This is a genomic window from Pseudomonas sp. K2I15, from assembly GCF_002204795.1.
Taxonomy (GTDB): Bacteria; Pseudomonadota; Gammaproteobacteria; order Pseudomonadales; family Pseudomonadaceae; genus Aquipseudomonas.
On sequence record NZ_NIXO01000011.1, the window covers coordinates 1 to 115,343 of the forward strand.

The 115,343-nt window shown below is 59.7% G+C and carries 100 protein-coding genes, 2 tRNA genes, 1 other RNA gene and 3 pseudogenes (1 of these 106 running past the window's edge); 42 read left to right on the forward strand and 64 right to left on the reverse strand.

What is annotated here, in order from left to right:
- Positions 1–276 precede the first annotated feature (276 nt).
- The 9 genes from msrQ to mrcB form a co-directional block, all read right to left on the reverse strand.
- The gene (gene msrQ / locus CEC48_RS09485) at positions 277–897 is read right to left on the reverse strand and encodes a protein-methionine-sulfoxide reductase heme-binding subunit MsrQ (RefSeq protein ID WP_088423512.1); all 621 of its coding nucleotides are present in this window, start codon (positions 895–897) and stop codon (positions 277–279) included.
- The gene (gene msrP, locus CEC48_RS09490) at positions 897–1,910 is read right to left on the reverse strand and encodes a protein-methionine-sulfoxide reductase catalytic subunit MsrP (protein ID WP_088423513.1); all 1,014 of its coding nucleotides are present in this window, start codon (positions 1,908–1,910) and stop codon (positions 897–899) included. Before msrP ends, msrQ begins: the two co-directional genes overlap by 1 nt.
- Positions 1,911–1,974: 64 nt before the next feature.
- On the reverse strand, positions 1,975–2,832 hold the full coding sequence (gene pssA, locus CEC48_RS09495) for a CDP-diacylglycerol--serine O-phosphatidyltransferase (RefSeq protein ID WP_088423514.1): 858 nt from the start codon (positions 2,830–2,832) through the stop codon (positions 1,975–1,977).
- Positions 2,833–2,976: 144 nt separating this feature from the next.
- Positions 2,977–3,993 (reverse strand): ketol-acid reductoisomerase, encoded by a 1,017-nt coding sequence (gene ilvC / locus CEC48_RS09500; protein WP_078739114.1) that lies wholly within the window; start codon positions 3,991–3,993, stop codon positions 2,977–2,979.
- Between the two features lie 46 nt (positions 3,994–4,039).
- Positions 4,040–4,531 carry an acetolactate synthase small subunit gene (ilvN, locus tag CEC48_RS09505; protein WP_003176102.1) on the reverse strand — a complete coding sequence of 164 codons (492 nt, stop codon included), beginning with the start codon at positions 4,529–4,531 and terminating at the stop codon, positions 4,040–4,042.
- A 2-nt stretch (positions 4,532–4,533) separates the two neighbouring features.
- Entirely contained in the window at positions 4,534–6,258 is a 1,725-nt protein-coding gene (locus CEC48_RS09510; RefSeq protein WP_003212127.1) for an acetolactate synthase 3 large subunit, read from the reverse strand.
- Between the two features lie 431 nt (positions 6,259–6,689).
- Positions 6,690–7,019, reverse strand: coding sequence for a YqcC family protein (locus CEC48_RS09515; RefSeq protein WP_003212129.1), 330 nt, complete (start codon positions 7,017–7,019; stop codon positions 6,690–6,692).
- Entirely contained in the window at positions 7,019–7,753 is a 735-nt protein-coding gene (locus tag CEC48_RS09520; protein ID WP_088423515.1) for a M48 family metallopeptidase, read from the reverse strand. The genes CEC48_RS09515 and CEC48_RS09520 overlap by 1 nt, the downstream gene beginning before the upstream one ends.
- Before the next feature lie 16 nt (positions 7,754–7,769).
- Positions 7,770–10,094, reverse strand: a complete 2,325-nt coding sequence (gene mrcB, locus CEC48_RS09525) for a penicillin-binding protein 1B (protein ID WP_088423516.1) — start codon at positions 10,092–10,094, stop codon at positions 7,770–7,772.
- 118 nt (positions 10,095–10,212) lie between these two features.
- On the opposite strand from mrcB, the gene CEC48_RS09530 reads away from it, so the two are divergent.
- The 3 genes from CEC48_RS09530 to CEC48_RS09540 all read left to right on the forward strand — a co-directional run bounded on the left by CEC48_RS09530 (position 10,213) and on the right by CEC48_RS09540 (position 12,682).
- Positions 10,213–11,769, forward strand: a complete 1,557-nt coding sequence (locus CEC48_RS09530) for a bifunctional aminoglycoside phosphotransferase/ATP-binding protein (RefSeq protein ID WP_088423517.1) — start codon at positions 10,213–10,215, stop codon at positions 11,767–11,769.
- Positions 11,770–11,865: 96 nt separating this feature from the next.
- Complete coding sequence (locus tag CEC48_RS09535; RefSeq protein ID WP_088423518.1) at positions 11,866–12,210, forward strand: pentapeptide repeat-containing protein; 345 nt, start codon at positions 11,866–11,868, stop codon at positions 12,208–12,210.
- Positions 12,211–12,409: 199 nt separating this feature from the next.
- A complete protein-coding gene (locus CEC48_RS09540; RefSeq protein ID WP_010174414.1) occupies positions 12,410–12,682 on the forward strand; it encodes a TfoX/Sxy family protein in 273 nt (90 codons plus the stop codon).
- A gap of 258 nt (positions 12,683–12,940) precedes the next feature.
- On the opposite strand, the gene CEC48_RS09545 is transcribed toward CEC48_RS09540, so the two are convergent.
- From CEC48_RS09545 to CEC48_RS09555, 3 genes are read right to left on the reverse strand one after another with little or no spacing between them, the layout of a single operon-like run.
- Positions 12,941–13,708 carry a heme ABC transporter ATP-binding protein gene (locus CEC48_RS09545; RefSeq protein ID WP_088423519.1) on the reverse strand — a complete coding sequence of 256 codons (768 nt, stop codon included), beginning with the start codon at positions 13,706–13,708 and terminating at the stop codon, positions 12,941–12,943.
- The gene (locus CEC48_RS09550) at positions 13,708–14,691 is read right to left on the reverse strand and encodes an iron ABC transporter permease (protein ID WP_176438699.1); all 984 of its coding nucleotides are present in this window, start codon (positions 14,689–14,691) and stop codon (positions 13,708–13,710) included. Before CEC48_RS09550 ends, CEC48_RS09545 begins: the two co-directional genes overlap by 1 nt.
- Positions 14,692–14,741: 50 nt before the next feature.
- Positions 14,742–15,620 (reverse strand): hemin ABC transporter substrate-binding protein, encoded by an 879-nt coding sequence (locus CEC48_RS09555; RefSeq protein ID WP_088423521.1) that lies wholly within the window; start codon positions 15,618–15,620, stop codon positions 14,742–14,744.
- 206 nt (positions 15,621–15,826) lie between these two features.
- Between CEC48_RS09555 and CEC48_RS09560 the strand changes: the two genes are divergently transcribed.
- The gene (locus CEC48_RS09560; protein ID WP_088423522.1) at positions 15,827–16,144 is read left to right on the forward strand and encodes a Rieske 2Fe-2S domain-containing protein; all 318 of its coding nucleotides are present in this window, start codon (positions 15,827–15,829) and stop codon (positions 16,142–16,144) included.
- Here the strand turns inward: CEC48_RS09560 and sfsA are convergent.
- Complete coding sequence (gene sfsA / locus CEC48_RS09565; RefSeq protein ID WP_088423523.1) at positions 16,141–16,854, reverse strand: DNA/RNA nuclease SfsA; 714 nt, start codon at positions 16,852–16,854, stop codon at positions 16,141–16,143. The genes CEC48_RS09560 and sfsA overlap by 4 nt on opposite strands.
- The gene (locus tag CEC48_RS09570) at positions 16,854–18,026 is read right to left on the reverse strand and encodes a pyridoxal phosphate-dependent aminotransferase (RefSeq protein WP_088423524.1); all 1,173 of its coding nucleotides are present in this window, start codon (positions 18,024–18,026) and stop codon (positions 16,854–16,856) included. Before CEC48_RS09570 ends, sfsA begins: the two co-directional genes overlap by 1 nt.
- Positions 18,027–18,347: 321 nt before the next feature.
- Between CEC48_RS09570 and dksA the strand changes: the two genes are divergently transcribed.
- The 14 genes from dksA to CEC48_RS09640 all read left to right on the forward strand — a co-directional run bounded on the left by dksA (position 18,348) and on the right by CEC48_RS09640 (position 37,816).
- The gene (gene dksA, locus CEC48_RS09575) at positions 18,348–18,782 is read left to right on the forward strand and encodes an RNA polymerase-binding protein DksA (protein ID WP_088423525.1); all 435 of its coding nucleotides are present in this window, start codon (positions 18,348–18,350) and stop codon (positions 18,780–18,782) included.
- Positions 18,783–18,866: 84 nt separating this feature from the next.
- Positions 18,867–19,754, forward strand: coding sequence for a tRNA glutamyl-Q(34) synthetase GluQRS (gene gluQRS, locus CEC48_RS09580; RefSeq protein WP_088423526.1), 888 nt, complete (start codon positions 18,867–18,869; stop codon positions 19,752–19,754).
- 62 nt (positions 19,755–19,816) lie between these two features.
- On the forward strand, positions 19,817–19,993 hold the full coding sequence (locus CEC48_RS09585) for a hypothetical protein (RefSeq protein WP_003176118.1): 177 nt from the start codon (positions 19,817–19,819) through the stop codon (positions 19,991–19,993).
- On the forward strand, positions 19,977–22,931 hold the full coding sequence (locus CEC48_RS09590) for a sensor histidine kinase (protein ID WP_176438697.1): 2,955 nt from the start codon (positions 19,977–19,979) through the stop codon (positions 22,929–22,931). The genes CEC48_RS09585 and CEC48_RS09590 overlap by 17 nt, the downstream gene beginning before the upstream one ends.
- A 22-nt stretch (positions 22,932–22,953) precedes the next feature.
- Entirely contained in the window at positions 22,954–24,390 is a 1,437-nt protein-coding gene (locus CEC48_RS09595) for a sigma-54 dependent transcriptional regulator (RefSeq protein ID WP_063033203.1), read from the forward strand.
- Between the two features lie 712 nt (positions 24,391–25,102).
- Entirely contained in the window at positions 25,103–26,509 is a 1,407-nt protein-coding gene (locus tag CEC48_RS09600; protein WP_088423528.1) for a polynucleotide adenylyltransferase PcnB, read from the forward strand.
- 4 nt (positions 26,510–26,513) lie between these two features.
- Complete coding sequence (folK, locus tag CEC48_RS09605) at positions 26,514–27,035, forward strand: 2-amino-4-hydroxy-6-hydroxymethyldihydropteridine diphosphokinase (RefSeq protein ID WP_088423529.1); 522 nt, start codon at positions 26,514–26,516, stop codon at positions 27,033–27,035.
- Between the two features lie 215 nt (positions 27,036–27,250).
- Positions 27,251–28,051, forward strand: a complete 801-nt coding sequence (gene panB / locus CEC48_RS09610) for a 3-methyl-2-oxobutanoate hydroxymethyltransferase (RefSeq protein ID WP_088423530.1) — start codon at positions 27,251–27,253, stop codon at positions 28,049–28,051.
- Positions 28,048–28,899 carry a pantoate--beta-alanine ligase gene (panC, locus tag CEC48_RS09615; protein ID WP_088423531.1) on the forward strand — a complete coding sequence of 284 codons (852 nt, stop codon included), beginning with the start codon at positions 28,048–28,050 and terminating at the stop codon, positions 28,897–28,899. The genes panB and panC overlap by 4 nt, the downstream gene beginning before the upstream one ends.
- 225 nt (positions 28,900–29,124) lie before the next feature.
- Positions 29,125–30,789 (forward strand): glucose-6-phosphate isomerase, encoded by a 1,665-nt coding sequence (gene pgi / locus CEC48_RS09620; protein ID WP_088423532.1) that lies wholly within the window; start codon positions 29,125–29,127, stop codon positions 30,787–30,789.
- A gap of 105 nt (positions 30,790–30,894) precedes the next feature.
- Positions 30,895–32,832: an acetate--CoA ligase gene (gene acs, locus CEC48_RS09625; RefSeq protein ID WP_088423533.1), complete on the forward strand. Its 1,938-nt coding sequence runs from the start codon at positions 30,895–30,897 to the stop codon at positions 32,830–32,832.
- 6 nt (positions 32,833–32,838) lie between these two features.
- Positions 32,839–33,714, forward strand: a complete 876-nt coding sequence (locus tag CEC48_RS09630; protein WP_088423534.1) for an oxygenase MpaB family protein — start codon at positions 32,839–32,841, stop codon at positions 33,712–33,714.
- 43 nt (positions 33,715–33,757) lie between these two features.
- Positions 33,758–34,774, forward strand: coding sequence for a class I SAM-dependent rRNA methyltransferase (locus CEC48_RS09635; protein ID WP_088423535.1), 1,017 nt, complete (start codon positions 33,758–33,760; stop codon positions 34,772–34,774).
- A gap of 108 nt (positions 34,775–34,882) precedes the next feature.
- Positions 34,883–37,816 carry a DUF748 domain-containing protein gene (locus CEC48_RS09640; RefSeq protein ID WP_088423536.1) on the forward strand — a complete coding sequence of 978 codons (2,934 nt, stop codon included), beginning with the start codon at positions 34,883–34,885 and terminating at the stop codon, positions 37,814–37,816.
- 171 nt (positions 37,817–37,987) lie between these two features.
- Here the strand turns inward: CEC48_RS09640 and CEC48_RS09645 are convergent, their stop codons facing one another.
- The 16 genes from CEC48_RS09645 to rlmE all read right to left on the reverse strand — a co-directional run bounded on the left by CEC48_RS09645 (position 37,988) and on the right by rlmE (position 54,214).
- Positions 37,988–38,608, reverse strand: coding sequence for a BON domain-containing protein (locus tag CEC48_RS09645; protein ID WP_088423537.1), 621 nt, complete (start codon positions 38,606–38,608; stop codon positions 37,988–37,990).
- Positions 38,609–38,903: 295 nt separating this feature from the next.
- Positions 38,904–41,009, reverse strand: coding sequence for a polyribonucleotide nucleotidyltransferase (gene pnp, locus CEC48_RS09650; protein ID WP_088423538.1), 2,106 nt, complete (start codon positions 41,007–41,009; stop codon positions 38,904–38,906).
- Between the two features lie 194 nt (positions 41,010–41,203).
- Positions 41,204–41,473 (reverse strand): 30S ribosomal protein S15, encoded by a 270-nt coding sequence (gene rpsO / locus CEC48_RS09655; protein ID WP_003177875.1) that lies wholly within the window; start codon positions 41,471–41,473, stop codon positions 41,204–41,206.
- A gap of 115 nt (positions 41,474–41,588) precedes the next feature.
- The gene (gene truB / locus CEC48_RS09660; RefSeq protein WP_003212182.1) at positions 41,589–42,506 is read right to left on the reverse strand and encodes a tRNA pseudouridine(55) synthase TruB; all 918 of its coding nucleotides are present in this window, start codon (positions 42,504–42,506) and stop codon (positions 41,589–41,591) included.
- A 3-nt stretch (positions 42,507–42,509) separates the two neighbouring features.
- Complete coding sequence (gene rbfA / locus CEC48_RS09665) at positions 42,510–42,911, reverse strand: 30S ribosome-binding factor RbfA (RefSeq protein ID WP_088423539.1); 402 nt, start codon at positions 42,909–42,911, stop codon at positions 42,510–42,512.
- A 159-nt stretch (positions 42,912–43,070) separates the two neighbouring features.
- Entirely contained in the window at positions 43,071–45,593 is a 2,523-nt protein-coding gene (gene infB / locus CEC48_RS09670) for a translation initiation factor IF-2 (protein ID WP_003212186.1), read from the reverse strand.
- Between the two features lie 27 nt (positions 45,594–45,620).
- Positions 45,621–47,102, reverse strand: coding sequence for a transcription termination factor NusA (nusA, locus tag CEC48_RS09675; protein ID WP_003212187.1), 1,482 nt, complete (start codon positions 47,100–47,102; stop codon positions 45,621–45,623).
- 47 nt (positions 47,103–47,149) lie between these two features.
- Complete coding sequence (gene rimP / locus CEC48_RS09680; RefSeq protein ID WP_176438698.1) at positions 47,150–47,608, reverse strand: ribosome maturation factor RimP; 459 nt, start codon at positions 47,606–47,608, stop codon at positions 47,150–47,152.
- A gap of 140 nt (positions 47,609–47,748) precedes the next feature.
- A tRNA-Met gene (locus CEC48_RS09685) sits at positions 47,749–47,825 on the reverse strand.
- Between the two features lie 96 nt (positions 47,826–47,921).
- Positions 47,922–48,007, reverse strand: a tRNA-Leu gene (locus tag CEC48_RS09690).
- Between the two features lie 21 nt (positions 48,008–48,028).
- Positions 48,029–48,412 carry a preprotein translocase subunit SecG gene (gene secG, locus CEC48_RS09695; protein WP_026078118.1) on the reverse strand — a complete coding sequence of 128 codons (384 nt, stop codon included), beginning with the start codon at positions 48,410–48,412 and terminating at the stop codon, positions 48,029–48,031.
- Positions 48,413–48,416: 4 nt separating this feature from the next.
- Positions 48,417–49,172, reverse strand: coding sequence for a triose-phosphate isomerase (gene tpiA / locus CEC48_RS09700; protein WP_063033212.1), 756 nt, complete (start codon positions 49,170–49,172; stop codon positions 48,417–48,419).
- Positions 49,173–49,238: 66 nt separating this feature from the next.
- Positions 49,239–50,576 (reverse strand): phosphoglucosamine mutase, encoded by a 1,338-nt coding sequence (gene glmM / locus CEC48_RS09705; RefSeq protein ID WP_088423541.1) that lies wholly within the window; start codon positions 50,574–50,576, stop codon positions 49,239–49,241.
- A 16-nt stretch (positions 50,577–50,592) separates the two neighbouring features.
- Complete coding sequence (gene folP, locus CEC48_RS09710; RefSeq protein ID WP_088423542.1) at positions 50,593–51,444, reverse strand: dihydropteroate synthase; 852 nt, start codon at positions 51,442–51,444, stop codon at positions 50,593–50,595.
- 8 nt (positions 51,445–51,452) lie between these two features.
- On the reverse strand, positions 51,453–53,363 hold the full coding sequence (gene ftsH, locus CEC48_RS09715; RefSeq protein ID WP_008436840.1) for an ATP-dependent zinc metalloprotease FtsH: 1,911 nt from the start codon (positions 53,361–53,363) through the stop codon (positions 51,453–51,455).
- 200 nt (positions 53,364–53,563) lie between these two features.
- Complete coding sequence (gene rlmE, locus CEC48_RS09720) at positions 53,564–54,214, reverse strand: 23S rRNA (uridine(2552)-2'-O)-methyltransferase RlmE (protein ID WP_003212203.1); 651 nt, start codon at positions 54,212–54,214, stop codon at positions 53,564–53,566.
- A 105-nt stretch (positions 54,215–54,319) separates the two neighbouring features.
- Here rlmE and yhbY point away from each other — a divergent pair, with 105 nt between their 5' ends.
- On the forward strand, positions 54,320–54,628 hold the full coding sequence (gene yhbY, locus CEC48_RS09725) for a ribosome assembly RNA-binding protein YhbY (protein WP_076013755.1): 309 nt from the start codon (positions 54,320–54,322) through the stop codon (positions 54,626–54,628).
- Between the two features lie 8 nt (positions 54,629–54,636).
- Here yhbY and CEC48_RS09730 read toward each other — a convergent pair whose 3' ends face one another.
- The 8 genes from CEC48_RS09730 to grpE form a co-directional block, all read right to left on the reverse strand.
- A complete protein-coding gene (locus tag CEC48_RS09730) occupies positions 54,637–55,041 on the reverse strand; it encodes an MFS transporter (RefSeq protein WP_088423543.1) in 405 nt (134 codons plus the stop codon).
- 28 nt (positions 55,042–55,069) lie between these two features.
- A complete protein-coding gene (greA, locus tag CEC48_RS09735; RefSeq protein WP_076013757.1) occupies positions 55,070–55,546 on the reverse strand; it encodes a transcription elongation factor GreA in 477 nt (158 codons plus the stop codon).
- Positions 55,543–58,764: a carbamoyl-phosphate synthase large subunit gene (gene carB / locus CEC48_RS09740; RefSeq protein WP_088423544.1), complete on the reverse strand. Its 3,222-nt coding sequence runs from the start codon at positions 58,762–58,764 to the stop codon at positions 55,543–55,545. Before carB ends, greA begins: the two co-directional genes overlap by 4 nt.
- A gap of 105 nt (positions 58,765–58,869) precedes the next feature.
- A complete protein-coding gene (carA, locus tag CEC48_RS09745; protein WP_088423545.1) occupies positions 58,870–60,006 on the reverse strand; it encodes a glutamine-hydrolyzing carbamoyl-phosphate synthase small subunit in 1,137 nt (378 codons plus the stop codon).
- A 259-nt stretch (positions 60,007–60,265) separates the two neighbouring features.
- On the reverse strand, positions 60,266–61,072 hold the full coding sequence (dapB, locus tag CEC48_RS09750; protein ID WP_088423546.1) for a 4-hydroxy-tetrahydrodipicolinate reductase: 807 nt from the start codon (positions 61,070–61,072) through the stop codon (positions 60,266–60,268).
- A 10-nt stretch (positions 61,073–61,082) separates the two neighbouring features.
- Positions 61,083–62,204 (reverse strand): molecular chaperone DnaJ, encoded by a 1,122-nt coding sequence (gene dnaJ, locus CEC48_RS09755; RefSeq protein ID WP_088423547.1) that lies wholly within the window; start codon positions 62,202–62,204, stop codon positions 61,083–61,085.
- 316 nt (positions 62,205–62,520) lie between these two features.
- A complete protein-coding gene (dnaK, locus tag CEC48_RS09760; protein WP_088423548.1) occupies positions 62,521–64,437 on the reverse strand; it encodes a molecular chaperone DnaK in 1,917 nt (638 codons plus the stop codon).
- A gap of 102 nt (positions 64,438–64,539) precedes the next feature.
- Entirely contained in the window at positions 64,540–65,100 is a 561-nt protein-coding gene (grpE, locus tag CEC48_RS09765) for a nucleotide exchange factor GrpE (protein ID WP_088423549.1), read from the reverse strand.
- A gap of 253 nt (positions 65,101–65,353) precedes the next feature.
- Here grpE and recN point away from each other — a divergent pair, with 253 nt between their 5' ends.
- A complete protein-coding gene (recN, locus tag CEC48_RS09770; RefSeq protein WP_088423550.1) occupies positions 65,354–67,027 on the forward strand; it encodes a DNA repair protein RecN in 1,674 nt (557 codons plus the stop codon).
- A gap of 96 nt (positions 67,028–67,123) precedes the next feature.
- On the opposite strand, the gene fur is transcribed toward recN, so the two are convergent.
- A complete protein-coding gene (fur, locus tag CEC48_RS09775; RefSeq protein WP_088423601.1) occupies positions 67,124–67,528 on the reverse strand; it encodes a ferric iron uptake transcriptional regulator in 405 nt (134 codons plus the stop codon).
- A gap of 98 nt (positions 67,529–67,626) precedes the next feature.
- On the opposite strand from fur, the gene CEC48_RS09780 reads away from it, so the two are divergent.
- A complete protein-coding gene (locus tag CEC48_RS09780; protein WP_088423551.1) occupies positions 67,627–68,139 on the forward strand; it encodes an outer membrane protein assembly factor BamE in 513 nt (170 codons plus the stop codon).
- A gap of 54 nt (positions 68,140–68,193) precedes the next feature.
- Here the strand turns inward: CEC48_RS09780 and CEC48_RS09785 are convergent, their stop codons facing one another.
- Entirely contained in the window at positions 68,194–68,508 is a 315-nt protein-coding gene (locus CEC48_RS09785; protein ID WP_088423552.1) for an RnfH family protein, read from the reverse strand.
- Positions 68,501–68,935 (reverse strand): type II toxin-antitoxin system RatA family toxin, encoded by a 435-nt coding sequence (locus CEC48_RS09790; protein WP_088423553.1) that lies wholly within the window; start codon positions 68,933–68,935, stop codon positions 68,501–68,503. The genes CEC48_RS09785 and CEC48_RS09790 overlap by 8 nt, the downstream gene beginning before the upstream one ends.
- 167 nt (positions 68,936–69,102) lie before the next feature.
- On the opposite strand from CEC48_RS09790, the gene smpB reads away from it, so the two are divergent.
- The gene (gene smpB / locus CEC48_RS09795; RefSeq protein ID WP_076013764.1) at positions 69,103–69,585 is read left to right on the forward strand and encodes an SsrA-binding protein SmpB; all 483 of its coding nucleotides are present in this window, start codon (positions 69,103–69,105) and stop codon (positions 69,583–69,585) included.
- 55 nt (positions 69,586–69,640) lie between these two features.
- On the opposite strand, the gene CEC48_RS09800 is transcribed toward smpB, so the two are convergent.
- Positions 69,641–70,408: an FCD domain-containing protein gene (locus CEC48_RS09800; protein ID WP_088423554.1), complete on the reverse strand. Its 768-nt coding sequence runs from the start codon at positions 70,406–70,408 to the stop codon at positions 69,641–69,643.
- Between the two features lie 261 nt (positions 70,409–70,669).
- Here CEC48_RS09800 and CEC48_RS09805 point away from each other — a divergent pair, with 261 nt between their 5' ends.
- The 4 genes from CEC48_RS09805 to ssrA all read left to right on the forward strand — a co-directional run bounded on the left by CEC48_RS09805 (position 70,670) and on the right by ssrA (position 76,208).
- Positions 70,670–72,364 carry a lactate permease LctP family transporter gene (locus tag CEC48_RS09805; protein ID WP_088423555.1) on the forward strand — a complete coding sequence of 565 codons (1,695 nt, stop codon included), beginning with the start codon at positions 70,670–70,672 and terminating at the stop codon, positions 72,362–72,364.
- A 70-nt stretch (positions 72,365–72,434) separates the two neighbouring features.
- Positions 72,435–75,245 carry an FAD-binding and (Fe-S)-binding domain-containing protein gene (locus CEC48_RS09810; RefSeq protein WP_088423556.1) on the forward strand — a complete coding sequence of 937 codons (2,811 nt, stop codon included), beginning with the start codon at positions 72,435–72,437 and terminating at the stop codon, positions 75,243–75,245.
- Between the two features lie 186 nt (positions 75,246–75,431).
- Positions 75,432–75,707, forward strand: coding sequence for a hypothetical protein (locus CEC48_RS09815; RefSeq protein ID WP_088423557.1), 276 nt, complete (start codon positions 75,432–75,434; stop codon positions 75,705–75,707).
- 103 nt (positions 75,708–75,810) lie between these two features.
- Positions 75,811–76,208: a transfer-messenger RNA gene (gene ssrA / locus CEC48_RS09820) on the forward strand.
- A gap of 86 nt (positions 76,209–76,294) precedes the next feature.
- Here the strand turns inward: ssrA and CEC48_RS09825 are convergent.
- The 5 genes from CEC48_RS09825 to CEC48_RS09845 form a co-directional block, all read right to left on the reverse strand.
- Positions 76,295–76,693 carry a nuclear transport factor 2 family protein gene (locus tag CEC48_RS09825; protein ID WP_088423558.1) on the reverse strand — a complete coding sequence of 133 codons (399 nt, stop codon included), beginning with the start codon at positions 76,691–76,693 and terminating at the stop codon, positions 76,295–76,297.
- 89 nt (positions 76,694–76,782) lie between these two features.
- Positions 76,783–77,403: an NADPH-dependent F420 reductase gene (locus CEC48_RS09830; RefSeq protein WP_088423559.1), complete on the reverse strand. Its 621-nt coding sequence runs from the start codon at positions 77,401–77,403 to the stop codon at positions 76,783–76,785.
- A gap of 113 nt (positions 77,404–77,516) precedes the next feature.
- On the reverse strand, positions 77,517–78,458 hold the full coding sequence (locus CEC48_RS09835) for an SDR family oxidoreductase (protein ID WP_088423560.1): 942 nt from the start codon (positions 78,456–78,458) through the stop codon (positions 77,517–77,519).
- Between the two features lie 84 nt (positions 78,459–78,542).
- The gene (locus CEC48_RS09840; protein ID WP_256579693.1) at positions 78,543–79,619 is read right to left on the reverse strand and encodes an SDR family oxidoreductase; all 1,077 of its coding nucleotides are present in this window, start codon (positions 79,617–79,619) and stop codon (positions 78,543–78,545) included.
- The gene (locus tag CEC48_RS09845; RefSeq protein WP_256579694.1) at positions 79,564–79,755 is read right to left on the reverse strand and encodes a hypothetical protein; all 192 of its coding nucleotides are present in this window, start codon (positions 79,753–79,755) and stop codon (positions 79,564–79,566) included. The genes CEC48_RS09840 and CEC48_RS09845 overlap by 56 nt, the downstream gene beginning before the upstream one ends.
- Before the next feature lie 160 nt (positions 79,756–79,915).
- Here CEC48_RS09845 and CEC48_RS09850 point away from each other — a divergent pair, with 160 nt between their 5' ends.
- Positions 79,916–80,368: a helix-turn-helix domain-containing protein gene (locus CEC48_RS09850; RefSeq protein ID WP_088423562.1), complete on the forward strand. Its 453-nt coding sequence runs from the start codon at positions 79,916–79,918 to the stop codon at positions 80,366–80,368.
- A 194-nt stretch (positions 80,369–80,562) separates the two neighbouring features.
- Here the strand turns inward: CEC48_RS09850 and CEC48_RS09855 are convergent, their stop codons facing one another.
- Complete coding sequence (locus tag CEC48_RS09855) at positions 80,563–81,297, reverse strand: SDR family NAD(P)-dependent oxidoreductase (RefSeq protein ID WP_088423563.1); 735 nt, start codon at positions 81,295–81,297, stop codon at positions 80,563–80,565.
- A 113-nt stretch (positions 81,298–81,410) separates the two neighbouring features.
- Between CEC48_RS09855 and CEC48_RS09860 the strand changes: the two genes are divergently transcribed.
- From CEC48_RS09860 to CEC48_RS09875, 4 genes are all read left to right on the forward strand, one after another.
- A complete protein-coding gene (locus CEC48_RS09860; protein ID WP_088423602.1) occupies positions 81,411–81,773 on the forward strand; it encodes a helix-turn-helix domain-containing protein in 363 nt (120 codons plus the stop codon).
- 453 nt (positions 81,774–82,226) lie between these two features.
- Complete coding sequence (locus CEC48_RS09865; RefSeq protein ID WP_088423564.1) at positions 82,227–82,499, forward strand: DUF6124 family protein; 273 nt, start codon at positions 82,227–82,229, stop codon at positions 82,497–82,499.
- A 61-nt stretch (positions 82,500–82,560) separates the two neighbouring features.
- Complete coding sequence (locus tag CEC48_RS09870) at positions 82,561–83,106, forward strand: nucleotidyltransferase family protein (protein WP_088423565.1); 546 nt, start codon at positions 82,561–82,563, stop codon at positions 83,104–83,106.
- Positions 83,107–83,217: 111 nt separating this feature from the next.
- Positions 83,218–84,675: a glycosyltransferase family 39 protein gene (locus CEC48_RS09875; RefSeq protein WP_088423566.1), complete on the forward strand. Its 1,458-nt coding sequence runs from the start codon at positions 83,218–83,220 to the stop codon at positions 84,673–84,675.
- Between the two features lie 38 nt (positions 84,676–84,713).
- On the opposite strand, the gene CEC48_RS09880 is transcribed toward CEC48_RS09875, so the two are convergent.
- Positions 84,714–85,049 carry a hypothetical protein gene (locus CEC48_RS09880; protein ID WP_088423567.1) on the reverse strand — a complete coding sequence of 112 codons (336 nt, stop codon included), beginning with the start codon at positions 85,047–85,049 and terminating at the stop codon, positions 84,714–84,716.
- A gap of 226 nt (positions 85,050–85,275) precedes the next feature.
- Between CEC48_RS09880 and CEC48_RS09885 the strand changes: the two genes are divergently transcribed.
- The 3 genes and pseudogenes from CEC48_RS09885 to CEC48_RS32150 all read left to right on the forward strand — a co-directional run.
- Complete coding sequence (locus tag CEC48_RS09885) at positions 85,276–90,972, forward strand: membrane-targeted effector domain-containing toxin (protein ID WP_088423568.1); 5,697 nt, start codon at positions 85,276–85,278, stop codon at positions 90,970–90,972.
- Positions 90,973–91,198: 226 nt separating this feature from the next.
- A pseudogene (locus CEC48_RS32145) lies at positions 91,199–92,230 on the forward strand (methyl-accepting chemotaxis protein); the annotation flags it as partial.
- A 258-nt stretch (positions 92,231–92,488) separates the two neighbouring features.
- A pseudogene (locus CEC48_RS32150) lies at positions 92,489–93,085 on the forward strand (methyl-accepting chemotaxis protein); the annotation flags it as partial.
- Between the two features lie 661 nt (positions 93,086–93,746).
- Here CEC48_RS32150 and CEC48_RS09895 read toward each other — a convergent pair.
- From CEC48_RS09895 to CEC48_RS09910, 4 genes are read right to left on the reverse strand one after another with little or no spacing between them, the layout of a single operon-like run.
- Complete coding sequence (locus CEC48_RS09895) at positions 93,747–94,103, reverse strand: glyoxalase superfamily protein (protein WP_088423570.1); 357 nt, start codon at positions 94,101–94,103, stop codon at positions 93,747–93,749.
- A 29-nt stretch (positions 94,104–94,132) separates the two neighbouring features.
- Positions 94,133–95,596 (reverse strand): amidohydrolase family protein, encoded by a 1,464-nt coding sequence (locus tag CEC48_RS09900; protein WP_088423571.1) that lies wholly within the window; start codon positions 95,594–95,596, stop codon positions 94,133–94,135.
- A 1-nt stretch (position 95,597) separates the two neighbouring features.
- Complete coding sequence (locus tag CEC48_RS09905; RefSeq protein ID WP_088423572.1) at positions 95,598–96,458, reverse strand: MurR/RpiR family transcriptional regulator; 861 nt, start codon at positions 96,456–96,458, stop codon at positions 95,598–95,600.
- An 11-nt stretch (positions 96,459–96,469) separates the two neighbouring features.
- Positions 96,470–97,873, reverse strand: coding sequence for a gluconate:H+ symporter (locus CEC48_RS09910; RefSeq protein ID WP_088423573.1), 1,404 nt, complete (start codon positions 97,871–97,873; stop codon positions 96,470–96,472).
- 192 nt (positions 97,874–98,065) lie between these two features.
- On the opposite strand from CEC48_RS09910, the gene CEC48_RS09915 reads away from it, so the two are divergent.
- Together CEC48_RS09915 and CEC48_RS31810 are read left to right on the forward strand one after the other, a co-directional pair.
- Entirely contained in the window at positions 98,066–98,458 is a 393-nt protein-coding gene (locus tag CEC48_RS09915) for a lysozyme inhibitor LprI family protein (RefSeq protein WP_088423574.1), read from the forward strand.
- Positions 98,455–98,580 (forward strand): annotated as a pseudogene (locus CEC48_RS31810) (outer membrane lipoprotein carrier protein LolA); the annotation flags it as partial. The gene CEC48_RS09915 and the pseudogene CEC48_RS31810, both read left to right, overlap by 4 nt.
- A gap of 11 nt (positions 98,581–98,591) precedes the next feature.
- On the opposite strand, the gene CEC48_RS09925 reads toward CEC48_RS31810, so the two are convergent.
- The 5 genes from CEC48_RS09925 to CEC48_RS09945 form a co-directional block, all read right to left on the reverse strand.
- Positions 98,592–100,037, reverse strand: a complete 1,446-nt coding sequence (locus CEC48_RS09925) for a SulP family inorganic anion transporter (RefSeq protein ID WP_088423575.1) — start codon at positions 100,035–100,037, stop codon at positions 98,592–98,594.
- Between the two features lie 206 nt (positions 100,038–100,243).
- Positions 100,244–101,137, reverse strand: a complete 894-nt coding sequence (locus CEC48_RS09930; protein WP_088423576.1) for an NAD-dependent epimerase/dehydratase family protein — start codon at positions 101,135–101,137, stop codon at positions 100,244–100,246.
- 104 nt (positions 101,138–101,241) lie between these two features.
- Positions 101,242–102,138 (reverse strand): LysR family transcriptional regulator, encoded by an 897-nt coding sequence (locus CEC48_RS09935; RefSeq protein WP_003212293.1) that lies wholly within the window; start codon positions 102,136–102,138, stop codon positions 101,242–101,244.
- 41 nt (positions 102,139–102,179) lie between these two features.
- Positions 102,180–102,770, reverse strand: coding sequence for an NAD(P)H-dependent oxidoreductase (locus CEC48_RS09940; protein WP_088423577.1), 591 nt, complete (start codon positions 102,768–102,770; stop codon positions 102,180–102,182).
- A 116-nt stretch (positions 102,771–102,886) separates the two neighbouring features.
- Complete coding sequence (locus tag CEC48_RS09945) at positions 102,887–103,651, reverse strand: sulfite exporter TauE/SafE family protein (protein ID WP_088423578.1); 765 nt, start codon at positions 103,649–103,651, stop codon at positions 102,887–102,889.
- Between the two features lie 190 nt (positions 103,652–103,841).
- On the opposite strand from CEC48_RS09945, the gene CEC48_RS09950 reads away from it, so the two are divergent.
- Positions 103,842–104,738 carry a LysR substrate-binding domain-containing protein gene (locus tag CEC48_RS09950; protein WP_088423579.1) on the forward strand — a complete coding sequence of 299 codons (897 nt, stop codon included), beginning with the start codon at positions 103,842–103,844 and terminating at the stop codon, positions 104,736–104,738.
- Here CEC48_RS09950 and CEC48_RS09955 read toward each other — a convergent pair.
- Together CEC48_RS09955 and kynU are read right to left on the reverse strand one after the other, a co-directional pair.
- Entirely contained in the window at positions 104,684–106,090 is a 1,407-nt protein-coding gene (locus tag CEC48_RS09955; protein ID WP_088423580.1) for an amino acid permease, read from the reverse strand. The two genes, CEC48_RS09950 and CEC48_RS09955, sit on opposite strands and share 55 nt — an antisense overlap.
- Before the next feature lie 164 nt (positions 106,091–106,254).
- The gene (kynU, locus tag CEC48_RS09960) at positions 106,255–107,505 is read right to left on the reverse strand and encodes a kynureninase (RefSeq protein WP_088423581.1); all 1,251 of its coding nucleotides are present in this window, start codon (positions 107,503–107,505) and stop codon (positions 106,255–106,257) included.
- Positions 107,506–107,647: 142 nt separating this feature from the next.
- Between kynU and CEC48_RS09965 the strand changes: the two genes are divergently transcribed.
- Positions 107,648–108,121, forward strand: coding sequence for an Lrp/AsnC family transcriptional regulator (locus tag CEC48_RS09965; protein WP_003212305.1), 474 nt, complete (start codon positions 107,648–107,650; stop codon positions 108,119–108,121).
- 124 nt (positions 108,122–108,245) lie between these two features.
- Here the strand turns inward: CEC48_RS09965 and catA are convergent, their stop codons facing one another.
- From catA to CEC48_RS09980, 3 genes are read right to left on the reverse strand one after another with little or no spacing between them, the layout of a single operon-like run.
- Positions 108,246–109,175: a catechol 1,2-dioxygenase gene (catA, locus tag CEC48_RS09970; protein WP_088423582.1), complete on the reverse strand. Its 930-nt coding sequence runs from the start codon at positions 109,173–109,175 to the stop codon at positions 108,246–108,248.
- Positions 109,176–109,217: 42 nt separating this feature from the next.
- Positions 109,218–109,508, reverse strand: coding sequence for a muconolactone Delta-isomerase (gene catC, locus CEC48_RS09975; RefSeq protein ID WP_003212310.1), 291 nt, complete (start codon positions 109,506–109,508; stop codon positions 109,218–109,220).
- 16 nt (positions 109,509–109,524) lie between these two features.
- Positions 109,525–110,649, reverse strand: a complete 1,125-nt coding sequence (locus CEC48_RS09980; protein WP_088423583.1) for a muconate cycloisomerase family protein — start codon at positions 110,647–110,649, stop codon at positions 109,525–109,527.
- A gap of 114 nt (positions 110,650–110,763) precedes the next feature.
- Here CEC48_RS09980 and CEC48_RS09985 point away from each other — a divergent pair, with 114 nt between their 5' ends.
- A complete protein-coding gene (locus tag CEC48_RS09985; RefSeq protein WP_088423584.1) occupies positions 110,764–111,639 on the forward strand; it encodes a LysR family transcriptional regulator in 876 nt (291 codons plus the stop codon).
- Positions 111,640–111,801: 162 nt separating this feature from the next.
- Here the strand turns inward: CEC48_RS09985 and CEC48_RS09990 are convergent, their stop codons facing one another.
- Entirely contained in the window at positions 111,802–112,803 is a 1,002-nt protein-coding gene (locus tag CEC48_RS09990) for a helix-turn-helix domain-containing protein (protein WP_088423585.1), read from the reverse strand.
- 312 nt (positions 112,804–113,115) lie between these two features.
- On the opposite strand from CEC48_RS09990, the gene antA reads away from it, so the two are divergent.
- From antA to antC, 3 genes are all read left to right on the forward strand, one after another.
- Positions 113,116–114,507, forward strand: coding sequence for an anthranilate 1,2-dioxygenase large subunit (antA, locus tag CEC48_RS09995; protein ID WP_088423586.1), 1,392 nt, complete (start codon positions 113,116–113,118; stop codon positions 114,505–114,507).
- Positions 114,507–114,998: an anthranilate 1,2-dioxygenase small subunit gene (antB, locus tag CEC48_RS10000; protein WP_010174188.1), complete on the forward strand. Its 492-nt coding sequence runs from the start codon at positions 114,507–114,509 to the stop codon at positions 114,996–114,998. The genes antA and antB overlap by 1 nt, the downstream gene beginning before the upstream one ends.
- Before the next feature lie 176 nt (positions 114,999–115,174).
- A protein-coding gene (gene antC, locus CEC48_RS10005; RefSeq protein ID WP_088423587.1) for an anthranilate 1,2-dioxygenase electron transfer component AntC crosses the window boundary here: on the forward strand, positions 115,175–115,343 show its start. It continues 839 nt past the right edge of the window; 169 of the gene's 1,008 nt are visible here — the first part of the coding sequence; its start codon is at positions 115,175–115,177; its stop codon lies off the right edge, out of view.

Genomic DNA, 115,343 nt, shown 5'->3' on the forward strand with positions numbered 1-115,343 from the left:
ACCACTTGCGCTTCCGATCTCTCGTTAGCGGGGGGCGAATTCTACAGCGTTACACGCTGCTGTCAACACCTCTTTTTCTCCGCTTTCGACCGAGAAGATCGAACCGTTAATAGGGCTAAACAACACGACCTTACTAACTCCTTCTGGGCTTCGATGATCTGAAGCAGCTCGCTGTCGAAACCTACATAACTCTTTGTTTACCAAGGAGTTTTCCGTTTCGACTGCGCCGGAAGTGGGGCAAATTATAGACTTCCAGAATCTGCCGTCAAGGGTTAATTACGCTTTTGTTGCAGAAGATGGTTTTTTAGCAATAAGACGGGGAATTCGGCGCATCACAGGCGGTACACGCAGGACCAGAAGCAGCGCCCCGATAGATGCATAGATAGCCCACTCCTTCAGATCAGCCCGCACGATCCACAACATATGCAGCAAACCAAGCCCGAGAATCACGTAAACCATGCGATGCAGTTTCTTCCAGCGCGCACCAAGGCGTCGCTGACTGTAGCGGTTGGAGGTTACCGCCAGCACCAATAGAGAAAGGAACCCCAGGGTCCCCACTATAATGTAGGGCCGCTTACGCAACTCTACACCCAGTTGGGACCAGTCCAACCCAAGGATAAACACGCAGTACGCCGCAAGATGCAATGCCACATATGCAAAGCACCACAACCCCAGTTGCCGCCGCACAGCAATCCACCCAGCCCAACCACTGAGCTTCTGCAGCGGCGTCATGCCCAGAGTGATCAACAGCAGAATCAAGGTCCCAAGCCCAAGCCGATCCATCAGCACTTTCCCCGGGTCAGGCCCGAGTGCAAAGCTCCAGGCCTCGTACAACCAGAACAGCGGCCACACCGCCGCGGCTATAAAGACGCCGATGCGCCAGATCGGGTAGCGCATCAATAGTTCTTCCGCAGATCGAGGCCCGTATAAAGAGAGGCGACCTCATCAGAGTAGCCGTTGAACATTTGCGTCTCGCGCACATTGGGACTGAACAGCCCACTGGGCAAGCGCCGCTCCCGCGCCTGGGTCCAGCGTGGGTGGTCGACGGTAGGGTTCACGTTCGCATAAAACCCATACTCACTCGCGGCAATGCTTTGCCAGGTGGTTTTCGGCTGCTCGCTGACCAGGCTGATGCGCACGATCGACTTGACACTCTTGAACCCATACTTCCAAGGCACCACCAACCGCAACGGCGCGCCATTCTGGTTGGGCAGCTCCCGCCCATACATGCCTACCGCCAGGATCGCCAGGGGATTCATCGCCTCATCCAGTCGCAGCCCTTCGACATAAGGCCAATCAATCAAGGCGAAGCTGGACCGCTGCCCCAGCATGCTCTTGGGATCCTGCAGGGTTTCAAAACGAATGTACTTGGCATTGGAGGTTGGCTCGACGTGCTTGAGCAATTCCGAAATAGGGAAACCTATCCATGGAATGACCATCGACCACGCCTCTACGCAGCGCAGACGATAGATTCGCTCTTCCAACTGATAGGGCTTCATGAAGTCTTCAAGCGCATAGCGCCCAGGCTTGGCGACCTCACCATCAATCACCACACTCCACGGTTCGGTCTTCAGAGAACCGGCATTGGCCGCAGGGTCGCCCTTGTCCGTACCGAACTCATAGAAGTTGTTGTAGTGAGTCGCGTCCTTGAACGGAGTGATCGCCTCATCCTTCACGGTAACCGCCTGCCATTTTGTGCCCGGCAGTTTTTCGGCAAACCATCCAGGCGCCTTGCCCGGTTCGACATCCGCGTAACGCGCAGCGTCATCCGCACTGGCCCAACGCGGCAAACTGCTGGCAGCTATGCCAGCAAGCGCACCACCGAGCAAGCTGCGGCGAGAGAAATAGAGGGATTCAGGCGTGACGTCGGATTCTTGGCAATCAGACGCTTTGGGAAACTTGATTAACATGGCAACTCCGCAGCTTTTGGAGAACAGATGCACCAATAGACTGCGGAGTATGGGGGAAATTACATTAAGGCAACGTTTTGCGCTGACGAAGATGCAGCAAGTACTGCACCGGGCCCGACGCTGCATACACAAGGAACGCCAGCAGCAGGATTCGCGGCGGATCACTGAAGACCACGGCGAACACCAGCACCACTGCCAGGATAGCCACAAACGGCACACGCCCCTTGAGGTCCAGCTCCTTGAAGCTGTTGTACTTGATGTTGCTGACCATCAGCATGCCGGCCGCCGCGACCATCAAGGCCACCAGGAACGACATCCTGGAACCCTGAATGCCGTAATCGCTGAATGCCCAGACAATACCGGCCACTACACCTGCCGCAGCCGGACTTGCCAGGCCAATGAAGTAGCGCTTGTCGGCAGTCCCCACCTGGGTGTTGAACCGCGCCAGACGCAATGCCGCGCCCGCCACATAGATGAAGGCAACCATCCAGCCGACCTTGCCCATGTCACCCAGCGCCCAGGCAAATGCCAGCAACGCCGGCGCCACGCCAAAGGCAACCATGTCCGACAGCGAGTCGTACTCGGCGCCGAAGGCACTCTGGGTATTGGTCATACGCGCAACACGTCCATCCAGGCCATCAAGGACCATGGCGACGAAGATCGCAATCGCGGCAAAACCAAAGTACTTGCTGGCCCCGGCAGCATCGCCGGCAGCTAACGCGCTCTGGGCACTCATGGAATTGATGATGGAATAGAACCCTGCGAACAGGTTCGCAGTGGTGAACAGATTAGGCAGAAGATAGATACCACGATGCCGCACTTTACGGCCTTCAGCATCGTGCCCTTCTTCGACATGTTCATCGATCGGTAGCAGGCTTTCGGCGTCAGAGGCCTGGTTTGGCTCTTCGGGACGTTCGCTCATGGACTTTACCTTGCAACGGTGTGAAAAATTTCGACAGAAACTTGCGGCGAGTGTTCGCCCGCAAACGATGCAGCTTTATACCAGAACCTGCCCCGCAAACGAAAAAACGCGGCCTAAGCCGCGTTTCCCCTTGATACGTACGACTTAGTTTTTGGCTTTGTCGACGATCTTGTTGGCACCGATCCACGGCATCATGGAGCGCAGTTGCTCGCCGATGATTTCGATACCGTGAGCGGCGTTGTTACGACGCTTGGCGGTCATCGAAGGGTAGCCGGTTGCGCCTTCGGTGATGAACATTTTGGCGTATTCGCCGTCCTGAATACGTTTCAGGGCGTTGCGCATAGCCTGACGGGACTCGGCGTTGATCACTTCCGGGCCAGTCACGTACTCGCCGTATTCGGCGTTGTTGGAGATCGAGTAGTTCATGTTGGCGATACCGCCTTCGTACATGAGGTCAACGATCAGCTTCAGTTCGTGCAGGCACTCGAAGTAGGCCATTTCTGGCGCGTAGCCAGCTTCAACCAGGGTTTCGAAACCGGCTTTAACCAGCTCAACGGTACCGCCGCACAGAACGGCTTGTTCGCCGAACAGGTCGGTTTCAGTCTCGTCCTTGAAAGTGGTTTCGATGATGCCGGTACGACCGCCGCCAACGCCTGCAGCATAGGACAGAGCAACGTTCTTGGCGTTGCCCGAGGCGTCCTGGTAGATCGCGATCAGGTCAGGGATACCGCCGCCTTTGACGAACTCGGAGCGCACGGTGTGGCCCGGCGCTTTCGGCGCGATCATGATCACGTCGAGGTCAGCGCGAGGCACAACCTGGTTGTAGTGAATCGCGAAGCCGTGGGAGAAGGCCAGGGTGGCGCCTTTCTTGATGTTTGGCTCGATTTCGTTCTTGTACAGCGCGGACTGGAACTCGTCCGGGGTCAGGATCATGACCAGGTCGGCAGCAGCAACAGCAGAAGCAACGTCAGTTACTTTCAGGCCATGAGCTTCAGCCTTGGCAACAGTGGCCGAGCCTTTGCGCAGGCCAACAGTCACGTCAACGCCGGAATCTTTCAGGTTGCACGCTTGAGCGTGGCCCTGGGAACCGTAACCGATGATGGCGACTTTTTTGCCCTGGATGATCGACAGGTCACAATCTTTTTCGTAATAAACTTTCATGAGGTTCCTCTATATATCCAGGCCGTTAGGCCATTCACTAATTGGTTTAGATGCTGAGTACTTTGTCGCCACGAGCAATCCCGGTGACGCCACTGCGTACAGTTTCCAGAATCGAGGCCGTCCCGATCGACTGGATGAAGCTGTCCAGCTTGTCGCTTGTACCGGTCAATTGAACGGTATAAACGCTGGCGCTCACATCGACGATCTGCCCGCGATAAATGTCGGTAGTGCGCTTGATCTCGGCCCGTTGTGCACCCGTGGCCTTGACTTTAACCAGCATCAGCTCACGCTCGATGTGGGCACTTTCCGACAAGTCGACCAGCTTGACCACTTCGATCAGCTTGTTGAGGTTTTTGGTGATCTGCTCGATCACCTCATCATGGCCAACAGTGGTCAACGTCAGACGCGACAGAGTCGGGTCTTCGGTCGGCGCCACAGTCAGGCTTTCGATGTTGTAGTTGCGTTGCGAAAACAGACCGACCACACGTGACAGAGCACCCGGTTCGTTCTCCAGAAGCAGGGAGATAATGTGCCGCATGATTAGGTCCGCTCCGTCTTGTTCAGCCACATATCGCGCATGGAGCCGTCTTTGATCTGCATCGGGTAGACGTGCTCACTGGTGTCGACCTGAATATCGAGGAACACCAGGCGGTCCTTCATGGCGAACGCCTCTTCCATCATCGGCTTCAAATCCTTCAGATCGGTGATGCGCATGCCGACATGGCCATAGGCTTCAACCAACTTGACGAAATCTGGCAGGGATTCCATGTAGGAGTGCGAGTGACGACTGCCGTAACTCATGTCCTGCCACTGGCGAACCATGCCCAGCACACCGTTGTTCAGGCAGACGATCTTTACCGGCAAACCATATTGCAGGCAGGTCGATAGTTCCTGGATGTTCATCTGGATACTGCCTTCGCCGGTGACGCACGCAACGTCGGTGTCCGGAAAGCTCAGCTTCACACCCATGGCCGCTGGAAAACCAAAGCCCATCGTGCCCAGGCCACCGGAGTTGATCCAGCGGTTAGGCTTGTCGAACTTGTAGTACTGCGCCGCGAACATCTGGTGCTGCCCGACGTCGGAGGTCACAAAGGCATCGCCCTTGGTCACTTCGCACAGGGTTTCGATCACGGTTTGCGGCTTGATGACGCTGCCGTCGCCCTTGTCATAAGGGAACAGGCCGCGGTCACCGCGCCACTCGTCGATCTGCTTCCACCAGCTGGCAACGGAATCCTTGTTCGGGGCTTCGCCGATTTCCTTGAGCGCAGCGACCATTTCGGTCAGCACGCTTTCCACAGGACCTACGATAGGCACGTCGGCCTTGATGGTCTTGGAGATGGACGCCGGGTCGATATCGATGTGGATGATCTTGGCATTCGGGCAGAATTTGCTCGCGCCATTGATCACCCGGTCATCGAACCGCGCACCGACGGCGAGGATCACGTCAGCGTGGTGCATAGCCAGGTTGGCAGTGTAGCTGCCGTGCATGCCGAGCATGCCAACGAACTGACGGTCCGAACCCGGGAACGCGCCGAGGCCCATCAAGGTGTTGGTCACCGGCAGGTTGAGCATCTTGGCCAGTTCGGTCAGCGGCGCAGAACCGCCACCCAGAATCACGCCACCACCCGAGTAGAGCACTGGACGCTTGGCCGCCAGAAGCATCTCTGCCGCCTTGCGAATTTGCCCCGAGTGCCCGCGAACGGCCGGGCTGTAGGAACGCAGCTTGGCTTTCTTCGGGAAGATGTATTCGAATTTTTCGGCCGGGTTGGTCATGTCTTTCGGGATATCGACCACCACAGGACCCGGACGACCGGACTGTGCGAGGTAGAACGCCTTTTTCATGACTTCCGGGATCTCCGAGGCATGCTTGATCATGAAGCTGTGTTTCACGATCGGCCGGGAAATACCGATCATGTCGGTTTCCTGGAATGCATCGGTACCGACCATGGTGCTCGCCACCTGGCCAGAAATGATCACCATCGGGATGGAGTCCATATAAGCCGTCGCGATGCCGGTGATGGCATTGGTCGCGCCAGGGCCGGAAGTCACCAGTACCACACCGGCTTTACCGGTGGCACGGGCATAACCGTCAGCCATATGGGTAGCAGCTTGTTCGTGGCGAACCAGGATGTGGGTAACAGCCGGTTCCTTGAACAGTGCGTCGTAGACATGCAGCAGAGCACCGCCTGGGTACCCGTAGATATAGTCGACGCCTTCGTCACGCAAAAAGCGGACGAGCATCTCACCGCCAGATAAAAGCTCCACGTTGTTCACCTCTAAAACGCCAGAATACCGTCCGTTAAAAACCGACGGGTCTTAATAGGTTTACTTCTCAGCAGAGCATGAGCGACGGTGGTCGCCGACTACGTCAGCACTGACTGAGCAAGTATTGGGAGCGTCCCAAGTGTTGCGGGATTTTCCCACCCAGCGCGAGGTAACGCGTTGCGGGTGTAACAGGTCGGCGCGGGTGTGCGCCTCATGATCTGCCGAGTGGGTCTGCTTCTGGCAGTCCCTCTACAGCGGACTTTGGATTCTTCTGTTTCAGCCTCTCCAAGTCAAGCAATAATTGCGCTTTTTTCCAACTAAGCGCATGAGAACGTAGAAGAAAGGGGCTTGAGGAGGGATAAAACTCGCCTGAATGGCGCAAAGCGGTAGAAATATGCGCAAGACTGCCGGAAAAACCGGCAGCCAGGCAATTAACGAGCGTCGACGATCAGTTGATCGAACTTTTTCAGCGCGGTCCGCAGGCCGAGGCTCTCTAGAGGCCGATCGGCGTAAACCATCTCGGCCATCTCCAGAATCCCCGACGCATTGGGCAATGGCAGGTCCTGCTCAAGGATTTGCTTCATCCGTGTCAGGAAGATCCATTGCAGCCACTGGTGAAAGTCCAGGGTGTCGACGGAAAAGGGTTCAACGCTGCTCAAGGCTTCGGCACTGGGGGACACTTCGTCCCACCAGCCCTGCAAGCGCAGTTCGCGCTCGATCAACAACAACTGTTCGGCAATCGCCGGAAAGCGTGCATCCATCAGAGGCTGACCTTGGCTTTTTGGCGAGCCTGGGCTGCGCCGGCAGCATCGCCCTGCTTCTCGCGGGCATCGCCGATCAAGCTCCACAGGCTCGCCTGCAGATCAGGACGGCCGTTGGCCAGGGTCAGGCCACGGCGGGCAAATTGTTCAGCTTGCGGGGCATCGCCTTGAGCCATGCGAACCTGGGCCAGACGGTAAAGCACCTGCGGCTCACGAGGCGCCACGCGCTGGGCGCGTTCGAGGCTCGACGATGCACCGTTCAAGTCGCCGCCCGATTGCTGCTGCTGGGCAGTGGTGAGCAATGCCAGCACCGGGCCATCCAACTGCTCATCGGCCGACAAGCCACCGGCGCTGCTGGCGGGCGGAATCCCGCTCGGCGTCGATGGCATGTTGTAGGTGCCCTGGTTGATCGGTGCCGATTGAATCGGCGTGGAGTCGATCGGGCCCGAGGTGCTCGGGCCTGGGGTCCACGGCTGAGTACTGATCGGTGCCGAGGTAGCGGCACCACCGCCCGGAATCATCACCACGACACCCGAATCCTGAGGCACAGCTTGCGCCTGAGCCTGGGCTGGACGCTTGGTGACGGTTTGACGGAAGCCGCCATTGGCCGAGATCCGGTCGTTGTTGGACACCGTGGTACTGGAGTCCACCACCGGGATAGAACCCCGCTCCACGCTGGCGCAACCACCGAGCAATGCCAAAACTGTAATAGCTGGAATCAACAACTTGTTCACGTGAAACCCTCTTTGCTTAATTCATCCAGCCCTTGACCCAATCCATCACCGATTCAGCACTGGCAGGCGCACTGGCGCCGCATGCTGCACCGGGTGGTGGTTCGCTGCCGCGAATATACGGCATCTGCACCGCGCCCGGACAGTTGGCATCGGAGCCCTGGCCGGTATGCGGATCGATCCAGGCCTGAACGATATTGTCCGGCTGCGGCATGTTCAGCGGCAGTGGATCGGCCTTCTTCATGAAACTGGTCCAGACCTGCAATGCGCCGGTGGCACCGGTAAACGGCGTCTTGCCGTTGTCATCGCGCCCCAGCCAGACCACCGCCAGCAGGTCCTGGCTGAAACCTGCGAACCAGCTGTCCCGCGAATCGTTACTGGTACCGCTCTTGCCCGCCAGTGTCAGATTGGCAGGCAGGACGTTGTAGGCAGAGCGCCCGGTACCTTCACGCATCACGCGCTGCATGGCGTTCTGGATCAGGTAGATCGAGGCCGGGTCAAAACGCTGCTGAATCTGGAACGGATAACGCTTGAGCGGTTCGCCTTCGGCCGTCAACACGCTACGGATCCCGCGCATCGGCGTATTGAAACCACCGTTGGCCAAGGTCTGGTACATGGTCGCCACTTCCATCGGGCTCATCGCACCCGCGCCCAGCAGCATCGACGGGAACGCCGGGAACTCGCGAGTGATGCCCAACCGGCCGAGCGTCTTGAGAACATTCGGCACGCCGAGTTCAAGGCCGAGACGGGAAGTCGAGATGTTGTAGGAATGCGCCAAGCCCTGGTACAGGAAAATCGTACCGTGGGAGCGACGATCAAAGTTATGCGGCGTCCACATCTGGCCATCGGCACCTTTGACCGACAGCGGGTCATCGGACAGCCAACTGGTCAGGGTGTACTTGCTCGGTTTTTCCAGCGCAGTCAGGTACACCGCCGGCTTGACCAGCGAGCCAATCGGCCGCACCGCGTCCAGCGCGCGGTTGAACCCGGCAAAGCTGGCCTGGCGACTGCCGATCATGGCCTGGACTTCACCGGTTTCCGGGTTGGTCACCACCATCGCGGCCTCAACGTCGTCGGAGCCTTTACGGCCCGCCAGGCGCTTGAAGGTGTCGTTGACCGAGGCTTCGGCTTTCATCTGCAGGATCGGGTCGAAACTGGTGAAGATCCGCAGGCCTTCTTCGGTCAGGTCTTCGTCGCGGTAGTCTTCACGCAATTGGCGCTTGACCAGGTCGATGAAGCCCGGGAAGGAGCTGTCGGCAAGCTTGCCGCGCGTGGTCACACCCAGTGGCATTTTCTTCGCGGCAGCGACTTGCTCCGCAGTGGCGACACCTTGCTGCTCAAGTACATCGAGCACCAGGTTACGCCGCTCCAGCGCACGCTCCGGGTTGCGGCGCGGGTTGTAGTAGGACGGGCCCTTGACCATGCCCACCAGCAACGCCACCTGGTGCAGCTTCAGCTCGGACAGCGGCTGGCCAAAGAAGAACTGGCTGGCCAGACCGAAACCGTGCACCGCACGCTGGCCGTCCTGGCCGACGAACACTTCATTGAGGTACGCCTCAAGAATTTCCTGCTTGCTGTAATGCAGCTCCAGCAGCATCGCCATCATGGCTTCGGTGAGTTTACGGGTCAGGCTGCGTTCGTTGGTCAGGTAGAAGTTCTTGACCAGTTGTTGCGTCAGCGTACTGCCGCCCTGGGTCATCTTGCCGCCGGAGGTATTGACCCAGATGGCTCGCGCGATGGACTTGGGCGACACGCCCCAGTGACTGTAGAAGTCCCGATCTTCCACTGCAATCAGGGTATCCAGCAGGTAAGGCGGCACCTGATCGATCTTGATCAGGATGCGGTCTTCCAGGTTTTTAGGATAAATCCCACCGATCATTAAGGGTTCCAGGCGCACCACCGGCAGCTTCGAGCCGTTGAGCGAGGACAATTCGGCCACATAGTCGCCAGAGAAGCGCACGCGCACGGGCTGGGGTTTTTCCAGGCCTTCATAGAACTGGAAGCCACGGGTGTTCAAGTCGACGGTGTTGCCGGTGACGGCTGCAGCGCCGGGGCCATTGCTCACGGCTTCGCGGCGATAGCCCAGGGCGTCGAGCTCGGTGAGGAAGTCATCCTTGCTCAGCTTCTGGCCGGTGAACAGTTCCAGCGGGCGTGCGTAGACCTTGGCCGGAATGGTCCAGCGCTTGCCGGAGAACTTCTCCTGGACCACGGCATCGAGGTAAACCGCGAAGCCGGCGATCACTACAAGCCCCACGAGGCCGAGCTTAAGCGCCCAGCCCAGCCAGGGGCGCAGGCCGCGGGAAGGAGGTTTTTTACGGGAACGGGGAGATCGGGTACGAGTCATGGCGGCGGATTATACGCACTTTATTGATGACCAACATGAGCCGGACAGCGGTTTGCACGACCGTCTGTAGCAGCCATAATGCCCGCCATGAATTTTCCCAGACTCTGAAGGATCGCCCGTGAGCCAGTCCCTGATTAATGCCCTGCAAAACCCGGCCCTGTTTCCCCATCCGGTGGATCAGTTCCAAGTCATCGAGACCCATATTTCCTGGGTGCTGCTCACGGGTGACTACGCCTATAAGATGAAGAAGCCGGTCAATTTCGGTTTCCTCGATTTCACCTCGCTGGAAGCCCGCAGCCACTTCTGTAATGAAGAGCTGCGCCTCAACCAGCGCCTGACCAACGATTTGTATCTTGAAGTGTTACCAATCACCGGCAGTGCCGAAGCACCGCAACTGGGTGGCGACGGCCCGGTGGTCGACTACGTACTGAAAATGCGCCAGTTCCCGCAAAGCCAACTGCTCAGCACCTTGCAAGCGAACGGCGAACTGACCAACGCGCACATCGACGAAATGGCCAAGCAGATCGCACACTTTCACCTGAATGCCCCGAAAGTGCCGGCCACCCACTCCGCCGGCACGCCACATGACGTCATGGCGCCGGTACTGCAGAACTTCGAGCAGATCCACCCTTTCCTCAGCGACAAGGCTGACCTGGCACAACTGGAAGCCTTGCAGGCCTGGGCCGAAAGCAGCTTCGAGCGCCTCAAGCCACTGTTCGAACAACGCAAGCTCAATGGCTTTATCCGCGAATGCCACGGCGATATCCACCTGGGCAACGCCACAATGATTGATGGCCACGTGGTGATCTTCGACTGCATCGAGTTCAACGAGCCATTTCGCTTCACCGACGTGTATGCCGACACCGGCTTCCTGGCGATGGACCTGGAAGACCGTGGCCTCAAAAGCCTGGCGCGACGCTTTATCAGCCAGTACCTGGAGCTGACGGGTGACTATCAAGGCCTGGAGCTTCTGAACTTCTATAAAGCCTATCGCGCCCTGGTACGCGCCAAGGTCGCGCTGTTCAGCATGCCTTCCGAGGCGGATGCGGTGCAGCGCGCAACCACCCTGCGCCAATACCGCAACTACGCCAACCTGGCAGAAAGCTACAGCACCATCCCGTCGCGCTTCCTGGCCATCACCCACGGCGTATCGGCCGTCGGCAAAAGCCACGTGGCCATGCGCCTGGTAGAAGCACTGGGGGCGATTCGCCTGCGCTCAGACGTGGAGCGCAAGCGCCTGTTCGGCGAGCAGCAGGTCGAGAACACGCCACAGGCTGGGATCTACGCCACAGACGCCAGCGCCGCCACCTACGCGCGCTTGAACGAGATCGCCGACACTGTGCTGCGCGCCGGCTTCCCGGTAGTGCTGGATGCGACCTTCCTCAAGCGCGAACAACGCGACACTGCAGCCAAGATCGCCGAGGCCACGGGTGCACCGTTCCTGATCCTCGACTGTAATGCACCGCAGGCCGTTATCTCCGCCTGGCTGGCACAACGTCAGGCAGACAAGAACGATCCGTCCGACGCCACCCTGACTGTCATCGAAGAACAGCAGGCCAACCGCGACCCGCTCAGCGCCGAAGAGTTGCTGCTCAGCAAACGCGTGGAGACCAATGAAAGCGGAACACTGGACGCATTGGTGGCCCATATTCGTCAGCGCCTGCCGGGCTTGTAAGAAATATTTCTTGGTCGTGTAGCTTTTCGGGGCTCACTGCCAAGCAATAGTGGCACTATAATGGCGTCATAATTCCAACACACGGGAGTCGCCATTGTGAGCCAGCCGAAGCTACTTGATACCCCGCTTTACGCGCTTCTGCATAAAGATGACATCCGAGGCTTCAACCAGGAGCGCCCGAAAGACGGCGCCATCGATATGCGCGGCGGCGACTTTCGCGGCCTGGACCTGCGCGACCTGAATGCCGAGGGCGTGGACTTCACCGACGCTTATTTCCGCTCCGCCGATTTGCGCGGCCTGGATTTGCGTGGGTGCCCACTGGAAGGCGCGAGCCTGGCGCATGCACAGATCTCCGGCACTTACTTCCCGCCGGAGTTGAGCGCTGACGAGATTCTGATGTCCGTCAATTTCGGCACTCGCCTGCGCTACCGCACACGGTAAACAACGGTATCGGCACCCGGCTACGCACAAGGCGTACCGGGCGCCTCCCCCTTTCCTACGCCAAAATCCGCACTTGCCTTAGAAGCTTTGGGTCGCTAAGGACCAAAGAACTACGCTTTTCCTACTGAGCGCTACACTCCTTTCAGGCTTGCCTGGTCACGATACCCACCGAACCATTCGGCCGTCGCAAGGAGGCTTGATGAATGATGAGCTGCAACACCTGAAAAACCTTGGCAAGACGTCGGCGCAATGGCTGCATGCGGTGGGCATCCACAGCGCGTCCGACTTACGCCGCCTGGGGGCAGTCGACGCGTACCGTGCCGTACGCACCCGTGGCTTCAGGGCATCCAAAGTATTGTTGTACGCCATTGAAGGCGCGCTGATGGATGTGCACTGGAATGACATTCCTGTTGAACGCAAGGAAGCTTTAAACCGTCAGCTGGACGCTCTTTCGGCACGCCAAAAGAATTGAGACGGCAACTTGCACCAACGTTTCCGGGGCCTCCAAACGAATGTTTGAGAAAATCCGAAGAGGCCGCAAAAACAAATGTTGACTCTCAAATGAGAATCGTTATGATTATCACAACTGGTCGCGAGATCAGCCGATAACTGAAAGACCATTGGTTCGGACTCTCAGATTATCTCCTCATCAGGCTAATCACGGTTATTTGACCCGGCTCTTGCCGGGTCTTTTTTTGCCTGTCGAAAACTGCCTGGAGAACAGCGATTCTCAGCGCGCAATGATCAACGGATGCCCACGCTCCGGATGCGGTTGCACCAATACATCCAGCCCGAAGACTGCCTTGAGAAGCTCGGGGCGCAAGACCTGCGCAGGCGTGTCCAGCGCATGGGGCCGCCCGTCTTCCAGCAACAGGATGCGATCACAGTAGCGCGCCGCCAGGTTCAGGTCGTGAAGGATCACCAGCACCGCTGCACCACGGTCGGCGAAGGTGCGAATCGCCTGCAAGGTGGTGTGCTGATGCAGCGGATCGAGCATCGATGTCGGCTCATCCAACAACAAGGTCTGCCCCGCCTCGCCCGGCCATAGCTGCGCAAGCACCCGCGCCAGGTGCACACGCTGCCTTTCGCCGCCCGACAACGCCAAGTAGCTGCGTCCGCTCAAGTGGCCAACGTCAGCAGCCTCCAACGCGGCGTTGATAATTTCATCGTCACGCACCCGGCCGGTTTGGTGGGGCAAGCGCCCCATGCCCACAACCTCTTCGACACGAAAGGCAAAGTCCAGGGTCGAGGTCTGCGGCAATACCGCCAGGCGCTGGGCACGCTGTGCGCCGCCCCAATCCTTCAGCTCACGCTGATCCAGCCACACACGGCCCTGTTCAGCCTGAAGCTCGCCGCATAAAGCACCGAGCAATGTACTTTTTCCTGCGCCATTGGGACCCAGTACACCGAGCACTTCACCCGGCAACAGATCCAGGGTGACGTCCGCCAACACGGTTTTGCGCCCTCGCCGGATCTGCAGGTCTTCTACTCGCAGCATCAGGCGCGCCCTCGTAACAACAGGTAGAGAAAAAACGGCGCACCGATAAACGCGGTAACAATGCCGATCGGCAATTCCGCCGGCGCCAAGGCCAGGCGCGCTACCAGGTCGGCAAACAACAGCAAGCTCGCTCCCGCCAGTATCGAGGCCGGGAGCAATACCCGATGATCGGGCCCCGCCAGCAGGCGGACCAAATGCGGCACAACCAGCCCCACAAAACCGATCATCCCCGCCGCCGCTACTGCCGCGCCCACGCCCAGTGCGGTGCAGAACACCAGTTCGCGCTTGAGACCTTCAACATTAATCCCCAAGTGGCTGGCTTCCGATTCGCCCAGCAAAAGGGCATTCAGCGCCTTGGCCCGGCGCGGCAGCCATAGTGCCACTGCTGCGCTCACAAGCAGCAACGGCCATAACCGCGAGTAGCTCGCGCCATTCAGGCTACCCAGGTTCCAGAACGTCAGGGTACGCAAGGTGGCGTCATCCGCCAGGTAGGTAAACAGGCCTACCGCCGAACTGGCGAGTGCCGTCAGGGCGATACCCGCCAGCAACATGGTTGCGACATTGGTTTGGCCGTTGCGCCGCCCCAGGCGATAGACCAGCGCTGTCACCCCCAAACCGCCGAGAAACGCACACAGCGACAGCAGGTACGGCCCAAGGGCGTCCGGCAAGCCGCCAAAAAACGATCCGCCGACAATCGCAATCGCCGCGCCCAACGCCGCACCGCTGGAAACCCCGACCAAGCCGGGATCGGCCAAGGGGTTACGAAACAGCCCTTGCATGGCAACGCCCGAGAGCGCCAGCACCCCGCCAACAGCCAGGCCCAGCAGCGTGCGTGGCAGGCGAATCTGCCCGAGAATCAACTCCGCCTGCTCCAGGCCCTGTGCTTCTATCGGCACACCCAGCAAACGCAAAGCCGCTCGCAGTGTGTCCATCAGCGGCAAGCTGACCGGCCCCAAGGCCAATGATAGCCAGATCGCCAGCACACACAGCAGGCTCAAGCCGATAAACAGGGTTCGCGGTTTAACCAAAGTGGTCATGGGGCGGTTTTAGCCTGGGACGGATAGAACCCGGCAGACAGCTTCACCAGGCTTTGCGGCAAGCGCGGTCCAAGACCACCCACCAGCAACGTTGGGTCCAGTTCATAGACGCGCCCATTCTTGGCCGCGGGCGTCGAAGCCAGGATAGGGTTTTCCTTGAACAGCGCCGCACGGGCCGCGTCGCCCGTCAGGGCACGATCGGCAAACACCAGCACTTCAGGGCTGAGCCCCGCCAGCGACTCCACGGAAACCGGTTTGTAACCACTGTGGGTCGCCAGGTTATGGCCGCCGGCCTGCTGCAACATCCAGTCAGCCGCCGTGCCTTTGCCCGCGATCAGCGGTTTGCCACCGGCATGCCCCAGCAACATCAGCACCCCGGGCGCCTTTTGTGTGGCTTGGGCCTTGGCCACCCAGTTTTTTTGTTGATCAAGTTGTTGCTGGTAGTCCTTGAACAACTCTTCTGCCTTGGCTTCAGCGCCCAGCAACTTACCCAAATGTTGAAGGTTGCCTTGCAGGGTCGGCAGGTCTGGCTCGGCCGAAAACAGCTCCACTTTCACACCGGCATTGCGGAGTTGCGCCAACACGGGTGGCGGGCCCATCTCCTCGGTGCCGACCAGGATTTGCGGACGCAGACTAAGAATGCCTTCCGCCGACAACTGGCGCTGGTACCCAATGCTCGGCAACGTCTTGAGGGATTCTGGATGCTGACTGGTGGTATCCACGCCCACCAACTTTGGCTCACCGCCCAGGGCCGTCACCCATTCCGACAACGCGCCACCGGCGCTGACCCAGCGTTGTGGCAGTTCAGAGGCCTGCGCCCCAGCGTTGACCAGCAGTCCGACAACGAGCGCAATAGCGCTGGCACTCAGGCGCATAAAAGGGTTTCCTTCCAAGGGGTGGGCCCGCTGAAACACTCGCAATGTGACAGATCAACGCTGCCCGACATCGTACAGAGCGCCCAGCCAGCTTACGGGCGAAGCCGGCATTTGATAATTGTTTGCATTTGCACGTCAAGCACCGGGCTCTCCGGCAAACTCAGGATAGCCTTGCAGCCCGCAAACGGCGGCACTTAAGGATTGAAATGAAGTTTCTCTGCACCTCCAGCGAACTCGCACCCAACGCCAGCCTCGGTTTCGATATCGACGGTCGCAAGCTGTTGGCCGTACGTCGTGAAGGCGTTGCCTACTTCTATATCAACCGTTGCCCACATCGCGGGGTGTCGTTGGAGTGGCAGCCAGACCAGTTTCTCGACCCCAGTGCCAGCCTGATCCAGTGCGCTACCCATGGCGCGCTGTTTTTGATCGAGAGCGGTGAGTGCGTCGCCGGCCCTTGCGCCGGCCAGAGCCTCACAGCCCTGCCCGGCCGCGAGGACGAACAGGGGCTGTGGGTGCAAATCTAATCGCCGAGCAGTACTTCCAGGCGACGCTCGACGCAGATTTCCTCTGACGTCACCCGCACGCCATAGGCCAACACCTCGACGCCAGCAGCCTTGGCCTCGCGCAACGCAGCCGCATAACCGGCATCAATTTCTTCAGCAGGACGCACCGCATCGATCCCCGAGAGATTGACGCAGTACAACTGCACCGCCCGCACACCGTCACGCGCCAGGTGCGCCAGCTCCCGCAGGTGCTTGGCCCCGCGCTGGGTCACGGCATCGGGAAACGCCGCGGTCGAGGTTCCGTCAAATCCGAGGGTGACGCTTTTGACTTCGACATACGCCGCGCCCGCCGGGTAATCCAGGCGGAAATCGATCCGGCTGTTTTCCTGGCCGTAGGGCACTTCGCGCTTCAACGCGGTAAAGCCATTGAGCTCGCTGATCAGCCCGGCCCGAAGCGCTTCTTCCACCAACTGATTGGCCCGCGCCGTGTTCACACACGCCAGTCGGCCTTGAGGGGTTTCGCTGATTTCCCAGGTGCCGGGCAGCTTGCGCTTGGGGTCATTGGAGCGGCTGAACCAGACCTGGCCGCCCTCCACCATGCAGTTGAACATCGAGCCGGTGTTCGGGCAGTGAATGGTCAGCAACTCGCCGGTAACGGTTTCGATATCGGCGAGAAAACGCTTGTAGCGGCGGATCAGCCGACCTTCTTCGAGGGGAGGATTAAAGCGCATCAGCCTTGCCAGCTCCGCAAGCCACGGGCAATCCGCTCAACCGCTTCCTGTAGGCGTTCTAGGTTTTGCGTGTAGGCAAAACGCACATGGTGACCGGCTTGATAACGGCCGAAATCCAGGCCCGGGGTGAAGGCTACGTGCTCGGTTTCGAGGAAGTGCCGGCAGAAGGCGAAGGCATCGCCGCCGAATGCGCTGATATCGGCGTACAGATAGAACGCACCTTCCGGCTCAACGGCGATGCCGAAGCCCAACTCCCGCAGTGCCGGCAGCAGGAAGTCGCGACGACGACCAAACTCGGCACGCCGATCTTCAAGAATGTTCAGTGTTTCCGGGGTAAAGCAGGCCAGGGCCGCATGCTGGGCCATGCTCGGTGCGCTGATGTAGAGATTCTGCGCCAGCTTCTCCAATTCACCCACGGCAGCAGGCGGTGCCACCAGCCATCCCAGGCGCCAGCCGGTCATTCCGAAATACTTCGAAAAACTATTTAGAACGAAGGCTTCATCGTCGACTTCCAGCACGCTGGCAGCATCGGTGCCGTAGGTCAGGCCGTGATAGATCTCGTCCACCACCAGGTGCCCGTTGCGCGCCTTGATGGCGCTTGAGAGCCCGGCCAACTCATCCCGCGTCAGGATGGTGCCGGTAGGGTTGGCGGGCGAGGCAACCAACGCGCCCACACTGTCCTGGTTCCAGTGACGCGCCACCAGGTCGGCGGTCAGTTGATAACGCACGTCGGGGCCGACCGGAACCAGTTGGGCCGCGCCTTCGACCAGTCGCAGGAAGTGGCGGTTGCACGGGTAGCCGGGGTCTGCCAGCAGCCAGTGCTTGCCCGGATCAACCAGCAAACTGCTCGCCAGCAACAGGGCCCCGGAGCCGCCGGGGGTGATCAGAATTCGCTCGGGGTCGATGCTCAACCCGTAGCGTTGCTGGTAGAAACCGCTGATAGCTTCACGCAACTCCGGCAGCCCGCGGGCTGCGGTATAGCGGGTCTTGCCATTGGCCAGCGCCGCCTGCCCGGCCTTGATGATCGGCTCGGCGGTGGTGAAGTCCGGCTCGCCGATTTCCAGGTGAATCACATCGTGGCCGGCAGCCTGCAATTCGTTGGCCCGCGCCAGCAACGCCATGACATGGAAAGGTTCGATAGCGCGGCTGCGCGCACTGTAGGGCTGAGCCATTAGCCTTCCTTAACTGTGAGGACAAACCCCGATTCTACCCAACCCGCCGCGCAAAACCTGCTCTATTGCCGCAAGCCATGTAGCAAGCAGCACGAGCAACTACCTGCAAAACGGCTAAAATCAACATTCGAGACAGTACAAGCCAGCCCTGCTAGGGCCTGCGGCGGTTTGCAACCCTCAGAAGACGGTACCTCGACAACCGGGAGTGGCGCGCCCCGAATCTATCTGGTAAGTTCGCCCGCTTGCAGCCGCAGGGCCGGCAGGTGTCGGTGATGTTGCAATCCTGCGCAATGGATTAGAAGAGTGAGAGGCGGTCCATTCATGCCCACCCAAGCAAAGCAACAGAGCATTAGCGGCTTCCAACCCTACGTCGAATCGAAGGGTGAGGAATACATGGGCAAGCCCATGCGCGATCACTTCTCCAAGATCCTGAAGCAGTGGAAACAGGACTTGATGCAAGAGGTTGACCGTACCGTTGACCATATGAAGGACGAAGCGGCCAACTTCCCGGACCCGGCAGACCGTGCCAGCCAGGAAGAAGAGTTCGCCCTTGAACTGCGCGCCCGTGATCGCGAGCGCAAGCTGATCAAGAAAATCGACAAGACCCTGCAGCTCATCGAAGACGAAGAGTATGGCTGGTGCGAATCCTGCGGCGTCGAGATCGGTATTCGCCGCCTGGAAGCGCGTCCTACCGCCGACTTGTGCGTGGACTGCAAGACCTTGGCTGAAATCAAGGAAAAACAGGTCGGCAAGTAATCACTGCCGGGCTGAACAAATGGGGCGTGCGAACGCCCCATTTTTGTTTCTGGCGTTGGGTGGTTTTCCAGTAATATCCGGCCCATGACTGCCTCCCCCTATATCGGGCGCTTCGCCCCCACGCCCAGCGGACACCTGCACTTCGGTTCCCTGGTCGCCGCCCTCGCCTCCTACCTCGACGCCCGCGCCAATCAAGGCCGCTGGCTGATGCGCATGGAAGACCTCGATCCGCCACGGGAAGAGCCCGGCGCCCAGGCAGCGATCCTCAATGCCCTGGAAAGCTATGGGTTTGAATGGGACGGGGAACTGGCCCGACAAAGCGACCGGCACGATGCCTACGCCGAGGTGCTCAACCGCCTGTTCAATCACGGCCTGGCCTACGCCTGCACCTGTTCACGCAAGCAACTGGAACCCTACAACGGGATTTATCCGGGACTGTGCCGTAATGCCGGCCACGACCAGCAAGACGCCGCCATCCGCCTGCGAGTGCCGGAGCTGGAATACCATTTTACCGACCGTGTACAAGGCGAATTCCGACAGCATCTGGGCCGCGACGTAGGCGATTTCATCATCCGCCGCCGGGACGGCCTGTATGCCTACCAACTGGCGGTGGTGCTCGATGACGCCTGGCAAGGTGTTACCGACATCGTGCGTGGCGCCGACCTGCTCGACTCCACGCCGCGCCAACTGTATCTGCAAGAACTGCTGGGCCTGCGCCAACCGCGTTACCTGCATGTGCCCCTGATCATCCAGCCGGACGGTAACAAGCTGGGCAAATCCTACCGCTCACCGCCCTTGACCACCGACCAAGCCACGCCTTTGCTGTTAAGAGCACTGCGTGCCCTGGGCCAATCCGCGGGCGACGAACTGAACCACGCCAGCCCACGGGAACTGCTGGATTGGGGCATTCAACACTGGGACGCCGCACAGATCCCGCGCACACTCACGCTGGCCGAAGCGCAATTGCGCTGAAGGCGCTTGCAGCTTGCGAGCCATCCGTTACCATCGCCGCAGTTTTTTAATCAGAGGCCAACATGTACATCTATCGATTGGTCCTGCTGCTGGTCGTCGGGATCTACCTGTTTTCTCCCGCCATCATGGATTGGTGGATCGACGCCACAGGCGCCTGGTACCGGCCTTATCTGCTTTGGCTGATTCTGATCGTCGTGACTTTCATCCTGCAGAGCCAAAAAGATGCCGATGAGCTTTAGCCTGACCGAGATGCTGCTGATCAGCGCCGCCTACCTGGCCGCGCTGTTCGGGGTAGCCTGGATCAGTGAACGTGGAATGATTCCGCGGGCGATCATTCGCCATCCGTTGACCTACACCTTGTCGTTGGGCGTGTACGCCAGTGCCTGGGCGTTTTATGGCACGGTGGGCCTGGCCTATCAGTACGGTTACGGCTTTCTTTCGAGTTATCTCGGGGTGTCCGGGGCGTTCTTGCTGGCGCCGGTGCTGCTCTATCCCATCCTGAAAATCACCCGCACCTATCAGTTGTCGTCCCTGGCCGACCTGTTCGCGTTCCGTTTTCGCAGCACCTGGGCCGGTGCGCTGACCACCATCTTCATGCTGATCGGCGTGCTGCCGCTGTTGGCGTTGCAGATTCAGGCCGTGGCGGACTCCATCAGCATCCTGACCCGCGAGCCGGTGCAACACCGCGTTGCATTGAGCTTCTGCGCGCTGATCACCCTGTTCACGATTTTCTTCGGCTCCCGGCATATCGCCACCCGCGAGAAACATGAAGGCCTGGTGTTTGCGATCGCGTTTGAATCGGTGATCAAGCTGATCGCCATTGGCGGCGTCGGCCTGTATGCGCTCTACGGGGTATTCGACGGCCCGCAACAGTTGGAACTGTGGCTGCTGCAAAACCAGACCGCCCTGGCCGCGCTGCACACGCCCTTGCAGGAAGGCCCGTGGCGCACGCTGCTGCTGGTGTTTTTCGCCTCGGCCATCGTGATGCCGCACATGTACCACATGGCCTTCACCGAAAACCTCAACCCGCGCTCGCTGGTCAGCGCCAGCTGGGGCTTGCCGCTGTTTCTGCTGCTGATGAGCCTGGCGGTGCCGCTGATTCTCTGGGCCGGCCTGAAGCTTGGCGCCACCACCAATCCGGAATACTTCACGCTGGGCGTCGGCATCGCCGCCAACAGCAAATCACTGGCGCTGCTGGCGTATGTCGGCGGTTTATCGGCCTCCAGCGGGCTGATCATCGTCAGTACCCTGGCCTTGTCGGGGATGGCGCTCAATCACCTGGTACTGCCGCTCTACCAGCCGCCGGCCGAAGGCAATATCTACCGTTGGCTGAAATGGACCCGCCGGGCGCTGATCGTCGCGATCATCATGGCCGGTTATGGCTTCTACCTGTTGCTGGGTGCCGAGCAAGACCTGGCCAACCTGGGCATCGTCGCCTTTGTCGCCACGTTGCAGTTCCTGCCGGGGGTGTTGTCGGTGTTGTACTGGCCGACCGCCAACCGTCGAGGCTTCATCGCCGGGCTGCTGGCCGGGATCCTGGTGTGGACCGTGACCATGCTGTTGCCGCTGGTGGGCAATCTGCAGGGTTTCTACATCCCGTTGCTGAACATGATCTACGTGCTGGACGACACCAGCTGGCACATGGCAGCGATTGCTTCGCTGGCCGCCAACGTGCTGATGTTCACCCTGATCTCGCTGTTCACCAACGCCAGCCCGGAAGAAACCAGCGCCGCCGAAGCCTGCGCCGTGGATAACGTGCGTCGCCCGCAACGCCGCGAACTGCACGCTGCCTCGCCCCAGGAGTTCGCCACGCAACTGGCCAAGCCGTTGGGCGCCAAGGCTGCGCAAAAGGAGGTCGAGCAGGCTCTACGCGATCTCTACCTTCCGTTCGACGAGCGCCGGCCTTACGCCTTGCGCCGCCTGCGTGACCGCATCGAAGCCAACCTTTCCGGCTTGATGGGCCCGAGTGTGTCCCAAGACATGGTCGAGACCTTCCTGCCCTACAAGGCCGGCGGCGAAAACTACGTGACCGAAGACATCCACTTCATCGAGAGCCGGCTGGAGGATTACCACTCGCGCCTCACCGGCCTTGCCGCCGAGCTCGATGCCCTGCGCCGCTATCACCGTCAAACGTTGCAAGAACTGCCGATGGGCGTCTGCTCCCTGGCCAAGGATCAAGAGATCCTGATGTGGAACAAGGCGATGGAAGAACTCACCGGCATCGCCGCCCAGCGCGTGGTGGGTTCGCGACTGAACACCATTGGCGATCCGTGGAAAGAATTGCTGCAGGGCTTCATTAACCTGCCCGACGAACACTTGCACAAACAGCATTTGGCCCTCGACGGCCAGACCCGCTGGCTCAACCTGCACAAAGCCGCAATCGATGAACCCCTGGCGCCCGGTAACAGCGGCCTGGTGCTACTGGTGGAAGACCTGACCGAAACCCAGATGCTCGAAGACAAGCTGGTGCACTCCGAGCGCCTGGCCAGCATCGGGCGCCTGGCTGCCGGCGTGGCCCATGAAATCGGCAATCCGATCACCGGTATCGCCTGCCTTGCGCAAAACCTGCGGGAAGAGCGTGAGGAAGACGGCGAAATCATCGAAATCAGCGGCCAGATTCTCGAGCAGACCAAGCGCGTATCCCGCATCGTGCAGTCGCTGATGAGCTTTGCCCACGCGGGCGCCCATCAGAATCACGACGAGGCCGTGTGCCTGGCCGAAGTCGCTCAGGATGCCATTGGGCTACTAGCCTTGAACCGGCGTAATTTCGAAGTACAGTTCTTCAACCTCTGCGACCCGGACCATTGGGTCGACGGCGATTCACAACGCCTGGCACAGGTACTGATCAACTTGCTGTCCAACGCCCGCGACGCGACGCCCGGTGGCGGCGCCGTACGGGTCAAGACCGAGGCTTTCGAGCACACGGTCGACCTGATCGTCGAGGACGAAGGCAGCGGCATTCCACAGAACATCATGGATCGATTGTTCGAACCCTTCTTCACCACCAAGGATCCGGGTGAAGGTACCGGTCTGGGCCTTGCACTGGTCTATTCCATCGTTGAAGAGCATTATGGACAAATCACCATCGACAGCCCGGCTGACACCGAAAGCCAACGCGGCACCCGTATTCGGGTGACCTTGCCGCGTCATGTCGAAGCGACGTCCGCTGTGAACTGAGACCGTCGAGAGAGTTGAATCAATGCCGCACATTTTGATCGTCGAAGACGAAACCATTATCCGCTCTGCCTTGCGTCGCCTGCTTGAACGTAATCAGTACCAGGTCAGCGAAGCCGGCTCGGTGCAGGAAGCCCAAGAGCGTTTCAGCATTCCCACGTTCGACCTGATCGTCAGTGACCTACGTTTGCCGGGCGCCCCTGGCACCGAGTTGATCAAACTCGGCCAAGGCACCCCGGTGCTGATCATGACCAGCTACGCCAGCCTGCGTTCGGCTGTGGACTCGATGAAGATGGGCGCGGTGGACTACATCGCCAAGCCTTTCGACCACGACGAAATGCTCCAGGCCGTGGCCCGCATTCTGCGTGACCGTCAATCCGCCAGCAGCACACCGGCTGAACGCCCGGCAGCGGGCAAGGCCGTCAACGGTGCTGAAAAGCCCGGCGTTGATAACAGTAATGGCGAAATTGGCATCATCGGCTCCTGCCCACCGATGCAGGATCTTTACAGCAAGATCCGCAAAGTGGCGCCTACCGATTCCAATGTATTGATCCAGGGTGAGTCAGGTACCGGTAAAGAGCTGGTGGCCCGCGCCCTGCACAACCTGTCCAAGCGCGCCAAGGCACCGATGATCTCGGTGAACTGCGCAGCGATCCCGGAATCCCTGATCGAATCCGAATTGTTCGGCCATGAAAAAGGTGCCTTTACCGGTGCCAGCGCTGGCCGTGCGGGTTTGGTTGAAGCCGCCGACGGTGGCACATTGTTCCTCGACGAGATCGGCGAACTTCCCCTGGAAGCCCAGGCACGCTTGCTGCGTGTGTTGCAAGAAGGCGAAATCCGCCGGGTCGGCTCGGTGCAGTCGCAAAAGGTCGACGTACGACTGATCGCGGCCACTCACCGTGACCTCAAAAGCCTGGCCAAGATCGGCCAGTTCCGTGAAGACCTTTATTACCGTCTGCACGTGATCGCCCTCAAACTGCCGGCCCTGCGCGAGCGCGGCGCCGACGTCAACGAGATCGCCACGGCCTTCCTGGCGCGCCAGAGTGCGCGAATCAATCGTACCGACCTGAAGTTTGCCGCCGATGCCGAACAGGCCATCCGGCATTACTCCTGGCCCGGTAACGTGCGGGAGCTGGAGAACGCGGTAGAGCGTGCGGTGATTCTGTCGGAGAGCCCGGAAATTTCCGCCGAGCTGCTGGGGATCGATATCGAGCTCAGCGACCTGGACGATGACGACTTCATCGGCCTGCCGCCGCAACAGGGCGGCAGTAACAACAGTCATGAGCCGACGGAAGATTTGTCACTGGAAGATTACTTCCAGCATTTCGTCCTCGAGCATCAGGACCATATGACCGAGACCGAACTGGCGCGCAAACTGGGCGTCAGCCGTAAATGCCTGTGGGAACGGCGCCAGCGCCTGGGTATCCCGCGGCGCAAGACCGGGGTTGCCAGCGAAAGCTGAGTGGGGGCGCACCCACAGGTAACACCCTCAGATGTGAAAAAACTGTTACCGCTGATTTTTCACGTAACAAAAGCCGGGGCTTACGGTAACGAAGCCCCGGCTTTTTTTCGCCCTCAAAAAACCTAAAAACGCCTCAAACCCCTTGTTTTGCTGGGCCTCGCAAAAGTTGGCACGCACCCTGCTATATGCTTAGTACAAAAACAATAACAAGCAAATGTACAAAACAATAAAAATAAGACGAATCGACTCACGCATAACAAAAACAACACGGCGGAGGCGCAGCTAACTGATTCTTTTGGAGAGGCGTTGCATTTGGGGCTTGCCCCGCAACCAGGCCGAGAACAACAAAAACTGCCCTAAGGCAGAGCCTGAACTGGTTGGATCGTAGATCAGCAACACAGCGACCAAAGCAATCCGTTTGCTCTTGGCTCCCGATTGGGAGTGTCATGAAGGTGAAGCTTCATGGCGAGGGCGATCAACAAAAACAAGAAGCCCGAAACCAATAATAAAAATAGAGCACGCAACTACTTCTGGGGGAGCTTCGGCTCCCCTTGTAGTTTCCGCGATTTGGCGCTTGCCACCCTTCTTTTAAGCTTCTGGCTCAAGCCTTGCAGCTAGTTCCTACACCATCACCTGACTAAATGCTAGAATCCCGGCCCATCATGCGGTCATTCTTCGTTATGGCCGAACATTCCTTCAAACAGTGCATCCCATGCTGAAGAAGTTGTTCCAGTCATTCCGTTCTCCCTTGCGTCGTACGCAACACAAACGCAGCACGCCTGAAGTGCTTAATAGCAGCCAGCATTCGCTGCAGCGCGCCCAGTTCAGCCGTTATGCGGTGAACATCGTCGAACGTTTGCAGAACGCCGGCTACCAGGCTTACCTGGTTGGCGGTTGCGTGCGCGACATGTTGCTCAACATCACTCCCAAGGATTTCGACGTCGCCACCAGCGCCACGCCGGAACAAGTGCGTGCCGAATTCCGCAATGCGCGAATCATCGGTCGGCGTTTCAAGTTGGTGCATATCCACTTTGGTCGCGAGATCATCGAGGTCGCGACCTTCCGCGCCAATCACCCGCAAAACGATGAAGAAGAAGACACTAACCAGTCTTCCCGCAATGAAAGCGGACGCATCCTGCGGGACAACGTCTACGGCACCCTGGAAGAGGACGCGCAACGCCGCGACTTCACCATTAATGCCTTGTATTACGATCCGGTGAGCGAGCGCATCCTCGATTACGCCAATGGCGTACACGACATCCGCAACAACCTGCTGCGCCTGATCGGCGACCCGGCGCAACGCTACCAGGAAGACCCGGTGCGCATGCTGCGGGCCGTGCGTTTCGCCGCCAAGCTGAACTTCGGTATCGAGAAGCACACTGCCGCGCCGATTCGCGATCTGGCACCGATGCTGCGGGAAATCCCGTCGGCCCGGCTGTTCGAAGAGGTGCTCAAGCTGTTCCTCTCCGGTTACGCCGCCGATACGTTCGAAATGCTGGTGGACCTGCAGTTGTTCGACCCGCTGTTCCCTGCGAGCGCCGAAGCACTGGAGCACAACCCTACCTACACCCACACGCTGATCAGCGAAGCCTTGATCAACACCGACCTGCGCATCAAGCAGAACAAACCGGTAACCCCGGCGTTCCTGTTTGCCGCCCTGTTGTGGCCAGCACTTCCAAAACGCGTCATGCGCCTGCAAGACCGTGGCATGCCAGCAATTCCTGCCATGCAGGAGGCCGCTCACGAGCTGATCGCCGAGCAATGCCAGCGCATCGCCATCCCGAAACGCTTCACCATGCCGATCCGCGAGATCTGGGACATGCAGGAGCGCCTGCCACGCCGCAGCGGTAAACGCGCCGATCTGCTGCTGGACAACCCGCGCTTCCGTGCCGGCTACGACTTCCTGCTGCTGCGTGAAAGCGCCGGTGAGCAGACCGACGGCCTGGGCGAATGGTGGACCGACTACCAGGACGCCAACGACAGCCAACGCCGCGAGATGATCAAAGAGCTCAGCAGCAAAGGCGAAGCCACTGGCGACGGCCCGAAAAAGCGTCGCCGCAGCAGCGGCAGCAAGCGCAAACGCAGCGCTGGTGACGCTTCGAGCGCGTCTGGCGAGTAAGCACGTGGACCGTATCTACATCGGCATGGGCAGCAACCTGGCCGCCCCTGAACAACAGTTGCGCCATGCCGTCGAGGCCTTGGCGCAATTGCCGAACACCACGCTGGCGGGCGTCTCCGCCTTCTATCAAAGTGATTCCCTGCTCCCGGGCCAACCGCGCTACACCAATGCGGTCGCGGCCCTGGACAGCGCCCTTGCGCCTCTGGAACTGCTTGATGCGCTGCAAGCCATCGAGAACGACCAGGGCCGCGAGCGCCTTGAACGCTGGGGCCCGCGCACGCTGGACCTGGATATCCTGGTATTTGGCGACCGGCTGATCGATGAGCCGCGCCTGACGGTGCCGCACTATCAAATGCACCTGCGGGCGTTTGTGCTTTATCCGCTGGCAGAACTGGCCCCCGCCAGCCTGCGACTGGCTGATGGTCGCCTGCTCAGCGACCTATTGGATGCCTGCCCGTTTGTCGGCCTGGAACGCCTGCCTCCTACACCTACCACGTCAGCCTTTACTGCTGAATCGCATCAGTAACAGCGGTAACACCCCTGCCGTAACAATGCGGTAACACATGCAATTGACTTCCAGAGTCCTCCTCACGACTATAGGCGTCCCGCTGCCGCCTACCCGGCGCTAAAGGGCGCAATCCAGGCCTTATAAGCACTGCTCCTTAAGAAAGTGCGCCTGTATAAACGAAGACTCACGCGCGTTACTCGCAGTTTCCAAGCGCCTGAATGAGGACCCTTTTCATGCCAAACGTTACCCTGAGCACCTTGCAGAGCCTCAAACTCAAAGGTGAAAAGATCACCATGCTGACCTGCTACGACGCCACTTTTGCCCAGGCCAGCTGCCAGGCAGGAGTTGAAGTGTTGCTGGTGGGGGACTCCCTGGGCATGGTTCTACAAGGGAATGACAGCACCCTGCCCGTCACCAACGATGAAATCGCTTACCACACGGCGTGCGTCAAACGCGGTAACGAGGGCGCCTTCATCATCGCCGACCTGCCCTTCATGGCCGATGCCACCATCGAACAGACGCTGACCAACAGCGCTCAACTGATGCGTGCCGGTGCACACATGGTCAAGGTTGAAGGTGCGGCCTGGCTCGCCGAGTCGATTCGCCTGTTGGCTGAACGTGGCGTGCCGGTTTGTGCACACATGGGCCTGACGCCGCAGTCGGTAAATATTCTCGGCGGCTACAAGGTACAAGGCCGCGGTGAAGCTCAGGCGCGCCAGATGCGGGCCGATGCCATCGCACTGGAGCAAGCCGGTGCCTGTATGATTCTGCTGGAGTGCGTGCCAAGCGAGTTGGCAGCGGAAATCACCCAGGCCGTTAAAGTACCGGTGATCGGTATCGGCGCAGGTGCTGACACCGACGGCCAGGTATTGGTCGTGCATGACATGCTGGGGCTGTCCCTCACCGGTCGCGTACCCAAGTTCGTGAAAAACTTCATGACTGGCCAGGACAGCATTCAATCGGCCCTCGCCGCCTACGTCAGCGAAGTCAAAGCCGTGACGTTCCCGGGCGCCGAACACGGATTCTCTGCATGAACACCGTCAAGACCGTGCGCGAACTGCGCGCCGCCGTCGCCCATGCCCGCAGCGCCGGCAAACGCATCGGCTTTGTGCCCACCATGGGCAACCTGCACAGCGGCCATGCCACGCTGGTAACCAAGGCCGCACAACAAGCGGACTTCGTGGTGGCGAGCATTTTCGTCAACCCGCTGCAATTCGGCGCTGGCGAAGACCTGGACAAGTACCCGCGCACCCTGGCAGCCGACCAGGAGAAACTCCTGCAAGCCGGCTGCAACCTGCTGTTCGCCCCCACCGTCGACGAGATGTACCCCGACGGCATGGCCGGCCAGACGCGCGTCAGCGTGCCGCAACTGTCCGAAGGCCTGTGCGGCGCCAGCCGTCCGGGGCACTTTGAAGGTGTGGCCACAGTGGTCAGCAAGCTGTTCAACATGGTCCAGCCAGACCTCGCGATATTCGGCCAGAAGGACTACCAGCAACTGGCGGTCATTCGCGCCATGGTCCATGACCTGAACATGCCGATCCAGATTATCGGCGAGCCCACCGTGCGCGCCGACGATGGCCTGGCGCTGTCATCGCGCAACGGTTACCTCACCGAAGATCAACGCGCCATCGCCCCGGTGCTGTACCGCAGCCTCAGCCAGATTGCCGCTGCGATTGAAGGCGGCGACCGCGATTTCGCCAAACTGCGCGCCGCCCAGGTTCAGCAGATTGAAGCCGCAGGCTTTCGCATGGATTACCTGGAGGTTCGCCAGGGCCTGCACCTGCGTCCGGCAACTGCTGAAGACCGGGATGTGGTGATTCTGGTCGCCGCCTACCTGGGCGCGACCCGGCTGATCGACAACCTGCATTTGCACCTGAACTGACCCTCCAACACGTCCCGCCTGTTGCACTGCCTGATCGGCCGGTATAAAAAAGTACCGGCCACAGCGCAGACAAAGCCAAGACAGATCGACACGCTAGGTTTAATGTATTCGCCCTACGCTATTCGTTGGCGTCGACCGGAGCCTGTCATCTTCATAAAGACAGGACATTCCCGGCTTTAAAGTGTCCTAAAAGCAGTCCCAGCAATAAAAAGGAAACCCGCAGCGATGGCGTACTACCGCACTCCTCATGACGTTACCGCTCTGCCCGCCTGGCAAGCGCTCAATCAACATCGCCAAGCCATGCAGGATTTCAGCATGCGCGAAGCCTTTAATGCCGATCCCCAGCGCTTTACCCAGTTCACCTTGAGCAGCTGCGGACTTTTCCTCGATTACTCGAAAAACCTGATCACCAGCGAAACCCGCGACCTGCTGGTAGGCCTGGCCAAGGAAGTCGACCTTCAAGGCGCAATCAAGTCGCTGTTCAACGGCGAGCCGGTCAACTCTTCCGAAGGCCGCCCGGCGCTGCACACCGCGCTGCGCCGCCCAGTGGGTGACAAGCTGTCGGTCAACGGCGTGAACATCATGCCGGACGTGCACAAGGTGCTGAACCAGATCACTGACCTGGTCGGCCGCATCCACGACGGCCTGTGGCGTGGCTACACCGAGAAGCCGATCACTGACGTGGTGAACATCGGTATCGGTGGTTCGTTCCTCGGCCCGGAGCTGGTGTCTGAAGCACTCTTGTCCTACGCCCATAAAGGCGTGCGCTGCCATTACCTGGCGAACATCGACGGCAGCGAGTTCCACGAGCTGACCATGAAGCTGCGCGCCGAAACCACGCTGTTCATCGTCTCGTCCAAATCCTTCAACACCCTCGAAACCCTGAAAAACGCCCAGGCCGCCCGCGCCTGGTACCTGGCCCAGGGTGGCTCGGAAGCCGAGCTGTATCGCCACTTCATCGCCGTATCGAGCAACAACGCGGCAGCCGTGGCCTTCGGCATCCGCGAAGAGAACATCTTCCCGATGTGGGACTGGGTTGGCGGTCGTTACTCGCTGTGGTCGGCCATTGGTTTGCCTATCGCGCTGGCCATCGGCATGTCCAACTTCAAGGAACTGCTGTCCGGTGCCTACACCATGGACCAGCACTTCCAGACCGCGCCGTTCGAGGCGAACATGCCGGTGCTGCTGGGCCTGCTGGGCGTGTGGTACGGCAACTTCTGGGGCGCGCAGAGCCACGCGATCCTGCCGTACGACCACTACCTGCGTAACATCACCAAGCACTTGCAACAGCTGGACATGGAATCCAACGGCAAGAGCGTGCGCCAGGACGGTACGCCGGTTTCCACCGACACCGGCCCGGTTATCTGGGGCGGCGTAGGCTGCAACGGTCAGCACGCTTACCACCAGTTGCTGCACCAGGGCACCCAACTGATCCCGGCCGACTTTATCGTGCCGATCGTCAGCTTCAACCCGGTCTCCGACCACCATCAGTGGCTGTACGCCAACTGCCTGTCCCAGAGCCAGGCACTGATGCTCGGCAAGACCCGCAGCGAAGCCGAAGCCGAGCTGCGCGACAAAGGCATGGCCGAAGCCGAAGTGCAGAAGCTGGCGCCGCACAAGGTGATCCCGGGCAACCGTCCGAGCAACACCCTGGTGGTTGAACGCATCAGCCCTCGCCGCCTCGGCGCGCTGGTGGCCATGTATGAGCACAAAGTGTTCGTGCAGAGCGTCATCTGGGGCATCAACGCCTTCGATCAATGGGGTGTGGAGCTGGGCAAAGAGCTGGGCAAGGGCGTCTACAACCGCCTGACCGGCACTGAAGAACAGCCTGCGGACGATGCGTCCACCCAAGGGTTGATCAACTACTTCCGCGGTCGTCACCGCGGTTGAGGTAATGCCTGCAAGGCCAACGTCTGTTTGGACGTTGGCCTTGAACCCGCCTGCCACAGGGTGCATCTTTATTGCTTGTCGCAAAAACAAGAATAAGGATCCCTCATGTTCGATATCAGCACGTTCCCCACCGCCGATGCCGTGCGCCGGGCTGCGCAACTCAGTCAAGAGGACTACCAGCGCCTCTACCGCCAATCCGTCGAGCAACCCGACACTTTCTGGGCCGAGCAAGCCAAGCGCTTTCTCGACTGGACCACGCCTTGGCAGACCGTCCAGAAATCCGACATCAAGACCGGCGCCGCCCAATGGTTTGCCGGCGGCCAACTGAACGTCAGCTACAACTGCATCGACCGTCACCTGGCGCACCGCGCCGACCAGCCGGCCTTCATCTGGGAAGGCGATGATCCTGCAAAGTCTTCCAAAATCACCTACCGCCAACTCCACCAAAACGTCAGCCGCCTGGCCAATGTGCTGAAAAGCCGTGGCGTGAAGAAAGGCGACCGGGTGTGCATCTACATGCCGATGATTCCCGAGGCTGCCTACGCGATGCTGGCGTGCACGCGGATTGGCGCGGTGCATTCGGTGGTATTTGGTGGTTTTTCGCCAGATGCCCTGCGAGACCGCATTCTCGACGCTGACTGCCGCACGGTGATCACCGCCGATGAAGGCGTGCGCGGCGGCAAGCCGGTGGCGCTGAAACAGAACGTCGACAAGGCCCTGGCCAGTTGCCCGGGCGTCAGCACGGTACTGGTGGTGCAGCGCACCGGCGCGGCGGTCAATTGGACGCAAGGGCGCGACCTCAAGTATCAACAGGCGCTGGACGCAGTCAGCGACGACTGCCCGCCCGAGCCGATGGACGCCGAAGACCCACTGTTTATCCTCTACACCTCCGGCAGCACCGGCAAACCCAAAGGCGTGCTGCACACCACCGGCGGCTACCTGCTGCAAGCGGCGATGACCTTCAAGTACGTACTCGACTACCGCGACGGCGAAGTGTTCTGGTGCACCGCCGATGTCGGTTGGGTCACCGGCCACAGCTATATCGTCTACGGGCCGCTGGCCAATGGCGCCACCTCACTGATGTTCGAAGGCGTGCCGAGCTACCCGGATAGCTCCCGGTTCTGGCAGGTGATCGACAAGCATCAGGTCAACATCTTCTACACCGCGCCCACCGCCTTGCGCGCGCTGATGCGTGAAGGCCACGGCCCACTGGAAAATACTTCCCGCGCCAGCCTGCGCCTGCTCGGCAGCGTCGGCGAGCCGATCAACCCGGAAGCCTGGGACTGGTACTTCAACGCCGTCGGCGAACAACGCTGCCCAATTGTCGACACTTGGTGGCAGACCGAAACCGGCGGCATCATGCTCAGCCCGCTGGTCAGCGCCCAGCGCATCAAACCCGGCTGTGCCACACAGCCGATGTTTGGCGTGGTGCCGGTGCTGCTCGATGAGCAAGGCAAGGAAATCAGCGGCGCCGGCAGCGGTGTGCTAGCGATCAAATCCAGCTGGCCGGGGCAGATCCGCAGTGTGTACGGCGACCCGCAGCGGATGATCGACACCTATTTCAAACCTTACCCCGGCTACTACTTCACCGGCGACGGCGCACGGCGTGACGAGGACGGCGATTACTGGATCACCGGGCGCATCGACGATGTGATCAACGTTTCCGGGCACCGTATCGGCACCGCCGAGGTGGAAAGCGCCCTGGTGCTACATGACCAGGTCGCCGAGGCCGCAGTGGTGGGCTACCCCCACGACGTTAAAGGCCAGGGCATCTATGCGTTCGTCACGCCAATGAATGGCGTCGAGCCCAGCGATGCATTGAAAAAGCATCTGCTGGACCTGGTGAGCAAGGAAATCGGCAGCTTCGCCAAGCCCGAGTTGATTCAATGGGCGCCGGCCTTGCCGAAAACCCGCTCAGGCAAGATCATGCGTCGGATTTTGCGCAAGATTGCCTGCAACGAGCTGGACAGCCTGGGGGATACTTCCACCCTCGCCGACCCGAGCGTGGTGGATGGCCTGATCGACAAGCGCCTCAACCGATAGGAACCCATGGAATTCATTCGCAGCCGCATCGAAAACCAGCTGATGAGCCTTACCGGCTTGTCGTTGGGCCAACTCGACCTGGAAAACCCCAAGGGCGATCCAGGTCTCTTTGGGCCGAACTCGGTGAGCTGGAAGGTCCATGGCGACTTCAGCAGCATGTTGATCGGCGGAATCAGCGCGCTGATGTTGCAGGCGTTGCACCCGCTGGCATTGGCCGGCGTGTGGGACCACTCGAATTTTCGGCAGGACATGCTGGGTCGTCTGCGGCGTACCTCGCAGTTTATTTCCGGCACCACGTTTGGTTCACGGCGTGATGCCGAATGGTTGATCGAGAAAGTGCGCACCATTCACCTGCAAGTGGTGGGTCATGCGCCTGATGGCCGAGCGTATGCCGCCAGCGATCCGGAATTGTTGACCTGGGTGCATGTGGCAGAGGTCAGTAACTTTCTCGCCGCCCACCTGCGTTATCGCAACCCGAATTTATCGCCCAGGGATCAAGACCGGTACTACAGCGAAATAGCCTTGGTGGCCGAGCAATTGGGCGCGCGCCATGTGCCGCGTTCCCGGCAGGAAATTTCCGATTACCTTGAGCGCATTCGCCCGCAGCTGTTGTGTGATGGACGCAGCCATGAAGTCCTGCGCCTGCTGCTTAATGCGCCTTCTCCGAGCACCTTGGCCAAACCGTTTGGCTCACTGATGATGCAGGCCGGCATCGACCTGCTGCCGGACTGGGCCAGCGACATGCTCGGGCAGAAGCAAAGCCCGATCCAACGCCAACTGATACGCGCCGGGGTCAAGCGCAGCGCACCGTTGCTACGTTGGGCCATGCGCAATGGTTCGGTGCAGCGGGCCCACAGGCGAATGGGCCTGCTGGAGCCATAACTGTTAAACTCCCGCGCCCCAATTACTCTGCAAGGCGCGCACTATGTCTTCCTTGAATCAGGCGCTGCGCGCCGCCCTCGATCATCGCCAAGACTTGCTCGCCGAGTTGCATGCACAAGGCACCGATTGCTATCGCCTGTTCCACGGCAGCCAGGAAGGCGCCGGCGGCCTGACGATCGACCGCTACGGCCCACAACTGCTGGTGCAGAGCTTTCACCAATCGCTGGAAAGTGATGACCTGTTGCAACTGCATCAGGCGATTAACCAATACCTGGGCCTTGAACTGCTGCTGGTTTACAACGACCGCTCACGGGGCAACTCGCGCATCGACCGTGAAGACACGGTGTACCGCGCCGAACCTTCGGCCCTGGAAGATTTGATCGGCCATGAATGGGGCCTCAACTACTGCGTGCGCGGGCGGCATGCCGGTCAGGATCCGCTGTTATTCCTGGACCTGCGCAACACCCGTGGTTGGGTCAAGGCACACAGCACCGGCAAAAGCGTGCTGAACCTGTTTGCCTATACCTGCGGCGTAGGCCTGAGCGCCGCTGCCGGTGGCGCACGTGAGTTGTGCAACCTGGACTTTGCCGAGGGCAACCTGGCGGTCGGGCGCGAAAACGGTCAACTCAACCCGCAATTGCCGACGATGGAATTCGTACAGTCCGACTATTTCCCTGCAATCCGTCAACTGGCCGGCCTGCCCATCAGCCAGCGGCGCGGGCAGAAACTGCCGAGTTATCCACGCCTGGACCAACGCCAATACGACCTGGTTCTGCTCGACCCGCCAGCGTGGGCCAAGAGCGCCTTCGGCACCGTCGACCTGCTGCGCGACTATCAGAGCCTGCTCAAGCCTGCGCTGCTGGCCACTGCCGATGACGGCGTGCTGATCTGCTGCAACAACCTGGCAAAAGTCAGCATGGACGACTGGCGCGACCAAGTCCTGCGCTGCGCCGAAAAGGCCGGCCGCCCGGTGCGCGACTGGCAGATCATGACTCCCGGCGCAGACTTCCCGTCGCAAGACCAGCAACCACCGCTGAAGACGCTGATCCTGCAACTGTAAGACTTGTCCGAAAAGGGCCAGAGCGCAGTAATAAAGGCCCGGTTCTTCGGAACCGTAAACCCGTGCCATACTCCAAGGCACTCTTGATTGACATAGATGGCGTCACATATGCCCAAAGGATTGATTCGCGCCGCTGGCGCCTTGCTGACTGCCCTTGCCCTGTACAGTTTGCTGGGCTTCCTTATTCTCCCCGGCATTGCCCTTCGCGTGGCCAACCAACAGTTGGCCAATTACGCCACGGTGCCAGCGCGTATCGAGCGCATCGAGCTCAACCCGTTCAGCCTCGAACTGACAGTGTGGGGACTGAACATCGGTGAGCCTGGCAAGGAGCAAGTGGGCTTTGAACGCCTCTATGCCAACCTGCAGATCGACAGCCTGTGGACCCGCGCCCTGCACCTGGCTGATGTACAACTCGACAAGCCGAAGACCGAGCTGCTGTTCGACAAATCCGGCCAGCTCAACTTGGCGCAATTGTTCAAATTGCCCGCCAGCGAACCGACTCCATCCGATCCGAACGCCAAACCGTTTCCGCTGCGCATCGACAACATCAAGCTGGCGGGCGGTTATGTGCACTTCCAGGATTTGCGCCCGAGCGAGCCGATCGAGTTTCTCTACGACAAACTGGATTTCGAGCTGAAAAACCTCAGCACGTTGCCCGATGACAACGCCGCCATGACCTTGGTGGCAGCTGGTCCTGAAGGCGGGCAGATCGACTGGACCGGCAACTTCAGCCTCATCCCGATTGCCTCCGAAGGCAAACTCAAGGTTACCGACGGCAAGATGAAAGTCTGGTGGCCGTATGTGCGTGACACGGTGCCGCTGGTTCTGGAAGACGGCCTCCTCAACTTCAGCACCGACTATAAGCTGAGCCTGGCCAAGGAAACCGAGCTGAACCTGACCAACGTCGCCCTGAGTGTCGCGCCGTTTGCGATCAAGGCACCGGATGGCCGGCCGTTGGCCCGCCTGGAGCGCCTGGACGTCAGCGAGGCCACGGTAGACTTGGCCAAGCAGCAAGTGATCGTCGGCAAGATCCGCAGCAACAAACTCGAAACCTGGGCGGCGCTTGAAGCCGACGGCCAGTTGGATTGGCAGAAGCTGTTCGCCAGCCAGCCGAGCAAGCCTGCAACGGCCCCCGAACCGGCCGCCGCACCTGCCACCGCCGACTCGCCAAAACCTGCGCCGGCAGCGCCGAGCAAGCCATGGCAAGTGCTGCTCAAGGACGTGCAACTGCGCAACTATCAAGTGCATTTGGCTGACCGTTCGGCCAAACCGGCAGTCGCCTTGGAAGTAGGCCCGCTGAACCTTGACCTGCAGGATTTCGACAGCCTCAACCAGAGCCCGTTTACCCTCAAGCTCGATACCGGCGTGGGCAAACAAGGCAAGCTCCAGGCGACCGGCCAAGTCAACCTGAGCCCTGTCAGCGCCAAGCTGAAAGTGGATACCAAAGACATCGACCTGCGCGTCGCCCAGTCCTATATCAGCCCGTTTATCCGCCTGGAGCTGCGTAGCGGCATGCTTGGCAGCAACCTCGATGTGAACCTGAAAAGCACCGCCCCTCTGGCGTTCCAGGTGACTGGCCGGGCACAGGTCGACCAGCTGCACACCCTGGACACCATGAAGACCCGCGACTTCCTGAAGTGGCAGCGCTTGGTGCTGGAAGGCGTGAATTACCAACACGGTGACAGCCTGTCGATCGACAAGGTCAACCTGTTGCAGCCCTACGCGCGCTTCATGATCAACGATGACCGCACCACCAACATCGATGACCTGCTGATTCCGCAACCGGCCAACAGCGCCAGCCAGTCCGCGGCGAAACCTGCGGCGAGTAAAGAAAAGCCGTTGGGCATTCATATTGGTCAAATTGCGATCAACGACGGTTCGGCCAACTTCGCCGACTTCAGCCTGACCCCGAACTTCGCCACGGCCATTCAACAGCTCAACGGTCAGATCGGCACCATCGACAGTCGCCAGGCCAAACCGGCGAGTGTCGACATCAAGGGCAAGGTCGACCGTTATGCGCCAGTGACCATCAAGGGCAGCGTGAACCCGTTTGACCCGATGGCTGCGCTGGACATCGCCACCAGCTTCAAACGTGTCGAACTAACCACCCTGACGCCGTACTCGGGCAAATTCGCCGGGTTCCGCATCCGCAAGGGCCGGCTCAACCTGGACCTGCATTACGTCATCACCAAGGGCCAGTTGAAGGCCGAGAACAAGGTGGTGGTTGAGCAACTGCAACTGGGTGAGAAGGTCGACAGTGCCGACGCCGTGGACCTGCCGATTCGCCTGGCCATTGCCCTGCTCAAAGACAGCGACGGCAAGATCTCGATCGAACTGCCGGTGACCGGCGACTTGAACAACCCGCAATTCAGCGTGATGCCGATTGTCTGGCAGACCCTGCGTAACCTGGTGGTACGCGCGGCCACGGCGCCGTTCAAGTTTATTGGCGGGCTGATTACCGGCGGGGGTTCGGAAGACCTCGGTAATGTGTCCTTCGCCGCAGGCTCCAGCGATTTGAGCAAAGACACCGAGTCGGCACTTGATACCTTGGCCAAGGCACTCAAGGAGCGCCCCTCCCTGCGCCTGGAAATCGAAGGCACCGCTGCTGCCAGCAGTGATGGTCCGCTGTTGGCGGCCCAGCGGCTGGAACGCGAATACCAGTACAACTACTACAAGATCCTCCAGCGCCGTGGCGATAAAGTCCCGGCCCAGGCATCGCTGCTTGAAGTCCCCGAAAAGGAAAAGGCGCCGCTGCTGGAAGGCATCTATCGCACCCGCCTGAAGCTACAGCCGCCGCCCGAGTGGAAAGACCTGAGCAACGACGACCGCACCGCCAAGCTGCGGGACGGTGTGATCAAGTTCTGGAGTGGCAGTGACGTGTTGCTACGCCAACTGGGCCAGGACCGCGCCAGCGCGATCAAGGACTACCTGGTGGACAAGGGCAAACTGGAAGATGACCGGGTTTACTTTATCGATGCCAACCTGGGTGAAGCCGAGAAGGATGGCCGGGTCGTGACACCGATGCATCTGGATGCCGAGTAACCCAAACGCTCCTACAGTTCCCCTGCACAATAGAACAGGCCCCGGCATAAATGCCGGGGCCTGTAATGACCACATCCGTGTGGCCGGTCGCATGAACCTGTGAGGTGCATTGAGCGTATGTCTGGACTCGCTCGTGGCCGCCTGCGCCTAGTTCAGGCGATTCGTTAAGCGTTACTCTGCTTTCAGGCCGTCGGCCGATACAGCTTTAACGCCTTTGATTTTCTTGGTGATGTTCACCGCGGTGGTTTTCTGCGCGTCAGTCACAGCGACAGTCGACGACAGGGACACTACACCTTTGTTGGTTTCGACTTTGATGTCGGTGCCAGGAATGCCTTTCTCGGTTACCAGGTCAGCTTTCACTTTGGTGGTGATCCAGGTATCGGAAGTCGTCTCTTTGGCGCCAGCAGCTGCGCTTTTGGTTTTGTCGACGTTGTCGGCTTTAGTTACGCCGCCTGCCATCAGGCCGTCAGCCGAAACTGCGGTTACACCTTTGATTTTCTTGGTGATTGCTACAGCAGTGGCTTTCTGCGAGTCGGAGATTGCAACTGTCGAGGACAGGGAAACCACGCCTTTGTTGGTTTCAACCTTGATGTCCGAACCAGGAATGCCTTTCTCGGTCAGCAGGTCGGATTTAACTTTGGTGGTGATCCAGGTATCCGAAACGCTTTCTTTAGCCTGGGTGGCTTCACCAGCCGCCAGTGTCATTGGAGCTTGGGAAGTCTGAGCAAAGGCCACGTTAGCACCCATGGCCAGGGTCAGAGCGGTAGCAGTAGCGAGAGCGAACTTCTTCATACGAGTAACTCCTGTTTTATTAAAAATCTGCAGTGTGTGAACCTTGATGCTGCAGCGTTAACAGGATTATTGCAGGCAGTGTGCCAAGTCCTGAACCAAAACTAAATCCTTAAAAAACAGATACTTATGAAATTGGCCGATTTTCGGAATCGTGCAACTTGCATGAAGTCGATCGTGCCTGCATGCAAGTTGCGGCTTTGGGATTTTAGTAAGCACCTGATTTTCCGGCACTTTCCTGCAGACATAAAAAAAGGACTCCGAAGAGTCCTTTTTTCAGCTTGCAGCGACGGGGTGATTAAACGCCCGAAGCCTTGGCTGCTGCTACGTCCTTGATGGACAGCTTGATACGGCCGCGGTTGTCCACGTCCAGTACCAGCACTTCCACTTCCTGGCCTTCTTTCAGGATGTCGGTCACTTTCTCAACGCGAGCATCGCTCAGCATGGAGATGTGAACCAGACCGTCCTTGCCTGGCAGGATGTTGACGAATGCGCCGAAGTCGACGATGCGCTCAACCTTACCGACGTAGATCTTGCCGATCTCGGCTTCAGCGGTGATGCCCAGAACGCGCTGACGTGCAGCTTCAGCAGCTTCCTTGGTTTCGCCGAAGATCTTGATCGAGCCGTCGTCTTCGATGTCGATCGAAGCCTTCGTCTCTTCACAGATCGCACGAATGGTCGCGCCGCCTTTACCGATAACATCACGGATTTTGTCGGTGTCGATTTTCATCGCGATCATGGTCGGAGCATTTTCCGACAGTTCAGTGCGGGACTGACCAATGATCTGGTTCATCTGACCGAGGATGTTCAGGCGCGCTTCCAGGGCTTGGCCCAGAGCGATTTCCATGATTTCTTCGGTGATGCCCTTGATCTTGATGTCCATCTGCAGCGCGGTAACACCTTTGGCGGTACCGGCTACTTTGAAGTCCATGTCGCCCAGGTGGTCTTCGTCGCCCAGGATGTCGGTCAGGATGGCGAACTTCTCGCCTTCTTTAACCAGGCCCATGGCGATACCGGCAACCGGTGCCTTCATTGGAACGCCAGCGTCCATCAGAGCCAGGGAAGCACCGCAGACCGAAGCCATGGAGCTGGAACCGTTGGACTCGGTGATTTCCGACACTACACGAATGGTGTACGGGAACACGTCGGCGGCAGGCAGCATGGCTGCAATCGAACGACGGGCCAGACGGCCGTGACCGATTTCGCGACGACCAGCGCCACCCATGCGACCACACTCACCTACCGAGAACGGAGGGAAGTTGTAGTGCAACATGAACGGGTCTTTTTTCTCGCCTTCCAGGGTGTCCAGCAGCTGTGCGTCACGGGCAGTACCCAGCGTCGCGACTACCAGGGCCTGGGTTTCACCACGGGTGAAGAGGGCCGAACCGTGGGTTTTTGGCAGAACGCCGACTTCGATGTTCAGCGGACGTACGGTGCGAGTGTCACGACCGTCGATACGTGGCTTGCCGTTAACGATGTTTTCGCGAACGGTGCGGTATTCGATTTCGCCGAATGCTGCTTTGACTTCGCTGGAAGAAGGCTGGCCTTCTTCACCGGACAGCTTGGCAACAACCTGGTCCTTCAGCTCACCCAGGCGAGCGTAACGGTCGGCCTTGATGGTGATGGTGTAGGCGTCGGAGATCGCAGCGCCGAACTCGGAGCGGATAGCGCCCAGCAGTGCGGTGGCTTCTGGTTGAGGAGCCCAGGTCCAGGTTGGCTTGGCAGCTTCAGCGGCCAGTTCTTTAACAGCGTTGATCACAACCTGGAACTCGTCGTGAGCAAACAGTACCGCGCCCAGCATCTGGTCTTCGGTCAGCTCTTTGGCTTCCGATTCAACCATCAACACGGCTTCCGAAGTACCGGCAACGACCATGTCCAGGCTCGAAGCTTTCTGTTGTTCGTAAGTCGGGTTCAGCAGGTAGCCGGTGCTTTCGTGGAACGCAACACGGGCAACGCCGATCGGGCCATCGAAAGGAATACCGGAGATGGCCAGGGCAGCCGAGGTGCCGATCATCGCAGCGATGTCCGGATCGGTCTTCTTGCTGGTGGAAACGACGGTGCAGACAACCTGCACTTCGTTCATGAAGCCTTCTGGGAACAGCGGACGGATCGGACGGTCGATCAGTCGGGAAGTCAGGGTTTCTTTCTCGGAAGGACGGCCTTCACGCTTGAAGAAACCACCAGGGATCTTACCGGCAGCGTAAGTCTTTTCCTGGTAGTGAACGGAAAGAGGGAAAAAACCTTTGCTTGGGTCAGCGGTCTTGGCGCCAACAACGGTCACCAATACGGTGACGTCGTCGTCAACGGTAACCAGAACTGCGCCGGAGGCTTGACGGGCGATACGGCCTGTCTCGAGGGTAACGGTCGACTGACCGAATTGGAATTTTTTGATAACCGGGTTCACGGTGTCCTACCTTCTTTGTGGCTCTTGGGGAACTTGTCTTCTTGCGAAATTCTTGGGCAATGTCGGGAATCGGCCCAACGCCTGTCCAGGGTAAAACGTGCATCCAGATAAAACTTGAGGCTGGAAGCCTGCCATGGGCCAGCGGGAAACCCACTGACACACGACAGCCAACCAACCTCTAGCGCAATCGCTTATTAGCGACGCAGACCCAGGCGACCGATCAGAGTCTGATAACGACCCAGATCCTTGCCTTTCAGGTAGTCCAGCAGCTTACGACGCTGGTTTACCATGCGGATCAGACCACGACGGGAGTGGTGATCTTTACCGTTGGCCTTGAAGTGACCTTGCAGCTTGTTGATGTTGTGGGTCAGCAGTGCAACTTGCACTTCTGGCGAACCAGTGTCACCAACAGCTTGCTGGTAGTCAGCTACGATTTGAGCTTTTTCTTGAACGTCGAGAGCCATGAGGCAATCCTTTTTTCAGGAAACCATCCAAAGGACGGTTTCAACAGGCCAGGGACAAATCCCTGTATCTAAAAATGAGTAGTGACCGTGCCTGTTAACAGCCACCCTCGTTCGGTCATTCTGACCGAATCAGTCGACGCGGCGCGATGCGCCCGTCTTCGCTCACTTCACCGATACCGATAAAGCGACCGTTGTGATCTTGTACCCGCACCATGCCGAACTTCGGGGCATCCGGTGCACGTACCGGCTGGCCGTTAAGCCAGTAGAACGCGCTGTGCTCCGAGAAGTGCAGCAATGGCCAATCCAGCAAACCGCTGTCCGATGGCATCAGGAAGCGATCAACCGCTTCGTTGCCGCCTTCGGCGTGTACCGCTTCCAGCTCTTCCAGCGTGACCGTCTGGGCCAGGGTGAAAGGGCCGGCCTGGGTGCGTCGCAGTTCTGCAACGTATGCGCCACAGCCTAGTTGCTCACCGATATCTTCCACGAGGGTACGGATATAGGTGCCTTTGCTGCAGTCCACCGCCAACCGGGCAGTGTCGCCTTCAGCGGCGAGCAATTCCAAGCGCGCAATAGTAACAGAACGCGGTTCGCGCTCCACCACTTCACCTGCACGTGCCAGCTTGTAAAGAGGCTGGCCATCACGCTTGAGAGCCGAGTACATCGGCGGTATCTGACTGATTTGCCCACGAAAAGCAGGTAAGGCAGCCTCGATATCAGCACGACCAACGGTCACCTCGCGAACCTGCAAAACATCACCTTCGGCGTCTGCCGTGGTGGTGGTCTTGCCGAGTTGCATCAGGGTTTCGTAACCCTTGTCGGAATCAAGCAGGTATTGCGAAAACTTGGTGGCCTCGCCGAAGCACAACGGCAACACGCCGGTGGCCAAGGGGTCGAGGCTGCCGGTGTGCCCTGCCTTCTCGGCATTGAGCAGCCAGCGAACCTTCTGCAACGCCGCATTGGAGGTAAAGCCAATGGGCTTGTCGAGCAGAATGATACCGCTGACGTTACGACGGATACGTTTGACCTGAGCCACCGATTACTCCTTGGCGTCTTCAGGCGTGGCGGATTCCGGGTGCTGATTGTCTTCAGCCACGGCCCGCTCGATCAGTGCCGACAGGTGCGCACCACGCACGACGCTTTCGTCGTAGTGGAAGTGCAACTGTGGAACGCTGCGCAGCTTCATTTCGCGGGCCAACTGCATGCGCAGGAAGCCTGCGGCAGAGTTGAGCACCTTGATGCTTTGCGCGATTTCTTCGCTGCTGTCCTGGCCCATCACGGTGATGAAGATCTTGGCGTGACCAACGTCACGGCTGACTTCAACGGCGGTGATGGTGACCAGGCCAACACGTGGGTCTTTTACTTCACGACGGATCAGCTGTGCCAGCTCACGCTGCATCTGATCGCCGATACGTTGGGTACGGCTGTATTCTTTTGCCATGTCTTGTTACCTGTTACTGCCACACGGTGAAACCCGTGGGGTCTGAAAGCGGCAAACGCCCGGCCTGACAAAAGCCAGACCGGGCGTTGCGTTTAGAGTCCGGACACAGCGCCAGGCATTTGCATGCCCGGGCGCCGCGTGGCCCTTGAAGTGCGCGAGTTAGAGGCTGCGAGCAACCTGAACCTTCTCGTAGACTTCGATCTTGTCGCCAGCCTTGACGTCGTTGTAGCTCTTGACGCCGATACCGCATTCCATGCCGGCACGTACTTCGGAAGCGTCATCCTTGAAGCGGCGCAGGGATTCCAGCTCGCCTTCGAAGATAACGATGTCTTCACGCAGTACACGGATTGGACGGTTACGGTGCACAACACCTTCGATAACCATGCAACCGGCGATCGCGCCGAATTTCGGCGAGCGGAACACATCACGCACCTCGGCCACACCCAGGATGTTCTCCCGGACGTCGCTGCCAAGCATGCCGGTGAGGGCTTTCTTGACGTCTTCGATGATGTCGTAGATGACGTTGTAGTAACGCATGTCCAGGCCTTCCTGCTCGACGATCTTCCGTGCGCCAGCATCGGCACGCACGTTGAAGCCAAACAGTACAGCGTTGGAAGCCAGTGCCAGGTTGGCGTCGGATTCGGTGATACCACCGACACCGCCACCCACAACACGCACTTGCACTTCGTCGTTACCCAGGCCGTTCAAGGCGCCGTTCAACGCTTCGAGGGAACCACGAACGTCAGATTTGAGGACGATGTTAAGCGTCTTCTTCTCTGCCTGGCCCATGTTCTCGAAGATGTTTTCCAGCTTGCCGGCGTGAGCACGGGCCAGCTTGACTTCGCGGAACTTGCCTTGACGGAACAGAGCCACTTCACGGGCTTTCTTCTCGTCCGACAGCACGCTCATCTCGTCGCCAGCGTCCGGGGTACCGTCCAGGCCGAGGATCTCGACAGGGATGGAAGGACCGGCTTCCTTGATTGGCTTGCCGTTCTCGTCGAGCATGGCACGTACACGGCCATAGTTCGAACCGACCAGCACCATGTCACCTTGGCGCAGGGTACCGTCTTGAACCAGAACGGTTGCAACCGGGCCACGACCTTTGTCGAGACGCGATTCAACCACAACACCACGACCCGGGGCCGATGGAGTTGCTTTCAGTTCCAGAACTTCGGCTTGCAGCAGAACAGCTTCAAGCAGTTCGTCTACACCGGTACCGACTTTCGCCGAAACCGAAACGAATGGCGTATCACCGCCCCACTCTTCGGAAGTCACGCCGTGAACCGACAGCTCGCTACGGATACGATCGAGATCGGCGCCCGGCTTGTCGATTTTGTTCACTGCAACTACCAGTGGAACACCAGCGGCTTTAGCGTGCTGGACAGCTTCAATGGTCTGCGGCATTACGCCGTCGTCCGCTGCAACTACCAGGATCACGATGTCAGTCGCCTTGGCACCACGGGCACGCATGGCGGTAAACGCGGCGTGACCAGGGGTGTCGAGGAAGGTGACCATGCCGCGTTCGGTTTCAACGTGGTATGCACCGATGTGCTGGGTGATGCCGCCGGCTTCGCCTGCAGCTACCTTGGCACGACGGATATAGTCGAGCAGCGAGGTCTTACCATGGTCAACGTGGCCCATTACGGTCACGACTGGCGCACGGGAGAAGGTCTCGCCTTCAAACTTCAGGGACTCGGCCAGGGAATCTTCCAGGGCGGTGTCGCTGACCAGGGTCACTTTGTGGCCCAGCTCTTCAGCTACCAGCTGAGCAGTTTCCTGATCCAGTACCTGGTTGATGGTCGCTGGAGTACCCAGTTTGAACATGAACTTGATGATTTCAGCAGCCTTGACCGACATCTGATTGGCGAGGTCGCCAACAGTGATGGTCTCGCCGATCTGCACATCACGCACGACAGGGCCGGTTGGGCTCTGGAAACCGTGGGCGTTGCGTTTTTTCAGCTTGGCCTTGCCGCGACCACCGCGACGGAAGCTGTCGCTTTCTTCGTCGGTAGTACGTGGAGCAACACGTGGCGCTGGCGCCTTCTCTTTGACCGAAGCACGATGTGGAGCGTTTTTGCGCTCGCCATCGCCACTGCCACGACGATTGTTATCGTCGGCCCGTGGTTTGTCCGGGCGACGAGGTTCTTCGCGTTTGCGAGCGTCGGCTGCAGGAGCAGGCGCGGCGGCAACCGGAGCGGCCTCACGAACAGCTTCTACAGGCGCGCTAGGCGCAGCAACGGCCTCAGTGTTAGCAGGTTGCGCAGCAGCAGGCTGGCGACGCGCTTCTTCTTCGGCGCGACGCTTGGCTTCTTCTTCAGCCTTCTGACGAGCAGCATTTTCTACTGCGCGACGTTCTTCCAGTTCGCGTTTGCGCTCGGCTTCGATTTCTTCCGGGCTGCGCTGTACGAAGACTTTCTTCTTGCGTACTTCAACGCTGATGCTCTTGCTACCAGCAACACGCAGGGTGCTGGTGGTTTTGCGCTGCAATGTAATCTTGCGCGGTTCTTCCACTTTCGCCTTGTGGCTGCTTTTCAAGTGAGTCAGCAAAGACTGCTTCTCACTATCGCTCACACCTTCGTCGGCGGCGGTGTGCGGCAGACCTGCCTCACGCATCTGCTGCAACAGGCGCTCTACCGGTGTTTTGACCTCATCGGCCAGTTGTTTCACCGTGACTTGCGTCATGCACTTCTCTCCTCAGGCCGCGCCTAATTACTCGAACCAATGGGCTCGGGCGGCCATGATCAACTTGCCGGCACGATCATCGTCAATGCCGTCGATGTCGAGCAGGTCGTCAATAGACTGCTCGGCCAGGTCTTCGCGGGTAATTACGCCGCGCACCGCCAGTTCCATCGCCAAATCCTTGTCCATACCCTCAAGCGAGAGCAGGTCTTCGGCCGGATGGGCGTCTGCCAGCTTTTCCTCAGTAGCGATGGCTTTAGTCAACAAACGATCCTTGGCCCGAGCGCGAAGCTCGTTGACGGTGTCTTCGTCAAAGCCGTCGATGTTGAGCATTTCTTCCAACGGTACGTAGGCAATCTCTTCCAGGCTGGTGAAGCCTTCATCTACCAGCACCTGTGCCAGGTCTTCGTCGACTTCCAGCTCGTCGATAAAGTTGCGCAGGATGTCACCGGTTTCTGCTTGCTGCTTAGCCTGGATGTCCGATTCGGTCATCACGTTCAGGGTCCAGCCGGTCAACTGGCTGGCCAAACGTACGTTCTGACCACCGCGACCGATGGCCTGAGCCAGATTGTCTGCGCCAACGGCGATGTCCATTGCATGGGCATCCTCGTCAACGATAATTGCCGCCACTTCAGCAGGCGACATTGCGTTGATCACGAACTGCGCCGGGTTATCGTCCCACAGGACGATGTCCACACGCTCACCGCCCAATTCGCCCGACACTGCCTGGACGCGCGAACCGCGCATACCAATGCAAGCACCTTGCGGGTCGATGCGTTTGTCCTTGGAGCGGACCGCGATCTTGGCGCGCGAACCCGGATCGCGGGACGCAGCCATGACTTCGATCAGGCCTTCGGCAATTTCCGGCACTTCGATGCGGAACAACTCGATCAACATTTCCGGCGCGGTACGCGACAGGATCAGTTGAGGGCCGCGGTTCTCGGTGCGGATTTCCTTGAGCAGCGCACGCAAGCGCACGCCAACCCGGAAAGTTTCGCGGGAAATGATGTCTTCTCGGGCCAGCAACGCTTCAGCGTTATTACCCAGGTCGACGATCACGTTGTCGCGGGTGACTTTTTTCACGGTGCCGGAGATGATTTCCCCAAGGCGCTCGCGATAGGCGTCAACGACTTGCGCGCGCTCAGCTTCGCGGACCTTCTGCACGATGACTTGCTTGGCAGTCTGTGCAGCGATGCGGCCGAACTCGATGGACTCGATCTTTTCTTCGACGACATCACCGACCTGGGCGCCCGGGTGCGTTTCAGCAACCTTGCTCGGCCAGGTTTCGATAGCAGGATCATCAAGATCGGCTTCTTCGACGACCGTCCAGCGACGGAAAGTCTCGTAGGCACCGGTGTGGCGGTTGATTTCCACACGCAGATCAACTTCGTCTTCAAAACGCTTTTTGGTAGCAGTGGCCAGGGCCAGCTCCAGCGCTTCAAAAATCACGTTTGCCGGTACGCCCTTTTCATTGGATACCGACTCAACAACCAGCAGTACTTCTTTGCTCATCGTACGCCTCGCCTTTCGCAAGCCATTGGATCCGCGGGATCCGCGTCTCAGTCAAAACTGGGAATAATGTTGGCCTTGTCGATCATATCGATCGGCAACAGGAACTCATGGTCTTCTACATGCACCACGACGTCCTGCTCTTCTACACCGCGCAGAAGGCCCTGAAAGTTGCGTCGCCCTTCAAAGGGAGAACGCAGCTTGATCTTCACTTGTTCACCGGCAAATTTTGCAAACTGATCAATAGTGAACAGTGGGCGTTCCATGCCAGGCGAGGAAACTTCGAGGGTATATTCAACAGCGATAGGATCTTCAACATCCAGGACGCCACTGATCTGACGGCTGACAATGGCACAATCGTCCACCAGCACGCCGCCCTCTTTATCGATATAAACGCGCAACATTGAGTGGCGACCTTGAGCCGAAAACTCAATACCCCAGCATTCATAGCCTAGGGCCACGATCACCGGGGCCAACAAGGCCTGCAACTCTTCTAGCTTGCTCGACACCTGAACCCCCTCGTGCATGTATGTGCATGCTGTGCAAAATAAAAAAATGGGCGAAACGCCCATCCTTGAAACGCCGTCGAACAGCGGCGTTGAAAGTGTCCAGCTAACAAAAAGCCCCTTAAAAGGGGCTCCGCTAAAACTGGTTGCGGGGGCCGGATTTGAACCGACGACCTTCGGGTTATGAGCCCGACGAGCTACCAGACTGCTCCACCCCGCGACAAAGCTGGGGCGGAAGTATACGACCGATCCCTTACAGGGTCAATGTAACCTTCCACCTACAAGAAAGCCCGCAACAGCGGGCTCTCCTGATAATTGGTACCGAGAAGGGGACTCGAACCCCTACACCCTATGGGCACAACCACCTCAAGGTTGCGTGTCTACCAATTCCACCACCTCGGCAATACAGCGCTTACAACCTTCTTACTTCTGCTCTTGAGCTGGAGGTACGTCAGTCGCTGGAGTAGCCGACTTTTGCTCTTGAAGCACCGGGACATCATCAGAAGCCGGTTTTGCTTTTGGCACTTCCAACACTGCTGGGTTTGGGAGACCTACTTGAGTCAGCACATGAGCTTTCTCTTTAGCAAAGTAACCTAACCCCAAGCTGGTTATGAAGAAACCGGCGGCAAGTATAGCAGTAAACTTACTAAGAAAGGTAGAGGAACCTTGGCTTCCGAACACAGTATTTGAAGCACCTGCCCCGAAAGACGCACCAGCGTCCGCACCTTTACCCTGCTGCAGCAAAACCAGAGCAACTACGCCCAGTGCACCCAGCAGATGAAAAACAACGATGACTGTTTCCAGCATTTTTTCAGTTTCCCGCGGCGCGACAAATCGCACCGAACTCATCTGCATTCAGGGAAGCTCCACCAATGAGCCCCCCATCGATATCCGGCATGCCGAACAGTTCGACCGCATTGGCCGCCTTCACGCTGCCGCCGTATAGAAGCCGCACACCTCGTGCGACCTCAGAATTCTCTGCCGCCAACTGCGCGCGGATGGCTGCGTGCACATCCTGAGCCTGTTGCGGCGAAGCAGTCAGCCCGGTACCAATGGCCCAGACCGGCTCGTAAGCGATTACTGCATTTGCAAAGGCACCGACTCCCAGCTCCTCGATGATGCTGCCCAGCTGACGCCCGACAACTTCAAGAGTTTTACCGGACTCACGCTGCTCAAGGGTCTCCCCTATGCACAACACCGGAATCAAGCCACAAGCCTGTGCCGCCGCGAATTTGCGATTGAGTGTCCCATCACGCTCGCCCATGATCTGGCGGCGCTCGGAGTGCCCAACAAGCACCAGGGAACAACCCGCATCAACCAGCTGACTCGGTGCAATCTCACCGGTCAACGCACCTTGCATGGATTCCACCGCAGAGTTCTGCGCGCCGACCTGAATCGACTTACCCTTCAAGCCATCAATCACTTGATTGATATACAAGCAAGGCGGGAATACCGCGACATCAACACCGCTAGGCAAGGCCAAATGACGAAGGCCGTTGATCAGCTCAGCGACACTGGCGCGGGTACCGTGCATCTTCCAGTTACCAGCTACCATAGTGCGACGCATGCTGTACCTCGTCGGTCAAAGTGGGCGCAGATGTTACCCAACCACATCATCACTGGCAAGCCGAATTCAGGCGCAAACTTCAGTTACCAGTTTTGCCAGCTCTTCGGCATAGCCGCGAACCTGTGTTTCGTCCTCGCCTTCGACCATTACACGCACCAAAGGCTCGGTGCCCGACTTGCGCAGCAAGACCCGGCCACGACCCGCCATGGCGGCAGTCACGCGCTCGCTGGCCTCTTTGACGGCCGGATGCTCGATAGGGTTGTCACCGCCCGCGAAGCGCACGTTAAGCAGCACTTGCGGGCACTTGCGCAGCGCCTGCCGCGCCTGGGCCAGGCTTTCTTCGCGACGACGCAATGCCAGCAGCACCTGCAGCGCCGCGATGATCGCATCCCCGGTGGTCGTGTGCTGGAAGCAGACGACATGCCCGGAGTTCTCGCCACCCACCAGCCAATTGCGCTCCAGCAGCTCAGCGATCACGTAGCGGTCACCGACATTGGCGCGCACAAACGGAATACCCAGATCTGCCAGGGCCAGCTCCAGGCCGAGATTGCTCATCAGGGTACCGACGACACCGCCTTGCAGCTTGTTACGCTCGTGTAAGTCGCGGGCAATGATGAACAACAGGTCATCGCCATCAACAATTGCACCCGTATGGTCGACCATCAATACCCGGTCACCATCGCCATCGAACGCGATACCCAGGTCAGCATGTTCGGCCAGGACCGCCGCCTGCAACTGCCCCATATGGGTCGAGCCGCAGTTGTCATTGATGTTCAAGCCGTTAGGCTGGGCCGACAGCACGGTAACGTCTGCACCAAGCTCCTTGAACACACTCGGCGCCACTTTGTAGGTCGCACCGTGGGCGCAGTCGATGACGACTTTCAGACCGGCAAAATTGGTGCTGCTCGGCACGCTGCTTTTGCAAAACTCGATGTAACGGCCAGAAGCGTCGTTAATCCGCGAAACCTTGCCCAGCTTGCTCGACTCGACGACGGTCATCGGCGCATCCAGCAGTTCTTCGATCATGTGCTCGATCTCGTCCGGCAGCTTGGTGCCCTGGCCCGAGAAGAACTTGATGCCGTTGTCATCGTGAGGGTTGTGCGAAGCGCTGATCACGATACCGGCTTCAGCGTGAAAGGTACGCGTCAGGTAAGCGATCGCTGGCGTAGGCATCGGCCCCAACAGCATCACATCAGCGCCGGCAGCAGACAGACCCGCCTCCAGCGCAGACTCAAACATGTAACCCGAGATCCGCGTGTCCTTGCCTACCAGGATGCGGCAGGCGCCCATGCTGCGGAACGCCATACCGGCGGCCCAGCCCAGCTTGAGCATGAAATCTGGAGTAATCGGGAATTCGCCGACCCGACCGCGGATGCCATCGGTGCCAAAATATTTTTTAGTCATAAGTGCTCCATCATTCTTATTCGGCTGCTTCAACCGCTGCGATCATCCGCACTACATCTACCGTCTCGGCCACGTCATGGACACGCAAGATACGCGCACCCTTGACCACGGCAAGTGCCGCGAGCGCCAGGCCGCCATGCAGCCGCTCACCCACCGGACGATTCAACGCCAGACCTATCATGCTCTTGCGCGAAACCCCAACCAACAGGGGACGACCAAGGGCATGCAGGGATTCCATATGTTTGAACAGGCTTAAATTGTGCTGCAGGGTCTTGGCAAAGCCAAATCCCGGATCGAGGATGATCCGCTCGGGGGCAATCCCCACCACGGCGCATTGGGCCATGCGCTCGGCAAGAAAGCCTTTCACCTCACCAACCAGGTTGTCGTAATGCGGGTCGTCCTGCATCGTGCCCGGCTCACCAAGCATATGCATCAGGCAAACCGGCAGGCCCGTGGCAGCGGCCGCATCCAGGGCGCCATCGCGCTGCAGGGAACGCACATCGTTGATCAACCCAGCGCCAAGACGCGCGGTTTCGCGCATAACGGCGGGCGTCGAGGTATCGACAGAGATGATGACATCCAGCTCTCGATGGATGCGCTCGACAATCGGTGCAACCCGCTCCAGCTCCTCCAGGGGAGAAACTGCGCGCGCCCCAGGACGGGTCGATTCACCACCGACATCAATCAGGGTCGCACCGGCAGCCACCATAGCTTGCGCATGGCGCAACGCAGCATCAAGCTGACTGAAGCGACCACCATCGGAAAAGGAATCAGGGGTTACGTTAAGAATGCCCATAACGTGTGTATGGGCCAAATCAAGAACCCGGCTGCCGCAAGGCAACCGGGTCGAGGACAACGCAGAAGTCATTTCAAACCTTAATGGTCAGCAGCCGGGCCGCCGATCGGGGCTTCAGGGCGTTCGTTCTGCACTACTGGCGGTGTGCCCGAAGTGCCCGAACCGCCTTCCCAATCGCGAGGCTCGCGAGGCGTACGACCGGCCATGATGTCGTCGATCTGCTCGGCATCAATGGTCTCGTACTTCATCAGGGCATCAGCCATGGCGTCGAGTTTGTCACGGTTGTCGGTAAGGATCTGCTTGGCCGTGCCGTAGCACTGGTCAATGATGCTGCGCACTTCTGAGTCGATAAGCTTGGCTGTCTCACCGGAGAAGCTGGCAGCTTGACCGCCACCACCGCGACCCAGGAATACTTCACCTTCTTCCTCGGCATACATCAAAGGACCGAGTTTTTCAGACAGGCCCCACTTGGTCACCATGTTCCGTGCGATCTGGCTGGCACGCATGATGTCGTTTGAGGCACCGGTAGTAACGCCGTCGAAACCCAAGGTCATCTCTTCAGCGATCCGGCCGCCATACAGCGAGCAGATCTGACTGATCAAGGCACGCTTGGAGAGGCTGTAGCGATCCTCTTCCGGCAGGAACATGGTGACGCCCAGCGCCCGGCCACGAGGAATGATCGACACTTTGTAGACCGGGTCATGCTCAGGCACAACGCGACCAACAATGGCGTGACCAGCTTCGTGATAAGCGGTGTTCTGCTTCTCTTTCTCGGACATGACCATGGATTTGCGCTCGGCGCCCATCATGATCTTGTCTTTCGCCAGTTCGAACTCTTTCATTTCGACGATGCGCTTGCCGGTACGGGCCGCGAACAGCGAGGCCTCGTTTACCAGGTTGGCAAGGTCAGCACCGGAGAAGCCCGGAGTACCACGGGCAATCACGGCTGGAGCCACGTCGTCGCCCATTGGCACTTTGCGCATGTGCACTTTCAGGATCTGCTCACGGCCACGGATGTCCGGCAGACCGACCACAACCTGACGGTCAAAACGGCCCGGACGCAGCAGCGCAGGGTCGAGTACGTCCGGACGGTTGGTCGCCGCGATCACGATGATGCCGTCGTTCATTTCAAAGCCGTCCATCTCAACCAGCAACTGGTTAAGGGTTTGCTCACGCTCATCATGACCGCCGCCCATGCCGGCGCCACGATGGCGACCAACGGCATCGATCTCATCGATGAAGATGATGCATGGCGCGTGCTTCTTGGCCTGCTCGAACATATCGCGAACACGGCTGGCACCGACACCGACGAACATTTCGACGAAATCGGAACCGGAAATGGTGAAGAAAGGTACTTTGGCTTCGCCGGCAATGGCCTTGGCCAACAGGGTTTTACCGGTACCTGGCGGGCCTACCATCAGCACACCGCGAGGAATACGGCCGCCAAGGCGCTGGAACTTACCTGGGTCGCGCAGGAACTCAACCAGTTCGCCCACTTCTTCCTTGGCTTCGTCGCAACCGGCAACGTCAGCCAGGGTGGTTTTCACCTGATCTTCGGAGAGCAGGCGTGCCTTGCTCTTGCCGAAGCTCATCGGCCCGCCCTTACCTCCCGCACCACCTTGCATCTGGCGCATGAAGAACATGAACACGGCGATAATCACCAGGATCGGGAAACTGGCCACCAGGAGTTGGGTCCAGATGCTCTGCTGCTCAGGCTGCTTGCCTTCAACGACCACGTGGTTATCCACCAGGTCGCCGATCAGGCCATTGTCCTGGATTGCCGGACGGATGGTCTTGAAGCTGTCGCCATCGTTGCGCTTGCCGGTAATCACGTAGCCGTCAACTGCTACGCGCTCGACCTTGCCATCCTTAACTTGCTGGATGAAGTCGGAATAGTTGAGGGTCTGCGGCTCGTTAGGGCTGGAGAAGTTGTTCATCACCGTCACGAGGACAGCCGCGATGATCAACCACAGGATCAGATTCTTTGCCATATCGTTCAATTAACTACCCTCTGAAGCAAGCTCCGCTACTGGCGCGTGCTTCGCATGATATTCACCGGCCTAACTTACTACATTACCTACAACTCTGGCAGGCGCCGTCTGTAACCCTTTGTGAAACTTTGACTACACAATATTCGTAAAGCTTCGTGACGAAAGCGACATAAAAAAACCTATCGCCTCCGTCAAATTTCTCAAAAACGCTCTTCACTGGCAGCGCCTTCAATGCCACGGAAACCGCGACCCAGCAAATACTGCTCACGAGACCTGTCCCGGGAAGAGTCAGGCTTGCGTGTCTGTACCTTGTCGAACAGCTTGCGGATGTTCTTGTGATACTCGTCGAAGCCTTCACCCTGGAAGACCTTGACCAGAAAATCACCACCTGGACGTAGTACACGCCCTGCCAGATCCAGTGCCAATTCGCAGAGGAACATGGCCCGCGGCATATCAACAGCGGGTAATCCACTCATATTGGGGGCCATATCGGAAATCACAAGGTCTACCTGCGAATTTCCGACGGCCTCAAGGATCTGTGCCAGCACTTCATCCTGGGTAAAATCGCCGTGAACAAAGGTCACGTCCGGGATGCTGTCCATTTCCAGGATATCGGATGCGATCAAACGACCTTGCCCACCAATCAGACGACTGGTCACCTGGGACCAGCCACCCGGGGCGGCACCAAGGTCGATAACGCTCATGCCAGGACGGATCAACTTGTCCTTTTCCTGGATCTCCAGCAGCTTGTAGCTGGCCCGGGAGCGGTAGCCATCCTTTTGCGCCATTTTGACGTAAGGGTCGTTGAAATGCTCTTGCAGCCACTTAAGGCTAGTTTTGGAACGGGCCACGGGCCACCTCGAAAATAAAACGGGTCATGATTAACTGGGCGGTCCCGGACTCGCTCGGGTAAACTGGCCGCCGCTTTTTACAAGATCAGACGCAGGGGTCAGATTATGCCGCTCACTCAAGAGCAGAAGAAACAGTACAAATCCATTGGCCACCATCTGAAACCAGTTTTGACTGTGGCTGACAACGGTTTGACTGAAGGTGTGTTAGCCGAACTTGAACGCGCATTGGGCGATCACGAGCTGATCAAGATCAAGGTCAGCATCCTTGATCGCGAGGCGCGCCTGGCAGCCATTGCAGAACTGTGCAAGGCTGGCAAAGCGGACCTGGTTCAGGTCATCGGCAAGATGGCGCTGCTGTATCGCAAGAACTTCAGCGTCAACAAGCAACTGTCGAACGTACACCGCTTCAAGTGAAACAAGGGTCACGGGCGTGCTTCGCGCGCCCTGCCACTCCATCCTGGCGCCGGCTGTACAACCAGCACTAACCCGGTAAACCCTAGCACAAGATAGCTGAACAGCTGCCAGCGCAACGCTTCCGGCAGAAAGATGCGCACTACGCAAAACATTGCGCACGCATACAGTGCCATCAACAGCAGTTGCCCGCGAATATCCCGCCACAAACTCCCCAAGCCTTCGGCCTTGATCAGCACCAGCGCCTGAAGCGTCACGCACGCTGCTGCAAAACCCACCAGCAACGCACTTAATAATCCGCTGACCTCATCGATCAGCAACGGTGCCAGGCCAATCAGGCCCAGCGCCGGTAGAACACCAATATGTAACAACCATAGGCCGCCAACCCAAAGCATCTGGGCGAACTGCCAAAGCATGGCGCCCGCATGAAGCGGGCGCCGTCTTTCAGATGTGACGAACTTCGACAATCTCGTACTCGATCACGCCACCAGGCGTCTTGACGGCCACCACATCACCCTCTTCCTTGGCAATCAAGGCGCGGGCCAGCGGCGAGCCGACGGAGATCTTGCCGAGTTTGAAGTCGGCCTCGTCTTCACCCACGATGTGGTAAACCACGCTTTCGTCAGTCTCGACGTTGGCGATTTCCACGGTGGTGCCGAAAATCACCTTGCCGGTCTTCGGAATGGTCGTAACGTCGATGATCACCGCATTCTGCATACGGCCTTCGATGTCACGGATCCGCGCCTCGACCATACCCTGCTGCTCGCGGGCAGCATGGTATTCAGCGTTTTCCTTCAGGTCACCCAATTCCCGGGCCGTACCGATGTCCTGGCTCAGCTTCGGACGGACGACCTTGGTCAGGTGAGCGTGCTCTTCTTCCAGGGCTTTTGCGCCCTGGACGGTCATTGGGTATTTGATCATGCCTTCAATCCTGCGTGTAGATCCTGCAAGCGGCGCACGGTTTTTTCAGGACCGAACTTGAGCGCTTCGCAGATAGCTTCGCCAGCAGCAATGGTGGTGGTGCAGTAGATCTTGTGCTGCAAGGCGTTACGACGAATGGAGTAGGAGTCCGCGATCGACTGGCGACCTTCGGTGGTGTTGATGATCAGGGTGACTTCGTCATTCTTGATCATGTCGACCACGTGTGGACGGCCTTCCGTCACCTTGTTCACGCGACGTACTTTCAGGCCGGCAGCCTCGATCAGCTTGGCGGTCCCGGCAGTAGCCACGACATTGAAGCCCAAGTTGATCAGATCACGGGCCACGCCTGCAACCAGTGGTTTGTCATCATCACGCACGCTGATAAACGCAGTACCGCCGGTCGGCAGCACTTCGCTGGCACCCATCTGGGCTTTGGCGAATGCTTCACCGAAGGTATCGCCCACACCCATCACTTCACCGGTGGACTTCATCTCTGGGCCCAGGATCGGGTCCACGCCAGGGAATTTGGCGAACGGGAACACCGCCTCTTTCACGCTGTAGAAGTTCGGAATGATTTCCTTGGTGAAGCCGATTTCCTTCAAGGTCTTACCGGCCATCACACGGGCCGCAATCATCGCCAGGGAAACACCGATGCACTTGGAAACAAAAGGCACCGTACGCGAAGCGCGCGGGTTGACTTCGATGACGTAGATGTCTTCGCCTTGCAGCGCCAGCTGTACGTTCATCAGGCCGACCACACCCAACTCCAAGGCCATTTTCTTGACCTGTTCGCGCATCTCGTCCTGGATGTGCGCAGGCAGCGAGTAAGGCGGCAGCGAGCAAGCGGAGTCACCGGAGTGAACACCAGCCTGTTCGATGTGCTGCATGATCGCGCCGATCACTACGTCAGTGCCGTCGCAGACCGCATCCACGTCCATTTCGATGGCGCAGTTGAGGAAGTGGTCCAGCAGCACCGGGCTGTCGTTGGACACTTTCACTGCATCACGCAGGTAACGCTTGAGTTCTTCTTCTTCGTAGACGATTTCCATCGCCCGGCCGCCCAATACGTAGGACGGACGCACCACCAGCGGGTAGCCGATCTTGCTGGCTGCGCGGATAGCTTCGTCTTCGCTGCGCACGGTGGCGTTTGGCGGCTGACGCAGGTTCAGGCGTTCAACCATCTGCTGGAAGCGCTCACGGTCTTCGGCACGGTCGATAGCGTCAGGGCTGGTACCGATGATCGGCACGCCAGCGGCTTCGAGTGCGCGAGCCAGTTTCAACGGGGTTTGGCCGCCGTACTGGACGATCACGCCTTTGGGCTTCTCGACGCGACAGATTTCCAGTACGTCTTCCAGCGTTACCGGCTCGAAGTACAGACGGTCGGAAGTGTCGTAGTCAGTGGAAACAGTTTCAGGGTTGCAGTTGACCATAATGGTCTCGTACCCGTCTTCGCGCAGGGCGAGGGCGGCGTGTACGCAGCAATAATCGAATTCGATGCCTTGGCCGATTCGGTTTGGACCGCCACCCAGGATCATGATTTTGTCACGGCCCGACGGCGCGGCTTCGCACTCTTCCTCGTAGGTGGAGTACATATACGCGGTGTCTGTTGCGAACTCGGCCGCACAGGTATCAACGCGCTTGTAGACCGGGAAGATATCCAGCTTGTGGCGATGCGTGCGCAGGTTCTTCTCGGTCACACCCAGCAGCTTGGCCAGGCGCATGTCGGAGAAGCCTTTGCGCTTGAGGCGGAACATCAGGTCGCGGTCGATAGAGGACAGACCGAGGGTCTTGACCTTCTCTTCTTCCTTGATCAGATCTTCGATCTGCACCAGGAACCACGGGTCGATCATGTTCATGCCGAAGATGTCTTCGACGGTCATGCCGGCGCGGAAGGCGTCAGCCACGTACCAGATGCGCTCGGCGCCCGGCACGGTCAGCTCGCGCTTGAGCACGCTCATGCTTTCCGGGTTGCTCAGGTCGAGTTTCTCGTCCAGGCCGCAAACACCCACTTCCAGGCCGCGCAGGGCTTTCTGGAGGGATTCCTGGAAGGTCCGGCCGATGGCCATGACTTCACCGACCGACTTCATCTGAGTGGTCAGGCGGGCGTCGGCTTTCGGGAATTTCTCGAAAGCGAAGCGTGGCAGCTTGGTGACGACGTAGTCGATCGACGGCTCGAAGGACGCAGGCGTTGCGCCGCCAGTGATTTCGTTCTGCAACTCGTCCAATGTGTAACCGATCGCCAGCTTGGCAGCGATGCGCGCAATCGGGAAGCCGGTAGCTTTCGATGCCAGTGCCGAAGAACGCGATACCCGCGGGTTCATCTCGATCACAACCATGCGGCCAGTGTCCGGGCAGATGCCGAACTGGACGTTGGAGCCACCGGTTTCCACGCCGATCTCACGCAGCACCGCCAACGAGGCGTTACGCATGATCTGGTATTCCTTGTCCGTCAGGGTCTGTGCTGGCGCAACAGTGATCGAGTCACCAGTGTGCACGCCCATCGGGTCGAAGTTTTCGATCGAGCAAACGATGATGCAGTTGTCCTTCTTATCGCGGACAACCTCCATCTCATATTCTTTCCAGCCGATCAGGGATTCGTCGATCAGCAGCTCTTTGGTCGGAGACAGGTCCAGGCCACGAGCGCAGATTTCTTCGAACTCTTCACGGTTGTAAGCGATACCGCCGCCGGTGCCGCCCATGGTGAAGGAAGGACGGATGATGCACGGGAAGCCCAGCTTTTCGAGGACTACGTTGGCCTCTTCCATGCTGTGGGCGATACCGGAACGCGGGCAGTCAAGGCCGATGGACTTCATCGCCTTGTCGAAACGCGAACGGTCTTCAGCCTTGTCGATGGTGTCGGCATTGGCGCCGATCATCTCTACGCCGAACTTCTCCAGGACGCCTTCGCGCTCCAGGTCCAGTGCACAGTTCAGGGCGGTCTGGCCACCCATGGTTGGCAGCAGCGCGTCCGGACGCTCTTTCTCGATGATCTTGGCAACGGTCTGCCACTTGATCGGCTCGATGTAGGTGGCGTCGGCCATGTCCGGGTCGGTCATGATGGTGGCCGGGTTGGAGTTCACCAGGATGACGCGGTAGCCCTCTTCGCGCAGGGCTTTACAGGCCTGGGCGCCGGAGTAGTCGAATTCGCAAGCCTGGCCGATCACGATCGGGCCAGCGCCGAGAATCAGGATGCTTTTTATGTCTGTACGTTTTGGCATGGGTTTGTCACTCAAATCCGCAGGTCAGTCGGCAAGCCGTCTTGAACAATCTTTGAAGAGCCTGAGGGGGCCGCCGGTTTCCCGGGCCACCCTCAGGCCACTCACTTAGCGTCGCTTGGCCATCTCATTGATGAACCGGTCGAACAGCGGCGCTACGTCGTTCGGGCCCGGGCTTGCTTCAGGGTGGCCCTGGAAGCTGAACGCGCTCTTGTCGGTGCGCTCGATGCCTTGCAGGGAACCGTCGAACAGCGACTTGTGGATCGCCCGGACGTTGCCCGGCAGGGTCGCTTCATCCACCGCGAAACCGTGGTTCTGGCTGGTGATCATCACGACGCCAGTGTCCAGGTCCTGCACCGGGTGGTTGGCACCGTGGTGGCCGTGACCCATTTTCAGGGTCTTGGCGCCGGAGGCCAGGGCCAGCAGTTGGTGACCGAGGCAGATACCGAATACCGGGATCTCGGTTTCCAGCACTTCCTTGATCGCCTTGATGGCGTAGTCGCAAGGCTCCGGGTCACCCGGGCCGTTGGACAGGAACACGCCGTCCGGCTGCAGGGCCAGTACGTCGCTGGCCGGGGTTTGCGCCGGCACCACGGTCACGCGGCAACCGCGCGCCACCAGCATGCGCAGGATGTTGTGCTTGATACCGTAGTCGTAGGCCACGACGTGGTAAGGCAGCTCGCAAGCTTCGATGGTCGCGTGGCTGTCGGTCTTCAAGTCCCAGACAGTGGAGCGCCACTCGTACTGTTCCTTGGTGCTGACGACTTTCGCCAGGTCCATGCCTTTCAGGCCAGGGAAACCTTGGGCTGCTGCAATCGCTGCTGCTTCGGAGATGTTGTCACCGGCCATGATGCAACCGTTCTGCGAACCTTTTTCACGCAGGATGCGTGTCAGGCGACGCGTATCGATACCGGCGATCGCCACAACGTTGTTGGCTTTCAGGTAATCGGACAAGGACATCGTGTTACGCCAGTTGCTCGCAACCAGTGGCAGGTCACGAATTACCAGACCCGCCGACCAGACACGATCCGACTCGGCGTCTTCCGGTGTAGTACCGGTGTTACCAATGTGCGGATAGGTCAGGGTAACGATCTGTTGGGCGTAGGAAGGATCGGTAAGGATTTCCTGATAGCCGGTCATGGCGGTGTTGAACACCACCTCTCCAACGGTCTGACCGTCGGCTCCAATGGCTTCGCCGCGAAAAATGCTGCCATCAGCAAGGGCGAGTATGGCTGGCTTAGTCAAGAAGACCTCCCGTAAATAAAGCCTGAAAGGGCGATCGCAGGTTGTAAAAAAGCGGAGTGACGTATGGACACGTCACCCCGCTTCTTCACTGAATTATTCTGCGCGCTTTTAGTGGACACACTAAAGCTGTAGCTTACAGAAAAAGGCTTTTTTGGTCCACCGCTAATGAGCCTTAAAGGCAGGGGAATGCGACAGGACGTCGCTTAGCGGGTAAAAACGGGGCCTTAGGATAATCCTGAGGCCCCGTTTTAGCTACTTCTTAATGCAGATCCAGCACGTCGCGCATGTCGTACAAGGCCGGCGTGCGACCGTCCAACCACAGCGCCGCACGCACAGCACCCTTGGCGAACGTCATGCGACTCGACGCCTTATGGGTAATCTCAAGACGCTCACCCTCGGTTGCGAACAGCACCGTGTGGTCACCCACCACGTCACCGCCGCGAACGGTGGCAAAACCAATGGTGTCGTGAGCACGAGCGCCAGTGTGACCTTCGCGGCCATACACCGCCACTTTCGACAGGTCCCGCCCAAGAGCATCGGCAATCGCCTCACCCATGCGCAGCGCCGTACCGGACGGCGCATCGATCTTGTGCCGGTGATGCGTCTCGATGATCTCGATGTCAGCCTCATCGCCCATCACGCGCGCCGCCATGTCGAGCAGCTTCAGCGACAGATTGACGCCAACACTGAAGTTAGCCGCGAACACGATAGGAATATCCTTGCCCGCCTCCACCAGCAGCTGCTTTTGCTCGGCACTCAGGCCGGTCGTGCCGATCACCATGGCCTTGCCCGCCTTGCGGCAGAACGCCAGGTTTTTCAGCATCACGTCCGGCAGGGTAAAGTCGATCAGCACGTCGAACTCGTCGGCGACCTGCTCCAGGTTGCCGGACAACGAAACGCCAATCCGCCCCAGGGACGCCAACTCACCCGCGTCCGCACCAATCAAGGTGCTGCCGGGACGAACAATCGCCGCCGTCAGCCCGGAGGCTGGCGAGCGCGCCTGTACGGCCTCGACCAGGTTTTTGCCCATGCGCCCGGCAGCGCCCATCACCGCGATACGTCGCATACTCACTTCCTTACAGATCGCCGAAGAAGCGCTTCACGCCTTCGAACCAGCCGGTGGTTTTTGGCGAATGCGTGTCGTCGCCAGCCAGGGAGCTGCGGAACTCTTCCAGCAGTTCGCGCTGACGTCGGCCCAGGTTCACCGGCGTTTCTATCGCCACACGGCACATCAAGTCGCCAGCACCACCACCACGCACTGGCGCAACGCCCTTGCCGCGGATACGGAACTGCTTGCCAGTCTGCGTGCCCTCAGGAATCTTCAGCTTGACCCGACCGTCCAGCGTCGGGATTTCAAGCTCGCCACCCAAGGCCGCATCAACAAAGCTGATCGGCACTTCACAGAACAGATGCTTGCCATCGCGCTGGAAGATCGAGTGCTCGCGCACATTGATCACTACGTACAGGTCGCCCGTCGGGCCGCCCTGAGTGCCCGCCTCGCCTTCGCCCGACAGACGAATGCGGTCGCCGGTATCAACACCCGCCGGCACTTTCACCGAGAGGGTCTTGTACTCTTCGACACGCCCTTCGCCGTGGCACGAGTCGCACGGGTCGGAAATGATCTTGCCCTGGCCATGGCAGCGTGGGCAGGTTTGCTGCACCGAGAAAAAGCCTTGCTGCATGCGCACCTGGCCGATACCGCCGCACGTCGGGCAAGTGATCGGCGAGGAGCCTTTCTTGGCGCCCGAACCGTCACACGGCTTGCAGTTGACCAGCGTCGGAACACGGATATTGACGCTGGTGCCACGCACCGCTTCTTCCAGGTTCAGCTCCAGGGTGTAGCGCAGGTCGCTGCCACGCTGGGCACCGCCACGCTGACCACCGCGGCCGCCACCAAAGAAGTCGCTGAACACGTCGCCGAAAATATCGGAGAAGTTCTGGCCGCCAAAACCGGCACCGCCGCCCATGCTTGGGTCGACACCGGCATGACCGTACTGATCGTAAGCTGCACGCTTGTTCGGATCACACAGGCATTCGTAGGCCTCGTTGGCCTCTTTGAACAGGTCTTCGGATTCTTTGTTATCCGGATTACGGTCCGGGTGGTGCTTCATCGCCAGGCGACGGTAAGCCTTTTTCAGGTCCGCCTCGCTGGAGCCGCGCTCCACACCCAACACTTCGTAATAGTCACGCTTTGCCATAAGTCTTTGCACTCTTAAGGACGTCCGGCAAAACCCTCCTGAGCCTTGCCAAACTCGTTGAGCCCCAATACAGGCCCGGACCCAACTCACGTCAATTCAACGATCCTGGTCGTTACTGCTTTCAGCCGGCAACCGGCCAAAAACGCGGTGACTGTCGTCCGGAAAGCAGGAGCATTCCCGATCACACCGCCAGCATCCGAGCGTTGTCGCATGCTGTAAAAATTCGCGTACCCCAGACACGCCAACGCGGGAGCAAGCTCCCGCGCGGCGACATCCTACCAGTCACCGCTTGTGAGCGGTCAACCGGGCGACCAAGTTACTTGTGGTCTTTAACTTCTTCGAACTCGGCATCGACAACATCGTCGTGCTTGGCTTCAGGCTCTGCCTGGTGTGCAGCACCATCAGCCGGCTGGCCTTGTTCGGCGTACATTTTCTGAGCCACTGGCGCAGAGACTTTCGACAGCTCTTCAACCTTGGCTTCGATAGCGGCCTTGTCGTCGCCTTTAACAGCGGCTTCCAGGGCAACTACGGCTGCTTCGATTGCAGTTTTCTCTTCGGCAGTCACTTTGTCGCCAGCGTCAGCGACCATTTTGCGCGTCGAGTGAACCAGTGCATCACCCTGGTTGCGGGCTGCGGCCAGCTCTTCGAACTTGCGGTCTTCGTCAGCGTTGGCTTCAGCATCACGGATCATCTGCTGAATTTCTTCCTCGGACAGACCCGAGTTAGCCTTGATCACGATCGATTGAGTCTTGCCGGTGGCCTTGTCTTTGGCGCCTACGTGCAGGATGCCGTTGGCGTCGATGTCGAAGGTCACTTCAATTTGTGGCACGCCACGTGGTGCTGGTGGAATCTCGGCCAGGTCGAACTTGCCCAGAGACTTGTTCTGACCGGCTTGCTTACGCTCACCTTGCAGCACGTGAATGGTCACGGCGCCCTGGTTGTCGTCGGCAGTCGAGAACACTTGCGATTTCTTGGTAGGAATCGTGGTGTTTTTCTCGATCAGCGCAGTCATCACGCCGCCCATGGTTTCGATACCCAAGGTCAGCGGGCTAACGTCCAGCAGCAGAACGTCTTTCACGTCGCCGGCCAACACCGCGCCCTGGATGGCAGCACCCATGGCAACCGCTTCGTCCGGGTTCACGTCTTTACGCGCTTCTTTACCGAAGAATTCGGTAACCAGCTTCTGAACCAGTGGCATACGGGTTTGACCGCCGACCAGGATCACGTCGTTGATCGCGCCAACGTCGATACCCGAGTCTTTCAGCGCAATGCGGCAAGGCTCGATGGTGCGTTGAACCAGGTCTTCTACCAGCGACTCCAGCTTGGCGCGGGAGATCTTCACGTTCAAGTGCTTAGGACCGGTAGCGTCTGCAGTGATGTACGGCAGGTTCACGTCGGTCGAATTGCTAGAAGACAGTTCGATCTTGGCTTTCTCAGCGGCTTCTTTCAGGCGCTGCATGGCCAGCGGGTCACCCTTGAGGTTCATGCCGCTTTCTTTCTTGAATTCCTCGACGAGGTAGTCGATCAGGCGAATGTCAAAGTCTTCACCGCCCAGGAACGTGTCACCGTTGGTGGCCAACACTTCGAACTGGTGCTCGCCATCAACTTCAGCGATTTCGATCACGGAAACGTCGAAGGTACCGCCACCCAGGTCGTAAACGATCACGGTGTGGTCGCCTTTGGCCTTGTCCATACCGTAGGCCAGAGCGGCCGCGGTTGGTTCGTTGATGATACGTTTTACGTCCAGGCCAGCAATACGGCCGGCGTCTTTGGTCGCCTGGCGCTGGCTGTCGTTGAAGTAGGCCGGAACGGTGATCACCGCTTCAGTCACAGCTTCACCGAGGTAGTCTTCGGCGGTTTTCTTCATCTTTTTCAAGATTTCAGCCGAGATTTGTGGCGGCGACATTTTCTGACCGTTCACTTCAACCCAGGCGTCACCGTTGTCAGCCTTGGCGATTTTGTACGGGACCATCTTGATGTCTTTCTGTACGACTTCTTCGTCGAACTTACGACCGATCAGACGCTTCACCGCGTACAGGGTGTTATGCGGATTGGTCACAGCTTGACGCTTGGCGGACTGGCCCACCAGGATTTCGCCGTCGTTGGCATAAGCCACGATGGACGGGGTGGTACGTGCGCCTTCAGCGTTTTCAATAACTTTGGATACGCCGTTTTCCAGCACGGAGACGCAGGAGTTGGTAGTCCCCAGGTCGATACCGATAATTTTGCCCATGATTTACTCTCCCGAAACTTAGATTTTGTTGCCGCAGCAGTGGTGGCTAACTGCGGCAGTGCTTAAACGCTTGACTTATAGATGGGGCCGTTACGAGTTATTTCAAGCCTGCTCATCAATCGAAGGTGCAACCGGTGCAGGAGCCTTGCTCACCACAACCATTGCCGGGCGCAGCAGACGACCATTGAGCTGATAGCCCTTCTGGAACACCTTCAACACGCTGTTTGGCTCAAGGTCAGCGTTTTCCTGCATCGCCATTGCCTGGTGATGCTCCGCATTGAACGGCTCACCGCCTTGCGGATCGATGGCTTCCAGCTGATAACGCTTCAGGGTGTCCTGGAACATTTTCAGGGTCAGTTCGATCCCTTCGCGCATCGGGCGGATGTTTTCGTCGTCCGGGTTGGACAGCTCAAGGCCACGCTCCAGGCTGTCGATGATCGGCAACAGATCAGCGGCAAATTTTTCCAGGGCGAATTTGTGAGCTTTTTCTACATCCTGCTCGGCGCGGCGGCGGACGTTCTGCAGATCGGCGGCAACACGCAACGATTGATCCTGTGCGCCTGCCAATTGCTCTTCGAGCACTTGCACACGAGCGGCCAGGTCTTCACCTGCTGCCTGGTTGGCGTCTGGATTTTGCGTATCCTGCGTCTGTTCGTCAGCCATAGATTTCTCCTTTCAAAATCATGCGCGAACTCGACTCGCGCTTCTGTTCCGGTATATGGGGCCACAATTTTCAGGTTCAAGGGTTGAGGCGTTACCAAAAGTCTTTCACCTGACTTGGATCAATTTTCCCTCCTCATTCCGTACCGCACTAAGAATAGCTACCGATCAAGCAAATCGAGCTAAGCAGCAGGATTGTCAGCCCCAAACAAAACACTGTATAAATAACCAGACCTAACGCCTGGGAGCGGCCGTCATGCTGGTTCATCTGTCCGTACATAATTACGCCATCGTGGAACATCTCGATCTTGAACTGGATCGCGGGATGAGCGTAATCACAGGCGAAACCGGCGCCGGCAAGTCGATCATGCTCGACGCCCTGGGCCTGACCCTGGGCGACCGTGCCGACAGCGGCGTGGTTCGCCCGGGCGCCGACAAGGCCGACATTCTCGCCACCTTTGACCTGGCCGACATCCCCGAAGCCGAGGCCTGGCTTGCCGAGCGCGACCTTAATAATGAAGGCCCGTGCATCCTGCGCCGGGTGATCACCGCCGAAGGGCGCTCCCGCGGCTATATCAACGGCACGCCCTGCCCGCTCGGCGACTTGAAAGCCCTGGGCGAGCTGCTAATCGATATCCACAGCCAGCATGAACACCAGTCCCTGCTAAAAACCGATACCCATCGCCGCCTCCTCGACGAATACGCCAGCGCCACCGACCTTGCCCGCCAGGTGCAATTGGCTGCGCAACGCTGGCGCCAAACCCGCCAGGAACTGGAGCGCCTCTCCAACTCCGGCGACGAGCAGCGTGCCCGCCACCAATTGCTCAGCTATCAATTGGAAGAACTGGAAAGCCTCGGGCTCGGTGAGACCGAACTGGAGCAACTGGAACAAGAACACAAGAACCTGACCAACGCCGAAACCCTGCTGGGCATTTGCCGGCAAGTGGTGGAGCAGTGCAGCGAAAGTGATTCCGGCAATGTGCTCAACGCCCTGACTGCCAGCCTCAACCGGCTGTCCAGCGTGAATAGCGCTTCAGGCTCGTTGAATGAAGCCACCACGCTGCTGACCAGCGCACAAATACAGGTAGAAGAAGCCGTCGGCGAGCTGAACCGCTTCCTCGATCACTTCGATGCAGACCCGGCCCGCCTGCAGGATATAGAAGAGCGTCTGGACACCATCTACACCCTGGCGCGCAAACACCGGATCCAGCCAACCGAAGTCGCGACCATGCAGCAAAAGCTGCTGGATGAAATCGAAACCCTGAATGCCAACGATGAATCCATCGAGCGGCTAGGCGAAGAACTGGCGTCCTTTGCTCGTCATTATCAGGAGAAAGCCCGAGAGCTGAGCGACCTGCGCCACCAGGCAGCGACCGGCCTGGCCAGCGCAGTGGAGCAGGAAATCCAACGCCTGGGCATGCCCGGCGGGCGCTTCACCATCGAACTGCACACCAACACCAGCAACGAGCTGCTGCCCAACGGCCTTGAACAGGTAGAACTGCTGGTCAGTGCAAACCCGGGCCAGCCACTCAAGGCACTGGCTAAAGTGGCATCCGGCGGCGAGCTGTCGCGGATCAGCCTGGCGATCCAGGTGATCACTGCCCAGACGTCACGCGTGCCAACACTGGTATTCGATGAAGTGGACGTCGGCATCGGCGGCCCGACAGCCGAGATCGTCGGCCAGCTGTTGCGCCGGCTGGGTGATCGCGGCCAAGTACTGACCGTCACCCACTTGCCACAAGTGGCCGCCCAAGGGCATCAACATTTGTTCGTGCACAAGGTGCGGGGCAGCGATGCCACCCATACCGCCGTGTCCAAGCTGAACAAGACCGAACGGGTAGAAGAAGTGGCGCGGATGCTTGGCGGCATCGACCTGACCAAGGAGTCCTTGGCGCACGCGAAAAAAATGGTGGTAACCGTGAAGGTCTGAGGCACGGCTTACCGAGCATTTTCTTTCTATAGAAAGCACGAAGGCGACCCTAGGGTCGCCTTCGATCGTTTCGCAGAGCGAGTCTGCGTAGCTTTCTTACTTTTTCTTACGTATGTACAGAACCAAATTGTGATCCACCAATTCGACTCCGTGCTCGTCGGCGATTGCCTTCTGGAGCTTCTCGATTTCCGGGCTGACGAACTCGACCACTTCGCCAGTTTCCACATCGACCATGTGGTCGTGGTGGCCGCTGTCAGCCAGTTCGAATACTGCATGACCGCCGTCGAAATTATGACGAACCACCAGTCCTGCTGCTTCAAACTGGGTCAGTACACGGTAAACCGTGGCCAGGCCAACGTCCTCGTTAGACTCCATCAGTGCCTTGTATACATCCTCGGCACTCATGTGGCGCTGCTCAGCAGAATCGAGCATTTGTAGAATCTTGACTCGTGGCAGAGTCACTTTAAGACCGGCTTTGCGTAGTTCGCTATTTTCAACCATGGTTAGCTTTCTCGCGGATGCTGCTTCGCAGCTTCTCTTAATACGGGTATGATCGGCGTTTACGTTGTCCCAGCCAAGATAGTGGAAGTCGCCCACCGATGCAAAACACCAAGCTCTTGCTAACCAGTTTCACCTTTGTGGGACTGCTCGCACTCGCCGGTTGTTCATTCCCCGGGGTTTACAAAATCGACATCCAGCAGGGCAATGTCGTCACGCAGGACATGATAGACCAGTTACGCCCGGGAATGACCCGACGGCAAGTACGGTTTATCATGGGCAATCCCCTGCTGACCGACACATTCCATGCCGATCGCTGGGATTATCTCTATAGCATCCAACCTGGTGGCGGTGAACGCCAGCAGGAGCGGGTCAGTGTCATCTTCAATGGCAATGACCAGCTCGCCAGCCTGTCGGGGGACTTCAAACCGGGCGTAAGCCGCGATGAAGCCTTGCTGGGCAAGGACAACGGCACCGCCGCGCCTGCGCCTGCGCAGAACGAGGAAAAGCCCAAGTCCGAGGTACCGGCCAAGCCAGGCTCTTTGCTGGACCAAATCCAGAAAGGCGTCGACGGCGTACAAACCGTTCCGGTGCCAAGCCCAGAACCTTTGTAACGTTCGATAAAAAGCCCGGCATGCCGGGCTTTTTGTTGCCTGCCGCTTCGCAAGCTATGAATTCTGCTGTTTTGCCTTGGCAGCCTTGGCCGCACGCAAGCGACGTATCTCCATCGGGTCTGCCAGCAATGGCCGATAGATCTCGATTCGGTCTCCGGCCTGAACAATACGAACATCTGCGTCCGCCACCACCTTGCCGAAGATCCCCAACGGGCAACTCTCCAGATTCAGTTCCGGAAATTGCGCGGCCATTCCCGAGCCCAACACCGCAGTCCTGAGACTTGAGCCCGACGCTACTGCCAGGCTCATCAACACCTGGCGATCCACCGCGGCGTACACCACCTCGATCTCAACCAATGGCTCAGCCATGTATTTGCTTGGCGCGCTGGCAGAACGCGTCCACCAGGGTATTGGCCGCCTGATTGAACAGCGGGCCCAAGGTAGCGCGCACGATCGGGCCGGCATAGTCGAACGACAGGTCAAGGCTGATCTTGCAGGCCTTCTCGTTCAACGCCTTGAACACCCACACACCATGCAACTGAGTGAATGGGCCTTCTTCGAGATTCATCTCGATGGACTGCCCGGGCACCAGCGTGTTGCGAGTGACAAAGTGCTGGCTCAAGCCGCCCTTCGCTACCCCCACGCTGGCGACCATATGCCCGTCACTGCTCTCCAACACCTCGGCAGTCGAGCACCAAGGCAGGAACTCCGGGTAACGCGCCACGTCGTTGACCAGGTCATAGAGCGCCTGTGCCGGGTAAGGCAGCAGGGCCGAACGTTGAATATGCGTCGTCATGTGAGCGTTAGTTCCACAGCTGAGCGGCAAACATCGCGAAAGGACAACAGGATTCGCGAAAGAAAAAATCAAAAACCAGGCTGCATTGTCCGGGATTCATCCAACACGCTCAAGCACGCAGGTTGACCGTAGCCGACGCGCTCGCAACTCCCTATAATGCCGCCCCTATGGCTAAACAAAAGAAACACCCAACAGGGACCATCGCGCAAAATAAAAAGGCGCGACACGATTACTTCATCGAACATCGTTTCGAGGCTGGTCTGGTCCTGGCCGGCTGGGAAGTAAAAAGTCTGCGTGCCAGCAAGCTGCAACTGGTCGACAGTTACGTGCTGCTCAAAGACGGTGAGGCCTGGCTGCTTGGCAGTCATATCACGCCGCTGATGACCGCCAGCACCCACGTGATCGCCGACCCGGTGCGCACGCGCAAGCTGTTGCTCAATGCCCGCGAACTGGAAAAACTCCAAGCCGCCGTGCAGCAAAAGGGCTACGCCTGCATCTGCCTGTCGTGGTACTGGAGCAAGCACCTGGTCAAGTGCGAGATCGCACTGGGCAAGGGCAAGAAGGAATACGACAAGCGTGACACCGAGCGCGAGCGCGATTCCAACCGCGAATTGCAGCGTGCCGTGCGCAACAAGGGCAAGGAAGACTGATTTTCTTGTGACTTGATGTGGCCGAGGGAGCCCGCTCCCTCAGCCACAACAATCGCTACATCCCCTTGCGCCGCTCCGCCCTGGCCATGCGCTGAACCTCCTGACGCACCTCCTCCAGCACTTCCTGCACATACAGCAGGTGACGTGTTGAAACTTCCCGCGCCTGCTCGGCACGCCCCTCGATAATCGCCAGGTATAGATCACGGTGCTGATTGATCAGCATGTCCCGGGTCTCGGTACGCTGCTGATACATCCCGCCAATATTGGTCACCACGTTGCGCTTGAGCAGGTCGAACAGGCCGCGAATGGTGTGCAGCAATACCGCGTTATGGCTTGCCTCGGCGATGGCCAGGTGAAACCTGGCATCCGCAGCGCCCTCTTCCGCCCGGCTCACTTCATCTGGCCGCGTATAGCAATCCTGCAACTCCTCGAAAGCGGCGGTCAGCCGCTCGCGGTCTACCTCAGTGGCGCGCAAGGCTGCGTAATACGCACACGAGGCTTCCAGGGTCTGACGAAACTCCAGCAGATCACGCTGAGCCTCGGGGTTATTTTCCAGCAGATGCAGCAGCGGATCGCTGAAGGTTGAACCCAGCGACTCCACCACATAATTGCCACCACCCTGACGGCTGACCAGCAAACCTTTGGCCGCCAACTTCTGGATCGCCTCACGCAACGACGGACGCGACACCCCGAACTGCTCGGCCAGTGCGCGCTCGGCCGGCAAACGCTCGCCCGACTTCAGCGTGCCCTCAAGGATCATGCCCTCAAGCTGCTCGACGATATCGTCAGACAAACGGCGCTGACGCACCTGATCAAACGCCATAACTCACTCTCCATCATCCCGACCACTCGCCGGGGCCCCTATTCTGGCCTATCGACGCGCATCCGGCACCTATCAGAACGCCCTCGTTCTAGCCGATCAGCACCCACTCACGCCGACCTACGACCAAAGATTCACAAGCGGCAAATTGACACATCCCCCTGAAGGCTTTTAACCTAGCCAACGGCGATTGTAAATTGGTAATACCAATTATCCAAATCGTCCAAGCAGTGCCTGACCAACAACAATTAGGGGCCACCCCATATGCAAACCTGGCAACAGCTCTACAGCCCGCTCGGCAGCCTCGGCCTGTCCGCACTGGCCGCCGTTATTCCCATCGTATTTTTCTTCCTGGCCCTGGCCGTGTTCCGCCTCAAGGGCCACGTTGCTGGCAGCATCACCTTGGCACTGTCGATCCTGGTGGCGATTTTTGCCTTCCAGATGCCGGTCGACATGGCGCTCGCCGCCGCCGGTTATGGCTTTGCCTACGGCCTGTGGCCCATCGCCTGGATCATCGTTGCCGCCGTATTCCTCTACAAACTGACGGTCAAGAGCGGCCAGTTCGAAATTATCCGCAGCTCCGTGCTGTCGATTACCGACGACCAGCGCCTGCAAGTGCTGCTGATCGGCTTCTGCTTCGGTGCCTTCCTGGAAGGTGCCGCCGGTTTCGGCGCACCCGTGGCGATTACTGCCGCACTGCTGGTAGGCCTGGGCTTCAACCCGCTATACGCCGCAGGCCTGTGCCTGATTGCCAACACCGCACCCGTAGCATTCGGTGCATTGGGGATTCCAATCATCGTGGCCGGCCAGGTTACCGGCATCGACGCATTCAAGATCGGCGCCATGGCTGGCCGCCAGTTGCCGCTGCTCTCGCTGTTCGTGCCGTTCTGGCTGGTGTTCATGATGGACGGCCTGCGGGGCGTCAAAGAAACCTGGCCAGCCGCACTGGTCGCGGGCCTGAGCTTTGCCGTCACGCAGTTCTTCACCTCGAACTTCATCGGCCCGGAACTGCCGGATATCACCTCGGCCCTGGTCAGCCTGATCTCCCTGACCCTCTTCCTCAAAGTCTGGCAGCCCAAACGCAGTGCCGGCGCGCAAGTCGCGGGCGCAACCTCCAGCACAACCGTCACCGCAAGCGTTGGTGGTTTTGGCCTGCCTCGCAACACCTTGGCTTCGCCTTACAGCCTGGGGCAAATTTTCAAGGCCTGGTCGCCGTTCCTGATCTTGACCGTGCTGGTCACCATCTGGACCCTCAAACCCTTCAAGGCGATGTTCGCCGCGGGTGGCGCGATGTACAGCTCAGTGTTCAACTTTGCGATCCCGCACTTGGACCAACTGGTGATTAAGGTTGCACCAATCGTTGCCAACCCAACGGCTATCCCTGCGGTGTTCAAGCTTGATCCGATTTCCGCAACCGGCACGGCGATTTTCTTCTCCGCCCTGGTATCCATGCTGGTGCTGAAGATCAATTTCAAAACTGGTCTGACCACATTGAAAGAAACCTTCTATGAACTGCGCTGGCCGATTCTGTCGATCGGCATGGTGCTGGCCTTTGCCTTCGTCACCAACTACTCCGGCATGTCATCGACCATGGCCTTGGTGCTGGCGGCTACCGGCGCGGCGTTCCCGTTTTTCTCGCCATTTCTCGGCTGGCTCGGGGTATTCCTGACGGGCTCCGATACGTCATCCAACGCGCTGTTCAGCTCACTGCAAGCCACTACCGCACACCAGATCGGCGTCAACGACATCTTGTTGGTGGCCGCGAACACTAGCGGCGGCGTGACCGGCAAGATGATATCGCCGCAGTCGATCGCCGTGGCGTGCGCAGCGACAGGCCTGGTGGGCAAGGAATCCGACCTGTTCCGCTTCACCCTCAAGCACAGCCTGTTCTTCGCGACGATTGTCGGGTTGATCACCCTGGCCCAGGCCTACTGGTTTACCGGCATGCTGGTGCACTGAGACCTGCGTGTAATAGGGTAAGAACCGACGCCGGGCAGCGATTCCGGCGTCAGCTATTTCTGGAGGACCGATGAGCCTGCCTGCTGCTTTTCTGAGCGACGCCGCACAACTGATCCCGAAAAATCGTCGCTTCGACGATCCACTTTCCACCCTCGCCTTCGGCACCGACGCGAGTTTTTACCGACTGATCCCACAGTTAGTGGTCCGCGTTGAATCGGAAGATGAAGTAGTGGCCCTGCTGCAACTAGCCCAACGTGACCGCGTACCGGTGACCTTTCGTGCAGCGGGCACCAGCCTCTCCGGGCAGGCCATCAGCGACTCGGTGCTGATCGTGCTGGGGGACAATTGGAACGGGCGCGAGATTCGCGGCCAGGGCACACAAATCCGCCTGCAGCCCGGTGTGATTGGCGCACAGGCCAACGCCTGGCTGGCACCATTCGGGCGCAAGATCGGGCCGGACCCGGCGTCGATCAATGCCTGCAAGATTGGCGGCATTGTCGCCAACAATGCCAGTGGCATGTGCTGTGGCACGGCCCAGAATACCTATCACACCCTGGCGGGCATTCGCCTGGTGCTGGCCGATGGCAGCCGTCTGGACACAGAAGATCCGGCCAGCGTTTCGGCCTTTCGCCAACATCACGGCGACCTGCTTGAACGCCTGGCGACACTGGGTCGCGAAACGCGGGCCAACGCTGAACTCGCCGCAAAAATCCGCCACAAATACCGTCTGAAAAATACCACCGGCTTGTCACTCAACGCCCTGGTGGATTTTGACGAGCCACTGGATATCCTCAGCCATCTGTTGGTTGGCTCCGAAGGCACCCTGGGCTTTATCAGCGCAGTGACCTACGACACGGTGATCGATCACCCGAACAAAGCCTCGGCCCTGATCGTGTTCCCCGATGTGGAAGCCTGCTGCAACGCCGTGACCGTACTCAAAACCCAACCTGTTTCAGCGGTCGAACTGCTGGACCGCCGCAGCATGCGCTCGGTGCAGGACAAACCCGGCATGCCGGCTTTCGTACAGCATCTGTCGGAAAACGCCTGCGCCCTGTTGATCGAATCCCGCGCGGCATCGCCCTCGCTGCTGCATGAGCAACTGGCGCTGATCATGGCTTCCCTGGCCAGCTTCCCGGTGGAGAAACAGGTCGACTTCACCGAAGACCCGATTGAAAACGCCCGCCTGTGGGCGATCCGCAAAGACACATTCCCCGCCGTGGGTGCCGTGCGTAAAACCGGCACCACCGTGATCATCGAAGACGTGACCTTCCCGGTGGAGCAACTGGCCATCGGGGTTAATCGCCTGATCGAGCTGTTCGACAAACATCACTACGACGAAGCGATCCTTTTCGGACACGCCCTGGAAGGCAATCTGCACTTTGTGTTCACCCAAGGCTTCAACAGTGCGCAAGAAGTGGCGCGCTACCAGGCGTTCATGGACGACGTCGCCCAGTTGGTGGCCGTAGAGTTTGGCGGTTCGTTAAAAGCAGAGCACGGCACCGGTCGCAACATGGCGCCCTTCGTCGAGCTGGAATGGGGCAGCGATGCCTACCAGTTGATGTGGCAGCTCAAGCGCCTGCTCGACCCCAACGGCATTCTCAACCCCGACGTGGTGCTCAGTGACGACCCACAAATCCACCTCAAACACCTCAAGCCGCTGCCCGCCGCGGACGAGCTTGTGGATAAGTGCATCGAGTGCGGCTTCTGCGAGCCGGTTTGCCCGGCGAAAGGGCTGACCCTGAGCCCACGCCAGCGCATTGTGATCTGGCGTGATATCCAGGCCAAAAAGCGCGCCGGTATCGACACCACTGAACTGGAAGAGGCCTATCAATACCAAGGCATCGACACCTGCGCGGCAACCGGGCTTTGCGCCCAACGCTGCCCGGTAGGAATCAATACCGGCGACCTGGTGAAAAAGCTGCGCAGCCGCGACGCCGACCGTACGAAAACAGCCGAATGGCTATCGACGCATTTCGCCACCGCCTTGCAAGGGGCGCGCTTCACGTTGCACGTGGCCAACGGTGCGCGCATGTTCCTGGGCGCACCGCGACTGGCGAAGCTCTCGGCCACGGTGACCCGGCTGTCCAAGGGGCAAATCCCCCAGTGGACCAACGCCATGCCGCAACCGGAAAAAGCCATACGCTTCAGCCCCGCCGTGAGCGATGAGCGACCTCGCGTGGTGTACCTCGCCGCCTGCGTATCACGCGCAATGGGCCCGGCAGCCGGCGACAATGAACAGATGTCGCTGTACGACAAAACCCGTGGTTTGCTGGAAAAAGCCGGTTACCAGGTAGTCTTCCCCGACAATCAGGACAACCTCTGCTGCGGCCAGCCTTTCGCGTCCAAAGGCTACGCCGAACAAGCCGAACACAAACGCGAGGAACTGATCGGCGCCCTGCTCCACGCCAGCCGTGGCGGCCTCGACCCGATCTACTGCGACACCAGCCCGTGCACCCTGCGCCTGGTCCAGGACCTGTCCGAAACACGCCTCGACCTCTACGACCCGGTACGTTTTATCCGCTCCCACCTGATGGACCGGCTCGACTTCACACCCCAGGAAGCCCCGATCGCCGTGCACGTCACCTGCAGCACCCAACATTTGGGAGAAAGCCAGGCGCTGATCGACCTGGCCAGGCGTTGCAGCAAAAACGTGGTGATCCCCGAAGGCATTCACTGCTGTGGTTTTGCCGGCGACAAGGGCTTCACCACGCCAGAGCTGAATGCCCACTCACTGCGCAGCCTCAAAGACGCCGTGCAGTATTGCAGCGAAGGCATCTCCACCAGCCGTACGTGTGAGATTGGCCTGACGCAACATGGCGGGATTGATTACCACGGCCTGGTGTACCTGGTGGACCGAGTGACCCAGGCGCGCGCCCATTAGAGCCGCCCTGTTTGGGTGCAAAACCTAATGACTTCGGGGTTTTTCGACGAATCCAGCAACAAAACAGAACCCCTGCGCGCCGACGTAGTCATCTGCATAAGCCTCGACAAACGAGGCTCATCAGTGACCTCGCTAGCTGTACGGAAAACCGGCAGCATCGAGCCTTATTTGCACAAGGAGATACCCATGAAGCGTTCCGCTCTTGCTGGTTTGTTCATTACCGCTGCGATGCTGGCGTCCCCCGCGTTTGCTGCGGACAATCTGTGCGAAGCCAATCTCTCCAGAATCAAAAGCGGCGAACAACTCACCGCAGCCACAAGCCGTGGAGATGATGGCGACATCAAAGGCGATATTCAACGAGCCGAAGCCGCCCACGCAGCAGGCAACGACGGGCTATGCATCGAAATCACCACCAAGACCATTCAAGACCTGCAGAACACTGAAAAAGGCGGCAATCAGTAACTCGCTGACCGCCCAAGGCCAACCTTGGGGTTGGCCTTCTGTGACCGATTGGCGTACACTGCAAAGGCTTGTCACTCACTAAGAAACAACGAGTTACAAGCACGGGGCCGTTTAGGATTCGACGCCGGTCGCGAAACTTTAGGTGCATGCCGAGTTGGTAACAGAACTCGTAAATCCACTGTTGCAACTTCTTATAGTTGCCAATGACGAAACCTACGGCCAGGAATTCTCTCTCGCTGCGTAAGCAGCTTTAGATCCTGAGCTTCTGGTACCTTCGGGTCCAGCAATCACCAGGGGATGTCTGTAAACCCAAAGTGATTGTCATATAGAACAGAATCGCCGTGCAGTACGTTGTGGACGAATCGGCTAAAACTTACACAACTCGCCCAAAGCACCCTGCCCTTCGGGTCGCTGAGGGTTAACTTAATAGATACGGCTACGCATGTAGTACCGACAGCGGAGTACTGGCGGACGGGGGTTCAAATCCCCCCGGCTCCACCACTTCATCATCTAAAGACGTCCACGGACGTCTTTTTTTGTGCCTGAAATCCAGTGAATACGGGTTTTCAGCGCTTATGGCCTGGGGCTCACGCGAGCTCGGAGGACCGTGCCAGTGCTTGCGTGTCGATATATTCGCGGATGTTTTTCACTTTGCCATTTCGAACAGTCATGGCGAAGACAAAATGGTCCTCGAACGTCCTGTTCGTGGCCTTAACTTTCCCCGTGGCGAACCCGACCATCAGAACCCGGTCTCCCTGCGCTACAAATTCGGGGGGCTGCGGGAATGAAGTTTCGATTTCGCAAGCCTTCTGAAGCAAATCCACCAATCCCTGGTGCCCGCGGTGCGTGCCGGCCAGCGGCCAGTCCTCGCCCGGAATGATCCACTCGATATCTTCGGCAGACAACGCCAGCAGACCTGGCCTGTCGCCGCGGCCCATGGCTGCAAAAAAATTCTTCACAGTCTGGACATTTTCTTGTGTGCTCATCGAAATCTCTCCATTTCCTTTACCCAGGATCGTGCCCGATATCATCGGACACGTTGTGGACCCGCTGGTGAGGACGTGGTGTCGGTGATTCAGCCGATATCGACATTCATTGCGATGTCCCAAGTGCCGGCACCGTTTTTGGCCAGACCTATCATCATCAGACCGAGCCACTCGAGCGTCTGGGCCATCTGCAGGCCGCCGACATCCAACGGACGCAGTCCGAGACTCTCGAGGAAGGTCGAGACGCGCGCCTTGGCGTGCGCATCGTCCGCCGCGATGAACGCGTCGAGGCGTTTATCCTTGGCAAGTACGTGGCCGAAGAGGGTATTGAACGCCTTGACGACATGCGCGCTGGCGGGGGCGCCCTTGGCGATCTCCTGCGCGCCGGAACTGCCGTGGGGGGTGACGAGGCCCGAGAGGTCGGGGGCGACCGGGTTGGTGATATCGATGATCACCTTACCGTCGAGCGCTTTCCCAAAGTCGGCCAGTACCGCCACCGCATTGGTGTACGGTACGGCGAGAATGACGATGTCACCCGCCGGAATGGCGCCGTAAGTCCCTGTGATCGCTCCGGATGCGAGCTTGTCGGCAAGCGCCTGCGCCTTGGCGGGATCGCGGCTGACAACTTCGACGGTGTGGCCGGCCTTGGCGATACGGCCGGCAATAGCCGTGGCCATGCCTCCTGAACCGATGATGCTGATAGTGCTCATGTGCAGTCTCCGTTCTGAAATCAGGTAATTTCAATCGTTTCTGGACGGGTTACGCCGTCGCGGCGTGGCCACCTGCCAGGCGCAGTGCGACCCGGCGGTGTGCCGTCACCTCATCAGTCGGCCGGGAAGTAATGACCGCTATCCAGATCGGCGAAGAGTCCGGGCTGGGTTGGTTCCCAGCCAAGAACCCGACGCGTGATGGCGTTCGATGTCGGGGTGTCCAGCGTGACCAGATTCGCAAGGAACCCGAAGTAGCCAGGCAGCATCAGCACGTCTGCGGGAATAGACACGGCCGGAAGATTCAACCGGCTGGCAATGGCTTCGGCGATCTGGCGGTACGGGACAGCCACGTCGGCGATTGCATGCCAGCTTCTGCCCGCGGCGCCTTTCTCCAGCGCCAGGCGAAACACGGTGGCAAGGTCACGTGCGTGCACGGCCCCCCAACGGTTGGCACCGTCTCCGGGGTAGCCGACGACACCCTTTTCCTTAGCCAGCCCGATAAGCAACGGAAGGAAGCCGGCGTTATCGGTGGAGCTGTGCATGATCTCGGGGATCCGCACGATCGAAGACCGTATGCCCTTTTCGGCCAGACCGATCACCGTGGTTTCCACAATGTTCCGAACCCGCAGGGTGTTCTTGTACGGATCGCCGCCGGGAAGGGGCGGATCCTCCTCGGTGGCCGGCCGGCCCAGGCCCTCCCACCCGGGCGAGCCGACGCTTCCAGACACGACCAACGGCTTTGCGCTGCCGGCCAGTGCTTCGCCATAGGCGAGCATGATCTCAAGCTCCGCAGCCGCAACGGCGTTGATCCCGCCAGTTGGAATCAGGTCCTGCCGATGCGCCAGGTGAATCACGCCGTCCGAGGCTGCGGCCGCTTCCTTTAACCCGTCGAGATCCTCGAGATTGCCGCGATGTACCTTGGCGCCGAGCGCAGCAGCCTGCGCCGCGGCCGTGTCGGACCGAGCCAGGGCAGTGACCTGATGGCCGGCGGCGATAAGATCGCAGATGATGTACGGACCGGAATGGCCGGTGCCGCCAGTAACAAAAACGTGCATATGCGTGCTCCTCGTGGGTAATGGGGTGCAAAAAAAGGGGCCAGGGGGCTGTGCCGGGCGCGTTTGCGATCCGGCGCCCCGCCGTCAGCTCAGGTCAGTCGGTGCAAAGTAATGGCCGTTGTCCAGGTCCTCGATCAGACCGGGCTGAACCGGGTCCCAGCCAAGAGCCTGGCGGGTGATGGCGTTCGACGCGGGGAGGTCTAGCGTGGCCACTGCCGCCAGGAACCCAAAGTAGCCCGGCAGCATCAGTTCGTCCGCGGGGATGCTCACGGCGGGTATTCCAAGGCGAGCGGCTATAGCCTCGGCGATCTCGCGGAACGGGATTCCTTCGTCGCCGATCGCGTGCCAGGTTTTGCCTGCGGCCCCCTTCTCGAGCGCCAGGCGGAACAGAGAGGCAAGATCGCGGACGTGCACGGCGGGCCAGCGGTTCTTGCCGTCTCCCGGATAGCCGGCGAAGCCCTTTGCTTTGGCGAGCATGATCAGCTGCAGGCGACCGGTCGCACTGTGTAAGAGAGTGGGAATCCGCACGACCGACGATCTAACACCTCGCCCAGCGAGGCCCACCACGGCCGTTTCCACGATATTGCGGGCCAACAGAGTGCCTGAATCGATCGGGCCGCCAGGTAAAGCAGGATCATCCTCGGTCGCCGGTCGGCCCAGACTGACCGGTGCGCCGATAGGCGCCGCCCTGCCCACGTTCATGGGCGTGCCGATACTGCCTGCAACGACCAGTGGTTTATCCGTGCCCGCCAGCGCCTCGCCGAACGCGAGGACGGTCGCGAGTTCCGATTCGACTAAGGCGGCGATCCCGCCGGACGGAAGCAGTTCAGCCCTGTATCCGAGGTGGATGACGCCGTCGGACTCGACCGCCGCCGCCTTGAGCCCTTCGAGGTCGGCAAGATCTCCACGACGCACCTTGGCGCCAAGCGCATACGCCGCAGCCGCGGACGCGTCTGACCTTGCCAGAGCGACGACCTCGTGGCCGGCTGCGATGAGGTCGGGGATGACGTACGAACCGACGTGGCCGGTGCCGCCAGTGACGAAAACGAGCATGTTATTGGCCCTTCTGAGCAGTGTGATACGAGACGTTCTGCTGCGCGTGCGCTCAGTCAAAAAGACTAACGCCATCGCGAAATCGGCGTTTTTGACCGAGTGAGTCATGAGGCCCGGCTCCGATCTGCTCGGCCCGCGCCCGCGCCTTGGCGGCGTTGCGACTTATCAACTCGACGGCCTTGGCGGCAAGGCCGCCGATCGCTGCGGCCATGTCGCCTGAGCCGATAATGCTGATAGTGCTCATGCGCTGTTTCCTTGCAGATATGGGGTTGATCATTCTCAGGCGGTGGTGCGACCCGACGAACTCACTCAACGTAGGATCCATGCTGTTCCGATCACTTGCAAAAAGCAAGCAATCCATGGAGATTTTACTTGCGACATGCAAGCGATGCTAAGATCCAGCCATGAAGACAACGCTTAAAGAAGACTTTCGATCCCACTGCGCGGTGAACTACGGCGTGGAGATTTTCGGCGACCGATGGTCGCTCTTGATCATTCGCGACATCGTTTTTGTTGGAAAGAAGACGTATGGCGACTTCCTGAAATCGGAAGAGGGAATCGCAACCAATGTTCTTGCTTCCCGACTTGCCTTTCTTGAGGAGCAAGGCGTTCTGTCGAAGGCGCCCAGCCCCGACGACAGGCGCAAGGACTTTTACACGTTGACCGAGAAGGGACTGGACCTCATTCCAATTGTGATCAGCATTGTGCTGTGGAGCGCGAAGCATGATTCGAAGTCGTACGTGCGGCGCCGCGAGGATTTTGTTGCTCGATTAAGCCAAAACCCCATGCAGGTGAGCGAGGAAGTAAAGGCACTGGTCCGCAATGGCGGGTGCATCTTTCCTGAGGGCGGGGGATGAACAAGGCGGCAAACGCGCCCTGTCACGGCGCACACACTGGATGCACACACCACCGGCAGGACGCTTGAAGGAGGACGAGCCTCTGCACCGCCACAGCCAAGGCAACGTCAAGTGGCGCCAGGTCCAAGACCATTTGGGTTTACCGGGTCATACGACGCGCCTGACCATCGAATGGAGTACCTGGGCGTAGGGCGTCAGAGTTGAGCAAGACCGCCGTCAACGGCGACCTCGCTGGCGGTCATGAAGCTACTGTCCGGCGACGCGAGAAAGGCGGCCACGGCCCCGATCTCCGCCGGATCGGCCATGCGCTGAAGCGGAGTCATCGCGGCATAGACCTTCTGGCCCTCCTCGCCCAGCGCTTCCTTAGCCAGCTCGGTCGCAGTCGCCCCGGGCGACAGCACGTTTACCCGGATGCCGGTGCCCTTCAGGTCCTCCGCCCAGGTCCGCGCCAGGTTGCGCACTGCTGCCTTGCTCGCGCTGTAGGCGCTCATTCCCGGGGCGCCCGTAGTGCCGGCGCTCGATCCGGTCAGGATGATCGAACCACCCAGGCCCATCAGCGGCAGCGCCTTCTGGACCGTGAAGATCGTCCCCTTCACATTGGTGTCGAAGGTTTCGTCAATGTGCTCGGCAGTGATCTTGCCGAGCGCAAGTGGACTTCCCGCGCCGGCATTGGCGAAGACGATGTCGAGGGTTCCACGCTCGGCCTTCACCGCCGCGTAGAGTCGGTCGAGGTCGGCCTCATCCGAGACCGAGCCCTTCACCGCACGGGCATTGGGCCCCAAGTCAGCCACAGCAGCGTCGAGGGCTTCCTGGCGGCGGCCGAAGATGAAGACAAAGGCGCCCTCCTCAATGAAGCGCTTTGCAGCAGCGCGGCCGATGCCGGTAGCGCCACCGGTGATCACTGCGGTCTTCCCATTCAGTCTGGTCATGTCATGCATCCTCATTGAAGTTGTGCGCAAGCAGCGGGCGGCTTGCTTGAGGGCGAGTATGCAGAGCTGATAACCTAAGGACTAGTATGCACATTTTGGTAAGTATGGAAAAAATGACGATATCTTCTGAAATCTGCGATACCGGATGCGGGCTGAACGCCACGCTGCGTATCATCTCGGGCAAGTGGAAACCGCTGGTCATTTTTTTCCTGCGCGGCGGCCCGAAACGCTACGGCGAACTCAAACGCTTGATCCCGGGCGTCAGCGACAAGGTGCTGATCCAGTCATTGAAGGATCTGGAAGCCGATCGTGTGCTGACGCGGACCGACTACAAGGAAGTGCCGCCCCGCGTGGACTACACCCTGACCCCGCTCGGCCGCAGCCTGGCTGACGCGATCATCCCGCTGTGCACCTGGGGAACCGAGAATGCAGCGCAAATGGCCAGCATCTTCGCCAAGCGCGACACTCTGCCCTAGCAGGATATTGAAGAACTGCTGAGTCGCAGGACCCTGCGCGTTCTTGGGAGGGTGGCAGGTCGAATACAACCGGCCAGGCAGGCAAAGGAAGGTATTCCCCTGTATTCCAATCAAGATTGAAAACTAACATTAGTCATAATGGGCCTTCGGATTTTTCCTGCAAGACACCGCGCCCTGTATGAACTGGCGCGAGCCACGCCACGAAGTTAGCCTTCACGGGTTGCTGCTCATCAGCGACCGGCTTTGACAGGCCGAAAAGTGTAACCTTTCACTCCCCTTGATAAGTCGGCATGCTTCGCGCATTCCGCGTCCTTCATGGCGGCTGTGCGTGGGGCATCTTCGGGTGCACCGGGTTCCTACACTTCCGGTCTGTCAACCCGCGTACAGCTGCCACCCAATCCTGTTTGACAGCAGGGGAATGGCAGCTCCCGTCACCAGTGTAGGAGCGTCACCATGAAAAAGATCACTCCCAATCCGCCAAGCCTCGACCAATCGGCAACTCAAATCTTCACCATCGCTCAAAATATTGACCCCGAGACTCTGCTCGTACAGGCCTGCGAAACCCTCGCCTCGCTGAACGCTCTCACTACTGATCTGGCTTTCGAGTTTGATGGAGCCTTTCGCCATAAGCTTTTGGCCACCCAGCAATTGAGCGTCTTGGGTGAATTACTGGTGACGCGCGCACTGGACATTCTTGTTCCTACAGCAGATAAAGTGACCGCATAGAACGGAAGCTACCTGAGTCCTGTATTCGGCAGGGCTCAGGCCAAGCGCAAGCCCAATACCCATGCTCACGACCCTCCAGACACTGATCATCAGCGATCGCCAACGCTGGCATCTACTCCACATCGTCCGCGCCCTGGCCCTCCCCGACTGCTGGATCGGCGCCGGCTTCGTACGTAACGCCGTATGGGATCACCTGCACGGTCGCCCACTATCGCCACTGACCGGTGACGTCGATGTACTGTGGTTCGACGCCACCTGCACCGACCCCGACGAAGACCGCCGGCTCGTAGCCCTATTAAGCGCAGCAGAACCCGCCATCGACTGGTCAGTAAAAAACCAGGCCCGCATGCACCTGCGAAACGGCGACGCGCCCTATCGGGACGTTAGCGATGCAATGCGCTACTGGCCGGAGACCGCCACCGCAGTAGCCGTCAGAAGAACCGCAGAGGACGTGTGCGAAGTTTCAGCCCCTCTCGGCCTGGAAGACCTATTCAATCTCCAACTCAAACCCACACACCGCTTTGCCATAGACAAACACGCCATCTACCAGCAACGCATCACCTCCAAACACTGGCTAACCCACTGGCCACTGCTGAAACAACCCTGACCCTACAAAAACCTCTCACTCATTCACGAATTATTAAGAATCACCCTCGTATACTCACCGATCGCCCGGACTGCTCCCCCGAACGGTCCCCTGCCCCGGTAGCCAGAATCCATGACGCGTTCCGCTCCTCTGCTGCTCCTGCTTGCTGCGCTGTTGTTTTTCTTTGCCCTTGGCAACCACGAGTTGCAAGGCTCGACCGAGGCCCGTGTGGCCGGGATCGCCATGGCCATGCACCTGGATAACGACTGGGTGGTGCCGCGATTGTTTCGTGAACCGTTCCTGGAAAAACCGCCGCTGAGCCTGTGGCTCGACGCCGGGGCGATTCGCCTGTTTGGCGGCACCACCTGGGCGGTGCGCCTGGCGTCGGCGTTTGCCGGGCTATTCAGTGTGATGCTGCTGTACGGGATGCTGCGCAAGTTTGGCCGGCCCAAGACGCTGGCGTTTGTCGCGGCGTTGATGCTGGCGACCATGGCCAGTTACTGGAGCAATGTGCGCGGCGTGGGTGAAGACTCGCTGCTCACCCTCGGGGTCACCATGGCCCTGCTGGCGTTCTATCAGGCCAACCGCCCCGAGTCGGAGCGCGACAGTTCCAACCTGGGCACCTGGTTGCTGTTTACCTTGGGGATGGTGATCGCCACCTTGAGCAAAGGCGTGCTGGGCCTGGCCATGCCGGGCATCGTGATCTTCGTCTATTTGGCCAGCACCAGCCTGATGGATAAACAATTCAAGCTGGGCGACTGGCTCAAACCCGGGCTGTTCACGCTGTTGGCCCTTGTGCCGCTGATGATCTGGCTGGGCTTCCTGTACCAGCGCGACGGGCTGCAAGCGGTCCGTGAAGTGTTGCTGACCAACAGCGTCGGGCGCTTCAGCGGCTCGTTTGTCGAAGCCGGCCACTACGAGCCGTTCTATTACTACATCGCCAAACTGCCTGAAGCCTTTTTGCCCTGGAACATCCTGGTGTACCTGGGGCTGTGGCACTTTCGCAAAAGCCTGGTGCGTAACCGCTACCGGTTGTTTTTCAGCGTGTGGCTGGTGGCGCAGTTCACCCTGCTGACGTTCGCCTCCAGCAAACGCACGGTCTACCTGATGGCGTTGACTCCCGCCGCTGCAGTGCTGGCCGCCGAGTATGGCGGCGTGTTGCTGGGCTGGTTGAAAAGTCGTGGGCAGGTTTCCCACGTGGCCGAACACGTTTATGAAAATCGACGTGGCTTTGTGGGTGGCCTGTTCACCGTGCTGATTGTCTGCTACCTGACTGCCGCTTTCTGGTACGCGCCGAAGGCCGATAAGCGTGAATCGTTTGTGCCGGTGATCAGTGAGATCCAGGCCATGCAGGCGCAAGGCAAAGAGGTGGTGCTGTATCAGGCGAATGAACGAATCGCCGGCGCCGGGGTGTTTTACATGCAGGGCTATTTGACGATTCTGCAAACACCGGAGGAGCTCAAGAGCTACCTCGCCGCCAAGCCCGGCAACGTGGCATTGGTGGACAATACTGACCGGCTGAACGTACCGGTGACGGTGGTCAAGGAGATGGCGATCAATCGCCAGCCCTATTACTTCGTTGAGCAGTGATCAAAGAGGAGCGCTTGAACAAGCGCTCCTTCACGCCGTTACTGAGCGGTTTTCAGCTTGACCACATCACCGGACACCTTGGTGGTGTAACCGGTCAGGACCCAGGCCCAGAACCAGTTTTCCTGGATTTGGGTGTTGATCAGAGCGTCGCCGCCCTTGGCCTGGATGGCGGCTGTCTGGGCACGAACGAAACGATCGTTCTGCTTGATCGGGATGACACCGAACAACAGCATGCCGGTGGCCGTTGCTTCACTGTGGCCGATCACGGTGTATTGGCTGGAATCCAGTTGCTGGGTCTTCATCGCGGTACCGGTACAGCCACTGACAGCCAGGGCCAATAACAGGGAAGCAGCGATTTTACTGACGTGGTTCAAGGTAAAACTCCATGGGTATACGCTCGGGATTCAGTTCTCAAGCGGCGCATACTCTAACGACTTTTCCTACAGATGCGTACCGCTAGCACAGCGCCAGGTCATCGGCCAACTGAGCCCGGTAGTTGTCGCGACCGCAGACCGTTACGTCGCCAAATAACTAACTACCGCCCGCCACGCCACCTAACTGCGCACCCTCAGGGTTCATTGAATTCCTGAGGATGGGTCCATGACCTCCCCGCTTTCCCCTGAACAAATCAACGCTTACCTGGTGCAAATCGGCCAAACACTGAACGCCCTCCCGCCGGGGCCGCAGCGTGGTGAAAAAACGCCGGCCGAACTGCTGGAAATGCAAACACTCAACGCCTCGCTGATCGAGGATAACCGCCAGGTTTTGCAGAAGGCGCAGATTCACTACACGGTACCGGCCAACTGGATTCTCGGCGGGCCGCAGGGCCTGGCCAACCGCGAGCGGATCAGCACGGCGCTGCGCAACACCCTGGCAACCCTTGAAGTGGAGCGCCGCACCAGCGGCCACGTGCGAAAAAACTGGGTGCTGGAAAATCATCAGGTGGCGCTGGAGGCCGAGGCCAAATTGAAGGTCAAGGACCGCCTGCTAAGCCCCGCCGACGTGCAAAAAGTCATGAACATCGTCAGCGGCCCTGCGATCCGTCCGGGCATCCATGCCCTGACCTTCAGCTACCGGGAACACACCCTCGAGTTCGCCGGGGCCTTTGTGCTCACCAGCGCCCAGACACCCATCACCACGCTTACGGCAGAGGCCGGCGAGGTGCTGCTGTTCACGCCTTCCCGAGGCCTGGAAGCGTTCACCTCACTGGCATCGCTGGACGCTACCTTGCGTGAGCGAATGGGCCGTGCCGACTGGCGCCAGGAACTGCTGCAACACCTGCCACGCCGCTTCCAGCACCTGCGCACGGCGAGCATCTGGCCCCTCATCCCAAGCCCGATTGATTCCCTGCCGCTGAACGAGCACACCTACAACGCCCTGCTCGAAAAGCAACGCCAGGACATCGACTTCGCCCTGGGCCTGAATGGCAACCCGGCACCCACCCGCGTCGCCCAGATGCGCGCAGAGCTGGACCGGGTGGCCTGTTGCACCCTGCCGGACCTTACCGCGCGCCTGGAGCTTCGCGCCCAACAGGTGCTGGACAAGCTGCTGCGCGAGGCCGCACCCGACTGGTATCGCAGCGCGCCCGAAGCCCAGCGCCAAACCCTGGCCGAGCACCTGCAAACCTATGACGACGCCCGCCAGACGCTGCTGGCATGCCTTGGCCCTGCCGCGTCGCCCGAAGCCACGGCGCAGATTCAATTGCTCGAACGCCTGGATCAGGAGCTGGATATTCAGGAGCTGATCCCCGAGCTGCTGCACATCAACACAGAACGACCACTGATGTCCGGCGGCTCTTATGCGCAGCAAACCACCTTGCTGCAATTGGCCGTGCGCGGTTTGCATGTGGGCGATGAACAGCCAGGCTCGACGTTCCTAACCCACACCACACTGACCTATGCCCAGCAACCGCTGCCGCCCGCCTTCAAGGCGATCACCCCGGAATACCTCGCGCACCTGATCGGCACCTTGCAATCGAGCCAGAACTTCGCCATCGAGCAACAACAAGCCCTCAGCTCGGCACCGGTAGAACAAGCCATGCAGCACATGCTCGACACCCGCCTGCAAGCGCTGGCCTACAGTGCCCGGCTGCAAAACCACATTACGGCGCACGACTTTGAGCTGTTCGATAGCCTGCGCGACGGGCCCTCCGACACCATCAAAGCCTGCTGCGTGGCGCTGCATGAAGCGCCGCTAAAGGACTTGTGGGTGTTGCGCCAGACCGACGCTAAAGGCGCCGTCAAACGCCTGCTGCTGTGCGCCCCGCAAGCACCGAGGGCCGAACAGTTCATGGGGTTCGACAGTGAGCGGGCGTTGAAGGCGCACATCCTCGGCTGGAGCCAGGAAGCGGCGCTGTCCCACCCTTCGACCATGAAGACCTACCTGCTGGGGCAACTGGTCAGCCGCGCGCGCCTCACGTACAGCGCGATGTTGGCCGCCGTGGGGTTCAAGCCGGCGAGCGAGGAATACCGGATGATCACCCTGCGCCCGCCCACCACTTACCAGGCGTGCCTGCAGGAAATGAGCAGCACCTTGCTGTCGATGCAAACCGATGAATACCAGTACCGCATGCCGAGCTGGCTGGCCCGTGCGCCAGCGGCCGATCGGCAGCGGCTTGCCGACCTGCGGGAAGCCGCTGCCGGTGCGGCGCTAAGCTACGCGGCCAGCCCCGGCAGCCCGCCACAATTTCCCGACTTCGACAGCTACCTGCACCGGGCAGCACACACGGCGCTCAATACCTTGCTGGGCAATCCAACACCGGCGGTCGACCCTGACCGCATCGGCGTATTAACGCCGCGGGAACGGGTGTCCTACACCACGCTTTACCGCAACGGCTACGACAACAGTCCAGGTTTCATCAACCCGGACGCCAGCACTACCGCCGAGTTCAAGGGCCCAACCGGGGTCGACCTGAGCCGGCTGACGGCAGAAAAAGTCAGCAACTCGATCAAGGGCACCTGGATCGGTGATCGCTATATCGCCGAGGTGGAAAAAACCTTGCTCAACCCCCAGGCCGCGCACTACGCCTGGTACCGCAACCAGGCGCTGGAGATCAGCCAACTGCGGATGAAGGCCGACGCGCTGAGCGGCTGCCTCCAAGGGCATATCACCCGTGCGGACCTTGCCTGGCTGGAAAAAGCCATCAACACCCTGGGCGACAACAGCGAACCGGTACGCAGCCTTTATCGGCTGTATCCCTTGCAGATCAAAGGGCAAGTGATCGATGGTTGCTACCTGTTCCACCATGCCAGCGACCTGCCCTTGCTCTATACCCCGGACGCACCGGACGAGATCGCGTTCAGGCCGCAAAGGGAGTTCAACGAACGCCTGAAAAACCTCAACGGCATGGACACTTACTACTGCAAGCGCGTAGCCAGCCTGGAGCGCCTGGCGTTCGGGCCAGCAATCAAAGCCTTGGTCGCCAACTTGCCGGCGCAGCTCAAAGGGGTGTACTCAAAACCGGTATTTGATGAAGTACCGCGTACCGCGCTGCCGCTGAAGAACCTGCGTTATCACTTCTACGATAAACGCCTGCGGCACCTGCTCGACGAAGTAAAAAGCACCACCACCGGCCGCCTCGACATGATCATGGGCCTGGTTACCCTCATCGGCGAACTGACCATTGCGGTGCTTACCGCACCGTTTCCGCCGCTAAGCCTGGCGCTGGGCGCCCTGCTGGTATTCAAGGACTCGATGCTGGCCCTGCACGCCTATCAGCGCGGCGAGACAGGCGCCGCATTGGGTCACTACATCGGCGCCCTGCTCAATGCCGGCGGCGCATTATTGACTGACCTGCGCCCGGTGCTGCTGTCCGCCAGCAAGGTTGCCAGCAAACCACTGCGCCACATTGCCCGCCTGCCTGTGGAGCAACGAGCGATGGCACTGGTGGAGCAAGTGCAGCCGCAGCCGCCCGTGTTGCGCGGCATGCAACCGGTGGCGTTCGGCGGTGATGCCCTGTGGGCCCAGCCCGCCCCGGATGCAATAGGGCGGTTCCTGCTGTTTCGTTATGACGCCGCCAGCGAGCAATTGCTGTCCACCGGCAAGCTGGTGAATAAAAACACCCAGGGCCAGTGGGTCCGCTCGGGTATTGCCGGGGGCGCGCCAAAATATGAAGCACTGGAGACGCCCTATGAGCTACCGGAAAAATTCCGCAAGGACGTTGCCGGCGTGTTGCTGCCCGAAGACCGAACCCAAATGTTCTTGTTGGCGGCCGACATAGACTCGACCATGAACGCCAACACCGTCTGGGGCATGCGCCAAGCGTTGCACCCCGCCCTCGAATGGCACCTCAAGCAGGCCAAACAGCTGGCCAGGGATGCCGACACCTTTTTTGCCAACCTGCCGCCGCTGGTCAAGCGGGCCGATACGTTGAGCGTGGCCGAGAACATCGACTTGGGCCAATTGTTCCGGCAACTGCTCGACGACGCCCAGAGCCTGGTCATCGGTGAATCGAACTTTTCGATCGCCAGCAAACAGCTGCTGATCGACAACATGGCGCTATTGCGGGAGCTCAACGTAAAAACGCTCTACATCGAGCACCTGTGGCGCGATGTGCATCACCTGCAAACGCACTCGCGGTTTGCCAAGGGGCCGTCCAAGCAAGCGAAAAAACACCTCAAGGCCATCGACTACGCCAACTTCAGAGATCCCGAAGGCCAATACGGTTACTGGAAGCTGGTTGAGGCGGCTATTGCCCATCGCATCGAGGTCAAATCGCTGAATGCCTCGACCTGCTACGACCTGGAAAATGTCCTGGGCCTGGTGGATTCCCGACCCGCCATCGCGCGCCCCGCCTCACAGATAAATTATTACTCGCACACGGTGATCAACGCCGACCTCGAAAAAACCCCCGGCGAACGCTGGATCGCCCTGGTGGATCACAAACGCATGAGCACCTACCGCGGCATCCCGGGCCTGGCGGACCTGCAAAAGACCATCGCCTTGCGCGTCGACGATGCCTTCGGCCAACCGACCCGGGTGATCAACGACGTCGCCGGCAATATCCCCGGCGACCCCCTTGCCAAGGGCGACCTGAAGCTGTCGCTGCGCACCTCCGATCAAGTCCTTGAGCCGTCGCCACCGCCGCTCACTTCCGAGCCACCACTACCGGCCACGCACTTCGATGATTTTGATTTGCCGGAGATGCACCTGGGCCTTTATCAGCGTGAGATGACCCTGCCTGTGGGTCTGCGCGAGACGATTTTCAACACCGCCTACCCCGAACTGGCTGGCGCACGTCAGGCGGCGCAAAAGAGCTTTGACATGACCCGCCGGAAACTCCTGGCGGATGCCCGGCTGTTTTTCGACACCCAACCGCTGCCGTCGCGCGTGTCGGTGCCCGCGATCGAGGAATCCATCGAGGAGGCGTTGTTGATTGATCGTCTGTTGGAATCGGCTGAAGGCCTGGTCATCGGCGAATCCCACGGTGCGACGTCGAGCAAGGCGTTCCTCAGCAACCATATGGAGCATCTCACCGGCCAACCCAAGGTCAAGACGCTCTACCTCGAACAACTCACTACCGAACTGCATCAAGCCGACCTCGATATTGCCTATGGCACCGGCGTGCTGACGGATGAGTTGTGGGCCTATCTGCACGCCCTGGACAGCGGCCATGGCGTACCTGGCGGCAGCCCCTACAGCTTTGCCAGCCTGGTCGAGGTGGCGGTCAAGCATAAGGTGCGAATCCGCGCCCTCGACTGCATCGCAACCTTGCGCGTGGATGGCATGGCCGCCCACAGAACCCAAATGTTCAGCTACTTTGCAACCCAGGTCATTCGGGCCGATCAACTGCAATACGGCCCGCACAAATGGGTGGCGCTGGTGGGTGAAACACACGCCAACATCTACCGAGGCGTGCCGGGGATTGCCGAACTGAACAAGGGCATCAGCGTGCTGCTGGATGACGTGCCGCCGGGTTCTGGCAGCGGCTTCTTGCGGCAGTCCCCAAGCGTACCTGCACTGACACCCGAGCAGGAGTGGGGACTGGTGCGCTACGACTTCAAGAAAAGCGTTGAAGTCGCGGGTGCACCGCTGCCGTTATCCATGGCGCCAGCGTCTGCGCGCAACCTGGAGCAACGCCTGAAAAACTCAGGCGACTACTTGATCCAGCGTACCTCCAGCGGCGAGATGGAAATCGTCCATAGGGACCGCCACCGCGCACTGGTGCATACACCATTGCGTGTGGACACCGGCGGCCACTTTGTAAACCGCTGGAGCCTGGATGAGATGCGCTTCAAGACTCGCGAGCAACTGATCCAGTTTATTGAAACCAAAAAAGGCATGCGGCAAATCCACTAAACGCTCCCTTCCACCGCCTCTCTGCTCGCGGAGGGGCGGCCCACCGTTCGTCGCCCACACTTCATAAATCCTGATCACACGAAAAAACCGTTTCAGCTCTCGCCAGGGCTGCCGATATGTCCTGACTACCCATCGGCTGGTCGCTACTTCCAGCAACCGGATGTACCCGCAAATCTGTTCCTGGAGGAATGCGATGAATAGTTGGTTCGGCAACATCAGCGTCAACATGAAATTGGGCCTGGGCTTCGGCCTGGTACTGGTACTCACCTCGATCCTCGCGCTCACCGGCTGGACCAGCCTGGGCGGCCTGATCGACCGCAGCAACTGGATGAGCGACATCACCCAGCTCAACGCTTCGCTGACCAAACTGAGGATCGTGCGCCTGCAATATATGTTGGCCAACGGCGACGAAGCCGTGGCGCAAAACGTGCAAACCAGCCTCGACAGTTTTATGTCTCAGCAACAAAAGCTGCTGGACAGCTTCAAGAGCCCGGACAACCTCAAGCTGCTCAACGAGCAAAAAGCGATCATCACCGCCTACCAGCAGTCCTTGAACAAAATGCGTGAGGCCTACCGCAACGGTAACGCCGCGCGCCAGGTCATGGGCGACAAGGCTGACATCGCCAATGCGCAGATCAGCGCCCTGGATTCGAGCGTGCGGCAGATGTCCGACAGCCCCGAGCGCTTCGCCCAGTTCGAGGCCGTGATCAACGCCAAGGAACAGTTCCAGTTGGCCCGCTACGAAGTGCGCGGCTACACCGGCAACGTCAACGCCGAGACTGAAGCCCGTGCTGCCGCGCAGATCGAGAAAGCCATCGACGGTTTGAAAGGCCTGCATGCGGTGTTCGGTGCCAGCCAGCAGACCGCCCTGAGTTCACTGGAAACCGCCCTCGGTGCCTATCGCAGCGCAGTGCAGAACTACAAGGCCGCCAACGCCAACATCGTCTCCGCCCGGGCAGAAATGACCACCCAGGGCACAGACATCGTCACCATCAGCGACAAGCTGTACGACATCCAGCTGCAACGCCGCGACGCCGAAAGCGCCCAGGCACGCAGCCTGCAACTGATCAGCACGTTGCTGGCGTTGCTGGTGGGCATCGTGGCGGCCGTGATCATCACCCGCCAGATCACCCGCCCTCTGCGCGAGACCCTGGCCGTGGTGGAACGCATCGCTTCCGGCGACCTGAGCCACAACATCCAGGTGACGCGCCGCGACGAACTCGGCGTGTTGCAACAGGGCATCCAGCGCATGGGCACGACCCTGCGTGAACTGATCAGTGGCATCCGCGATGGCGTGACCCAGATCGCCAGCGCCGCCGAAGAGCTGTCGGCCGTTACCGAGCAGACCAGCGCCGGGGTCAACAGCCAGAAGATCGAGACCGATCAAGTGGCCACCGCCATGCACGAGATGACTGCCACCGTGCAGGAAGTCGCACGTAACGCAGAACAAGCGTCCCAAGCTGCCTCGGCCGCCGACGGCGAAGCCCGTGCCGGTGACAAAGTGGTGGCAGAAGCCATCGCCCAGATCGAACGTTTGGCTGCCGAAGTGGCGCGCTCCACCGACGCCATGACGCACCTGCAACAAGAGAGCAACAAGATCGGCAGCGTGATGGACGTGATCAAGGCCGTGGCCGAGCAGACCAACCTGTTGGCGCTCAACGCCGCCATCGAAGCTGCCCGTGCCGGTGAAGCCGGTCGCGGGTTTGCCGTGGTCGCCGACGAAGTGCGTGGCCTGGCCCAACGCACCCAGAAATCCACCGAAGAAATCGAAGGCCTGGTGGCCGGTTTGCAGAACGGCACCCAGCAAGTGGCCGCCGTGATGAACAACAGCCGCAGCCTCACCGACAGCAGCGTCGAACTGACGCGCAAGGCCGGTGTGTCACTGGAAAACATCACCCGTACGGTGTCGAATATCCAGTCGATGAACCAGCAGATTGCCGCCGCCGCCGAACAGCAGAGTGCCGTGGCTGAAGAAATCAGCCGCAGCATTGTGAATGTGCGCGACGTGTCGGAGCAGACGGCAGCGGCCAGTGATGAGACCGCCAAGTCGAGTGTGGAACTGGCGCGCCTGGGCGGCCAGTTGCAGCAGATGGTCAGCCATTTCCGGGTGTAAATCGCAGGCACAAAAAAGCCGCCCCGGTCGAAACCGGGGCGGCCCACTTCTCAGACCTTAACGGTCATCGAAGCTGTCCCGCAGGAATTTCCACACGTGATAAACACGCAGGGAGTTCACTACGAGGTCCCACGTACGTCGTGCAAACTTGGACATACTCGGCCCTCCATCAGTTGGGCCTACCTCCAGCGCACTTACCGGAACACGTGAGCCTTTGGATGCAGGTCAATGCTTCCAGTGAGGCGGCCGGGCTTTGGGGCCTCCCGCATGAATCCGGCACGGATTACTAGCCCGTGGCGTTCGGTCCATAAATTCGCGCGCGTACCCAGCCCACCTACAAACGACATACACAGAACGGGGGAGAGACTAACCAACATCCTGCTGGAAGGTGTGACCTGGGAAGATCAAATCACCTGTAAGGCTCCGGCAATTTATTGCCAATTTTTGCAGTCATCTTTGAATAGCGCAGGTCTCCAAAAACGAAAAATGCCGACCGTCGCCAAGCCTTGCGTGATGCCATAACCGACAGTAGTATCCGGTTAGCAGGTCAATGCTTCCAGTGAGGCGCAACCCCAGCCACTAACTGGGTTTGCAAAAAAACCGCCCTACTAAGGCGGTTTTTTATTGCCTGCGATTTATGCGCACGGCCTCAGCTACTGACTTACTCAACAAACACCAACCGGTTCCCCGACGGGTCGCTGATGCTCATCTCGCGACTGCCCCACGGCGTGTCTTCAATCCCGGGTTTGGCGTTGCGGTAATGCTTGGCCAGCAACTGCTGCTGGTACGCCTCCAACCCCTGGGCCTGAATCCGCACCGCCGCACCCGGCGAGCAATCGCCATGGTGCTCGGACAAGTGCAACACGCAATCCCCCAGCGACACCTGCAGGTACAACGGGAAATTGTCTTCGAACCGGTGCTGCCAATCGACCTTGAACCCCAGGAAATCGACGTAGAACTCCAGCGTCTTGGCCTCGTCGAAACTGCGCAAAATGGGGGTGACTTTTCCTAAGTGCATGGCGATTGCTCCGTGTTTGAGAGCCGCCACTATAGAGCGACAAAACCCTTTCGCAAATCCCCGCTGCGTGCCAGGAATCCTCCGGCCCGCTGCCCGTTGGCCTGCCCGTCGCTGTAGCTCAGCACGCCATTGACCCACACACCGTCAATCCCTTCCGCCGCGCGCTGCGGCTCCTTGAAGTCCGCCACATCCCGCACCCGCAACGGATCAAACAACACCAGGTCCGCCCAATGCCCTTCGCGAATTTCACCACGCTCGGCCAAGCCGAAACGCGCCGCCGACAAGCCGGTCATCTTGTGCACCGCGGTGTGCAGCGGGAACAACCCGAGGTCCCGGCTGAAATGCCCGAGCACCCGTGGAAACGCGCCCCACAAGCGCGGATGGGGAAACGGATCTTCCGGCAAACCGTCCGAGCCAATCATCGACAATGGATGCGCCAGGATGCGCTGCACATCGGTCTCATCCATCCCGTAATACACCGCTCCGGCGGGTTGCAGGCGACGGGCCGCGTCCATCAGCGGCACCGCCCACTCGGCGGCGATGTCCTGCAAATCCCGCCCGCCCATTTCCGGATGCGGCGTGGACCAGGTGATGGTGATACGAAACGCATCGGTGACTTGCTTAAGGTCCAGGGTCGAAGAGCTGGCCGCGTAGGGATAGCAATCGCAGCCCACTGGATGAGTCTTCGCCGCAAGTTCCAGTGAAGCCAACAACTGCGGACTGCGCCCCCAGTTACCGGCGCCCGCGCACTTGAGGTGAGAAATAATCACCGGTGCCTTGGCGTGACGACCAATCAAAAAAGCCTCGTCCATGGCCTCCAGCACCGGCTCGAATTCGCTGCGCAAATGGGTGGTGTACACCGCGCCAAACGCCGTGAGTTCTTCGCTCAGTTGCAGCACCTCATCGGTCTCGGCGTTGAACGCGCTGGCGTACGCAAGGCCGGTAGACAAACCCAGGGCGCCGTCTGCAAGACTCTCCTGCAACTGCACGCGCATCCCGGCGATTTCATCCGGCGTGGCGGTGCGGTGCAGGTCGTCCATATGGTTGCTGCGCAGCGCCGTGTGGCCGATCAGCGCCGCCACGTTGACCGCAGGGTGGGCACTTTCCACCGCCGCGCGGTAATCGGCAAAACGCGGGTAGGCGAAGGCCTCGCGCTTGCCCAACAGGTTCATCGGGTCTGGCGGATCGGCCCGCAGGCTGACCGGCGAGGCGCTGATGCCGCAGTTACCGACGATCACCGTGGTCACGCCCTGGCTGAGCTTGGGCAGCATCTGCGGGTGACGAATCACCACCGTGTCGTCGTGGGTGTGCACGTCGATAAACCCCGGCGCCAACACGCGCCCGGTGGCGTCGATTTCATGCTCGGCGCTGTCTTGGGACAAGTCGCCGATCTTCTCGATACGGCCCTCGCGCAACGCCACATCGGCGATATAGCCGGGGGTGTTGCGGCCATCAATGACCAGGGCCTGGCGGATCAGCGTGTGGTACTTCATCTCAGTCTCCAAGCGGCAGGCTGTCGGGGCCGCCGCGATAATCGTCCAGGGCCAGCTTGATCCGTCGCAGGCGTTCCTGGTTGTCGTCCGGCATGGCCAACGCCAGCTCGGTGGCGAGCACGTCGATGGCCAACAGCATTCCGTAGCGCGCCGCCGTGGGCTTGTAGATAAAACTGGTTTCGGCCGGTTGCAGCGCCAGCAGCACGTCGGCCAACTGCGCCAGCGGGGAATCCGGCAGGGTGATGGCGATGATTTTTGCGCCGTAATTGCGCGCCAGTGCCACCACGCCCAACATCTCCGGCGTGATGCCGGTCAGCGAGCAAACGATCAGCGCGTGTTCCGGGCCCAAGGTGGCGGCGGTCACGCGCATCATCACCGGGTCATGGCAGGCGGCGATCGAGTAGCCCAGGCGCACCAGGCGTACTTGCAACTCGTCGCTGCACAGGCTCGACGGCCCACCCATACCGAACGCGTGGATCATCCGCGCATTGCCCAGCAGGCTCACCGCATCGACAAAGCTGCCCTGGTTGAAACCGGACAAATGCCGACGCAACGTCGCCTCGATATCGCTGAGAATCTGCCGGTGAAACGCCGACTGCTCGGGCAGCCCGGCCGGGTCGAGGAAGCGGCTACCGACGCCGCTGGCCTGGGCCAGTTGCAGGCGCAGGTCACGCAAGTCGCGGCACCCGACGCTACGGGCAAAACGCGACAAGGTGGCGGTGCTGACCTCGGCCCGTTGGGACAACTCTTCCAGGCTGGCGGACGCTGCAAAGCCGACGTCGTCGAGCATCAGCTTGGCAATACGCCCTTCGCCGGCACTGAAGGAATCCTGGCGGGCGCGGATCTGGTAGAGGATGTCCATGAGGTCTCCGGTTACAGGATGCAGGACAGACCATAAGTCAGACCGAAGGCAACCACCGAAATCAGGGTCTCCAGCACGGTCCAGGTCTTGAAGGTCTGGATCACCGTCATATTGAAGTATTCCTTGATCAGCCAGAAGCCGCCGTCATTCACGTGGGAGAAGATTACCGAGCCCGCGCCGGTGGCCAGCACCAGCAATTCCGGGTGCGGATAACCCAGGCCCATGGCGACCGGCGCTACCACACCCGACGCGGTGGTCATGGCCACAGTCGCCGAGCCGGTAGCGATGCGCATCAGCGAGGCGAACAGCCAGCCCATTACCAATGGCGACAGGTTGAAGGCGTGCGCCAGGCCGAGGATTTCATTGGTGACGCCAGCGTCTACCAAAATCCGGTTCAAACCACCGCCCGCGCCCACCAGCAAGGTGATGCTCGCAGTCGGAGCGAGACATTCATTGGTGAACTTGAGGATCGATTCGCGGTTGAAACCCTGGGCCAGGCCGAGGGTCCAGAAACTCACCAGGGTCGCCACCAGCAGCGCGATCACCGAGTTGCCGATAAACAACAGGAACTGGTTGAACGCAGTGCCCGGCGTGGAAATCACGTTGGCCCAGCCGCCGATCATCATCAGCACCACCGGCAACAGGATGGTGCCCATGGTCAGCGCGAAACTCGGCAAACGGGTGCGCGGCTCGCGATCGATGAACTGGCGTTCCAGCGGGTTTTCCGCCGGCAGGTGGATGTGCGGCACGATGAACTTGGCGTACAGGGGGCCTGCAATGATCGCCGTCGGGATACCCACCAAAATCGCATACAGCACGGTCTGCCCAACGGAAGCGTTATAGGCCAGCACCGCCATCATCGCCGCCGGATGCGGCGGCACCAGCGCATGCACCACCGACAAACCGGCGACCATCGGCAAACCGACCATCAGGATCGACACGCCCACTCGCCGCGCCACGGTAAATGCGATCGGCACCAGCAACACAAAACCGACCTCGAAAAACAGCGGCAGCCCCACCAGGAACGCAATACACACCATCGCCCAGTGCGCATTGCGTTCGCCAAATCGATTGATCAGCGTACGTGCCACCTGCTCGGCACCGCCGGACTCGGCCATCATCTTGCCGAGCATGGTGCCCAGCGCGACCACCAGCGCAATATGCCCCAGCGTCTTGCCGACGCCCGCCTCGTAGGAGCCCATGATCGTGTCCGCCGGCATCCCGGCCAACAGCGCCAGGCCGATGGACACCAGGGTGATGACGATAAACGGGTTGAGCCGGTAACGCGCGATCAATACGATCAATGCAATGATGGCGATGGCGGCGTAGATCAACAGCCAATACCCCGGTGATGCGGCCATGCGGTACTCCTCGGAAAGGGTCACGTCGAATAGGTTGTGAAAGTCATAAATCATTACCGAGGTGTATTTTCAATTTTTATGAAAGTAATTTTCGCCCACGGATAAGCGTTGTCGCGCAGGGGTATGCCCAGGGCAAGCGGATGAAAATTCGGGGGCGTACTTACATGAAGATTGCCGGGGCTGGAAACTCAACTGCGCAGGCCGAGTCTTAGACTGCACACCGACTCATGACCAGGAAACCCCAGAATGAATCGTAAACACCTGCTTGCTCCCTTCGCCGCCAGCGCACTGCTGCTGGCCTTGTGCGGGCCGGCATCGGCCGACGAAAACCCGGCACTGAAAAAATGCATGGACGGCGCCAACACCACCGCCGACATGGTCGATTGCAATACCAAGGAAACCAAGGTGCAGGACGCGCGCCTGAACACCGCTTACAAAACCGCGATGACGGCGATGGAAGGCAGCCGCAAGCAGCAATTGCAGGACGTGCAGCGCCAGTGGATCAAGTTTCGCGATGCCAATTGCGGCTTCATCGGCTCGGCAACCGGCGGCACCATTGATCAGGTCAACGGCTCCGGCTGCCTGCTGGACATGACCCAGACCCGTGCCCAGGAATTGGAAAACCTGGTCGGACCATGATTTCAGACGCTTCACCGGCCTCTGTAGGAGCGAGCTTGCTCGCGAAGGACGTTAACGATGACGCTGGGCACCTGACACCCCGCGGCGCTCTCGAGTTTTTCGCGAGCAAGCTCGCTCCTACAAGGGCCCTGCGTCAGTCGTGCTGTACCCGGGCGCGCTTGAGTAGTTTGCGGCAGCGTTCGGACAGGTGCAGCACCCGCAAGTGCTTGCCGGCTTTGGCGTAGCGCTCGCGCAGGGTCATCAATGCGGCAATCGCTGAATAATCGACAAAGCTCAAGTGACGACAATCCAGCGTCACCTGGGCCGGGTCGTTGGCCGGGTCGAACCGGTTCAGAAACGGCGTGGTCGAGGCGAAGAACAGCGTGCCGTGCACTCGATAGAGTTTGCTGCCGTCGGCTTCCATGTGTTCGTCGGCGTACAACTCACGCGCCTGTTGCCAGGCGAAGTTCAGCGCCGCAATCACAATCCCGCACAGCACCGCCGTCGCCAGGTCGGTGAACACGGTAATCACCGTCACGGCCATGATCACCAGCACGTCGTTGAGCGGCACCTTGTTGATCACCCGCAAGGACGCCCAGGCGAAGGTTTGCTGGGACACCACAAACATCACCCCCACCAGCGCCGCCAGCGGAATGCGCTCGATCAGCGGTGACAGAAACAGAATGAACAACAGGATCATCACCCCGGCAAACACCCCGGAGAAGCGCCCGCGCCCGCCGGAGCTGAGGTTGATCACGGTTTGCCCGATCATCGCGCAGCCGCCCATGCCGCCGAACAATCCCGAGACCATATTCGCCGTGCCCAGGGCCACGCTTTCGCGGTCGGGGTAGCCACGGGTTTCGGTGATTTCGTCGGTGAGGTTGAGGGTCAGCAGGGTTTCCAGCAGGCCGACCATGGCCATCAGGATCGCGTAAGGCGCGATGATGTGCAGGGTTTCGAGGGTCCAGGGAATCTGCGGCAACGCGAAGGTCGGCAGGCCGCCGGCGATGTGGGCCATATCGCCCAGGGTGCGGGTTGGCAGGCCGAGCAGGTACACCGCCAGGCCCACGCCGAGGATTGCGACAAGCGCTGGCGGCACGGCGCGGGTCAGGCGCGGCAGCAGGTAGACAATGGCCATGGTTGCTGCGACCAAACCGGTCATCACGTACAACGGCGTGCCGCTGAGCCAGGTGTCGCCGCTCTTGAAGTGCTCCAACTGCGCCAGGGCAATGATGATCGCCAGGCCGTTGACGAACCCGAGCATCACCGGGTGCGGCACCATGCGCACCAGCTTGCCCAGGCGCAACAGGCCGAAGGCAACCATGATCAAGCCGCCCAGTAACACCGTGGCCAGCAGGTACTGCACACCGTGTTGCACCACCAGCGCGACGATCACCACGGCCATCGAGCCGGCGGCACCGGAAACCATGCCGGGCCGGCCGCCGAACAGCGCGGTGAGGGTGCAGATGATGAACGCGCCGTAGAGGCCCATCAACGGGTTGAGGTGAGCCACCAGGGCGAAGGCGATGCATTCGGGCAGCAAGGCAAAAGACGTGGTGAGTCCGGCCAGGGCGTCGGCGCGCAGACGGGTGAGGTTCATTGAAGTACCGGGGAGTTGCGGGGATAAGGCTGGGGATGGTACGGAAATGAGCGAGGTGGGGCTAGTGTTGGGTAAGACAGTGGGACCGAGTCGCCCCTTTCGCGAGCAAGCCCGCTCCCACATTTGACCGAGTGCCTCTGACACCGTGCGGTCTAGTGTGGGAGCGGGCTTGCTCGCGAAGGCCTCAACTCGGTTTCAAGCGAACATCACACCATCTCGCTGCGAATCCACTCCACAACCGAGGTCCGCTTCGGCGCCCAACCCAGCAGTTCCCGGGCATGCTTGCCACGCACCCGGCTGTTGGAGCCCAAACCGTAGTTGGCCATTTCATAACCCCACTCGGCCTCGGCATCCGCCAATGGCCAATCCTGTGGTTTACCCAGCTTCAGCGCTTCAGTAATCGCGGTGGTCATGTCGACAAACGCCGCTTCGCCACTCTCCACAAAGTAGAAAGTGCCCGGCACATTCTTTTCCAGCGCCAGCAGGTACAGCGCAACCACGTCTTCGATGTGCACGTTGGACCAGATGTTCTGACCGGTGCCTACATGACGCACCACACCGCTTTTGCGCGCCTGCTTGAGCAAACGCGGCAATTGCACACTGTCGCGCTTAACGCCCAGGCTATGACCGTAGATCAGGGTGTTGCAGATCACCGCCGAGTTCACGCCGTCTTGGGCGGCAGCGAGAATCAGGTTGTCGATGGCCACGCGAGCAGCCTTGTCGACGGTCGGCTCCGGCAGGTTGTCTTCGAAGTAGATGACATCGCTCGACTTACCGCCCGACGCATCGCCCACGATGCTCGAACCGCTGGTGTGCAGGAACGGCTTGTTGGAACCGCGCAAGGCGGCCAGCAAGGTTTCGACGGCACCGCGATGGTCGCTGCTGGCGGCGTTGATCACCGCGTCAGCTTTCTTCGCCTGTTCGGTCAACAGCGCACTGTCATCCAACGTGCCAATCACCGGCGTGATGCCCAGTGCAGTCATTTGCGCGGCCTGTTCAGTGCTGCGCACCAGGCCGGTGACTTTATGGCCGGCCTTGACCAGGCCCGTGGCGATGGAGCCGCCGATAAAACCGGCAGCGCCGGTAATGAATACGTTCATGGAGGTGTCTCCCTGCGTGAGTAATTGATGGCGTCAGTATTGCGGACCTATCCATGCCGAATAAGTCCGTATTGCCCAATTCAATCTTGCGCAGGGGTCACGAATCAGCTGGCGTAGCTGGCCAGCTTGCCCTGGATAAAGTCCAGGAAGCACTGGATGCGCAAGGCCAATTGCGAGTTGCGGTAGTACACGGCGTTGATCGGCTGGCGATAACCGCTGTTGAATTCCGCCAGCACCGGTATCAGGCGCCCGGTCTTGATGTCCTGGGCGGTCATGAAATCCGACAAACAGGTGATGCCCTGCCCTTCCAGCGCCAACTGGCGCAAGGTTTCACCGCTGGAGGCGGCGACGCCCGGCTGGATCTGCCAGCGATCGCCGTGCACATGGCGCAGTGGCCAGTGGTTGAGCGTTTCGGTCTGGGTGAAGCCAAGCAACGTGTGTTCGGCCAGTTCAGCAACCGTTGTCGGCGTGCCGTGCTGTTCCAGGTAAGCCGGGCTGGCGAGGATATGCAGCGGGCTGCAACCCAGTGAGCGGGCGTGCAGGGTCGAGTCGGCCAGGGCACCGATGCGGATCGCGATGTCGGTGCTCTGCTCCAGCAGGTCGATGATCAGGTCGTTGCTGTTCAGCTCCAGCTGGATGTCCGGGTACAAACCACGAAACTCGGCGATGTACGGCACGATCGCATGCAGCATGAACGGCGACGCCGCGTTGATCCGCAAGCGCCCCGACGGGGTTTGCTGGCGCGACGACAGGCGCTCTTCCAGGTCGTCCATTTGCTCGAGGATCACCTTGGCCCGCTCGAAGAAATACTTGCCCTCTTCGGTCAGGTCCATGCGCCGTGTGGTGCGGTTGATCAGCGTGGTGTCGAGCTTGGCTTCCAGCCGCGACAAGGTGCGGCTGACCGCCGACGGCGTCTGCCCGACCTGTTCGGCGGCGGCGGAAATCGACCCGCATTCAATCACGCAGACAAAGATCTGTAGCTCATCGGATCGGGCTTTCAACGTGAATCCTCTTTATAGCGGCTGCACGGATACTAGCCGCATTACCGACTCAGGTTAAACACCTGTGCCAGATGCTGCTCATAACGCACCACGTCGGCTTCGATGGCCGGGCGCTTCATCACGTCCACGCACAGGAAGGTCGGCAGGCCGGTCATGCCGAGGAACTCGTTGGCCTTGTGGAACGGAAAATACACCGCGTCCACGCCCTTGGCTTCGAAGAAGTCGGCAGGGTCGTCGAAGGCTTGCAGCGGTGCGTTCCAGGTCAGGGACAGCATGTATTGCTTGCCCTGGATCAGGCCGCCGCTGCCGTACTTTTGCGAGGCATCGGAGCGGGTGCGGCCGTCGCTGGCGTACAGGCTGCCGTGGCCTTCGGTGAAGACTTCGTCGATGTACTTCTTGACGATCCACGGGGCGCCCATCCACCAGCCGGGCATCTGGTAGATGATCACGTCGGCCCAGAGGAATTTGGCGACTTCTTCGGCCACGTCGTAGCCGGCATCGATGTGGGTTTCCTTGACGTCGATGCCGCCACGGTCGAGCACGGCCAGTGCGGCCTCATGCAAGGTGCTGTTGTAGCGTCCTTCGGAATGGGCGAATTTTTTACCGCCGTTGAGCAAGAGAACTTTCTTCATGGGTGTACCTAAAGAGTAAAAATGTCTGAAGGCACAGTAACGAGGCCAGCGCTTTGGAATAAGCGTCGACGAGGCAAAATACATTTAACCAAAAAGCACGAATCATCATTTGATTCTTAACCGCTGATCAGCAGATGACCACCCAACGCAGCCATGCCGATAAAAAACACGCGCTTGAACAGCACCGCACTGATGCGCTGGCGCAGGGCCTGGCCCAGCCACATCCCGAGCAGCGCTGGTACCAGCGCCAGCAACGAGGCGTTCAATTCGCCACCGCCCAGGCTGCCGCGCCAGAACAGTCCGGCCGCCAGTGCCAGAGTCGACACGGTGAACGACAGCCCCAACGCCTGGACCAGTTGATCGCGGTTCAAGCCCAACGCTTGCAGATACGGCACCGCCGGGATCACGAACACCCCGGTGGCCGAGGTGATGACCCCGGTCAGCACGCCGCATAACGGGCCCAGCCAGCGCTCGTTGGCCTGGCTGACCTTGAAGGTCGGCAGCAACAAACCGCTCAAGGCATACACCAGCAACGCCCCGCCCAACGCCCGCACCACCCAATGCCCGCCGTCCATGCCCAGCCACAACGAGCCCAGGCCGGTGCCGAGGAAAATCAGCAGCAGCATCGGCCACAGGCGTTTGATCAAGGCACTCAAATGGCCGCCAAACGCCAGTTGCCAGAGGTTGGTGACGGTGGACGGAATGATCAGCAGCACCGCAGCCTGCGCCGGCAGCATAGCCAGGCCGAGCATGCCCATGGCGACGGTGGGCAGGCCAAGACCGATCACGCCCTTGACTGTACCGGCCAGCAAGAAGGTACCGATCACCAGCAATGTCAGGGCCGGCCCGAGGTTTTGGTAGAACGCGAGAAAAGTATTCATGGGCTGATTTTGCGGGTTTGGCGTGGGTTTTGAAATTCGCCATATACTGAGATTGCCTCTTGTTTTGTTTGAGGCAGATGGCCTCTTCGCGAGCAAGCCCGCTCCCACATTTCGATCTGTGAACCCATTCAAAATGTGGGAGCGGGCTTGCTCGCGAAGAGGCCCTTCCAGACACTGAGACCCCCAGCCCATGCACTTTGACCTGATCGACCTGCGCCTGTACCTGCACATCCTCGACACCGGCAATATCACCGCCGGCGCCCGCCGCAGCCATTTGTCCCTGGCCGCGGCCAGTGCACGGATTCGGGCGATGGAAGCCTCGCTGGGCATCGAGTTCCTGGAACGTGGCCGCCGTGGCGTAACCCCGACAGCAGCGGGCAAAGCCCTGGCCCGTCACGCCCGCCTATTGCTGCAGCAAGCCGAGCACCTGCAGCAAGACCTCGCCGAATACGCCAACGGCGTCAAAGGCCAGGTGCGCCTGCTGTGCAACACCACTGCCCTGAGCGAATACCTGCCGGAACTGCTGGCGGATTTTCTGCGCGAGCACCCCAACCTCGACATCGACCTGCAGGAACTGCCGAGCCTGCGCATCATCCACGCCTTGCGCCAGGGCGCGGCGGACCTGGGGATTATTTCCGATGCCGTGGACACCCACGGCCTGCAAACCCTGCCCTTTCGCGACGACCCGCTGGTGCTGATCATGCCGCTGGATCACCCATTGGCCGGGCGCGCCGTGAGTTTTATCGACAGCTTGCAGCACGACTACGTGGGCCTGGCCGCCGACAGCGCGTTGGCGGTGTACCTGGAAGAACAGGCGCTGCACGCAGGCTTTCGCTTGCAGACGCGAATTCGCGCGGACGGTTTTGATGGGTTGATTCGCATGGTCGCCCGGGGCGCCGGGCTGGGGATTGTGCCCCTGGCCGCGCTGGAACGCTGGCCGTTGGAGCGGCGCTTCAAGGCCCAACCCCTGACCGAGGATTGGGCCTGTCGCACACTGCTGTTATGCGCGCGCGAGTTCGAACAATTGCCGGGTTATGCCAAGGCGTTATTCGACGCCTTGGCTGCGCCCTTGCGGAAAAACACGTAGTACACCAGCGACAGAATCAGCAGGAACGGCACCCCGAACACCAGCGTCATCTTGAACGCGTCGGTGAAGAACGTGGTGATCATCACCGCGCCCATCAGCACCAGGCCCAGCAGCGTGCTGTAGGGAAACAGCGCCAGCTGGAACGACAGCTTTGCCCCGCCGTGACGCTTGCGGTAGCGGCGGAAAAACAGGTGCGTGAGGAAGATCATGAACCAGGTGAAGATCGCGCCAAACATCGAGATCGCCATCATCAAGGTGAACGAGCTTTCCGGGTACACCACGTTCAGCAACGTCGCCAGGGCGATGCCCGAGCTGGACAGCAGCAAGGCGTTCAACGGGATGCCGCTCTTGCTCAAGGCACCCATGGACTTGGGCGCAAAGCCGGCGCGGGACAGGCTGAACATCATGCGGGTGGTGATGTAGAGCTGGCTGTTCATCGCCGACAAGGCGGCGATCAGGATCACAAAGTTCATCACCCCAGTGGCGCCAGGAATGCCGATGGTCTGCATCACCGTGACGAACGGGCTCTGGGCATGCCCGGCCTGGTTCCACGGCACGATGGCGAGCATCAGCGCCAGGGTCAGCAGGTAGAACACCACCAGCCGCACGATGGTCGCGCGGAAGGCTTTTTTTACCGCCTGCTCCGGGTCGGCGGCTTCACCGGCGGCCACCGCGATCATCTCCACGCTCAGGTAGCTGAAGATCGAGACGATCACCGCGATCCACATGCCGCTCAACCCATTCGGGAAAAAGCCGCCGTGAGCGGTGTAATTCTGCACGCCGTAATCCGGGTTGCCGGAGCCGAACACCACATACACCGCGAGGATGATGAAGCCGACAATGGCGCTGATCTTGATCGTGGAGAACCAGTATTCGAAGTTGCCGAAGGTCTTGACGCTGATGGCGTTAAGCACAATCAACACGCTGGAAAACGAGACGATCCACACCCACTCCGGCACGTTGGCAAACCAGTACTTCATGTACATCGCCACCGCCGTGACCTCGGCGCCCACCGCCAGCACAATCGCCGCCCAGTACGCATAGCGCACCAGGAAACCGGCCAGCGGGCTGACGTAAAACTCGGCATACGCGCCGAACGAGCCCGAGGTGGAATGCGCGACAGTCATCTCCGCCAGGCAGCCCATCAACAGCAGGGTGATCAGCGCGCCGATGGCATAGCTGACCAGCACGCTGGGCCCGGCATAGCCGATGGCGTAGGCGCTGCCCATGAACAGCCCGGTGCCGATGGCGCCACCGATGGCGATCATGCTCATCTGGCCGGAAGTGAGCTGGCGCCTGAGGCCCAACTCGCGATTGGTTATTTCGGCAAAGCCTTGGTTTGGCGTGGTCACGTGGCGTGCCCCTTTATTATTGTGATTGCACTGATTTCTGGTTAAAACACTTTCCACTGTGGGAGCGGGCTTGCTCGCGAAAGCGGTGTGCCAGTCATTACATCAGTGGCTGATAGACCGCCTTCGCGAGCAAGCCCGCTCCCACATTTTTGCTCTGCGTTTACTCAGGTAACGCTGTGGCGAACTTTGAATTGCGGCTGGTCCCAGGTGGCGTTGTCGAGAATCTCGCCGAGGATTTCCACTGCATCCCAGACCTCAGCAAAGCTGGTGTACAGCGGGGTAAACCCGAAACGCATGATGCGCGGCTCGCGATAATCACCAATCACGCCACGGGCGATCAGGGCCTGGATAACCGCATAACCTTGCGGGTGTTCGAAGCTGACGTGGCTGCCACGCCGGGCATGTTCACGCGGGGTGATCAGGGTTAATTCGTGGGCGGCGCAGCGGGACTCCACCCGCTCGATAAACAGGTCGGTCAACGCCAGGGATTTGCTGCGCAGGCTGGTCATGTCGGTCTGGGCAAAAATATCCAGGCCACATTCCACCATCGCCAACGAGGTAATCGGCTGGGTACCGCACAGGTAACGGGCGATGCCCTGGCTTGGCGCATAGCGCGATTCCATGGCGAACTGCCGGGTATGCCCGAACCAACCGGAGAGCGGCTGCGTGACCACATCCACCAGCGCCGGGTTGACCCATACAAACGCCTGGGAGCCCGGCCCACCGTTGAGGTATTTGTAGGTGCAGCCGATCGCGTAATCGACAGCGGCCTGATGCAGGTCGATCGGCACCGCGCCCGCCGAATGCGCCAGGTCCCAGATCGCCAGCGCGCCACACTCATGGCTCAACGCGGTCTGGGCCTGCATGTCGTACATGTAGCCGGTCTTGTAGTTGACGTGGGTGAGCATCACCACGGCGGTGTCCTGGTCGATGGCGTGGGGCAGTTCGTCCGGGCTGTTGACCAGGCGCAGGGAATAGCCCTGTTGCAGCAGTTCGGTAAGGCCTTCGGCGATGTACAGGTCGGTAGGGAAATTGCTCGCTTCGCTGACGATCACCTTGCGGCTTGGCGCCCGCTCGCGCTGCACGGTCAACGCGGCGCTGAGCACTTTGAACAGGTTGATGGACGTCGTATCGGTGATCACCACTTCACCGTCGCGGGCACCGATCAGCGGCGCCAGGCGATTGCCCAGGCGCTGGGACAGGTCGGCCCAGCCGGCGCTGTTCCAGCTGCGAATCAGGCCATTGCCCCACTCCTCGGCGATCACCGTTTGCGCCCGCGCCAGTGCCGCCACCGGGCGCGCACCCAGGGAGTTGCCGTCTAGGTAGATGACCCCGGCAGGCAAGGCGAATTGGTTGCGCAGTGGCGCCAGCGGATCCTGGGCGTCGAGGGTCAGGCAATGGGTGCGGGTGGTCATGGTCAGTCCTGTTCTTGTAGTAACGATGAGCCAAATAATGAACGAAGCTTTAGAGAATTTTCGTGCAAAGTGGTGGGCAACAGGCTAATTAAGCTGTAGGAAATTCGAATTTAACCCCCAAACACGCGGATTTATTCTAACCATGATTCTCGACGCCACCGACCTGCGCCTTCTGCATTTCCTGCAACAGGATGGCCGTATCAGTAACCAGGAACTGGCGGAGAAAGTCGCCCTGTCGCCGTCGGCCTGCCTGCGGCGTTTGCGCCTGCTGGAGAGCGAGGGAATCATCAGTGGTTATCGGGCGGTGTTGAACGCCGAGCAACTGGGGATTGAGCTGGAGGCCATCGTCCACCTGTCGTTGCGCCAGGATGTGGAGGATTGGCACGAGACGTTTATCAAGAAGGTGCAAGGGTGGCCGGAGGTGGCCAGTGCGTATGTGATTACGGGGGCGAGCAATTATGTGCTGCGGGTGCAGGCGCGCAACCTCAAGCACTTTTCGGATTTTATTGTGAACCACCTGAACCGTACGGCGGGGGTGATGGATATTCGGTCGGAGATTGTGTTGCAGAAGATCAAGGATCGGGATGATTTGCTCGACCTGGTTGTTCGCAAGTAGGCCAAACGATACAGATCCAATGTGGGAGCGGGCTTGCTCGCGAAGGCGGAGTGTCAGTCACCGGAAATATTGACTGATCCACCGCATTCGCGAGCAAGCCCGCTCCCACATTTTTTTACCGCGTTCAGTCTTCGAGTGCACGCACTCGCTGCATACGCTTCTGCTCTACCGGCGCCGCCGCCGACTGCAACTCAAAGTCAAAATCAATCTGGGCAAACGGCCCTTCCACTCCAAACTCCTTCGCCAGGTTCGCGTCCTCGCTGAAGCGAATTTCGGCGATCAACTCATCGCGCGTCGCATAGGCAAAATCATCATGCAGGTACGGATCATCCGACAGGTTGATCTGCGTGGTCAGGTGCCGATGCCCCGGCGCCGAGATGAAGAAGTGGATATGCGCCGGCCGCTGGCCATGGCGCCCCAACTGGTCCAGCAACTGCTGGGTCGGCCCGGTCGGCGGGCAGCCATACCCGGACGGTACGATGCTACGGAAACGATAGTTGCCCTGGGCATCGGTCTCGATCCGCCGACGCAGGTTGAACTCCGACTGCGTGCCGTCAAACCACGAATACGTGCCGCCGGTATTGGCCTGCCACACATCGACAATCGCCCCCGCCAACGGCTTGCCGTTGGTGTCGCGCACCTGGCCCTGCATGAACAGCGGCACACCCGGATCGAGGCCGTCATCCAGCCGCGCTTCGTATTTGGACAGCGGCGCACCGGCCACATACAACGGGCCTTCGATGGTGCGCGGGGTGCCGCCGGATTTGCCGGCTTCCTCGTCCGCCGCGTCCATCAGCATGTCCAGGTAATGCTCCAGGCCCAGGCCTGCGGCGAGCAACCCGGCTTCCTGGTTCTTGCCCAGTTCGTTGAGGTAGTTGACCGCCTTCCAGAACTCTTCCGGAGTCACTTCCAGGTCTTCGATGATGTTGACCGTGTCCCGCAGGATCCGGTAGATCAGCGCCTTGGTCCGTGGGTTGCCGCCGTCGTTAAGGTTGCCGCTGGCTTCTTCGAGAAACTGTTGGGCGTGAGCAGTCTGGGAAAGTCGGATGGACATGGTGCAATCCTCATCTTGTAATTATTAGGTGAAAAAACAGACTCAGCGATCATCCTCACGGATCGACGACGGATGCCGGCACAGGGCATTCACTTCGATGGCCATGTAAGGATAAAGCGGCAATTGCATCAACAGGTCATGCAGTTCCTGCACGCTGTCGACATCGAACACGCTGTAGTTGGCATACAGCCCGGCGATGCGCCACAGGTGGCGCCACTTGCCTTGCTCTTGCAGCCGCTGCGAGAAGGCTTTTTCTTCAGCCTTGAGGCCAGCAGCACGCTCGGGGTTCATGTCGACGGGCAGGTTCACGGTCATTTTTACGTGGAACAACATCGCAGGTGTCCTCTGGTTATTTGTCGCGACGGAAGAACGCCAGGCGCTCTTCATCGATGGCCAGGCCCAGGCCCGGAGCGGTGGAAACATGCAGGTGGAAATCGCGGTACACCAGCGGCTCGGCGAGGATGTCTTCGGTGAGCAGCAGCGGGCCGAACAGCTCGGTGTCCCACGCCAGTTTGTTCAAGGTGAGGAAGGCATGGGCCGAGGCCAGGGTGCCGATACCGCCTTCAAGCATGGTGCCGCCGTACAGGCCGATGCCCGCCGCTTCGGCAATTGCTGCGGTACGCAATACCGCGCGCGGGCCGCCGTTTTTTGCGATTTTCAGGGCGAACACCGAGGCCGCGCCTTCACGGGCCAGGTTGAAGGCGTCTTCCACACATTCGATGGATTCGTCAGCCATGATCGGCGCCGGGCTCGACAGGTTGAGCCGCACCATGCCGCCACGGTTGTTGCGGGAAATCGGCTGTTCGATCAGGTCGATACCGTTGTCGCCCAGCACCTTGCAGGCGCGCAGGGCCACGGCTTCGTCCCAGGCCTGGTTGACGTCGACGCGCACGCTGGCGCGCTCGCCCAGGGCTTTTTTGATCGCGATCACGTGGGCCAAATCCTGGCTGACTTCACCGGCGCCGATCTTCAATTTGAAGATGCGGTGGCGTCGCAGGTCGAGCATTTTTTCGGCTTCGGCGATGTCTTTTTCGGTGTTGCCGCTGGCCAGGGTCCAGGCCACCGGCAGGGCGTCCCGCACGCGGCCGCCGAGCAATTCGCTGACCGGCAGATTCAGGCGTTTGCCGAGTGCATCGAGCAAGGCGCTTTCGATACCCGACTTGGCAAAGGTGTTGCCCCGAATGCTGCGCTCCAGGCGCAACATGGCGGCGTTGATGTTGCTGGCGTCCTGGCCGAGCAGCAGCGGCGCGAAGTGCCGGTCGATGTTGATCTTGATGCTATCGGGGCTTTCATTGCCGTAGCTCAGGCCGCCGATGGTGGTGGATTCACCAATGCCTTCGATGCCGTCGGCGCAGCGCACGCGGATGATCACCAGGGTCTGGTTCTGCATCGTGTGCATCGCCAGCTTGTGCGGGCGGATGGTAGGAAGGTCGACGATGATGGTCTCGATCGACTCGATGGCGCAAATCGGCATGGCAATACCCGTTGGGTTCTTTATAGATTTGGCCTGATTCTGTTCCTGATCTCTGCTGGCATCCAATATAGAATGGGTCTCGAACAATACCCTTAAGGTATGAATGGAGTCCTTATGGAACTGCGCCATCTGCGTTACTTCCAGGTGCTGGGGGAAACCCTCAACTTCACCCGCGCCGCCGAACGCCTGCACATTGCCCAGCCGCCGTTGAGCCGGCAGATCCAGCAATTGGAAGACGAACTGGGCGTGGTCCTGCTGGAGCGCGGGCGGCCGTTGCGCCTGACCGAGGCCGGGCGGTTTTTCTATGAGCACGCCAATGTGCTGCTGGAGCAACTGGGCAAGGTGTGCGACAACACGCGACGCATCGGCCTTGGGCAGAAAACCTGGCTGGGCATCGGTTTTGCGCCGTCGACGCTGTATGGCGTGCTGCCGGAGTTGATTCGCCGGCTGCGCAGCCACGATGGCCTGGAGTTGGAGTTGGGCCTTTCCGAGATGACCACGTTGCAACAGGTCGAAGCGCTCAAGGCCGGGCGGATTGACGTAGGCTTCGGGCGGATTCGCATCGACGATCCGGCGATTGTGCAGCGGGTGTTGGTAGAGGATCGGCTGGTGGCGGTGCTGCCTGCCGGGCATCCATTGCTGGGCGCCCCGGCCACCCTGGCGCAACTGGCCGCCGAACCTTTCGTGCTGTACCCCGGCAACCCGCGCCCCAGCTACGCCGACCATGTGATCGCGCTGTTCGACGCCCACGGCTTGAGCCTGAAGGTGTCGCAGTGGACCAATGAATTGCAGACCGCCATCGGCCTGGTGGGCGCGGGCATGGGCGTGACGCTGGTGCCAGCCTCGGTGCAGGTGCTGCATCGCGCAGACATCGGCTACACGCCGGTGGTGGAAGCCACCGCCACCTCGCCGATCATTCTCAGCCGGCGGATCAATGACCAGTCGCCGGGGCTTAATCATTGCCTGCAATTGGTGGAAGAGTTGATCTAAAAGAACACCACACATCCAATGTGGGAGCGGGCTTGTGTGGGAGCGGGCTTGCTCGCGAATGCGGTGGGTCAGTCAATACATCTGGCAACTGACCCACCGCATTCGCGAGCGAGCCCGCTCCCACATTTGATCTCCATCGTTTTTGAGTAGTGTGTTCATCGTTCAAGCACCACGCATGCGCCGGGCGTCGTTGCGTTGCAGGGTCTGGCTGGGGGATTCGTCGAACAGCTTGCGGTACTCGGCCGAGAATCGTCCCAGATGGGTAAAACCCCAGCCCAGGGCGATTTCGGAGATGGTACGGGTTGAACCGTGTTCGAGGATTTCCTGGCGCACGGCGCCCAGGCGGTATTTCTTCAGGTAGGCCATGGGCGACAGGGCGAAGTATTTGCGGAAGGCGTCGAACAGCTTGAAGCGCGACACGCCCGCCGCCGCCTCCAAATCCTCCAGGTGCACCGCTTCGCGGGCGTTGTCGTGGATGTACTGCCGGGCACGGATCAGATAGTGCGGCAGCTTCACGCCCAGTACGTCGCGCAGTTCTTCGGAATAGTTGTTCGGCTGGGCCAGGATCAGGCCCTTGATCAGCGAGCTTTCCAGGTCCCGGGTAAATGCCGCCTGGTCATACAGTTCACTGCTGCGCTCAAGCTCGGCGATGAAATACCGCGCCATGCGCCACCACGACGCGGAGGCGCCATCCACTGCGTCCATCACCGATTCAAAGCGCAGCGGCGCCTCAATCGGCCGTTGCAGCAAGCCTTCCAGGGATTCGCTCATCGCCGCGCGGGTGATCACCACTTGCAGCTTGCGGCAGTCACCGGAGATCGCCAGCACCTGGTGTTCATTGGGCGAGATGATCACGCCCTGGTCGCGGTTGGAGCTGAGCCGTTCGCCGTTCTTGCTCAGTTCCTGCTCGCCCACCAGCGGCAGGCTCAGGCTGTAGCTGCTGAAGTGCTCGGCGTCTTCGATGTCGATGGTCACGTCAGTGCCGTATTCGATAATCCCCAGCGTGGTGGCGCGGGACTTGAACACATTGGCGCTGTGGTGAAAGCGGATGCGCTCCGGCGTAGCGGTTTGCAGCCGGTGCGGCCCGCAAATACCGGACATCCAGCTGCAGGCGCCTTCAAGGTCGAAGCGCTCGATACGTATGTCGCGTGTATTGCTACTCATCACGGGGCACCCACGGCAATTGTGGCCGGCGCGCTCTGACGGCGCGTCCTGGTAGAGCAACAGCAAGTTTTACGCCACGCCAGCAGGATTACCACTGGGTGGATAGCAACCGTCGACTAAGTGGATAAGACGCACACTTTTGCGACAATCAACTGGCTAGACAGTAGCGCATTCCACCACCGCCCTGCACCGCCGTGGGTATTTGGTGCCCAACTAAGTGGCCCACCTTCCCCCATTAACCGGATAGCCCGCCGCCCCGCCGCAGCCTCTTAATGGCCTACCCGTTTAGCCATTATCAAAAAGGTGCCTCCCATGAGTGGTGCAAGAAGCGTCGAACAGTGGAAAAGCTTTATCGAAGGCTGCCTGGACTTTCGTCCGGTGGATGAAGTATTCCGCATCGCCCGGGATATGTTCACCGAGCCTGAGCTGTTTGATCTGGAGATGGAGCTGATCTTCGAAAAGAACTGGATCTACGCCTGTCACGAAAGCGAATTGGCCAACAAGCATGACTTTGTGACGATGCGCGCCGGGCGCCAGCCGATGATCATCACCCGCGACGGCGAAGGCCAGCTCAACGCCCTGATCAACGCCTGCCAACATCGCGGCACCACCCTGACGCGGGTCGGCAAGGGCAACCAGTCCACCTTCACCTGCCCGTTCCACGCCTGGTGCTACAAGAGCGATGGCCGGCTGGTGAAGGTCAAGGCGCCCGGGGAATACCCGGAAGGCTTCGACAAGGCGACTCGCGGCCTGAAAAAGGCGCGGATCGAGAGCTACAAGGGCTTTGTGTTTATCAGCCTGGACGTGAACGGCACCAACAGCCTGGAAGACTTCCTCGGCGACGCCAAAGTGTTCTTCGACATGATGGTCGCCCAGTCGGCCACCGGTGAGCTGGAAGTGCTGCCGGGCAAGTCGGCCTACACCTACGACGGCAACTGGAAACTGCAAAACGAAAACGGCCTGGACGGTTATCACGTCAGCACCGTGCACTACAACTACGTGGCCACGGTGCAGCATCGCCAGCAGGTCAACACGGAAAACGGCACTGGCTCGGGCACGACACTGGACTACAGCAAGCTCGGCGCCGGCGACGCGAACACCGATGACGGCTGGTTTGCCTTCAACAATGGGCACAGCCTGTTGTTCAGCGACATGCCCAACCCGACCGTGCGTTCGGGCTACGCCACCATCATGCCGCGCCTGATCGAAGAACACGGCCAGCAAAAAGCCGAGTGGATGATGCACCGCCTGCGCAACCTGAACATCTACCCAAGCCTGTTCTTCCTCGACCAGATCAGCTCGCAACTGCGGATCATCCGCCCCATCGCGTGGAACAAGACCGAGATCATCAGCCAATGCCTGGGGGTGAAGGGCGAGTCTGACGCCGACCGTGAGAACCGCATTCGCCAGTTCGAGGATTTCTTCAACGTCTCGGGCATGGGTACGCCGGATGACCTGGTGGAGTTTCGCGAAGCCCAGCGCGGTTTCCAGGGCCGCCTGGAACGCTGGAGCGATATCTCCCGTGGCAGCCACCGCTGGGAAACCGGGCCGACGCCCAACAGCGAATCCATCGGCATTCAGCCTGCCATGACCGGCACCGAATTCACCCACGAAGGGCTGTACGTCAACCAGCACCGCAACTGGCAGAAATTCCTGCTGGACGGGCTCGATGCCCAAGCCTTGAAACTGCGGGAGGTGGAATGATGAATGCGCAATTGCAGTACCGGATCGAGCAGTTTTTTTACCGTAAGTCCGAGCTGTGCGATGCCCAGGATTGGGACGCCTATGTGCAGCTGTTCGACCCGCAGAGTGAGTTCCACCTGCCGCAATGGGACTCGGAACACGTCTACACCCGCGACCCCAAGCGTGAGATGTCGCTGATCTACTACGCCAACCGTTCGGGGCTGGAGGATCGGGTGTTTCGCTTGCGTACGGGCAAGGCAGCGTCGGCCACGCCGATGCCGAGGACGCTGCATTTGATCAATAACGTGCGGATTGCCGAGCAGGCAGACGGGCTGCTGGAAGTGAAGCTGAACTGGCACACGCTGTTCTATCGGCTGGCGATGTCGGAGCAGTTTTATGGCAGCGCCACTTACAGCCTCAAGCCCGATGGCGACAGTTGGTTGATCACCCGCAAGCATGCGCTGCTGCTCAACGACACCATCAACTCGGTGCTGGATTTTTATCACCTGTGAGCTGATGCATTACACCTGTGGGCTGATGCATTACACCTGTGGCGAGGGAGCTTGCTCCCGCTGGAGTGCGTAGCGCTCCCAGTTTTTTTGGGGCTGCTGCGCAGCCCAGCGGGAGCAAGCTCCCTCGCCACAAGTAAATCGCAGGCATAGAAAATTAAACTCGCGGAGTTCTGCGAATGAATCACAAAGTGGCCTTCAGTTTTGCCGACGGCAAGACCCTGTTTTTCCCGGTGGGCGCCAATGAGATCCTGCTGGACGCGGCATTGCGCAACGGCATCAAGATCCCGCTCGATTGCCGCGAAGGCGTGTGCGGCACCTGCCAGGGCCGTTGCGAGTCCGGTGACT

Bases quoted from the DNA above. Each gene is read 5' to 3' on its own strand.
- msrQ (WP_088423512.1), bottom strand. From the start codon at position 897: ATGCGCTACCCGATCTGGCGCATCGGCGTCTTTATAGCCGCGGCGGTG.
- msrP (WP_088423513.1), bottom strand. From the start codon at position 1,910: ATGTTAATCAAGTTTCCCAAAGCGTCTGATTGCCAAGAATCCGACGTC.
- pssA (WP_088423514.1), bottom strand. From the start codon at position 2,832: ATGAGCGAACGTCCCGAAGAGCCAAACCAGGCCTCTGACGCCGAAAGC.
- ilvC (WP_078739114.1), bottom strand. From the start codon at position 3,993: ATGAAAGTTTATTACGAAAAAGATTGTGACCTGTCGATCATCCAGGGC.
- ilvN (WP_003176102.1), bottom strand. From the start codon at position 4,531: ATGCGGCACATTATCTCCCTGCTTCTGGAGAACGAACCGGGTGCTCTG.
- CEC48_RS09515 (WP_003212129.1), bottom strand. From the start codon at position 7,019: ATGGATGCACGCTTTCCGGCGATTGCCGAACAGTTGTTGTTGATCGAG.
- mrcB (WP_088423516.1), bottom strand. From the start codon at position 10,094: ATGACTCGTACCCGATCTCCCCGTTCCCGTAAAAAACCTCCTTCCCGC.
- CEC48_RS09540 (WP_010174414.1), top strand. From the start codon at position 12,410: ATGAATGATGAGCTGCAACACCTGAAAAACCTTGGCAAGACGTCGGCG.
- CEC48_RS09545 (WP_088423519.1), bottom strand. From the start codon at position 13,708: ATGCTGCGAGTAGAAGACCTGCAGATCCGGCGAGGGCGCAAAACCGTG.
- CEC48_RS09555 (WP_088423521.1), bottom strand. From the start codon at position 15,620: ATGCGCCTGAGTGCCAGCGCTATTGCGCTCGTTGTCGGACTGCTGGTC.
- CEC48_RS09560 (WP_088423522.1), top strand. From the start codon at position 15,827: ATGAAGTTTCTCTGCACCTCCAGCGAACTCGCACCCAACGCCAGCCTC.
- sfsA (WP_088423523.1), bottom strand. From the start codon at position 16,854: ATGCGCTTTAATCCTCCCCTCGAAGAAGGTCGGCTGATCCGCCGCTAC.
- CEC48_RS09570 (WP_088423524.1), bottom strand. From the start codon at position 18,026: ATGGCTCAGCCCTACAGTGCGCGCAGCCGCGCTATCGAACCTTTCCAT.
- dksA (WP_088423525.1), top strand. From the start codon at position 18,348: ATGCCCACCCAAGCAAAGCAACAGAGCATTAGCGGCTTCCAACCCTAC.
- gluQRS (WP_088423526.1), top strand. From the start codon at position 18,867: ATGACTGCCTCCCCCTATATCGGGCGCTTCGCCCCCACGCCCAGCGGA.
- CEC48_RS09585 (WP_003176118.1), top strand. From the start codon at position 19,817: ATGTACATCTATCGATTGGTCCTGCTGCTGGTCGTCGGGATCTACCTG.
- CEC48_RS09590 (WP_176438697.1), top strand. From the start codon at position 19,977: ATGCCGATGAGCTTTAGCCTGACCGAGATGCTGCTGATCAGCGCCGCC.
- CEC48_RS09595 (WP_063033203.1), top strand. From the start codon at position 22,954: ATGCCGCACATTTTGATCGTCGAAGACGAAACCATTATCCGCTCTGCC.
- CEC48_RS09600 (WP_088423528.1), top strand. From the start codon at position 25,103: ATGCTGAAGAAGTTGTTCCAGTCATTCCGTTCTCCCTTGCGTCGTACG.
- panB (WP_088423530.1), top strand. From the start codon at position 27,251: ATGCCAAACGTTACCCTGAGCACCTTGCAGAGCCTCAAACTCAAAGGT.
- panC (WP_088423531.1), top strand. From the start codon at position 28,048: ATGAACACCGTCAAGACCGTGCGCGAACTGCGCGCCGCCGTCGCCCAT.
- pgi (WP_088423532.1), top strand. From the start codon at position 29,125: ATGGCGTACTACCGCACTCCTCATGACGTTACCGCTCTGCCCGCCTGG.
- acs (WP_088423533.1), top strand. From the start codon at position 30,895: ATGTTCGATATCAGCACGTTCCCCACCGCCGATGCCGTGCGCCGGGCT.
- CEC48_RS09630 (WP_088423534.1), top strand. From the start codon at position 32,839: ATGGAATTCATTCGCAGCCGCATCGAAAACCAGCTGATGAGCCTTACC.
- CEC48_RS09635 (WP_088423535.1), top strand. From the start codon at position 33,758: ATGTCTTCCTTGAATCAGGCGCTGCGCGCCGCCCTCGATCATCGCCAA.
- CEC48_RS09640 (WP_088423536.1), top strand. From the start codon at position 34,883: ATGCCCAAAGGATTGATTCGCGCCGCTGGCGCCTTGCTGACTGCCCTT.
- CEC48_RS09645 (WP_088423537.1), bottom strand. From the start codon at position 38,608: ATGAAGAAGTTCGCTCTCGCTACTGCTACCGCTCTGACCCTGGCCATG.
- rpsO (WP_003177875.1), bottom strand. From the start codon at position 41,473: ATGGCTCTCGACGTTCAAGAAAAAGCTCAAATCGTAGCTGACTACCAG.
- rbfA (WP_088423539.1), bottom strand. From the start codon at position 42,911: ATGGCAAAAGAATACAGCCGTACCCAACGTATCGGCGATCAGATGCAG.
- infB (WP_003212186.1), bottom strand. From the start codon at position 45,593: ATGACGCAAGTCACGGTGAAACAACTGGCCGATGAGGTCAAAACACCG.
- nusA (WP_003212187.1), bottom strand. From the start codon at position 47,102: ATGAGCAAAGAAGTACTGCTGGTTGTTGAGTCGGTATCCAATGAAAAG.
- secG (WP_026078118.1), bottom strand. From the start codon at position 48,412: ATGCTGGAAACAGTCATCGTTGTTTTTCATCTGCTGGGTGCACTGGGC.
- tpiA (WP_063033212.1), bottom strand. From the start codon at position 49,172: ATGCGTCGCACTATGGTAGCTGGTAACTGGAAGATGCACGGTACCCGC.
- glmM (WP_088423541.1), bottom strand. From the start codon at position 50,576: ATGACTAAAAAATATTTTGGCACCGATGGCATCCGCGGTCGGGTCGGC.
- folP (WP_088423542.1), bottom strand. From the start codon at position 51,444: ATGACTTCTGCGTTGTCCTCGACCCGGTTGCCTTGCGGCAGCCGGGTT.
- ftsH (WP_008436840.1), bottom strand. From the start codon at position 53,363: ATGGCAAAGAATCTGATCCTGTGGTTGATCATCGCGGCTGTCCTCGTG.
- yhbY (WP_076013755.1), top strand. From the start codon at position 54,320: ATGCCGCTCACTCAAGAGCAGAAGAAACAGTACAAATCCATTGGCCAC.
- CEC48_RS09730 (WP_088423543.1), bottom strand. From the start codon at position 55,041: ATGCTTTGGCAGTTCGCCCAGATGCTTTGGGTTGGCGGCCTATGGTTG.
- greA (WP_076013757.1), bottom strand. From the start codon at position 55,546: ATGATCAAATACCCAATGACCGTCCAGGGCGCAAAAGCCCTGGAAGAA.
- carB (WP_088423544.1), bottom strand. From the start codon at position 58,764: ATGCCAAAACGTACAGACATAAAAAGCATCCTGATTCTCGGCGCTGGC.
- dapB (WP_088423546.1), bottom strand. From the start codon at position 61,072: ATGCGACGTATCGCGGTGATGGGCGCTGCCGGGCGCATGGGCAAAAAC.
- dnaJ (WP_088423547.1), bottom strand. From the start codon at position 62,204: ATGGCAAAGCGTGACTATTACGAAGTGTTGGGTGTGGAGCGCGGCTCC.
- dnaK (WP_088423548.1), bottom strand. From the start codon at position 64,437: ATGGGCAAAATTATCGGTATCGACCTGGGGACTACCAACTCCTGCGTC.
- grpE (WP_088423549.1), bottom strand. From the start codon at position 65,100: ATGGCTGACGAACAGACGCAGGATACGCAAAATCCAGACGCCAACCAG.
- recN (WP_088423550.1), top strand. From the start codon at position 65,354: ATGCTGGTTCATCTGTCCGTACATAATTACGCCATCGTGGAACATCTC.
- fur (WP_088423601.1), bottom strand. From the start codon at position 67,528: ATGGTTGAAAATAGCGAACTACGCAAAGCCGGTCTTAAAGTGACTCTG.
- CEC48_RS09780 (WP_088423551.1), top strand. From the start codon at position 67,627: ATGCAAAACACCAAGCTCTTGCTAACCAGTTTCACCTTTGTGGGACTG.
- CEC48_RS09785 (WP_088423552.1), bottom strand. From the start codon at position 68,508: ATGGCTGAGCCATTGGTTGAGATCGAGGTGGTGTACGCCGCGGTGGAT.
- CEC48_RS09790 (WP_088423553.1), bottom strand. From the start codon at position 68,935: ATGACGACGCATATTCAACGTTCGGCCCTGCTGCCTTACCCGGCACAG.
- smpB (WP_076013764.1), top strand. From the start codon at position 69,103: ATGGCTAAACAAAAGAAACACCCAACAGGGACCATCGCGCAAAATAAA.
- CEC48_RS09800 (WP_088423554.1), bottom strand. From the start codon at position 70,408: ATGGCGTTTGATCAGGTGCGTCAGCGCCGTTTGTCTGACGATATCGTC.
- CEC48_RS09805 (WP_088423555.1), top strand. From the start codon at position 70,670: ATGCAAACCTGGCAACAGCTCTACAGCCCGCTCGGCAGCCTCGGCCTG.
- CEC48_RS09810 (WP_088423556.1), top strand. From the start codon at position 72,435: ATGAGCCTGCCTGCTGCTTTTCTGAGCGACGCCGCACAACTGATCCCG.
- CEC48_RS09815 (WP_088423557.1), top strand. From the start codon at position 75,432: ATGAAGCGTTCCGCTCTTGCTGGTTTGTTCATTACCGCTGCGATGCTG.
- CEC48_RS09825 (WP_088423558.1), bottom strand. From the start codon at position 76,693: ATGAGCACACAAGAAAATGTCCAGACTGTGAAGAATTTTTTTGCAGCC.
- CEC48_RS09830 (WP_088423559.1), bottom strand. From the start codon at position 77,403: ATGAGCACTATCAGCATCATCGGTTCAGGAGGCATGGCCACGGCTATT.
- CEC48_RS09835 (WP_088423560.1), bottom strand. From the start codon at position 78,458: ATGCACGTTTTTGTTACTGGCGGCACCGGCCATTCCGGTCCGTACATC.
- CEC48_RS09840 (WP_256579693.1), bottom strand. From the start codon at position 79,619: ATGACTCACTCGGTCAAAAACGCCGATTTCGCGATGGCGTTAGTCTTT.
- CEC48_RS09845 (WP_256579694.1), bottom strand. From the start codon at position 79,755: ATGAGCACTATCAGCATTATCGGCTCAGGCGACATGGCCGCAGCGATC.
- CEC48_RS09850 (WP_088423562.1), top strand. From the start codon at position 79,916: ATGAAGACAACGCTTAAAGAAGACTTTCGATCCCACTGCGCGGTGAAC.
- CEC48_RS09855 (WP_088423563.1), bottom strand. From the start codon at position 81,297: ATGACCAGACTGAATGGGAAGACCGCAGTGATCACCGGTGGCGCTACC.
- CEC48_RS09860 (WP_088423602.1), top strand. From the start codon at position 81,411: ATGACGATATCTTCTGAAATCTGCGATACCGGATGCGGGCTGAACGCC.
- CEC48_RS09865 (WP_088423564.1), top strand. From the start codon at position 82,227: ATGAAAAAGATCACTCCCAATCCGCCAAGCCTCGACCAATCGGCAACT.
- CEC48_RS09870 (WP_088423565.1), top strand. From the start codon at position 82,561: ATGCTCACGACCCTCCAGACACTGATCATCAGCGATCGCCAACGCTGG.
- CEC48_RS09875 (WP_088423566.1), top strand. From the start codon at position 83,218: ATGACGCGTTCCGCTCCTCTGCTGCTCCTGCTTGCTGCGCTGTTGTTT.
- CEC48_RS09885 (WP_088423568.1), top strand. From the start codon at position 85,276: ATGACCTCCCCGCTTTCCCCTGAACAAATCAACGCTTACCTGGTGCAA.
- CEC48_RS09895 (WP_088423570.1), bottom strand. From the start codon at position 94,103: ATGCACTTAGGAAAAGTCACCCCCATTTTGCGCAGTTTCGACGAGGCC.
- CEC48_RS09900 (WP_088423571.1), bottom strand. From the start codon at position 95,596: ATGAAGTACCACACGCTGATCCGCCAGGCCCTGGTCATTGATGGCCGC.
- CEC48_RS09905 (WP_088423572.1), bottom strand. From the start codon at position 96,458: ATGGACATCCTCTACCAGATCCGCGCCCGCCAGGATTCCTTCAGTGCC.
- CEC48_RS09910 (WP_088423573.1), bottom strand. From the start codon at position 97,873: ATGATTTATGACTTTCACAACCTATTCGACGTGACCCTTTCCGAGGAG.
- CEC48_RS09915 (WP_088423574.1), top strand. From the start codon at position 98,066: ATGAATCGTAAACACCTGCTTGCTCCCTTCGCCGCCAGCGCACTGCTG.
- CEC48_RS09925 (WP_088423575.1), bottom strand. From the start codon at position 100,037: ATGAACCTCACCCGTCTGCGCGCCGACGCCCTGGCCGGACTCACCACG.
- CEC48_RS09930 (WP_088423576.1), bottom strand. From the start codon at position 101,137: ATGAACGTATTCATTACCGGCGCTGCCGGTTTTATCGGCGGCTCCATC.
- CEC48_RS09940 (WP_088423577.1), bottom strand. From the start codon at position 102,770: ATGAAGAAAGTTCTCTTGCTCAACGGCGGTAAAAAATTCGCCCATTCC.
- CEC48_RS09945 (WP_088423578.1), bottom strand. From the start codon at position 103,651: ATGAATACTTTTCTCGCGTTCTACCAAAACCTCGGGCCGGCCCTGACA.
- CEC48_RS09950 (WP_088423579.1), top strand. From the start codon at position 103,842: ATGCACTTTGACCTGATCGACCTGCGCCTGTACCTGCACATCCTCGAC.
- kynU (WP_088423581.1), bottom strand. From the start codon at position 107,505: ATGACCACCCGCACCCATTGCCTGACCCTCGACGCCCAGGATCCGCTG.
- CEC48_RS09965 (WP_003212305.1), top strand. From the start codon at position 107,648: ATGATTCTCGACGCCACCGACCTGCGCCTTCTGCATTTCCTGCAACAG.
- catA (WP_088423582.1), bottom strand. From the start codon at position 109,175: ATGTCCATCCGACTTTCCCAGACTGCTCACGCCCAACAGTTTCTCGAA.
- catC (WP_003212310.1), bottom strand. From the start codon at position 109,508: ATGTTGTTCCACGTAAAAATGACCGTGAACCTGCCCGTCGACATGAAC.
- CEC48_RS09980 (WP_088423583.1), bottom strand. From the start codon at position 110,649: ATGCCGATTTGCGCCATCGAGTCGATCGAGACCATCATCGTCGACCTT.
- CEC48_RS09985 (WP_088423584.1), top strand. From the start codon at position 110,764: ATGGAACTGCGCCATCTGCGTTACTTCCAGGTGCTGGGGGAAACCCTC.
- CEC48_RS09990 (WP_088423585.1), bottom strand. From the start codon at position 112,803: ATGAGTAGCAATACACGCGACATACGTATCGAGCGCTTCGACCTTGAA.
- antA (WP_088423586.1), top strand. From the start codon at position 113,116: ATGAGTGGTGCAAGAAGCGTCGAACAGTGGAAAAGCTTTATCGAAGGC.
- antB (WP_010174188.1), top strand. From the start codon at position 114,507: ATGAATGCGCAATTGCAGTACCGGATCGAGCAGTTTTTTTACCGTAAG.